We start from the raw sequence: 111,471 nt of genomic DNA on the forward strand, positions 1-111,471 counted from the left end.
GGGGGGGGGGGGGGGGGGGCTGACATGCTGGTTTTGTCCTTGGTTTAAAATTGCATAGTATTTGATATAAACTTGAGTAGTCAAGTATATTGTGCTTTTTTGCGGCAGCGGCAGCGGGCGTCGCATGGGCCGCCGACGCTTGCGCTATCATGGCGGCCATGACTGATACCACTGCCCCCACCCTGTACGAGACCATCGGCGGCGCCCCCGTGCTGCGCGAAATGGTCGACCGTTTTTATGACTTGATGGAGCTCGAAGCCGAGTTCGCCGGCATCCGCGTCATGCATCCGCCCTCGACGGACGGTTCGCGCGACAAGCTGTATTTCTTCCTCACGGGTTGGATGGGCGGGCCGGACTTGTATATCGAGAAATTCGGCCACCCGCGCCTGCGCGCGCGCCACTTGCCTTACGCCATAGGCACGAGCGAGCGCGACCAGTGGCTGCGCGCCATGGCCTGGGCCATGGAAGACACGGGCATCGAAGAATCCCTGCGCGTGCGCCTGATGGAATCGTTCTATCAGACGGCCGACTGGATGCGCAACAAACCTGACTGATTCCATGAGCCCAATCGAGTTCTACAGCCTGCTGGGCGCCGCCATCGTCGCCATCGTCCTGTTGCTATTGATCTTGCTGCGCCCGCGCGGCGCGGCCGGCGATGGCGCCACCACCTTGGCGCTGGTGCAGCAGCACCAGCAGCAAAGCCTGGAACGCATCGACCGGGTCGAGCGCGAAGTGCGGCTGCAGCTGCAGGCGTCGGCGCAGGCGACGCGCCAGGACCTGGCCACCAGCCTGGCGCAATTCCAGGCGGCGACCCTGCAGCAACTCGACAGCCTGCGCACGCAGATGCAGGCGCAGGGGAAAGTCGGGCGCGAGGAACAGGCGCAAAGCCTGGCGCGCTTTGCCGACAGCACCAACCAGACCCTGGCTAAACTGATTGAATCGAATGCGCAGCGCATGCTGGAGGTGCGCGCCACCCTGGAAAACAAGATCCGCGATTTGCAGGCTGACAACGGTGCGCGCCTGGAAGAGATGCGCAAGACGGTCGATGAAAAGCTGCACGCGACTCTGGAAACGCGTTTGAGCGCCTCGTTCCAGCAAGTGTCGGAGCGGCTGGAAAAAGTCCATCAGGGCCTCGGTGAAATGCAGCAGCTGGCGCTGGGCGTGGGCGACCTGAAGCGGGTGCTCACCAACGTCAAGACGCGTGGCACCTGGGGCGAGGTGCAGCTGGAAATGCTGCTGGAGCAGGTACTCACTGTCGACCAGTATGCGAAGAACGTGGAAACCGTGCCGGGCAGCGGCGCGCGCGTGGAGTTCGCCCTGAAGTTACCGGGCATGCTAGATGGCGGTCCGCCCGTGTGGATGCCGATCGACGCGAAGTTCCCCAAGGAGCAGTACGAGCGTCTGGTCGAGGCGGCCGAGCGGGCCGATGCCGACGGCGTGGCCGCGGCCGGCCGCGAGCTGGAACGGGCCGTGCGGGGCGAGGCGAAGACCATCGCCGAGAAATACCTGGCGCCGCCGCAGACCACGGACTTTGCCATCCTCTTCCTGCCCACGGAAGGCTTGTATGCGGAAGTGCTGCGCCGTCCTGGACTGGCCGACGAATTGCAGCGCGTGCACCGGGTCAGCATCGCCGGTCCCTCCACCCTGACGGCCTTGCTCAACAGCCTGCAGATGGGTTTCCGCACCCTGGCGCTGGAAAAGCGTTCGTCGGAAGTGTGGCAAGTGCTGGGCGCCGTCAAGACGGAATTCGGCAAGTTCGGCGACGTGCTGTCGCAAACCCGGCTGACCCTGGAGAAGGCGGCGAAGAATATCGAAAGCGCGGAAGTGCGCAGCCGGCAGATGGCGCGCAAATTGAAATCCGTGGAAGCCTTGCCGGGCGAGGCGGCCGCCTTGCTGCTGGGTAAGGCGGATGCTGGACTGTCCGCCGAGGCGGACGGCGACTAGCGCCGGCGGCGCAGTATGGCGCAGGCGCATAGCGCCAGTCCCGCCAGCAGCATGGCCCAGGTGTCGGGTTCCGGCACGGCCGGCAGGACGGACAGGTCGGTCGGCGGCAGCGTCGGCAGGATCACGCTGGGCGGCACGATGATGCCGCCGCCCGCCGGGCCGGGCGGCAAGCTACCACCACCACCTCCTCCTCCTCCGCCACTGCCGCCGCCCATGTCGGCCGGGGAGCCGGTGCTGCCGACGGTACGCACATAATCGAAGGGCAGGAAAGGAATGCTGGCCACCTCGGGCGGCATGGCGCCGCCCGTGAAGGAGCCGCCGCGCAAGGCGTCGGGATTGTCGATCACGGGCACGCCGGCCGCGCCGGAAGGGGCAGGGGCGGCCGGCGCGGCGGCTACGGGCGCGGCGCCACCGGGAGCGGCAGCGCCGGCCGCCGGTGGCGCCGACGCGGGCGCCTGCGTGATGCGGCTGACGTTGCGGCAAATCGTCGGCACCAGGATGCACTGGTCCTGCACGCAATACACGAGTCCCCGTTCCTGCATCTGCTCGCTCCACCCCGCGCGCGTGACATTGCGGCACACCCGGCCCGGGCCGAAATGCATGTCGCTGATGCGCGCGTTGTAAGCGCCCTTGCCGCGGATGGCGTCGCGGCTGATCACGACGATTTCATCATACTGGCGCGCGCGCATGCGCTGCTTCAATTCTTCGCGCACTGGCGGCGCGATGTCCGTATAGCGGTCCACGGCCGCCACCACGTCACCCATGAACGGGTCGACGCCGGGACGGTTCCAGCTGCAGTTCTCCAGCACGTCGGCCCGTGGGGCCCCCTTGGCGTAGGCGGGCAGCGGCGTCAGGGATGCCATGCCCAGCAGGCAAGCTGCTCCCAGCACGCTGGCGCCCGCGATCCATGAACGGTGTTTCATTGGAAGTTTCCTCGTGAAAACAATATCAAAATTGAACTTTTTATCTAGGCTCAGATGTTATCACCGAAGAAACTTCAATATCAACTAATAAATAAAATTATTACAATTAGTGTTGTGTTTGTTTATTCGTTTATCGATGGAAATGGTTAATATTTTTATCTCTCTAAGGGGCGGTTGCCGTGCGGGCGATGTGATTGCGAGGGGGCAATGCAAACGGCCCGCGCAGGGCGGGCCGTCTTGGTGGGGGAGGCGCCGGCGCGGTCAGCCTGGCCGGCGGTGGCGCGTCAGGTCAGCCCGTGGAGCAGTACGATGTCGACCAGATCGCCGGCCGCCACGTGGCCTTGTGCTTCGTGCAGCACGATCATGCAATTGGCTTGTGTCATCGAGCGCAGGATGCCCGAGCCTTGCGCGCCCGTCACGCGCACGTGCTGGCGTCCGTCCGCGCCGCGCTCGACGATGCCGCGCTGGTATTCCGTGCGGCCCCGTTTCTTGCGTATCGGTGCTTGCGTCGCCACCTGCAGCAGCGGCAGGCTGGACGTATCCGCATCGGCGCCCATCAGGCGCAGCAGGGTTGGGCGGGCGAGAAAATAAAACGCCGCCATCACGGCGACCGGGTTGCCTGGCAAACCCAGCAGCAAGGCCGTGTCGCCCTCGCTGGCAATCGGGCCAAAGGCCATGGGGCGGCCCGGGCGCATGTTGATTTGCCAGAAGGCCACTTTACCGAGGCGCGCCAGGATCTCGCGCGTAAAATCGGCCGCGCCGCTGGACACGCCACCCGAGGTGATGATGACGTCGGCCTTGGCGCAGGCGCCGCGCAAGGCCGCTTCCAGCGCCTGCGGATGGTCCTTGACGATGCCCATGTCGAGCACTTCGCAACCGAGGCGTGTCAGCATGCCCAGCAGGGTGTAGCGGTTGCTGTCGTAGATGCAGCCCGCGGCTAGCGGCTCGCCGAGCGAGCGCAATTCGTCGCCCGTGGAAAAGAAGGCCACGCGCAGGCGACGGCGCACGGGCACCGTGGCGATACCCAACGAGGCCAGCAAACCCAGTTCGGCCGGACCCAGGCGCTTGCCCTGCAGCAGCGCAGGCTGGCCCTGCATCAAGTCCTCGCCCTTGAAGCGGCGGTTGTCGCCAGGACGGATGCAGTCCGGCGCCAGCGTGATGCTGCTGGCGCTGGCTTGCCGCACCAGTTCCTGCGGCACCACGCTGTCGCAGCCGTCGGGCATGACGGCGCCCGTCATGATGCGCGCGCATTGCCCGCGCCCCACGCTGACCGTGCCGGGGCTGCCGGCCAGGATGGTGTCGACCACGGCCAGGGTCACGGGCGCATCGCCGCCCAGGTCGGCGCCGTGCAGCGCATAGCCATCCATGGCGGAATTGTCGTGCGCGGGCACGCTGATGGGCGAGATGATGTCGGCCGCCAGGATGCGCTCGAACGCTTGCGGCAGCGGCAGTGCCTCGATGTCGGCCACGGGCGCGACGGCGTCGGCCAGGATGGCTTGCGCCATCGGCACGGACAAGCCCTGCGCCTGCAAGGCGGCCAGCTCGTCCGGGGTATTGATGTTGCCGAATGCGCTATTGTTCTCGAACAGCACTTCAGTCAGTTTCAAGGGACCGTGCCAGGTGCGCATGCGGCGCTCGCCGCTGCGCAGATATGCATCGAGCTGGGGCAGGGCGGCGGTCTTGACGAGACAAAAGACGGGATGCGGGCGGCGCACGGCCGCTCCCGTCGCCGCGTCGATTTCCTCGGTGACGGCGATGGCCAGGTCGGCATTGTCCTGCGTCAGCCCGGCCGCCAGGCGCGTGGCCAGGTCGGGCGGCAGCATGGGCGAATCGCAGGGCACGGTGAGCAGGTATGGCGTGCTGGCGTGATGCATGCCGCTATGCAAGCCGGCCAGCGGACCGAGCTGGCCCGGCAGCGCGTCCGGCCACACGGGCAGGCCGAAGCGGGCGTAGTCGCCGGCATCGGCGTGGACACTGAGGGCCAGCTGGCCCACTTGCGGCGCCAGGCGCTGCAGCACGTGGCGCGCCAGGGGCTGGCCATGCAGGGGCAGCATGCCCTTGTCGCGCTGGCCCATGCGCGTGCCGAGGCCGCCGGCCAGGATCAGGCCGGTAATGTCGTGTTTGTTGATCATGTCAGGTAGGAAAATTGGTGCATGCGCCATGGTAGCAGCGGCGGGCGTGCGCCGCGCCCGATTCAGCCGCCGATATACGACATTTCCACTTTCTTTTTACCGTGCTCAAGCGCACCGCCCGTCAAATCCGTCTGGCTGGTGCGCAATTGCGAATAGCGGTCGCCGCGGTCGCGCCACAGCTGCGCCACGGCCGAGGAGATTTCCGCGTCGCTGCGGCCGCCGCGCAGCAGGCTGCGCAAGTCGTGGCCGCTGCTGGCGAACAGACAGGTGTACAGCTTGCCCTCGGTCGAGAGGCGGGCGCGGCTGCAGTCGCCGCAGAACGCTTGCGTGACGCTGGAAATGAGGCCGATTTCGCCGCCGCCATCCGCATAGCGCCAGCGCGCCGCCGTCTCGCCCGCGTAGTTCGGGTCGATGGGCAGCAAGGGCATGTGCGCGGCGATGCGCCGCACGACGTCGGCCGATGGTATGACTTCCTGCAAGTTCCAGCCGTTCGATGCGCCCACGTCCATGTATTCGATGAAGCGCAGGATGTAGGGCGTGCCCTTGAAGTGGCGCGCCATCGGCACGATTTCCTGCTCGTTCATGCCGGCCTTGACGACCATGTTGATCTTGATGGGACCCAGGCCCGCCGCATGCGCGGCGTCGATGCCGTGCAGCACGTCGGCCACGGCGAAGTCGACATCGTTCATGCGCTTGAAGGTGGCGTCGTCGAGCGAGTCGAGCGACACGGTGACGCGGTTCAGGCCCGCATCCTTGAGCGCTTGCGCTTTTCTGGCAAGCAAGGAACCATTGGTCGTCAGGGTCAGGTCCAGCGGCTGGCCCGACGGCGTGCGCAGTTCGGCCAGCATGGCGATGAGTTTTTCGATATTCTTGCGCAGCAGCGGCTCGCCGCCCGTCAGGCGGATCTTTTCCACGCCGTGCGCGACGAACAGGCGCGCCACGCGCGTGATTTCCTCGAACGACAGCAAATCCGTGTGCGGCAGATACACGTGGTTCTTGTCGAACACGTCCTTGGGCATGCAGTACACGCAACGGAAATTGCAGCGGTCGGTAATCGAGATGCGCAGGTCGTGCAGGGGCCGGCCCAGGCTGTCGGCCATGTGGCCGCTGGGGCTTTCCAGCCGCGCGGGAATCGCCGGTGTTCCATTGCGGGCCTTGGCGAGGTAGATAATCTTGTCAGCCATGAAAGTGTGATGCCTGGTGCGTAAAGTCATTCAAGGCAGATACGATAGCACGAGGCCGAAAATGGCACAGGCGAGCAGCAATTTGATGGTTCCCACTTGAAACCTGATCAGCGCCACGCCGGCCGCGAGCGCGATGGAAATCGCCAGCCAGTCCCAGTGCGGCAGCGGGTTTTCTTGCCAGAACACATGGTGGCCAAAGAACAGGGCCAGGCTGGCGATGACGCCCACCACGGCCGCCGAGATGGCCGTCAGGGGCGCGCTCAGGCGCAAATTGCCGCGCGACGCTTCCACCAGGGGCGCGCCGGCCAGGATGAAGAAGAACGAGGGCAGGAAGGTGAACCAGCTGGCGACGAGCGCGCCGCAGACGCCTGCCAGCCACAGGTGCTCACCCGTCACGGCATGGCTCCAGCCGCCCACGAAGCCGATGAAGGCGACGATCATGATCAGGGGGCCGGGCGTCGTCTCGCCCAGCGCCAGGCCATCCATCATCTGCGTGCTGCTGATCCAGTGGTAATGGTCGGCGGCGCCCTGCACCAGGTAGGGCAGCACGGCATACGCGCCGCCGAACGTCAGCAGGGCGGCCTTGCTGAAAAACACGCCCATCTGCGCCAGCGGCTGGTCCGCCCCGCCCGCCAGCGCCAGGCCCAGCCAGGCGAGGAAGGCCAGGGCCAGGCCGACGGCGGCCGTGCCCAGCAGGCGAGGCCAGCTGAAGCGCGCGTGCTCCGGCGTGGGCGTGTCGTCATCGATCAGGGCGGCGCCGTAGCGGGCCGCGCCGCCATGGTGGGCGCCGTTGACATGGAAGTGGGCCGGCAGCCAGCGCCCGCCGGCCATGCCCAGCAGGGCGGCGGTGAACACGATCAGGGGAAATGGCAGCCGTAGCGCGGCGATGGCGACAAATGCGCCCGCCGCGATGGCGATCAGGCCGGGGCTGCGCAAGGTGCGGCGGCCCAGGCGCCAGGCGGCCGCCAGCACGATGGCGACGACGGCCGGCTTGACGCCGTACAGGACGCCGGCGATGGCGCCCACGTGGCCATACGCCATGTACAGCCAGGACAGGGTGATCAGCAGCAGCAGCGAGGGTAGCAGGAATAGCAGGCCCGCCACCAGGGCGCCGCGCGTGCGGTGCATCAGCCAGCCGATATAGATGGCCAGCTGGGTCGCTTCCGGCCCCGGCAGCAGCATGCAGTAGTTCAGCGCGTGCAGGAAACGCTGCTCGGAAATCCAGCGCCGCCTTTCCACCAGTTCCGCATGCATCATGGCGATTTGCCCGGCCGGGCCGCCAAAGCTGACGCAGCCCAGCTTGAGCCAGTACCAGAAGGCGCTGCGCAGGCTGACGGGGGCGGGGCGGGGAAGGTTGGCGTTCTCGTACATGGCGGCTGGCTGGCAAAGAAGTGGACGTAAAAAAGGGGAAGCCTGAGCTTCCCCTTTCGTCAATGGCGGCTGGGCGAACCCTGCGCGCTTAAGGACGTTGCGTGTTGACCTGGATCAACGGCTCATCCGATTGCGGCGGCAATGGCTTGCGTTCGCGCGGCTTGCGTACCGGAGCGACTGCCTTGGCGGCCGCTTCCTGCGCCAGGCGCAGTTTTTCCGGATCGGTGGCGGCCAGGGTCAGGCCGGCCGAACCGAGCACCGCGTTCAAGTCCAGCGGCGCGGCCACGGGCGCGGCAGGCGCCGGAGCCGGAGCCGGAGCTGGAGCTGGAGCTGGTGCCGCCACAGGGGCTGGTGCCGGAGCAGGAGCAAGAGCAGGAGCAACGTCGGCAGGCACCGGGGCGGCTTCCACCACGGCAGGCGCCGCTTCAGCTGCTGGCGCTTCCTCGATCACGGCGATGGCTTCCACCAGCGGCGCGGCTTCCACCACTGGCGCCGCTTCGACGATGACTTCCGCCGGAGCAGGCGCCGGTGCGGCTGGTGCTGGTTCGGCGGCGGCTGGTTCAGCTTGTGCTGCGGCCACTTCGACAGGGGCCACCGCTGCGGTTACTTCAGCAACTGGGGCGGCTTCCGCGGCAGGAGCGGCTGCTTCGGCCTTGGCGATGTCCGCCACCTTGGCCACTTCCACCACTTCGACCACTTCCACAACTTCAGCCACGACGGCTGGCGCGGTGTCGGCTGCGGCTTCCACTGGCGCTGCGACGGCGACGACTGCGGCGGCAGCCACGACGGCGACCGGTGCAGCATCAGTTGCCGCTTCCGGCGCTGGAGCGACCGTAAAGCTGATCACGGGCGCGTCCTGGCCTTCGCTCTCGCCGTTTGCCGATTCGATCAGCTCGCCCGTTTCACGGTCGCGGCGGTTGCGGTTGCGGCCGCCACGACGACGGCGGCGGCGCGGTTCTTCGCCTTCCACGTCGTTTTCCGTCTCTTCGCCTTCAGGACCGGCATTCGCCGGCGCTTTCAGCAAGTTCGTTGGCGCGGCATCGGCGGCAGGACCGCTGGACGGCACGACGACGTTGACGGCGGTGGCGGCAGCGCCGACCAGTGCCAGCTCTTCCGCTTTCACTTCAGCAACAACAGCCTTGTCGGCGCGTGGTTCGCGCGCTTCGCGTGGCTGGCGTGGCGGACGCTCCGCACGTTCCGGACGCTCGGCGCGTTCAGGGCGCTCGCCCCGTTCGCGTGGCGCCGCTGCCGTATCGCCATTCTCGCGCGCTTCACGCGGTTCGCGTGGCGGACGCGGCGGGCGTGGCGGACGGGCCGCCTTTTCCAGTGCTTCCGCTTCCTTCGCCGCATCGTCCTGGGCAGGACGGCCCTGGCCCGGTTCGCGTTCTTCGCGGCCCGGCTTGCCGTTGCGGCCACGGCCACGCGGGCCACGGCTGTTGCGGTCGCCGCGGTCGGCGCCGGCCGGCTTGACCGGCGCGACAGGGGCAGGCGCTGGCGCCACCGGTGCCGGGGCGCCGGTGAAGAAGCTGATGATCTTGGCGATCAGTCCCTGTGGCGCGGCAGGCGCGGCCACCGGAGCCGGTTTCGCTTCGACGGGCTTGCGCTCGACCAGCGGTGCCGGCTGGTCAGGGGTGATCGTCTTGACGACGGCTTCCTGGCGCGGCTTGGCTTCTTCCTTCTGGCGCTTGCTGTAAGCCATGTCGGTTTCAGCGCTTTCGGCCAGGTTGTAGCTGGCCTGGCTGTCTTCCAGACGCGGATCGTCGTGCTTGATGCGTTCCAGCTTGTAGTGCGGCGTTTCCAGATGCTTGTTCGGGATCAGGATCACGGCGATGCGGTGGCGATTCTCGATCTTCAGCACTTCGCCGCGCTTTTCGTTGAGCAGGAAGGCGCCCACGTCCACGGGCACCTGCACGTGGATGGTGGCCGAGTTTTCCTTCATCGCCTCTTCCTGGATGATGCGCAGCACCTGCAGGGCGGACGATTCCGTGTCGCGGATGTGGCCGGTGCCGGAGCAGCGCGGGCACGTCACGTGCGAGCCTTCGGACAGCGAAGGGCGCAGGCGCTGGCGCGACAGTTCCATCAGGCCGAAGCGGGAAATCTTTCCCATTTGTACACGCGCACGGTCATGGTGCAGCGCATCTTTCAGGCGCTGTTCCACTTCGCGCTGATTCTTTGCCACTTCCATGTCGATGAAGTCGATGACGATCAGGCCGCCCAGGTCGCGCAGGCGCAGCTGGCGGGCCACTTCCTCGGCCGCTTCGCAGTTGGTGTTGAAGGCGGTCGTCTCGATGTCCGAGCCGCGCGTGGCGCGCGCCGAGTTGACGTCGACGGAGACCAGTGCTTCGGTATGGTCGATCACGATGGCGCCGCCCGATGGCAGCGGCACGGTGCGGCTGTACGCCGTTTCGATCTGGTGTTCGATCTGGAAGCGCGAGAACAGCGGCACGTCGTCGCTGTAGCGTTTCACGCGGTGCACCATGTCGGGCATCACGTGGCTCATGAACTGGTGCGCCTGGTCGTAGATCTCGTCGGTGTCGATCAGGATCTCGCCGATGTCGGGCTGGAAGTAGTCGCGGATGGCGCGGATGACGAGCGACGATTCCTGGTAGATCAGGAAAGCGCCGTTGGCCGACTTGCCGGCGCCTTCGATGGCGCGCCACAGTTGCATCAGGTAATTCAAGTCCCACTGCAGTTCATCGACGTTGCGGCCGATGCCGGCGGTGCGGGCAATGACGGACATGCCAGCAGGCAAGTCCAGTTTATCCATGGTTTCGCGCAATTCCTGGCGCTCTTCACCTTCCACGCGGCGCGATACGCCACCGCCACGCGGGTTGTTCGGCATCAATACCAGGTAACGGCCGGCCAGCGAGACGAACGAGGTCAGGGCGGCGCCCTTGTTGCCGCGCTCTTCCTTTTCGACCTGGACCATGATTTCCTGGCCTTCGCGCAGCGCTTCCTTGACGGAAGCGTTACGCACATCGACGCCTTCGCGGAAATACGTGCGGGCAACTTCCTTGAAAGGCAGGAAGCCGTGGCGGTCTTCGCCATAGCTGACGAAGCAGGCTTCGAGCGATGGCTCGATGCGCGTGATCACGCCCTTGTAGATGTTGGATTTGCGCTGTTCGCGCCCGGCTGTCTCGATATCGATGTCGATCAGTTTTTGTCCGTCGACAATCGCTACGCGCAGTTCTTCTTGCTGCGTGGCATTAAACAACATGCGTTTCATTTTTATAACTCCGCGACCCGTAGGCCATCTCAAAGCCGCTTCCGGGGAAGCGGCGAAGTACAGGGATATATGCGAGAACGGGAGTGCTGGCGGGGGAAATGCCCAGGCGTGCGGAGCAACAACGCGTACGAGGTATACGTTACGGCCGCAACAGGCGCGGTGAGGTCGATCGTCATGCCGAGTGCACGGGACACTTGCAACTCATCTGAAACAGCCCGGATGCCGGGGGCAGAGAATGCAAGTGGTCAGCAAATTCAGAGCCAAATCGTAAGCCGGCTCATTACAGGGATCGCGATGGCGAGGCTTGGCCTCAGCCTATTCATCGACAACCCTCAGTATTGTGGCCGCATACGGGGTTCGGCGAAAACGGCAAGCGTTATCAACTTCATCAACCCGCGAGCCCGACTCGATAAGTCGCGCTAACGGGTACTTATCCTTATAATCCCACACTCACTTCAGCATCTCCACGCGTTATCCGATTACAACTACGGTGCAACCTTGATTCGCGCAGGGATGGTGCATATACATTTTTTTCCACCGAATTTGCAATTTGGCGAGGCCGGTGGAGACGCCCCTGTGTAAAATGTGCTTTTATTCTTACACTCGCAGCAGCCAGGGCCGCAGCAAAAACAATTATATATTCAAAATGAAGGACTTAGAGAGATTTCTGGGAAGACATAGTAAATGAAGAGTCAAAATGATGTTGTTCCCCCTTCAACACCCCCGGTTCAGCCGCAAGCCCAATTCGTCACGATCGCCGAGGAAGAAGCAGGCCAGCGTATCGACAACTACTTATTAAGAGTGTGCAAGGGAGTGCCTAAAAGCCACATCTACCGGATCTTGCGATCGGGAGAAGTGCGGGTCAATAAAGGCCGTATCGATCAGCTGTACCGTCTCGCCGCCGGCGACGTGGTGCGCATTCCCCCCGTGCGCGTGGCCGAAAAGGCGCCCACGGGCGCGCCGGCCGCCGAGTTCAAGATCATCTTCGAGGATGCGCAGCTGCTCGTCATCGACAAGCCGGCCGGCGTGGCCGTGCATGGCGGCTCGGGCGTCTCGTTCGGCGTGATCGAGCAATTGCGCGCCTCGCGCCCCGACGCCAAGTTCCTGGAACTGGTGCACCGCCTGGACCGCGACACGTCCGGCTTGTTGTTGCTTGCAAAGAAACGTTCCGCATTGACGAATTTGCACGAACAGATGCGCGACGGCGTCACCGACAAGCGCTACCTGGTACTCGTGGCCGGCGACTGGAAGAATGCGCGCCAGCATATCAAGTTGCCGCTGCATAAATATACGACGGCCGAGGGCGAGCGCCGGGTGGCCGTGCAGGCCGATGGCCTGGCGTCGCATACGGTGTTTTCACTGTTGCATAAATATCACAACTTCGCCTTGCTGGAAGCGGAATTGAAGACGGGACGCACGCACCAGATCCGCGTGCACCTGTCCTCGTCCGGTTTCCCCATCGCCGGCGACGATAAATATGGCGACTTCGCCCTCAACCGTGCCCTGTTGAAAGCCGACAGCACGCGCGGCGCCCTGAAACGCATGTTCCTGCACGCGCATCAAATCACGTTCACGCATCCGGAAACGGGCAAGAGCATGACCCTGAACGCACCGCTGGCTGCCGAATGCGAGCGTTTCTTGGTAAGCTTGGGCAAACCATTGGCTGTTGCCGCACGTTAAGTGTGGCCGGGACTATCCACAAGATAGTCAGGCCATCATTCATTCTCAAGGAGCCGGCGGCTATGCCGTCGGGAAACATGGCAAGAAAGCAATTTGATCTGATCGTCTTCGATTGGGACGGTACCCTGATAGACAGTACCTCGACCATCGTCAAGTGTATCCAGGCGTCGGCCAAAGACCTGGGCTTGCCAATTCCCACCGAGCTGGTCGCTTCGCACGTGATCGGCCTGGGCTTGCAGGAGGCCATGCAGCTGGTGATGCCCGACGTGGAGCCGAAATACCATGCGCGCATGGCCGAGCGCTACCGCTATCACTACCTGTCGCGCGATCACGAGCTGGCGCTGTTCCCCGGCGTCCACGAGATGCTGCAGGAACTGTCGCAGCAGGCGTACTTTCTGGCCGTCGCCACGGGCAAGAGCCGTGTCGGCCTGAACCGTTCCTTGAACGCCGTCAAGCTGCTGTCCCTGTTCGATGCGACGCGCTGCGCCGATGAAACGTTCTCCAAGCCCCATCCGGCCATGCTGCAGGAGCTGACGCGCGAACTGGGGCAGGACATGCGCCGCACCGTGATGATAGGCGACACCAGTCATGATTTGTTGATGGCAAGCAATGCAGGCGCGGCCGGTATTGCCGTAGAGTATGGAGCGCATCCGGTGGCGCAGTTGCAAGCTTGCAATCCCCTGTATTCGGCCGCCACGGTGGCGGACCTGCATCAATGGCTGAGCGAGCACGCATGATGGGCGAGGCTGTCGACGTTTTCATTTGCGCCGCCGACGCCGTCGCCGATGGCGGCAAGGGCGTGCGCTTTGCCGTCTCGGCCGGCGGTGAAGCGACCACCGGCTTTGTCGTGCGCCATGGCGGCAAGGCATATGGTTACCTGAACCGCTGCGCCCACGTACCCATCGAACTCGATTGGGCCGAGGGCGAGTTTTTCGAGTCCAGCGGCTTGTACCTGATGTGTTCGACGCATGGCGCCATCTATGTGCCGGAAAGCGGCTTGTGCGCGGGCGGCCCCTGCAAGGGAGGGCGCCTGCGTCCGATCGCCGTGGCCGAGCGCGATGGCCAGCTGTACTGGCAACCCGACGAGTATGTCCAGCCATTGCCGGCCTGAGGCCGGGGCAGGCCTTCTGTAATTTAAGCAAAGTGAACCATGAGCGATAACACGAACGACAAGCTGGACAGCAGCGCGCCAGCCGCCGGCCACGGCGACCCTGCGGGGAACTGGGAGCGCGCCGTGCTGGAAAAGCTGGTATTTGCCACTTTGCAAGAGCAACGCGCGCACCGCCGCTGGAGCATCTTCTTCAAGATCTTCGGCCTGCTGATCGTGCTGTTCGCCCTGTGGGTGTTTTATGACTACAACACGGCCGACGATGGCGAGACCCTGGGCCGCCACACGGCCCTGATCGACATCAGCGGCGCCATCGAGTCCGAAGGCAGCGGCTCGGCCGCCGTCGTCATCCCCGCGCTGGACAAGGCGTTTTCCGATAGCGGTTCCGTCGCCGTGGTGCTGCATATTAATAGTCCGGGCGGCAGTCCCGTGCAGGCCGGCATGATCGTCGACGAGATGCAGCGCCTGCGCAAGGGCTATCCGGACAAGCCCCTGTATGTGGTGGTCGATGAGATGTGCGCCTCGGGCGGCTATTACATCGCCGCCGCCGCCGACCGCATCTACGTCAACAAGGCCAGCGTGGTCGGCTCGATCGGCGTGCTGATGGATGGTTTCGGCTTCACGGGCGTGATGGAAAAGGTCGGCGTCGAGCGCCGGCTGCTGACGGCGGGCGAGAACAAGGGTTTCATGGACCCGTTCAGCCCCCTGACGGACAAGCACAAGGCGTATGCGCAAGGCATGCTCAATGAAATCCACCAGCAATTCATCGACGTGGTGCGCGCGGGACGGGGCAAGCGCCTGAAGGAAACGGCCGATACCTTCTCGGGCCTGTACTGGACGGGCGCGAAAGCCGTGGAAATGGGCCTGGCCGACGATTTCGGCACCGTCGACAGCGTGGCGCGCGACGTCGTCAAGGCGGAAGACATCGTCGACTATACGCAGCATGAAGGTTTGCCGGAACGGGTGTTGAAGAAGTTTGGCGCTGCCATGGGCGCCGGCGCCATGAAGGCGGCCGTGCAGCAGTCACAACCGGCGTTGCGCTGAAGATATCACTCTTGGCAGGCAGGCAAGCCAGTCGAGAATGATTTTCAATAAGATGGTAAATTGGCTTGAAAAAGGGGCTGCTTGGGCTATAGTGAAAGCGTAGTTCTTTTCAAGGAGGGGCGATATATCAACTATGTTGTCAGTACTAACTTGATTGGCAGGTCTTGGAACTACTTGCCACATCGCAGATGTGGTTTTGAGTGAATTTACATTCCTCACTAAAGTCCCGATGGGGCTTGGGAACGGCGGCGCAATGCCGCCGTTTCCTTTTGTGCGTGGTTCGTGCTCGAAGGGGCGGGCTCGCCGGCGGTGTCTGGGCGTGCGGGCAGGGCAGGCATGCGAGGGTGGGGCATGGCTGGTCGGGCGTGCCGAACTCAGACGGCGCAGCCGTTGCAGTGCGCGGGCTGCGGGGCGGCGCTTGCTTGCCGGGCCGGCGCGGTTGCTGCGCTGCTGCTGGTGTCGGGCGGCATGTCCGCCATGGCGGGCGCGTTCACGCTCACGTTGTCGGCAGCCGCATCCGCCTGCGCAAAACCGCCCAGTTCCAGCCAGCACATGAAATGGCATTGCGCCTCGGCATGCCAGCGTGTCTGGCTCGCCGGCGAGGGCCGCCCGTCCGCCTCCTGCGGCGCAGCGGCGTTGCTCCAGCGCGCCACGCCGAGTCTGACTTTGTGCATGGCCGACTGTTCCGTGGCGATGCGCTGGCGCATGTCGGCGATGCTCCCTTGTAAGGCGATGGTATCGGTATGCTTCATACAATGTCCTTGTCAGTGATTGCCTTGCTATTATTCCTAAGGCTCGTTAGGCGGATTCCTAACGAAGTTTCAGTCTATCAATGCGATATTCCGAGCGCTTGATATATCTCAAAGGAATCATCCATTTCTCGCCAAATCTCACCTTGTTCTTTTTGGTATTTCTGCGTGCGCCATGGTTTGGCGCCGCTGGCACCGTCGCGCGGGCGCCAGGCGCCGCCGCTTCACGCTGCCAGCCGCTTCTGGTAAAGTCACGCCCATGAGTAAATTATCCCTAGACCGCATCCTGCAATCGCAGGGTTTTGGCACCCGTAAATATTGTCGTTCCCTCATCGAGGATGGCGATGTCGTCATCGATGGCGTCACCCAGACCAATTACCGCACCACCGTCGAGACCGAAGGCCTGGTGCTGCACGTGTTCGAAGAAGAGTGGGTGGTCCGCATGCATGTGTACCTGGCGCTGAACAAGCCCGCCAACTTCGAGTGCTCGCGCAAGCCCAGCCATCATCGTGGCGTGCTGACCCTGCTGCCGGAGCAATTTACCTGGCGTGAAGTCCAGCCCGTCGGCCGGCTCGACCACGATACGACCGGCATGCTGCTGATGTCGGACGATGGTGCGTTTATCCATGCACAATCGTCGCCGAAGCGTCACGTTCCCAAAATTTACCAGGCCACCACCCAAGAGCCCGTGACCGATGAGCTGGTGGCGCAGCTGTTGGCCGGCGTGCAATTGCACGACGAGCCGGCCCCGCTGGCGGCCCTCGTCTGCGTCAAGCGCGGAGAATTCCAGCTGGAAATCGTGCTCGAGCAAGGCAAGTACCACCAGGTCAAGCGCATGCTGGCCGCCGCCGGCAACCATTGCAGCGCGCTGCACCGTTCCGCCATCGGCAGCCTGACCCTGGAATCGCTGGGCATCGCCGAAGGCGAGTGGTGCTATCTGACCCCGGAACAGTTGGCGCTGCTGGCCTGAACCGCTTCCTGACCGTCAAAGCCGGGACTTCCCGGCTTTTTGGCGTCTTTGGCCTCCATTGTCTGCATTTGACGAAGTTTCCCGCACATGAAATTAGCAACCCTGAAGGATGGCACGCGCGACGGCCAGCTGGCTGTCGTCTCGCGCGACCTGAAAACGGCCCATCTGGCCGACGGCATCGCCTCGACCCTGCAAAAGGCGCTCGACGACTGGAGTTTCATCGCGCCCCAGCTCGATTTGCTGTACCAGACCATCAATAGCGGCCGCGGCCATCGCGCCTTCGAGTTCGACACCGCCAACTGCATGGCGCCCTTGCCGCGCAGCAGTCTGCGCGTGGCCGGCGCATCCTATTTGCAGCAGATCGAGCGTGCCTGCAAGGCGGCCGGCACCGAGGCGCCCGCCAACCTGCGCGACGCGCCACGGATGTACCAGGGCGCCAGCGACGATTTCCTCGGCGCCCACGACGATATTGTCCTGGCGCACGAGCAGTGGGGCATCGATTACGAGGCAGGCCTTGCCGCCATCACGGACGACGTGGCCATGGGGTCGACGCCGGACCAGGCGCACCTGAACATCAAGCTGTTGATGCTGGTCAACGACATCACCCTGCGCAACCTGGCGCCCGACGAACAGGCGGGCGGCTACGGCTTCCTGCAAGCGAAGCCGGCCATGGCCTGCTCGCCCGTCGCCATCACGCCCGACGAGCTGGGCGACGCCTGGCGCGGCGGCAAGGTGCATTACGCGCTGCGCTGCAGCCTGAACGGCAAGTTGACGGGCCAACCCCACGCGGGCGCCGACATGGCGTTCAATTATCCGCAATTGCTCGCCCATCTGTGCCAGACACGCAACGCGCGCGCCGGCAGCGTGGTCAGCGCGGGCGGGGTCGCCAACAAGGAAGTCAAGAAGGGGTTTTCCAGTATCGTTGAGCGACGTAACCAGGAGATGATCGCCGATGGCGTCGCCAGCACGCCATTCCTGCTGTTCGGCGACGTCGTCCGCCTGGAGATGCTGGGCGATGACGGTAAATCCCTGTTTGGCGCTATAGAACAAACGGTGAAACAGGCGGAAGCACGCAAGACCCGCTAAGGTTACCGGAGAGTAAAGGAAATACAGGGCATTTGTCCTCCTGTTCCGCCGATGGCAAGCAGGCACTAGACTCGATAATGCTCCATGCCCAGTCCGTATTGCGCCTAGCCAGGCCGCGGGACTTCACCGGAGTTGATTGATGTCGGAAGACAGCGACGCAGAAAAGACCGAAGCCGCGTCACCGAAGCGCCTCGAGCAGGCGCGTGAGGAAGGCGACGTTCCGCGATCGCGTGAAGTGGCAACGTTTACGGTGCTGATGGCGTCCGGCTGCTGCCTGTGGTTTGCCGGCGACGCCATCGTGCGGCGGCTGACGGCCGTCATGGTGTCCGGGCTGACCCTGGACCGGGAGCAGATCCTCAATCCCGACGCGATGATGCTGCGCATCGGCTACGACGTGGGCTCGGTCTTGCTCACTTGCCTGCCGTACGCGCTGGCCATCATGCTCGTCGCCCTGGCCTCGCCCGTGCTGGTGGGCGGCTGGCTGTTCAGTTCCAAGGCGTTCACGCCCAATTTTGGCAAGCTCAACCCGATTCGCGGCCTGGGCAATATGTTTTCGAAGAATGCGCTGGTGGAATTGCTCAAGGCCATCGCCAAGACCCTCGTCGTCGGCATCGTCGCCTGGATGGTGATGCAGCATCAAAAGGACGCCGTGCTGGGCTTGTCGGTCGAATCCTTGCGCTCCGGCTCGGCCCATCTGATCAGCCTCTTGATCACGGCCTTCCTGCTGATCGTCGGCGCGCTGGGCCTGATCGCCGCCATCGACGGCCCCTACCAGATGTGGCACTACGCCAACAAGATGAAAATGTCCTTGCAGGAAGTCAAGCAAGAGTCGAAGGAGTCGGACGGCAATCCGCAGATCAAGGCGAAGATCCGCCAGATGCAGCATGAAATGTCGCGCCGCCGCATGATGGCCGACGTGCCGACGGCCGACGTGGTCGTGACCAACCCGACCCACTACGCGGTGGCGCTGAAGTATGGCGAGAATTCGCGCGGCGCGCCGCAGGTGGTGGCCAAGGGCGTCGACGAGGTGGCGGCGAAGATCCGCGAACTGGCGGGCGAACACAAGGTCGCCATCCTGGAAGCGCCGGCCCTGGCGCGCGCGCTGTACAAGCACACGGACATCGGCGACGAGATTCCCGAGGCGCTGTACGGCGCCGTGGCCGAGGTGCTGGCCTACGTATTCCAGTTGCGCAGCTATGGCAAGGGCCAGGGCGATCGCCCCGACAAGCCGAAGAAACTTGACGTGCCGCCCGAGCTCGATCCGCAGAACCCCGCATCGCAGACCCCGCCCGCAGCCGGCGCGGCAGACCAGAATAAAGGAAGCACACCATGAACGGCCTGACCATGCCAGCCTGGCTCAGCGGATTGAAGGGCAATGCCAGCAAGGGCGTCGCCGCGCCGGTCATCATCATCATGCTGCTGGCGATGATGGTGCTGCCGCTGCCTGCCTTCATCCTCGACATCTTTTTCAGCTTTAATATCGCGCTGTCCATCATCGTGCTGCTGACGGCGCTGTACACGGTCAAGCCGCTCGACTTCATGGCGTTCCCGACCATCCTGCTCGTGTCGACCATGCTGCGCCTGTCGCTGAACGTGGCGTCCACGCGCGTGGTGCTGACGGAAGGCCATACGGGCGCCGACGCGGCCGGTAAAGTCATCGAGGCCTTCGGTCACTTCCTGATCGGCGGCAACTACACGGTCGGTATCGTGGTCTTCATTATTTTGACGATCATCAACTTTACCGTGGTGACCAAGGGTGCGGGCCGTATCGCCGAGGTGGGCGCCCGTTTCGCGCTGGACGCCATGCCCGGCAAGCAGATGGCCATCGACGCCGACCTGAACGCGGGCCTGATCGGCGAAGACGAAGCGCGCCGCCGCCGCACGGAAGTGGCGCAGGAAGCGGAATTCTATGGCGCCATGGACGGCGCCAGCAAATACGTGCGCGGCGACGCCATCGCCGGCATCATGGTCACCGTCATCAATATCGTCGGCGGCTTGCTGGTGGGCTTGCTGCAGCACGACATGGGCTTTGCCGATGCGCTCAAGAACTACACCTTGCTGGCCATCGGTGACGGCCTGGTGGCACAGATTCCTTCGCTGATCATTTCCACGGCGGCCGGTATCGTCGTCTCGCGCGTGGCCAGCGAACAGGACATCGGTACCCAGCTGGTGGGTCAATTGTTCGCCAAACCGCAAGTACTGTATATTACCGCCGGCATCATCGGCGGCATGGGGCTGATTCCCGGCATGCCGAACATGGTCTTCATCCTGCTGGCCTCGCTGCTGGCCGGCTCCGCCTATCTGATCGGCAAGACGCGGGCGCAGGCGAAGCAGGCGGCCGAGAAGCCGGCCGAGGCGCCGCAAGCGACCGTGGCGCCCGAGCAGGAAGAAGCCAGCTGGCAAGACATCATGCCCGTCGATACCCTGGGCCTGGAAGTGGGCTACCGCTTGATCCCGCTGGTCGACAAGACGCAGGGCGGGGAATTGCTCAAGCGTATCAAGGGCATCCGCAAGAAATTCGCCCAGGAAGTGGGTTTCCTGGCGCCGCCCGTGCATATCCGCGACAACCTGGAATTGAAGCCGTCCGCCTACCGCATCACCCTCAAGGGCGTGGAAGTGGGCGTGGGCGAGGCGTTCAACGGCCAGTTCCTGGCCATCAATCCCGGCATGGCCAGCGGCACCTTGCCGGGCCTGGCCACGAACGACCCCGCCTTCGGCCTGCCCGCCACCTGGATCGACGCCAGCCTGCGCGACCAGGCGCAATCGATGGGCTACACGGTGGTCGATGCGGGCACCGTGGTGGCCACGCACCTGAATCACCTGATCACTTCGCACGCGTCCGAACTGCTGGGCCGCGCGGAAGTGCAGTCGCTGCTCGATCACCTGGGCAAGGAATCGCCGCGCCTGGTGGAAGACCTGGTGCCGAAGATGCTGTCGCTGTCGACCCTGCAAAAAGTGCTGCAGAACCTGCTGGCCGAAGGCGTGCACATCCGCGACATGCGCACCATCATCGAAACCCTGGCCGAGCATACGGTCAGCACGCAAGACCCGAACGACCTGACGGCGCTGGTGCGCGTGGCCCTGGGCCGCGCCATCGTGCAGCAATTGTTCCCCGGCGCGGCCGAACTGTCCGTGATGACGCTCGACAGCCGCCTGGAGCGCCTGCTGATGCAGGCGATGGGCAATGGCGGCGATGGCGCCGGCATCGAGCCGGGCTTGGCCGACACCATCGCGCACCAGGCGGGCCTGGCCGCGCAGCAGCAGGAAGCGCTGGGCCTGACGCCGGTGCTGCTGGTGCCGGCGCCGCTGCGCGCCTTGCTGTCGCGCTTCCTGCGCCGCGCCTTGCCGCAACTGAAAGTGCTGTCGCATGCGGAAGTGCCGGAAACCAAGACCATCCGCGTCACGGCGCTGGTGGGGGCGCAATAGTTGGCTTTGTCAATGCCGGGGTCAGGCCCGCCGGGTCTGACCCCGGCCCTTGCTTTTGCTCAAATAAACATCAATTTCCTGCTGGCAAACTGAATAACGGGGACTTTCCCGTCCTGTTCCTTCGATCATTTCCTGTAAGCATCGCTAATAATGGAAACTGTCCGGGTGATCTGTGTCCATGTGGAAGACAGCACTCAAGCAACAGGAGTCGACGATGGTCACACAGTTCAGCCAGTATTGCGCCACCCCCGCCTTGGGAGGCCGGTCATGAATGTGAAGAAATTCACGGGCGCCTCGTCGCGCGATGCGCTGCGCAAGGTGCGCGAAGCGCTGGGCCCCGATGCCGTGATCCTGTCGAACCGCCAGGCCGACGGCGTGGTGGAGATCCTCGCGCTGGCCAATGACGATGCCGCTTCGCTGGCGTCGCCGCCGGCCGCGTCCGAAATGTCGCAGCCCCGTCCCCAGTTGCAGACCCAGTTCGCCACGCCGCAGCGTCCGGCCGCCCCGGCCCAGCGCCCGGCCCAGCGCCCGGCCGCGCCACGTCCTGCCGCACCGCGCCAGACAGCCGGCGAGCCAGTGGACATGGCCCGCATGCAGCAGATGATGGCCAGCGCGCTGGCGCACGTCAAGGAAAACGCCGCCGCCGAAATGAGCGGCATGATGAATGAAATCCGCGCCATGCGCGGCATGATGGAAACCCAGCTGGCGGAAATCTCCTGGGGTTCGACGCAGCAGCGCGAGCCGCAAAAAGCCGTCGTGCTGCGCGAAATGCTGGCCGCCGGCTTCTCGGCCAGCCTGGCGCGCTACCTGATCGACAAGCTGCCGGCCGGCCTCGACGGGGCGCAAAGCATGCGTTGGATCAAGACGGTCCTGAGCCGCAACCTGAACACGGTCGCCAATGAAGACGCCATGCTGGAGCAGGGCGGCGTGTTTGCCCTGGTCGGCCCGACGGGCGTCGGCAAGACCACCAGCACGGCCAAGCTGGCGGCCCGCTGCGTGATGCGCCACGGCCCGGAAAAGCTGGCGCTGATCACCACGGACGCCTATCGTATCGGCGCGCACGAACAATTGCGCATCTACGGCAAGATCCTCGGCGTGATGGTGCATTCGGTGAAGGACGAGGCGGACTTGCGCATCGCCCTGAAGGAACTCAAGAACAAGCACACGGTGCTGATCGATACGGTGGGCGTGAGTCAGCGCGACCAGATGGTGACGGAACAGGTGGCCATGCTGTCGGGCGCCGACGCCGACGTGAAGCGCCTGCTGTGCCTCAATTCCACGGCCACGCAGGAAACCCTCAATGAAGTGGTGCGCGCCTACCAGGGCAGCGGCCTGGCCGGCTGCATTATGACCAAGCTCGATGAAGCGGCGTCGATCGGCAATGTGCTCGACGTGGTGATCCGCCAGAAACTGAACCTGTTTTATGTGTCGAACGGCCAGCGCGTGCCGGAAGACCTGTACCTGGCCGACCGCGGCTACCTGATCGACCGCGCCTTCAAGCTCAAGCGCGATGCGGCGGCCACGCAGTTTTCCGATGCCGAACTGCCGCTCTTGATGGCGCAGGCGGCCGCCCGCAACAATGAAGCGCGCGGGGTGCGCCTTGGCTAATTTCGATTTCGACCAGGCCGAAGGCCTGCGCCGCATGCTGGCCGGCCCGCAGCCGCGCGTCATGACATTTTTATCGGCCACGCCGCAGGATGACAAGGGCGCCATGCTGGTCAACCTGGGCGCCTCGCTGGTCTACGGCGGCAATGACGTGCTGCTGCTCGACGCCAGCGGCGGCGGCGATGGCGTGGCTGCGCGCCTGGGATTGGCGCACGGCGCCAGCCTGCGCGACGTGGCGCGCCAGCAGTGCGGCTTGAACCAGGTCATCCACCAGGTGCCGCAAGGCTTCGGCGTGGCCAGCCTGGGCGCGCGCAACCACCTGATGGACAGCATGGATTACGCTTCGGCCGACGAGTTGCGCCGCCTGGGCAAGACCTTCGACGTGCTGGCGCGCCAGAGCGGCATCGTGCTGGTCGACGGCGTCGTGGCCGACGAGGGCGATTGCTTCCCCGTGCCGCTGATGGCCTCTTCCGATATCGTCGTGCAGGTCTCGACCAGCGCCACCTCGATCAAGGCGGCGTACTGCCTGATCAAGCGCCTGAGCCAGGAACTGGGACGCCGTCCGTTCGGCATCCTCGTCACCGGCGCTTCCGAATCCGAGGCAAAAGTGGTTTACGATAATATGGCGCAGGCGGCAAGCCGCTACCTGGCCGTGAAGCTGACCTCGATGGGGTCGGTGCCTGCCGATGAATATCTGCACCGCGCGGCGCGCCTGGGCCGCAGCGTGGTCGATGCCTTTCCGCTGGCGGGAGCGTCGGTGGCGTTTCGCGGACTGGCCGAGCGGCTGGCTCGTTCGGCGGCGCCGGTGCTCGGCGGCACCTTGTACCAGACGGGGAGCCCGCATCAGTTCAGCGCCTGACACCCACCGCGGCACCAGATAAAAGATGAGAAAACAATAAGCAGCCTATGTACACGGTCAAAGGGAAATCGAACAAGGACTATTTGCTGACGGAGCACATTCCGCTGGTGAAGCGTCTGGCGCACCATATGAAGGCGAAATTACCGCCTTCGGTCGAGGTCGATGACCTGATCCAGGCCGGCATGATCGGCCTGCTCGATGCCATCAGCCGCTATGAAGAGACGCATGGCGCGCAGTTCGAGACGTATGCCGTGCTGCGCATCCGCGGCGCCATGCTCGATGAATTGCGCACCAGCGACTGGCTGCCGCGCAGCATGCGCCAGAACATGCGCAAGATCGAGGAAGCGATGAGCATCCTGCAGCAGCGCCTCGGCCATCCGCCGACGGAGTCGGAAGTGGCGAAACTGCTGAAAATGTCGCTGGCCGACTACCAGGAAATGCTGGGCGACGGCGGCGGCCACCAGCTGCTGTATTACGAAGATTTTCATGACCCGGACGGCAATGACAGCTTCCTCGACCGCCACTGCGTGGACGAGGACAGCGACCCCTTGCGCTCCCTGCTCGATACCGATTTCCGGCAATCCGTGATCGATGCCATCGACGCGCTGCCGCCACGCGAGAAAATACTCATGGGCCTGTATTACGAAGAAGAGCTGAACCTGAAGGAGATCGGCGCGGTGATGGGCGTGTCCGAATCGCGCGTCTCGCAGCTGCATACCCAGGCCGTCGCGCGCCTGCGCGCAACCTTGAGGGAGCTGGCGTGGACTGGTCCAGCGTAATCGGGCTGGCGCTGGCGCTGGCGGGCCTGCTGGTCGGCCAGGCACTGGAAGGCGGCAAGATGGCCTCATTGCTGCAGCCGGCCGCCTTTGCCATCGTCATCATCGGCACCTTCGGCGCCGTGCTGCTGCAAACGCGGCTGCGTACTTTTGTCCGCGGCCTGGAAATGCTGCGCTGGGTGTTCCTGCCGCCGCCCGACACGCGCGCCGCGCTGGCGCGCGACATCGGGCTATGGAGCCTGACGGCGCGCCGCGACGGCCCGCTGGCGCTCGAGCGCCTGATGGAAAACACGGCCGACCGCTTCAATGCCAAGGGCTTGCGCATGATCGTCGACGGCATCGCGCCCGACAAGCTGCGCCAGCTGCTCGACGTGGAAATCTCCGCCTATGAAATGGCCGAGCGGCAGGCCGTCAAGGTGTGGGAATCGGCGGCCGGCTATTCGCCCACCATCGGCATCCTGGGCGCCGTGCTGGGCCTGATCCACGTGATGGAAAACCTCACCGACCCGAGCAAACTGGGCAGCGGCATCGCCGTGGCCTTCGTTTCCACCATCTATGGCGTGGGCCTGGCCAACCTGCTGTTCCTGCCGGTGGCGAACAAGCTCAAGGCCATCGTCTCGCGCAGGGTGCTGCAGTATGAAATCACGGCCGCCGTGCTGTACGACATCGCCACGGGCGACCACACGCGCATCATCGAAGAGCGCGTTTCCAGCCTGCTGCACGAGCACTGACCATGATGCGGCGCGCGCGCAGGAAATATGACGAGGAAGCGGACAACCAGGACCGCTGGCTGATCTCGTACGCCGACTTCATCACCCTGCTGTTCGCCTTCTTCGTCGTCATGTATGCGATTTCACAAGTCAACGAAGGCAAATACCGCGTCTTCCAGAACGCCATCGGCCAGGCCTTCAGCCTGGAAAAGGGCGCGCCGCCCATCATCATGGAAGCGCCGCAAGCCATTCCGCTGCCGAATCCCGCCCTGAAACGCCGCACGGAAGCCATCCGCCGCGAGCGCGAACACATGACGCGCCTGGCGCAGGACCTCACATCCACGCTGGCGCCGCTGGTCAAGGAAGGCAAGGTGCGGGTGACGCAGACGAGCCGCGGCGTGAGCGTGGAAATCAATGCCAGCGTGCTGTTCGACCCGGGCGCGGCGCGTTTGACGGCGGAGTCGGACCAGGCCCTGCGCGCCGTCGCCGTGCTGCTCAAGGATGACACGCACGACGTGCAGGTGGAAGGGCATACGGACGTGCAGCCGATCAGCAATTCGAACTTTGCCTCGAACTGGGAATTGTCGGCCGCGCGCGCCAGCGCCGTGGTGCGCCTGTTCATCGCCAGCGGCGTCAAGGCGTCGCGCCTGACGGCCGTGGGCCACGCCGACAACATCCCAGTGGCGCCGAACGCCACGCCGGAAGGGCGCGCGCGCAACCGCAGGGTCGCCGTGACGATTCTCTCCGGCATCCCCGAAACGGTGACGGAAGTGCCGACGCCGCCCGTCGCACCGGCACCTGACTAGCGGGGGCTGACCCCAGCATTGCTTGGTACAATCGCGGCCTTCTTCCTTTTTCGCTCTCGATCATGAAAAGCAGTTCCCAGGGCGGTCTCGTCTACTCCACCGAAACGGGCCGCATGTGTCCCGCCTGCCGCCAGCCGCTGGCGCAGTGCGCATGCAAGGCGCAGGCGAAGGCGGCGCCCGCGGGCGACGGCGTGGTGCGCGTATCGCGCCAGACCAAGGGCCGCGGCGGCAAGAGCGTCACCGTGGTCAAGGGCTTGCCGCTGGACGCCATCGCGCTGGCCTTGCTGGGCAAGCAGCTACGCACGCAGTGCGGTTCGGGCGGGACGGTCAAGGATGGCGTGATCGAAGTGCAGGGCGACCATGTGGACGCCATCCTGGCCGCGCTGAGCAAGCTGGGGCACCAGCCGAAAAAGGCTGGCGGCTGAGCGCGTGGAGGCGTGCGGCACGTCGCCGCGCGCCTGTGGTAACGTGCGCTTCCCGTCCACGCGCATCCTCGCCATGAACGTCACATTCACCAGCATCGCCATCGCCGCCGCCATCTTGGCGGGGCTGGCGTGCGCGTACTGGCCGGCGCCCGACGGCGCCGCGCCAGCCGTCGCCGCCGGCGCGCCGGCGGGACGCAGCCTGGCGTCGTATCTGGCGATCGATGCCAGCCCCGTCGCCGCCGCCGCGCCCGTTCCCGTGACGCTCGCGCAGCGGCTCGAACGCCTGGGCGCCAGCGGCAAGCCGGAAGACGCGTATGCGGCCTACAACCTGCTCGACGACTGCATCGTCTTCCAGCGCGAAAGCCGCTTGCCCGGGCTGGAGTTCGAGCTGGGGCGCGAGATGACGGCGGAAGAAAAGGCCGCCCGGCAGCAGCTGTGCGCGGGCCTGACGCAGCGCCAGCGCGAGGATCGCCTCGGCTACCTGGCCGCCGCCGCGAAGGCGGGCGTGCCCGGTGCCGCCACGCTGTTCCTGTCGGAAGGGCCGTTCGGCGACCGCAGCGCGCTGCGCAACCGTCCCGACGATCCGCTAGTGCAGGCATGGAAGCGGCAAGCCATAGCCCAGCTGACGGCGCAGGCGGACGAGGCGGAACTCTCCAGCGTGGCGACCCTGATGATGGCGTATCTGCGCGATGGCGACGTGGTGCGCAAGGATGCGCCGCAAGCGTATGGCTACCTGCTGGCCTTGCGCCAGGTCTACGACGACATCCTGGCGCCTGGCGTGACGAATCCGTACCAGGATGAATACTGGCACTGGCTGCAGGATGAACTGACGCCGGAGCAGCAGGCGGCCGCCAGCGCCAGGGCGCAAGCCATCGCGGCGAAGTACCGCCAGCATGCGGGGCGTCCCGCGCATGGCTGAGCCTGCCGGAGTATTGCTGTTAATTGTGCTTAACTAGGGGAAATCAGCCGATGACGACGCGCCGGCTGGCCGTGTTCGTCGTCGCCTGGCCGCTGGGGCCGTAGAAATTGCCGCTCTGGGCCGGGGGGCGCATGGCGTTCAAGGCGCCTTGCGTGTGCAGCATGTGTTTGTTGACGAGCAGGCTGTTCAGGCGGTTCTGTTCCTTCGCTTCGCGCGTCGTGGCCAGCAGGGCTTTCCACAGGGAGGCCGCTTCGGCATCATTGGCGCCGACCAGCCAGTCTTCCATGCCCGCTTCGGCGGCCGTGTAGCCCGCCGCCGCCAGCGCCTGGTGGCGTTGCGCCGCCAGCTGGCTCAGTTGCCCGACGAGCGCCGTCTTGCGCGCCGTGAGCTCCGCGATCGCATCGATGTCAGCCGCAACCAGATGCCGCTGTTCTTCTTTCATCAATGCCAGCAATGTGGTCATGAGCTGTTGCTCGTCGCGCAGGCTGGAAAACGGAGTCACTGATTGCATGAGGAAACCTATCTATTTCGTGAGTGCAGCAAGTCCTTGACCGTGTCGAGGAGACCGTCCGCCACTTTTTCTGAGTTGACCTGGAACTGGCCGTCGGCGATCGCCAGCTTGATGCGTTCGACTTTTTTCGTGTCGAACACGGCGCCGCTGCCGGCAGTTGCACTGGCCGCCAATGCCTGTCCTTGCGGCGACAGGCGTACATTGTCCGACGTCGTCGGCGTTGCCTGGGCTTTCTCGGCATTCCGGGCGCCGGAGGTACTCGCGGGCGCCACCGGCAGGCCGGGATTGCTTTTAATGGTGTTGTCGGTAATTTTCACAGCGTGATCCTCGTCTGGTCGAAGTCAAGAAACTCCGGAATATGTGTCTATATCGGCAGCTTTTGCCGAAACTTTAGTGCGCCAGACCAGAATATCGCTGTCCATCCGTGTTTAAAACGCCACCTCCACCAGGCCGCCTGCGCGCGCCACGCCGCTGATCTGCTGGCCGCTCTGCGTGCGCACCTGCACCGTCTGGCCATCGCCGGCGCTGCCGATGGCGCGTCCTTCTGATGCCACCTGGAAACCGTTGCCACTGGAAACGACGCGCACCAGCTGGCCCTGCATCACCACCGGCTTGCGGCGCAGGGTGTCGAGACGCATCGGCGTACCGGGCGGCAAGGAAATAGTCGTGCTGGCGCCCACCACCTGGGCCACGTCGGTGGCGATGCCTGCCGGCAATGCGGCCAGGTCGCCCTGCATCGTCAGCAGCTGGCTGGCGTCGATGGCTTGCCCTTGCGCCAGCGGCACGGCGCTGGCCACGTAGTCGCCGACGACGGCCACGTTCGCTTGCACATAAATGGTCCAGTTGGAGGGCGCCGTGCAGCGCACGCCCACGGTGGTCTTGCCCCAGGCGCGCGCGCCCGGCGCCATGAACGCTTGCGGCGCGGGGCAGGCGGCCAGGTTCAGGCGCGGGTCGACGGCGCCGACGGTGACCGTCACCTTGCCCGGCAAGCCGTTGCTTTGCACCTGCAGGAACTGTTCCACGCTGTTGCGCAGCGCTTCCGGCGTTTGCCGGCCTGCGTTTTGCGCCTGGGCAAGCAGTGGCAGCGCGGCAAGAGCAAGGAAGAAAGCGAGCGGTGTTTTCATGTTGATAGGCCTCTGGAATAGTGCCATGATAGTGCGCGCCGCCCCGTTCGAAGCGCCGATTAAGGGGTAAAAGTATGGTCTGATCCGGCGATGGCCGTGCCGGTGCTCACCTTACTATGTTTCCTGTCATCACTAATCCGCCATCCTTCCGCCATCTCGGGCGCCAGTGGCAGATCTTTCCGGAGCCTGACATGATAGGGAAACTCGACGATTACATGCGCTTCAACGAGACGGCGCTGAGCCTGCGCTCGACGCGCCAGGAATTGCTCGCCTCGAATATCGCCAATGCCGACACGCCCAACTACAAGGCGCGCGACGTCGATTTCGCCGCCGCCCTGAAGGGGGCGATGGCGCGCAAGGACGGTGTGCCGCCCGCGCTGAAGGGCACGGCGCCGCAGCACATGCCGGGCAAGGGCGTGGCCGCGTCCGCAGGCAGCGGCACGGGCGGCAAGGTCGAGACCCTGGCCGACGGCACGCCGCTGCTGTACCGCGCGCCGGCCCAGGGCGCCGTCGATGGCAATACGGTGGATATGGACCTCGAGCGCAACGCCTTTGCCGACAACGCCATCCGCTACGAGGCGGCCGTGACGTTCCTCAATTCGCAGATCAAGGGCATGCTGACGGCCATCCAGGGAGGACAATAATCATGTCGCTATTTAATATCTTCAATGTCTCCGGTTCGGCCATGAGCGCCCAGGCGCAGCGCCTGAACACGGTGGCCAGCAACCTGGCCAATGCCGACAGCGCCACCAGCGCCACGGGCGAAGCCTACCGCGCCAAGCAGGTGGTGTTCGAGGCCGTGCCCATGGCCAACGGCGCCACGGCCGTCAAGGTGCAGAAGGTGATCGAAGACCCGTCGCCGATGAAGCTGGTCTACGACCCGAAGAACCCGCTGGCCGACGAGAAGGGCTACGTCACCATGCCCAACGTGAATACGGTCGACGAGATGGTCAACATGCTGTCGGCCTCGCGCTCGTACCAGACCAACGTGGAAACCATGAACGCGGCCAAGTCGCTGCTCCTGAAAACCCTTACCCTCGGCCAGTAAGGCTGACTGATCATTATGGCAACCATCGATACGAGCACCTCCGTCACCACCGACCTGATGGCGACGATGAATCCGAAGAAGACGACGGCCGCCGCAGGCAGCGTCGAGGCGGAAACGAACAAATTCCTCACCCTGCTGGTCACCCAGCTGAAGAACCAGGACCCGATGAATCCGCTGGACAATGCGCAACTGACGAGCCAGCTGGCGCAACTGTCGACGGTGACGGGCGTCAACAAGCTCAACACGACCCTGGAAACCCTCAAGACCAGCTACCAGCAAGCCGAATCGATGCAGGCGGCCAACATCATCGGCCACGGCGTGTTGACGGCGGGCAAAGATATCAACCTGAGCAAGAGCGCCGCCTTGCTGGGCGTGGACCTGGCCACGGCCGCCGACAAGGTCAAGGTCATCATCTACAAGGATGGCAAGGAAGTTCATTCGATCGACCTGGGCGCGCAGGAAGCGGGCACCTTGCCGCTGGGCTGGAACGGTTCCACTGGCGACCTCGACAAGGACGGCAAGCCGGTCGTGCTGGCCGACGGCGCGTATACCTTCACGGTGGAAGCGACGCGCGGCGGCACCAAGCTCAAGGATGCGACGGCGCTGATGTTCGGTTCGGTCGCCAGCGTGTCGACGGGCGCGAATGGCGTGAAATTGAATGTGCCGGGCGTGGGCAGCATCACCATGGCCGACGTGAAACAGATTCTGTAAGCCGCTTACCCTGAGCGTGACCCTCTACCCCTAATTTCTACCAGGAGAACACAATGTCTTTCCAACAAGGCTTGAGCGGCTTGAATGGCGCCGCCAAATCGCTGGACGTCATCGGCAACAACATCGCCAACTCGTCGACCGTGGGTTTCAAGCAGTCGCAGGCCCAGTTCGCTGACATCTATGCCAACTCGCTGTATGGCGTGGGCGGCAACCAGGCGGGGATCGGCGTGTCGGTCTCGCAAATCGCCCAGCAATTTAACCAGGGCAACCTGGAAACGTCGTCGAATCCGCTCGACATCGCCATCAATGGCGGCGGTTTCTTCCGTACCAGCGTCAACGGCGCCATCCAGTACTCGCGCAACGGCCAGTTCCAGGTCGACAAGAGCGGCTTCATCGTCAACGCCCAGCTGGCGCAGTTGACCGGCTATGCGGCCGACGCCAACGGCAAGATCGTCGCCGGCGCCGTCGTGCCCCTGCAGATCGACCAGTCGGACATGAAACCCCAGGCAACGACCAAGGTCGACACGCAAGTCAACCTCAATTCGAACACGGCCATGCCGACCACGGTGCCGTTCAAGATCGGCGACGACACCACGTACAGCAAGCAGTTTCCCGTTGAAGTCTTCGATTCGCTGGGCAATTCCCACATCATGTCGAATTTCTATGTCAAGACGGGCACCAATACCTGGGACGTCTACTCGGCCGTTGACGGCACGGAAGTGACCAGCATGAAGGTCGCGGCCGCTCTGCAGACGGACCCCGCCTCGCTGGCCGCGCGCGCCGCCTACCAGGCCGCCGCCACGGCCGTGCCGCTGGTGCCTGCCAACGTGACGGCCGCCGCCGTCGCCTATGGCAATGCGGTCGGCGCCGCCGTCTCGGCAGCCGCCGCCGCCGCGGGCGCCACGCCGGCGCAGCTGGCCGCCATCGCCGCCACCTACGGCAGCGCCGTGCCGAATGGCATCAACTCGAGCCGTACGCCCGACCAGATCGACGCCGCCATCCGCGCCGTGACGACGGTGCCAGCCGTCAAGACCGGTTCGCTGGTCTTCAACACGGTCGGCAGCCTGGACCGGGCCGCCATGCTGGCCCTGACGCCGCCGCAAACCTTGCCCGTCACCGTCAACCTGCCGATCTTCCCGGCCACGGGCGCCAATCCGACCCTGTCGGTGCAGGTCGATTTCAGCAAATCGACCCAGCTGGGCACCGCCACGGCGGAAAAGAAAACGGAAGCGGACGGCTACAAGGCGGGCCAGTTGAGCCAATTCATCGTGGGCGACGACGGCGTCATCCAGGGCCAGTACAACAATGGCAAGACGCGCGCCCTGGGGCAGGTGGTGTTGAGCAACTTTACCAACCCGAACGGCCTGGAGCCGCTGGGCAACAACGCCTGGGTGGAAAGCTCGGCTTCGGGCAAGCCCATCACGGGCGAGCCGAAGACTGGCACCCTGGGCAACTTGCGCGCCTCGGCCGTGGAAGTGTCGAACGTCGACCTGACGGCGGAACTGGTCAACATGATCACGGCCCAGCGCGCCTACCAGGCGAATGCGCAGACCATCAAGACGCAGGATTCCGTCCTGCAAACCTTAGTCAACCTGCGTTAATAGTACCGGGGTCAGACCCGCCGGGTCTGACCCCAGCTTTCTGCCTTGGGTTGAAAGCAACAGGAGAAATAAAACATGGACCGTCTCATCTACACCGCCGGCTCGGGCGCCAAGCACATCCTGGACAAGCAGGCGACCACGGCGAACAACCTGGCGAACGCCACCAGCACGGGTTTCCGTGCCCAGCTCGACTCGTTCCGCGCCGTGCCCGTGGTGGCCGACGGCATGATGCCGACGCGCGCCTTCGTCGTCGATTCGACGGTCGGTTCCGATTTCACGCAAGGTCCCATGCAGCACACGGGCCGCGCGCTCGACGTGGCCGTGGAAAACGCGGGCTGGATCGCGGTGCAGTCGGCCGACGGTTCCGAAGCCTACACGCGCAACGGCGCCCTGAAGCTGAATGAAAACGGCATGCTGCAGACGCAGTCGGGCCTGATGGTGCAGGGCGATACGGGGCCGATGGCGATTCCGCCCGGCGTGACGGTGGCCATCGCCAGCGACGGCACGGTGGGCACGATTTCCACCGACGTGCCGCCTGGCCCATCGACGGTGCTGGGGCGCATCAAGCTGGTCAACCCGCCCGAGCAGCAACTGGTGCGCGGCGACGACGGCCTGTTCCGCCTGAAGGACGGCACGGTGGCGCAGGCCGACCAGGCCGTCAAGCTGACCACGGGCGCGCTGGAAGGCAGCAATGTCAGCCCCGTCGACTCGATGGTCAGCATGATCGCCCTGGCGCGCCAGTTCGAAACGCAAATGAGCTTGTTGAAGAATGCCGAGAATAACGCGGCGAAAGCCACCCAGATCCTTGCTTTGAATTGATGGGAGCCACCGCATAATGGTCACATAGAAATAGTCTACAGGGCTGGTTAGCACTGTTATTGGAGAAAAATCATGATTCGTTCCCTTTGGATTGCCAAGACCGGCCTGGAAGCGCAGCAGACGCAGATGGACGTGATCGCCAATAACCTGGCCAACGTCAGCACCACGGGCTTCAAGAAGTCGCGCGCCGTGTTCGAGGACTTGCTGTATCAAAATGTGCGCCAGCCGGGCGCGCAATCGTCGCAGCAGACCCAGCTGCCATCGGGCTTGCAGATCGGCACCGGCGTGCGCACCGTGGCCACCGAACGCATCCATACGCAGGGCAATCCCCAGGCTTCCGGCAATTCGCGCGATGTGATGGTCAACGGCACGGGCTTTTTCCAGGTGCTGATGCCGGACGGCGCCACCGCCTATACGCGCGACGGCTCGTTCCAGACGGATGCCAACGGCCAGCTCGTCACCTCGGAAGGCTTCGTCATCCAGCCCGCCATCACCGTGCCGACGAATGCGCTGAGCCTGACCGTGGCGCGCGACGGCACCGTCTCCGTCACCCTGCCCGACACGGTGGCGCCATCGCAGATCGGCTCCCTGCAACTGACCACTTTCGTCAATCCGGCCGGCCTGGAATCGAAGGGCGAAAACCTGTACATGGAAACGGGCGCCTCCGGCGTGGCGCAAACCAACACCCCGGGCACGAACGGCGCCGGCGTGCTGATGCAGGGCTACATCGAGACGTCGAACGTCAACGTGGCCGAGGAAATGGTCAACATGATCCAGACGCAGCGCGCCTACGAGATCAACAGCAAAGCCATCACCACATCCGACCAGATGCTGCAGAAACTGTCGCAACTTTAATTTTCATCGTCGTCATGCCATCCGCCGCCGGATGGCAGCGGAGGTTCGCCATGCAATACCCCATCATCGCCCTGTTGTCCGCAGTTCTGTTGTCCGGCTGCGCCATCACGCCTACGTCCATCGTGCAATATCCGACCAGCACGCGCGCGCCGATGCCGGAGCCGGTGGTCGTCAACAACGGTTCCATCTACCAGCCATCGACCTACCGTCCCGCCTTCGAAGACCGCCGCGCGCGCCACGTGGGCGACACCATGACGATCGCCATCACCGAGCGCACGAATGCCGTCAAGGCGGGCGCCAGTTCCGGCAACAAGTCGGGCAGCGTGGGCTTTTCCACGCCGGGCTTCGCCCAGGGCCGCCTGGGTGGCACCGTCTCGGCGAATGGCGCGACGAAATTTGCCGATGGCGACAACCAGTCCGCCAGCAACACGTTTTCCGGCACGATCGGCGTGACGGTGATCGAGGTATTGCCAAACGGTAATCTCATCGTCGCCGGCGAAAAGCAGATCGCCATGAACAAGGGCACGGAATTCATCCGCTTCTCGGGCATGGTCAATCCGGACACCATCGGCACGGGCAACGTCGTGCCATCGACCCAGGTGGCCGAGGCGCGCGTCGAATACCGCACCAACAGCCAGATCGACCGCGCCGAAATGGCCTCGATGGCGTCGCGCTTCTTCCTCAGCCTGCTGCCATTCTGATCATGGCCACGTTGACCTTCCCCCGTTTTCTCGCCATCTGCGGCCTGGCTTGCTCCCTGCTGGCGCCCGTGGCGCAGGCCGAGCGCATCAAGGACCTGGCCAGCATCGCCGGCGTGCGCCAGAATCAGCTGATGGGTTATGGCCTCGTCGTCGGCCTCGACGGCAGCGGCGACCAGACCACGCAAACCCCGTTCACCATCCAGAGCGTGGCGGCGATGCTGCAGCAGCAGGGCATCAATTTGCCGCAAGGCACCAGTTTGCAGCTGAAAAACGTGGCTGCCGTGATGGTGACGACGGCCTTGCCCGCGTTTGCCCAGCCGGGCCAGTTGCTCGATGTGACGGTCTCGTCGATGGGCAATGCGAAAAGCTTGCGCGGAGGCACCTTGCTGATGACCCCCTTGAAGGGCGCCGATGGCCAGGTGTATGGCATGGCGCAGGGCAACGTGCTGGTCGGCGGCGTGGGCGCGCAGGCGGCCGGCAGTTCCGTCGTCATCAATCACCTGAGCGTGGGCCGCATCTCGGGCGGCGCGACGGTCGAGCGCAGCGTGCCTTCGGCGCTGGGCGCCAACAACACCATCCGCCTGGAATTGAACGCCACCGATTTCGCCACCGCCAGCCGCGTGGTCGACGCCATCAACAGCCGCTACGGCGCCGGCACGGCCGCCGCGCTCGATGGCCGCGTGATCCAGGTGCAGTCGCCCAGCGGCAGCGACCAGCGCGTGTCCTTCCTGGGCCAGCTGGAAAGCATCGAAGTCAATCCGGCCCGCCTGGCGGCCAAGGTCATCATGAATGCGCGCACCGGTTCGGTCGTGATGAACCAGTCCGTGACTCTGGAAACGTGCGCCATTTCGCATGGCAACCTGTCCGTCACCATCAATGTCGAGCCGCAGGTGAGCCAGCCGGCGCCCCTGTCGGGCGGGCGCACGGTGGTCACGCAGACGGCGCAGATCGATATCAAGAAGGAACCGGGCAAGGTCATGCTGGTCAAGGGCGGCGCCTCGCTGTCCGACGTGGTCAAGGCCCTCAACGCCATCGGCGCCTCGCCGCAAGACTTGCTGGCCATCCTGCAGGCGATGAAGGCGGCCGGTTCGCTGCGCGCCGAACTCGAAATCATTTGATGGGTACGCCATGATCAGCCAAACCGACCTCAGCAATACCGCCGCCTATGACGTGAAAGGCATGGATGGCTTGCGCCAGTCCGCCAAGGCGAAGGACCCCGCCGCCCTGAAAGAGGCGGCCACGCAATTCGAAGCCATGTTCATCAACATGATGATGAAAAGCATGCGCGAAGCGACGCCGCAGGACGGCATCATGGATAGCCAGCAAAGCAAGATGTACACCTCGATGCTGGACCAGCAGACGAGCCAGAACCTGGCCAAGCGGGGCACGGGCCTGGCTGACGTGCTGATCCGGCAGCTGTCGTCGTCGAACCAGGCGCTGGCCGCCGATGGCGCCGAAGCGCCGTCGCCCCGTTCCTCGAGCATGGCGCAGGCGCTGGCCGCGTTCCGCCAGCAGCAGGGCGCTCTCGCCGAGGGGGCGGGCGGCGCCAGCGGCGCCGGCAAGACGCTGAGCGACAAGGCCAACGCCACGCAGGCGCCGCACGTGCGCGCCTTCCAGGAAAAGCTGGGCGTGCATGCGGAAGAAGCCAGCCGCGCCACCGGCATCCCGGCCAAGTTCATGCTGGGCCAGGCGGCGCTGGAAACGGGCTGGGGCAAGCGCGAAATCATCAGCCGCGACGGCAGCAGCAGCCACAACCTGTTCGGCATCAAGGCGTCGGCTGACTGGAAGGGCAAGGTCACGGAAGCCGTCACGACGGAGTATGTGAATGGCAAGGCGCAGCGCAAGGTGGAAAAATTCCGCGCCTACGACAGCTATGCGGACAGCTTCAAGGATTATGCGCAGTTAATTACCAACAACAAGCGCTACGAAAAAGTGCTGGCCAGCGCGGGCGACGCCAGCAGTTTCGCCCAGGGCTTGCAGAAAGCCGGCTACGCGACGGACCCGAATTACGCTGCCAAATTGACAAAAATTATCAAGCATTCGCTGGTCGGTTAAGCCGCGCCCCCATCCTTGTGCAAGCCGCGCCGCTTCAAGTTTTCGCCGCGGCTGCCGTAAATACATTTGACGGTAACCAATAAGACACCATGACTTCGAATCTACTCAGCATCGGTAAGAGCGGTTTGCTTGCAGCGCAGGTGGGCCTGTCGACGACCGGGCATAACATCACCAACGCCAACGTGGACGGTTACAACCGCCAGGTGGTGCTGCAGCAGACGGCGCAGTTCAACAATGCCGGCTATGGCTTCGTTGGCAATGGTACCGAGGTCTCGCAAATCAAGCGCCAGTACGACGGCTTCATGGCGGCCCAGGTGAATGGCGCACAGGCGACCACCAGTTCGCTCGACGCGTATTACACGCAGATCAGCCAGATCGACAATATGCTGGCCGACCCGACGGCCGGGCTGTCGCCGGCGATGGCCGATTTCTTCAAGGGCGTGCAGGATTTCAGCTCGAATCCCTCGTCCGTGTCGTCGCGCCAGGCATTGCTGTCGAGCGCCAACTCGCTGACGGCGCGCTTCCAGGGCCTCAGCGCGCGCCTGACGGAAATCGGCGACGGCGTCAATTCGCAGATCACGTCGAACGTGAAGGTGATCAATTCCTACGCCAAGCAGATCGCGGAACTCAATACCGCGATCACCAACCTGACCGTGAATGAAAGCAATCAGCCCAACGATTTGCTGGACCAGCGCGACCAGTTGATCACGGAGCTGAACAAATACGTCAAGGCAACGGTCCAGCCTGGCGCCGGCAACTCGATTACCGTCTCGATCGGCTCGGGCCAGCCGCTGGTGGTGGGCGACAAGAACTTTGAACTGGCGACCACGCCGTCGCCGACGGACCCGAACCGCCTGGACGTCGGTTATGTGACGGGCACGAGCGTCACCAAGCTGTCGGAAAGCTCCCTCAGCGGCGGCGCGCTGGGCGGCTTGCTGGAATTCCGCAGCGGCAGCCTGGACCGCATCCAGAATTCGCTGGGCAAGGTCGCCATCGCACTGGCCTCCACCTTCAATGAGCAGCACAAGCTGGGCCAGGACTTGAATGGCGACATGGGGACCGACTTCTTCAAGTTGCCCGATCCCGTCATCGGCGCCGACTACCGCAACAACGCGACCAGCACGACGGTGCTGTCGGCCAAGGTCAGCGATCCGACCAAGCTGACGGCCAGCGACTATGCCGTCAAGTACGACGGCGCGAATTATGTGGTGACGCGCCAGAGCGACGGCGCGAAAACCACCATCAATCCATATCCGCAAACGGTGCCGCAAACCATCGACGGCGTGGATTTCTCGATCACGGGCACGGCTGCCGAAGGCGACAACTTCATGGTCAGGCCGACGGCCCACGGCGCGTCCGACCTGGCCGTGGCGATTACCGACCGCAACAAGCTGGCCGCCGGCGCGCCGATCGCCACGGGCGCGCCCGTCAGCAACACGGGCAGCGGCAAGCTCGGCGCAGGCAGCGTGGACAAGGCCTATTTAGCGCCGGGCAACGCCTTGACGGGCACCGTCACCTTGACGTACGACAAGGCGACCACCTCGCTGTCGGGTTTTCCCGCGGGCCAGGCCGTGACCGTGAAAGGCTTGAACGGCGCCACCACCACGTATCCGGCCGGCACGGCGAACATCCCGTACACGGAAGGCGACAGCTTCAGCTTTGGCGGCATCAACGTCAACATGACGGGCGCGCCGGCGCAGGGCGACAAATTCACCATCGCGCCGAACTCGGGCGGCGTGGGCGACAACCGCAATGCGGTCTTGCTGGCGGGCTTGCAGACGAAAAACATTCTCGACGGCGGCAAGGCCACGTTCCAGGGCTCGTACGCGGAAACCGTCAGCTATGTCGGCAACAAGACGCGCGAAGTGCAAGTGAGCGGCCTGGCCAGTCTTGCCTTGTTGCAACAGACCAGCACGCAACAGCAGGCCGTTTCCGGCGTCAACCTCGATGAAGAGGCGGCCAACCTGCTGCGCTACCAGCAAGCCTACCAGGCTTGCGGCAAGGTCATGCAGATCGCCAGCACCCTGTTCGACGTGGTCATCGGCCTTGGACGTTAATTATTCAAGCGGCGGCGCATAGCGCGCCGCCATCAGGAAGGACAGCATCATGCGCATCAGTACCAAAATGATCTATGACGCGGGCAGCACGCAGCTGAACAATCTGCAGGGCGCGTTGAACCGCACCCAGATGCAGCTGTCGGCCAACCGCCGCAACCTGACGCCGGCCGACGACCCGATCGCCTCGGCGCGCGCGCTGGAAGTGACGCAGTCGCAATCGATCAATACGCAATTCGTGACGAACCGCTCGAACGCCAAGAATTTCCTGTCGCAGGAAGAGCTGGCGCTGGCCAGCACCACCTCGCTGATCGCCGACGTGCAGGACCTGGTGCTCAAGGCCGGCAATCCGGCATTGAAGGATATCGACCGCCAGAGCCTGGCCACGGAGCTGCAGGGACGCCTGACGGACCTGCTGGGCATCGCCAACACGTCCGACAACGCGGGCGGCTACCTGTTCGGCGGCTACAAGTCGACGACGCAGCCGTTCAGCCAGACGCCGGGCGGCGCCACCTACGTGGGCGACCAGGGTCAGCGCGAGCTGCAGGTCGGCTCGGCCCGCTACCTGGCCACCAGCGACTCGGGCGCGACCGTGTTCGAGAACAATTTGACGGGCAATGGCAAGTTCACCACGGCCCCCGACCCGGGCAACTTCACGCGCGGCGGCGCCGGCATCATTTCCGGCGGCACCGTGACCGATCCCACCAAATTGACGGGGCACAAGTACTCGATCGATTTCCAGGTGACGGGCACGGGCACCGCTGCCGTCACGACCTATACCGTGACGGACGTGACCCTGGGCCAGACCATCCCGAATCCCGCCGTGCCGGTGCCCTACAAATCGGGTGACGCGATTAACTTTGACGGCCAGCAAGTCAATATCGCGGGCAAGCCGGCCGACCTGGACAAGTTCACCCTGGAGCCCAGCGGCAAGGAATCGATCTTTACCACCATCACCAACCTGATCGGCGCGCTGGGCCAGCCGGCCTCGGGCGACGCGGGGCAGGCGCGCCTGACGGCCAGCCTGAACGCGGCGCACGATATCCTCGATACGGCCTACGACAATGTGCTGTCCGTGCGCGCGGAAGTCGGTTCGCGCCTGAAGGAACTCGACACGCTCGACAGCGCCGGCGACGACCTCGACCTGCAATATGCGAGCACCCTGTCGGGCTTGCAGGACCTGGACATGGTGAAGGCGATTTCCCTGTTCAGCCAGCAGCAGATCACCTTGCAGGCGGCGCAAAAGTCGTTCACTTCCATGTCAGGCCTGTCGTTGTTCAATTACATCAGCTAAGCGGCCGGCATCGGCAGGATGACCGGCAAGCCGGGGCAGGGAGGACATCTCCCGCCCCGGCTTTTTTGCGTCCGTCATCTGGCCATGCCGACAAGATGCACAGGCAAACTGTGCAGTCTACCTGCGCATATGTTATAGTAGCGTCTGTTGATCCACCACACGGCCGCCATGAGCACCCCGCAAGAAGAACACGAACACGTATTGCAACTGGCCGGCGAATTGCGCATCCTGGTCGGCAAGTTGCGTCGCCGCCTGCGCGAAGAGGCGCACCTGGGCGACGTCAGCATGTCGCAGGCCTCCGTGCTGAGCCGTCTTGAACGCGACGGCCCGGCCACGGCCAGCAGCCTGGCGCGCGCCGAAGGCATGCGTCCGCAGTCGATGGCCGCCACCGTGCAAGCCTTGACCGAGGCGCGGATGGTGACGGGCTCGCCCGATCCGCTGGACGGACGGCAAACCATCCTGACCCTGACGGACAGCTGCCGCGCCTGGATCGCGGCCAGCCGCGCCGCGCGCGAAGACTGGCTGGCGCGCACCATTGAAACTCGGCTCACGCCGGACGAAGTCACCGAACTGAATCATGCGGTGGCCCTGCTCAAACGCTTGGCGGAGTGATCCGCTGATTTTTCCACCACGACCCCGGCAAGGAGCCCGCACGCCCAGATGAACAACACCTTCCGTTCGCTACGCATACCCAATTACCGTATCTGGGCCGGCGGCGCCCTCGTGTCGAATATCGGCACGTGGATGCAGCGCACGGCGCAGGATTGGCTGGTGCTGAGCGAATTGACGCAGCACAATGCCAGCGCCGTCGGCATCGTCATGGCCTTGCAATTCGGCCCGCAACTGCTGTTGCTGCCCCTGACGGGCATGGCGGCCGATTTGCTGGACCGGCGCAAGCTGTTGCTGTGCACGCAAGCGGCCATGGGGGTGCTGGCGCTGGGCCTGGGCTTGCTGTGCATCAGCGGGCTGGTACAACTGTGGCATGTGTATGTGTTTGCTTTCCTGCTGGGCTGCGTGACGGCCTTCGATGCGCCCGTGCGCCAGACTTTTGTTGCCGAACTCGTCGGCGAGGAAGACTTGACGAACGCCGTGGCGCTCAATTCCACCTCGTTCAATGCGGCGCGCATGCTGGGCCCGGCCGTGGCCGGCTTGCTCATCAGCAGTGTCGGCAGCGGCTGGGTCTTCATCATCAACGCCGTCTCGTTTGCGGCCGTGATCGGTTCGCTGTTGCTGCTGCGCGTGGAATTGCTGCGCCGCGCACCGCGGTTGAAGGCCACGCGCGCCAGCCTGGGCGAGGGTTTCCGCTACGTGCGCCAGCGGCCCGACCTGATGGCCATCCTGCTGATGCTGTTCTTGATCGGCACCTTCGGCCTGAACTTCCCGATTTTCCTGTCGACCATGTCCGTGACGGCCTTCCATGCGGGCGCCGGCCAGTATGGCGTGCTCAGTTCCGTGATGGCTTGCGGCTCCGTGGCCGGCGCCCTGCTGGCGGCCGGGCGCGGCCAGCCCACCCTGGCCTTGCTGCTGGGCGCGGCCGCGCTGTTCGGCCTGGCTTGCGCGCTGGCCGCCGTGATGCCCAATTACTGGCTGTTCGGCATGATGCTGGTGGTCATCGGCATCGCCGCGCAAACCTTTACCACCAGCGTCAACAGCAGCGTGCAACTGTCGACGGCGCCCGCCATGCGGGGCCGCGTGATGGCCATCGTGCTGGCCATCTCGGCCGGCGGCACGCCGCTGGGCGCGCCCATCGTGGGCTGGGTGGCCGACACCTTCGGCCCGCGCTGGGCGCTGGGCATAGCCGCCCTGTCGGGCCTGGCGGCGGCGCTGGTCGGCGTGCACTACCTGGTCAGACATCACCAGTTGCGTTTGAACGCAGACCCGCGGCGCTGGCGCGTGGCGCTCGGCAGCGACCAGCGCTGAGTTAGCGTGCCGGCGCGGCCGGGCGCAAGGGGTTCGGCGGCGCGGGCGGCGGCGGCCGGTCGCGCGTGGCAAAGCCGCGCGGCAGCAGGCGCGCCGTTTCTATGCCGCGCAGGAACATGTTCTGGAAGGGCGTGGCCAGGTAGGGCAGGACCATGCTGATCACCAGCAAGCCCACGCCCAGGGTGACGGGGAAGCCGATACCGAAGATGTTCAGCTGTGGCGCGGCCCGCGTCAGAATGCCCAGCGCCACGTTGGTCAGCAGCAAGGCGGCGATGATGGGCAGCGCAATTTGCAGGCCGGAACGGAAGATTTCCCCGCCCCAGGCCGCCAATTGCTGGAAACCGCCGCCGCTGATGGGGCTCGAGGAAATCGGCAGGCTGACAAAGCTTTCCGCCAGCGCCGCCAGCAAGACCAGGTGGCCGTTGACCGTCAAAAACATCAAGGTGGCCAGCATGACGAGGAACTGGCTGATGGCGGACGACCTGCCCTTGGTTTGCGGGTCGAAGAACGAGGCGAAGCCCAGGCCCATGGTGAGACTGCTGAGTTCGCCGGCCATTTCGATGGCGGAAAACACGATGCGGATGGAAAAGCCCATGGCCAGGCCCACCAGCATTTCCTGCGTGAGGATCAGCAGGCCGGGCAGGGACATCGGGTTGACGGCAGGCAAGGCCGGCACGGTAGGGGCGATGATCATGGCCAGCAGCGCGCCCAGGGTCACTTTCACGCTGGCGGGCACGGCCGCGTTGCCGAACAGGGGGGCGGCCGCGATCAGGCCGAGGATGCGGCTAAGCGGCCACAGCAGTGCTGCGATCCACGTGTTCAGTTCGATGCTGGACAGGGTCAGCATGGCAAGGACTGCGGCACTAGCCCACCAGGTTCGGGATGCCGGTAAACACCTGGCGCATGTAGTCGAGCATGACGGACAGCATCCACGGGCCCGCCACGACGATGGCGACGAAGATGCCGACCAGCTTGGGGATGAAGGACAGGGTCGCCTCGTTGATCTGCGTGGCCGCCTGGAAGATACTGACGATCAAGCCGATGATGAGGGCGACGAGCAGCATGGGCGCGGCCACCATCAGGGTGATTTCCATCGCGTGGCGGCCCAGGGTCATGACGCTTTCGGGTGTCATCGTCGTTCCCCTAGTAAAAACTCTGAGACAAGGAGCCCAGCAGCAACTGCCAGCCATCGACCAGCACGAACAGCATCAGCTTGAACGGCAGCGAGATCGTCGCCGGCGACATCATCATCATCCCCATCGACATCAGCACGCTGGCGACCACCATGTCGATGATCAGGAAGGGGATGAAGATGGCAAAGCCGATCTGGAACGCCGTCTTCAGTTCGCTGGTGACGAAGGCGGGCACGAGGATGCGCAGCGGCACGTCTTCCGGGCCTTGCAGGGCCGGCGAACGCGACATCTTGGCAAACAGGGCCAGGTCGGCCTGGCGCGTCTGCTTGAGCATGAAGGTTTTCAGGGGATCGACGCCCTTGTCCATCGCCTGCTGCATGGTGATCTTGTTTTCCTGGTACGGCTGATAGGCATCCGTGTAGATCTTGTCGAACACGGGGCCCATGACGAACAGGGTCAGGAACAGGGCCAGGCCCACCAGCACCTGGTTCGGCGGCGCCGATTGCGTGCCGATGGCCTGGCGCAGCAGGGACAGCACGATGATGATGCGCGTAAAGCAAGTCATCATCAGGAGGGCCGCCGGCAGGAAGGTGAGCGACGTCATCAGGATGAGCGTCTGCACCGGCAACGAGTAATTCTGCCCGCCGCCCGGCGCCGGCGTGCTGGTGAAGGCCGGGATGCCCGGTTCGGCCCAGGCCCACAGCGGCAAGGCCAGGGCGGCGGCCGCCAGCAGCCAGGTCAGGGGAGTCTTCAAGGTCGACCACGCCATCTGCTGCTTATTTCCCATGGCGTTTGTCGATGGTTTGTTTCAGCCACTCGGAAAAATTGGCGGCCGCGGGGCCGTTTTGCGCCGTGGCCAGCTGCGGCAACTCGCCTTCCTGGCGCGGCATGGTGGCCAGCGCGTTGATACGGCCGGGCGAGGCGCCGACGACGATCCACTGGTCGGCCACTTCGACGAGGACGATGCGTTCGCGTCCGCCCAGGTTGAGCGAGCTGACGACGCGCATCTTGTTGTTGCCACCCATGACCTTGGGGCCATAGCGCTTCATGAACCAGGCCAGGCCGATCAGGAGGGCCAGCACGAACACGAGCGCGAAGATGGTTTGCAGCAGGCTGCCTGCCGAGCTGGTCGGCGCCATCGTCATCGGTGCGCCGGCCGGCATGGCGGGCAGGGCGGCGGCAGGCGAGGTTGCGGATGCGGCGGCCGGCGCCGCTGGGGCGGTGGCTGTCTCGCTTGCCACGGTGACGGAAGCGCCGGCGGCGCTGGCCGCCGGCGCCGATGCGGTTGCCGGTTCGGCGTGCGCAATACTGCATGCCGCCAGGAGCGGCAGCACGGTGGAAATCAACAGGCCAGGCTTCATTTATTCAATTTTCGGATGCGTTCGGAAGGCGTGATGATGTCGGTCAGGCGGATGCCGAACTTGTCATTCACCACCACCACTTCGCCCTGGGCGATCAGGCAGCCGTTGACCAGCACGTCCATCGGTTCGCCGGCCAGGCCGTCGAGCTCGACCACGGAACCCTGCGCCAGTTGCAGCAGGTTCTTGATGGCGATCTTGGTGCGGCCCAGCTCGACCGTCAGCTGCACGGGGATATCGAGGATGAAATCGATATCGTTGTGCGTTTCCGACTTCGACGCCTGCTTGGAAAAGTCCTTGAACACGGCGGCGCTGGCCGCGCTGGCCGTATTGGCGGCCTGGTTCTGCAGCGCTTCGGCTTCCGCCTTGGCCTGCTCGGCAATGGCCGCGCCCCAATCGTCTTCCGCGCTTTGGTCGTCTTGGTTGTCAGACATGTGTTTCTCCTGTTGTACAGATGCGGGCCGCAGCGGCCCGGGTATTTATTTAGTGGTTATTCATGTTATCGGCGTTAGCCAGCAACTTTTCAACCTTCAGCGCATATTGTCCGTTCAACACGCCATACGTGCAATCCATCACGGGCACGCCGTCGACGGTGGCGGCGATCAGTTCGGGGATATTCAACGGGATGATGTCGCCCACCTTCATGTTCAGGATTTCGTCGAACGACACGCGCGCCGTGCCCAGCGAGGCCACCAGCTCGACTTCGGCGATCTGGATCTGCTGCGTCATCAGGCGGATCCAGCGCTTGTCCACTTCCAGCGCCTCGCCCTGCAGGCTCGAGGTCAGCGAATCGCGGATCGGTTCGATCATCGAATATGGCATGCAGAAGTGGATTTGTCCGGAAACGGAGCCCAATTCCACCGTAAACGTGGATGCCACCACCACCTCGTTCGGCGTGGCGATGTTGGCGAACTGCGTGTTCATTTCTGAACGGATATATTCGAACTCGACGGGGAAGACCGGCTCCCACGACTTGGTGTAGGCTTCGAAGACGATGTCGAGGATGCGCAGGATGATGCGCTGCTCCGTCTGCGTAAAGTCGCGCCCTTCGACGCGCGTATGGAAACGTCCGTCGCCGCCGAACAGGTTGTCGACCAGCAGGAACACGAGGCCCGGATCGAAGACCATCAGGGCCGTGCCGCGCAGCGGCTTCATGTGGACCAGGTTCAGATTGGTCGGCACCACCAGATTGCGGATGAATTCGCTGTATTTTGACACGCGCACGGAACCGACGGACACTTCGGCGCTGCGGCGCAGGAAGTTGAACAGGCCCACGCGCAGCAGCCGGGCGAAACGCTCGTTGATAATTTCCAACGTTGGCATCCGGCCGCGCACGATGCGCTCCTGGGTTGCCAGGTTGTAGGTACGAACTCCCGTGACGTCTTCCGGCGCCTGCGCGTCGTCCTGGTCTCCGTTGACGCCCTTCAGAAGGGCATCGACTTCTTCCTGGGAGAGGAAATTATCGGCCATGGCTGCTTATTGAATGATGAATGCGGTAAATAATACGTCCGTCACGTCCTGCTCCGGCCCTTTGTCCTCGAACGGCTGGTTCACCTGATTGATGATTTCGGCCGCCAGTTGCTGCTTGCCTTCCACGGTATTGAGTTCGGACGCCTTCTTGCCGGACAGCAGCAGCAGCAAGCGGCTGCGCACTTTCGGCATGTTGACCTTGATCAAGTCCATTTCTTCCGGGCTGCTGGCCTGCAAGGTAAACGCGATTTGCAGGTATTGCTCGCCATTTTCCGGCTGCAGGTTGACGGTGAAGGCATCGATGGGCACGAAGACGGGCGGACCGGCCTTGGACGCGGCATGTTTTTTCTTGCTGGGCGCCGATTCTTCTTTATCGGCCTTGCCATGCAGGAAGTACCAGGCGGCGCCGCCACCGATACCGCCAGCCACCAGCACCGAGGCCAGCACGATGATCAGAAGCTTCTTTTTCGAGGCGCCGGCGGGAGCCAGGCCTGCATCTGCTTTCGGATCTGCTTTCATTTTTGGATTTGCTTTCAATGGTACTCGAGTGCATGGAAGTGGATCACGACGCCATTATGTCATTATCGGCAAATTCTGCGCAGAAGGATGCGGTGAAAAGAGGCCGGAAGCGCCCTCAACTCGCTGTTTTTAGACGAAAAGTTACGCCGTTGGGCGCGCCGGTGGCCTGCGGACGACGAATTGGCCTCAGGCAAAGGTATCCACTGCACTCAGGCTGGGCCGGCTGCGTCCGCCTGCCGCCGGCGCGATGGCGATCTCGCCACCCGCTATGCCGCCGCCCTGGCCATTGCCACGGCGTCCGCCGGAGGCTTCCCGGTTGCCCTGGTCCTGCTGTTGCGGCGTGCCGGCCGAGACGGTGGCGCTGCCAAAGGCGATGCCCGCTTCGCTCATCATCTCGCGCAGGCGTGGCATGGCCGCTTCCAGCGCCTGGCGCACTTCCGGCTGGGCCGACATGAAGGCGGCATCGGCCTGGTCATTGGTGACCGTCAGTACCACTTGCACCGGCCCCAAGTCGGGCGGGTTCAGCGTGAGGGTGGCGCTCTGGTCGCCGCCGGCCGCCATCCACACGACTTTCTGTCCCAGTTGCTGGTCCCAGGCCGGCGTGCCGACCCGGCCCGTCAGCTTGTCGGCCGGCACGGCCACGGCGGCGGCTGCCTGCTGCAGCGCGCCCGGCTGCAACTGGGCCGCCAGGCGGCTCAGGTCGGCTGGCGTTTCCTTGATGACCGGTTCGGCCACGGCGGCGCCGGCCTTGGTGGTGGCCGCCAGTTGCGCGTCGATGGCCAGCTTGCCCGGTTCGGCCTTGCCGGTTGGCACGCTGGCGCCCGGTGTGGCGGCCGTCTTGCCCTGGGCCTGGCCCAGGCTGTCGGCAAAGTCGCCATTGTCGGCCTGTGCGATGACGCTGGCGGCGGCCTTGCCGCTGCCCTGGCCGGCGGCCAGCAAGGGCCCGGCCGCCGGGTTCTTGCCGTCGGCCTTGACGCCGGCGCGCGCCGGCAGTTCCGGCACGGCCTTGGCGGCTGCCGCCGGTGGCTGGATGGCCAGCTGGATGCTGCCCACCAGGGCCAGCATCTCGGCGGCCGGATCGGCTGGCGGCGTGACTGCTTCTGCGGGGACGGCGGGCACGCTGGCCTCGGCCGTGGCGTTGTCGACGGTGGCGGGCGCGGCCGCCTCGGCAGCTGGCGCCGGCGGCTGTTCGCTGCCGGCCGCCTGTTCGGCGCCCGCCTGCGCCGGCTTCGTTTCGCTCGCTGGCGCCTGGGCCGGCGCCGGTGTGGCGGCAGGGCTGGCGGGACGGGGCGCTGGCGCTTGTACTTGCGCTTGCGCCATATTGCGGCTGGCCTGGCGTTGCTCGATCTGGCGGTTCAGGGTGCGCTGGAAGTCGCCCGCCGTGCCGCTGGTGGATGGCTGGCTGCGGTTGGCGCCGCCCGGCGTGGCGTTCGGCGAGACTATCTGGGAAATCGGGGTTGGCTGGGTTTGCATGATGCTGCCTCAGTGTTGCTTAGCGTTTGTAATAGGCTTGTCGCGCCGCGTGCTCATCCATTGCTTTCTGGTCGCGCTTGTTTTCCAGCTTCAGCGCCTGTTCCTGCGCCCGGTTGTTCAGGGTGGTGTACGACATGCGCTTGCGTTCGGCCAGTTGCCAGCGCATCTTTTCATTGTCGCTGCGCGCCTGCGCATGCTCGACCACTTGCTGCTGGCCCAGGATGGCGCTGTCGAGCTTGACCATGAAGGCCTGGAAATTGCGGTAGGCCATGGGCGTGATGCCGCTGCTCATGGTGGTCTCGAAGCGCTTGGCATAGTCGTCGCGGTAGCCGGACAGCATGTCGAGCTTTTCGCGGCAATCGTCGAGCGCTTTCAGGGCCGCGCCCAGGCGCTTGGCGCAGTCGTCCGTTTCGCGCTGGGCCAGGTCGATCAGGGTTGCAAGTTGGGAAGGAGAGGCCATGGCTGATTATATTCCCGCTATGCAAGTCCTAATCAGTCGAATAGAGCGGTAAGTTGCCCCAAGCTCTCGTCCATGCTGACCCGCTCCGTGATTTGCTGTTGCAAAAACGCTTCGATCTTTTCATGCAGGGCGATGGCCTGGTCCAGCACGGGGTCGGTGCCCGCGCTGTAGGCGCCCACGCTGATGAGGTCGCGGCTGCGCTCGTAGCGCGAATACAGCTGTTTCAGCTTGCGCGCCCGCTGCTGGTGTTCATGCGTGGTGATCGAGTGGGCGGCGCGCGAGATCGATTGCTCGATGTCGATGGCCGGGTAGTGTCCCGCCTCGGCCAGGCGCCGGTTCAGCACGATATGCCCGTCGAGAATCGCGCGCGCCGAGTCGGCGATCGGGTCTTGCTGGTCGTCGCCCTCCGTCAGCACGGTATAGAAGGCCGTGATCGAGCCGCCGCCTTCCTCGCCATTGCCGGCCCGCTCCACCAGCACGGGCAGCTTGGCGAAGACGGATGGCGGATAGCCCTTGGTGGCGGGCGGTTCGCCGATGGCCAGGGCGATCTCGCGCTGCGCCATGGCGTAGCGGGTCAGCGAATCCATGATCAGCAGCACGTTTTGCCCCTGGTCGCGGAAGTGTTCGGCAATCGCCGTCGCATACGCGGCCCCTTGCAGGCGCATCAGGGGCGGCGTGTCGGCCGGCGCGGCCACGACGACGGAGCGGGCCAGGCCTTCGGCGCCGAGGATCTGCTCGATGAATTCCTTGACTTCGCGTCCCCGTTCGCCGATCAGGCCGACGACGATCACGTCCGCTTCCGTGTAGCGGGCCATCATGCCCAGCAGCACGCTCTTGCCCACGCCGGAACCGGCGAACAGGCCCATGCGCTGGCCCCGGCCCACGGTCAGCATGGCATTGATCGAGCGCACGCCCACGTCGAGCGTATCGACGATGGGCGCGCGGCCCAGCGGGTTGGCGGGGCGTACATTGATGGGGGCGCTGTCGGTCGTGTGCAGGGGACCGAGCTGGTCGAGCGGCCGGCCCGCGCCGTCGAGCACGCGGCCCAGCAGTTGCGGCCCGACGGGCAGGTGGCGCGCGCGGTCGCTGGGGCGGCGGCGCGGGTGCGCCACGCTGCCGGGGCGGGGGATGGCCGGTTCGACGGAGAACACGCGCGTGCCGGGCACGATACCCTCGACGTCGCTTTGCGGCATCAAGAACAGGCGGTCGCCCTCAAAACCCACGACTTCCGCCTCGACCCGGCCGCCATTCGGCAGCGGCACGGTGCAAGCGGCGCCGACGGCCAGGCGCAGGCCCACGGCTTCCATCACCAGGCCGGCCACGCGCGTGACCCTGCCCGATACTTGCATCGGCTCCACGAAGCCGACCACGGCCGAACAGTCGTTCAGGTAGGCGCGCCAGCGCGCCGCATGGGCCGTGGGGCCTTTGACGGGCTCGCTCACGGCGCCAGCCAGTCCAGGTCCTTGCCCAGCGCATGCGTCAGGCGCTGCCAGCGGGTGGAGGTCTGCGCGTCGATCTGGTTGCTGGCCGTATCGATCTTGCAACCGCCGCGTTCCACGGACGGGTCTTCGATGACTCTCCAGCCACCCTTGTCGAGCTCGTCACCGATGCCGTCGCGCACCACTTGCGCATCGTCCGGGTTGAGCATCAGCAAGGCCGGCTGTTGCAGCACCGGCAAGTATTCGATGGCTTCGCGCACCATCGGCAACATCAGCTCGGGGCGCACGGGCAAGGCCGTCTTCAGCATGCCCTTGGCCAGTTGCAGGGCCAGTTCCATCACGTCGTTGGCGATCAGTTCATCGGCCTGCTGCACGGCCGTGCCGAGGTCAACGGCGATGGTTTGCAAATGCGCCAGTTCCACGGCGGAGGCCGCCTTGCCTTCCGCATACGACTGGGCATGGCCGTCGGCATGCCCGGCCGCGTGGCCTTCCGCATAGCCGGCCGCGCGGCCTTCCTCGAAGGCCGTGGCGCGCGCTTCCTCTCGGATGGCGTCGAGCTCTTCCTGCGTCGGGTATTCGAGCGGCGGGGCCGGCTCTTCCTCGTGCAGTTCGGCAAAAGGGTCGAGCTCGGGTTCGGGATCGGGTTCGAGCAGCTTGCGCGCCGCCACCACGCTGGGGCGCTCGTCGCCAAACGAGGTCATTTCCCAGCGCTGGTAGGCCGTTTGCTGCTCTTTGGGAATCAAATTAGACAAACGAATCCTCGCCTTTTCCGCCTAGGACAATCTGCCCTTCGTCCGCCAGGCGGCGCACGATCTGCAGGATCTGTTTCTGCTGCGATTCCACTTCCGACAGGCGCACGGGGCCTTTCGATTCCAGGTCTTCGCGCATCATCTCGCCGGCGCGCTGCGACATGTTTTTGAAGATCTTGTCGCGCAGCTCCTGCGAGGCGCCTTTCAGGGCGATGATCAGCATTTCCGACTGCACTTCGCGCAGCAGCAACTGGATGCCGCGGTCGTCGATATCGATCACGTTGTCGAACACGAACATTTCGTCCATGATCTTTTGTGCCATGTCGTTGTCGTAATTCTTGATATTGTCCATGACGGAGCCTTCCTGCTCGCCGCTCATGAAGTTCAGGATCTCGGCCGCCGCGCGCACGCCGCCCAGCGACGATTTCTTGATGTTTTCGTTACCCGACAGCAGTTTCGTCAGCACGTCGTTGAGTTCGCGCAAGGCGGCCGGCTGCACGCCGTCCAGGGTGGCGATGCGCAAGACCACGTCGTTGCGCAGGCGGTCCGTGAAGTGGCCGAGGATTTCGCAGGCCTGGTCGCGTTCCAGGTGGACCAGGATGGTGGCGATGATCTGCGGGTGTTCGTTGCGGATCAGCTCGGACACGGATTGCGAATCCATCCACTTCAGCGATTCGATGCCGGACGCATCCTTGCCGCCCAGGATGCGCGACAGCAGCACGGACGCCTTGTCGTCGCCCAGCGCCTTGGTGAGGACTTGGCGGATGTATTCGTCCGAATCGAGGCCGACGGTGGAATTGAGTTCCGTCTGCGCGCGGAAGTCGTCGAGCACCTCGACCACCTGTTCGTGCGCGATGCCCTTCATGGTGGCCATGGCGGCGCCCAGTTTCAGCACTTCGCGCGGGCCGAGGAATTTCATGACCTCGGCCGCTTCGCTCTCGCCCAGTGCCAGCATCAGGATCGATGCTTTTTGCAGTCCCGTTGTCTCAGTCATTATTGCCTATCCATGCTTTGATCACGTTGGCCACCACGCGCGGGTCTTCCTGCGCCAGTTTCCTGGCCATCGCCAGGTTTTCGCGATAACCGCGGGCCGTGTCTTCTTCCAGTTCTTCCAGTTCCGCTTCGCTGAGCAGGACTTCGTTTGCTTCGCCATCCTTGGCCAGTTCCGGCTCGATGACGGGCGGCGGCGCGCCGAAATCGTCGATCTTGCGCATCACGGGGCGCAGCATCGGACGCACGATCTTGATGAAGATATACAGCAAGATCAGGGCCGTGATGAGGAATTTCGCCAGTTCCTTGGCCAGCGGCAAGTTGGCCGGGTCGCGCCACCACTCCAGCTTGCCTTCCGGCGCGCGGTCGATGCCGTCGAAGGGCGAGTTGGCCACGCTGAAGCTGTCGCCGCGCTCCTTGTTGTAGCCCATCGCTTCCTTGACCAGATTATTGATCTGGACCATTTCGGCAGGAGAAATCGGCTTGACCGTGACCTTGCCATCCTTGTCGAAGCTGCGGCGGTAGTTGACGACGACGGCCACCGACAGGCGGCGCAAGCCGCCCATGGATTTCTGCTCGTAGCGCACGGTCTTGTCGACTTCATAATTCGTCGTCGATTCCTTCTGGGTCGGCGCCGTCGGCGCGCCGCCCGGGGCGCCAGGCGCCTCGGCCGTCAATGGCGCCGTCGCCACGCCCGGCGGCTGGTTCGACAGCGCGCCCGGCACGCCGGACGGGTTGGCATTGCCGGCGCCCGTCGATTCGCTCGTCTGCTGGCTGCGGATGGTGGACGCTTCCGGCGGCGAATTCGGCTTGTAGGTTTCGGCGGCCTGCTCGCTTTGCGAGAAATCCACGTCCGCCGTCGCCTCGGCGCGCACATTGCCTTCGCCGACGATGGGCAGCAGGATCGATTCGACTTGCTTGATCACGCTCTGCTGCAATTGTTGCACGTACTTTAATTGGTTCGGGTCCAGGCTCTTGATGCCGTTGGCGCGGTCCTTGTCCTTCTCCTGGTTCGACAGCAAGGTGCCGGCCTGGTCGACCACGGTGACATTGATCGGCAGCAACTCCGGCACGCTGGACGCCACCAGGTGCACGATGGCGCTCACCTGCAGCTGGTCCAGGCCGCGGCCCGGGTGCAGGTTCAAGAGCACCGACGCCGTCGGCTTTTGCTGTTCGCGCACGAAGACGGACGGTTTGGGCAAGGCCAGGTGGACGCGCGCCGTGTCGACGGCGGATACCGATTCGATCGATTTGGCCAGTTCGCCTTCCAGCGCGCGCTGGAAATTGACCTGTTCCAGGAATTGCGACACGCCCAGCTTCTGGTTTTCCATCAGCTCGAAACCCACGTTGCCGCCTTTCGGCAAGCCTTGCGCGGCCAGTTTCAGGCGCGCGTCGTGGACTTGCTCGGACGGCACGAGAATGGCGCCGCCACCTTCGGAAAACTTGTGCTTGATGCCAAGCTGGTCCAGCGACGCGGTGATGGCGCCGCCGTCGCGGTCCGTGTAGTTGGAGAACAGAACCTTGTATTCGGGCGGCTGGTTCCACATGTACAGGGCCACGCCGATGGCGATCAGTGCCGCCACGCCCAGGCCGCGCAGGAAATTCTTGCCCATCGGCGTCTTGGCGAAGGCTTGCACGGACTCCACGGGCGAGCGGGCAGGCGCCGGTTCAGGCGGTATGCGGTTCACATCGATTTCTTCGGCTACAGCCATGATTGCCTTCCAGGGCGCGTGGTTTGACGGGTATTCGGTGATGCGTGGGGCCGCTTCCTCGGGAGGAGGGACGATATGCGGAATTATCCGCCACTGTCACGCGCTTCAATCGTCCAAATAGAAGGCGCTTTTGCCGCCTGCTCGGCCGAGCGGCTGGCGTTGGCGCTGGTATTGTGGAACCCTGGCAACATGTGACGGAAGTTATTGTACCCGTCGTTGCCTTGCAAGCCAGGGTTTTGTTCTCTGGGTGCAACAGGCATGGAACAGATATGAAGCGGACCAGAATCGGGAGGCAAAGTGAAAACAGGCGGTATCGATAGCAGCAGGATCGAGGCGATGATCGCGCAACTGAAGTCGGCGGCCACGCGGCCGGAGGCGAAAATACCGGCGATTCAGACCGAGGCTCCGGCGGCGAAGGTGAATTTCGCGGATGCCTTCAAGAGCGCGCTGGACTCCGTGAGCGGTGCGCAAAAGGAATCGTCGGCGCTGGGCCAGCGCTTTACCATGGGCGATGAAAAGGTCAGCCTGTCGGACGTGATGGTGTCGATGCAAAAGTCGAGCATCGAATTCCAGGCGACGGTGCAGGTGCGGAACAAGTTGGTTTCTGCGTATCATGAGATCATGAATATGCAGGTTTAACTCATGACAACCCCAGCCTTCGTTTCGGGTTATCTATGATCAGCCTAAGCCGGCCATGCGTGCGTTTCTCTCGCGCTCCAGGCGCGTGATATAGCGCTGCACGTGCGCCAGCATGCTGCGCGGCAGGTCGACGAACTGGCAGCCGAGGCGGCGGTTCAGCTTGTTGTTCAGCAGTGTCATGTCCAGCGAATTGCGAATCTGCAAAGTCGCCGTGACGATGCCGACCTCGGGCAAGTCGATGCGGCAGCCGGGATAGTCCCGGCCGATGGTCTCGCCCAGCATTAGTTTATTGTCGAGGATGGCGATGCCGCCGCAGCTGATGTCGGCCAGCGGGAACAGGGTGTCGGCGCCGCCCAGCGAAGGCGGCAGGGGAATCGACACGCGCACGGGATTGCTCACGGGCGTCGTCATGCGGTAATACTCGCGCCGCTGCAAGCGGATCAGTGTTTCTGGAATGGCAATTTTCAGGGCGGGCGTGCCGCCGTAATTGCACTCTTCCACCAGCGCGCTGGCAAACAGGATGCGGATCTTGTCGAGCGAGGTTTCAAACGAGATGCCCTTGGCGGCCACCATGCGCCGGTTCTGGTCGGTGTTCACGGAACGGTCGAGAATGACGGTATCGCGCTCGGCATCGACCTCCAGGATGGAAGTGACGCACACATCGGATTCACCGTGGATCAGCATGCGGATCAGCTGGTTCTTTTCGCCTATGCTGCGCAGCAAGGCGATGATTTCCCGCCGTGATTCCACTTCAAAATCATGCCAGTTTTCGAGGCCGGAATCCAGAATATGTGCTTGCATTGATGCCTGTCTATGTATCGGTGAGGTGGACGCTGGTGTCGGGCGGAGGAGGGATGGGCCCGCCATTCGCAGATTCAATATGATATAACCAGGCCAGCAGTTCCGCAATCGCCCGATACAGGCCGGGCGGAATCTGGCGGTCCAGGTCGACATCCATCAGCAGCGCCACCAATTCCTTCGATTCATGCACGAAGACGCCGTGTTCGCGCGCCGTGCTGATGATCTGGTCCGCGATCAGGCCGCTGCCCTTGGCCACCACCTTGGGCGCCGGCGTGCCGCTCTGGTAGGCCAGGGCGACGGCCGTCTGCGGCACCTTGCGCCTGGCGTCGTCAAACATCATCTGCCTGCGCTGGCTCGGCAGACTCCGGCTTGCCGGCGATCGTCAGCGACGACAGGGGCCAGCCGGCCGCGTCCAGCGACGCTTCCAGCCGCGCCGCATGCTGGCGCAAAGTGTCGGCGCTGCCTTCGCTGCCCGCCTGCAGCTGGATGGCCACGCGCCCGCCCTGCAAGACCACGTGCGCGGCCAGGTCGCCCAGCAGGGGAAACCGGAAGCGCACGTTGCTGCGCCAGGCCGTCGCTTCCTCGTCGCCGTCGCGTCCTTCGTGCTGCTGGCTTTCCGGCGCATCCTTGCTGATATCCCACTGCATCTTCTGGCCGGGCCACGCCTCTCCCTGCCACTGCACGCGCGCCTGTTCGTGCGTATGCAGCTGCAAATTGATCAGTTGCGCCGAGGCCAGGTCGGTACCCGTTTTGCCCATGTCGCCCTGTGCCGCCTTCTGCATTTGCGGTTCCAGCAGCAGCGACGCCAGCGGCCGCTTGCCTTCGGCCCATTCGGCCACATGCGACTCATAGAACAGGCCGCTGCTGACGACCGCCTCCTGCAGTTTCTGCGCCACCTGGGCCGGGGCGGCGCCCGGCGTGGCCATCAGCGGCGTCTTGCCGACCAGGGACAGCGGGGCGCCGGGCACGCTTTCGGCCTGGCTGAGCACGGTGCTGATGGCGCGCGCGGTGGAGCTCAGTTCGGGCGCTGGCGTGTCGCCGGCCAGGGCGGGCAGCAGATTGGCGGGCGTCAGGGGCGCGCGGCTGAGCAGGGTGGCGGCCGTGCTGCCCGCGCGCGTGCCCGCCTGGGCGGTGCCGGCCTGGGGGCCGCGTGCTTCGGCCGCTTCCGGCTCTGCTTCCGCGTCCGCATACGTGAGCAGGGCGCTGGCGGGCTGGTCGCGGTTATTGCCGATTTGAAAAGAGGGACGGGGATGGATGCCGGTCAAGGTCAGCGGGATTTCCGTGCCCGGCTGGGCGCCGGCGGGCAGCTGCATGCGGGCCGGCGTGCCTGCCACGCGCACGAGGTAACTGCCATCGCCCATGCGGGCCAGCACCTGTCCCTGCATGGATTTGCCGATCAAACCCTGCAGCGAGCGCTGGAACTCGGCCTGGCGCGGATCGGCGACCGTATCGGCCGGGCGCGTGGCCTTGACCGGGGTCAGGGGCGTCATGCCGATCGCATCCATCTTCGGCAACATGGCGCCCCCTTGTGCGCTTACGCGCCGTAGGCGTTGGCCAGGCGCCGTTCGGTGCCGGTGCTGCTGATCAGCTTGGACAATTGCGCCATCCACGGCATGGTCAGGTCGCGGATCTTGCGGTCGTCTTCCAGGATCTGCTTGATCAGGGCAACCTTGCGCTGGCGGCCGGCGCTTTCCAGCACGACTTTTTCTTCATTCGCCTTCAGCGCGGCCACATGCGCGCTGATGCGCTGTTCCAGCGCTTCGAGCGCGTCCCAGTCGGCGTTGGTGGCGGCGGTCACCATCTGGCCCGTCAGGGTCTGCATGGCTTCGTAGGTGGTCAGGACTTCTTGATTGGTCATCATGGGTCAGGCGCTCGCAAGGCTGGGCGTACGTTTCAGATCGGCGCCAGGCATGGCGGCAGGGGTGGCGCCGATGGCGTTCCAGGTTTCGCGCAGGTCGGTCAGCAGGCGCTGCACCTCTTCCAGCACGCTAATATCGTTGTTCAGGTTGGCCGTCAGCAGGCGCGCGCTCATGTATTCATACAGGGCGTCGAGGCCTTCGGCGATCTGCCCGCCCGCTTCCTTGTCCAGGCTGGCGCGCAAGCCATTGTCGATGATCTGGATGGCTTTCGAGATCGACTTGCCTTTTTCCGGAATATTGCCTGATTTCATGTGCATCTGCGCGCTGAGCACGGCCACCAGGGCGCCGTCGTACAGCATCACGATCAGCTTGTGCGGCGAGGCCGAGACGATGCCCGTTTCCAGGCCGACCTTGGCATAGGCGTTGACGCCGCGTTGTTGGGTTCCAAACATATATTCTCCTGATGATGGCGCTTAACGGTTGGCGGCAATGGCGGCCAGCTGCTGGGTCAAATAGCTTTGCATGGAGGTCATTTTGCTCAGCGTCACGTCGAGGCGCGAATACTGGGCGCGGTAGCGCGCCTCGATGTCCGTCAATTTCTCGCTGAACTTGTCGCGCTGTGTCGCGATGTTCTTGATCGTTTCGTTGAGACCCTTGGAGCGGTTGGTGATCATGCCGTCCGTGCCAAGGAAGGAGGTGGCCAGGTTGTTCAGCTGGTAGGCATAGCCTTGCGAGAAGCTGACCGTGCCGCGCGAACCGGTGGTGCCGCCCGTCACTTCAATCTTCAAGCCCTCCGCCGGCGAACCGGCGGCGCCCGTCAGGGTCTGGCCCGAACCGATCACCGGTTGTCCGCCCAGGGTGCCAGCCACGTCCGCGCCCTTGACGGGCGTGGATGCGCCGAACAGGGCGCTAGGCGCCGTGCCCGTGCCGCTGCCGATGGCGATATTCGAGACGGAACCATAGCGGCTCGATGCCAGCACCAGCTTGCCCGCGCCATCGATGGAGGCCGACACGGTGGAGCCGGCGTCGGAAAAGGACTTCACGCCGTTGATCGACGACTGGATCAGCGAAGCCATCTGGGCAGGGGTGTACGTCCCTGCGGGAATGACGACCTGGGCCGTGTTCTTGGCAGCGCTGGGCTCGGTATCGTTGAGCGTGATGCTCCACGTGGTGTCGCTGGCAATCGTCGTGCTGGCGGGCATGACGGCGGCCGAGGTGATCGAACCCTGGCTGGCCATCGTGGTGATCGTCAATTCATAGCTGCCTGGCTTGGTCGCGGCGGTCGAGCTGGTAAAGGTCACGTTGCTGTCGCTGGCCTTGCCGAGTGCGGAAAACAGGCCGGCGATATCCGTGAAGTTGGCGCTGATGGCCTTGTCGAGCTTGCTGGAGTCCAGCGCCAGGCTGCCGTCTTTCTGGAAGGAGATGCCGACCTGGCTCAAGGTGCTCAAGTTGCTGTTCAAGCCGGTAATGGGCGCGCCCAGCTGCCTGCGCAGCTGGCTCTGGATCGATTGCGCGGTCGAGTCCCCCAGCAGGACGCCGCCCTTCTTGGTTTCCGGATCATAGGCGGTCATCTTCGCCATCGCCGTATTCAGGTCGTTATACGCCTTGACGAAGGCATTGATGCTGGTTTTGACGGTGGAAGTGTCTTTTTGCACCGACAAGCTGGTGCTGCCGACCTTGGCAATGCCCAGGGTCACGCCTTCGATGGCCGTATCGACGCTGTTGGACGCACTGGTGATGGCGATGCCATTGACGCTGAAGTTCGTGTTTTGCGCGGCGCTGTTCTGCTTCAGGTTCTGCGTGCCGCCCGCATCGTAGGACAACAGATCGTTCAGGGCGCTGTCCGGGGGCAGACCGTCGCTGCCGCTCAGCGAGATTTTCATGGCCGAGTTGGCGCCCGTCTTCGACGAGCTCAAGACCAGATGGTAGGGTTTGTCCGTGCCGTCCGAGACGATGCTGGCCATCACGCCCAGGCCCGCGTTATTGATGGCGTCGCGGATGCCTTGCAAGGTGTTGTTGGTGGCGTCGATCACCACCGTGCCCGTCGCCTGCGTGCCGTCCTGGGTAAAGTTGGTGTTCATGTAGGCGCCACCCGAGCCTGCCGTCAATCCGGCGGCGGCCGGATTGCTGCCGGCGATGGTGATCGGGCTGGCATTGCTCGAGGCCAGGTTGATGGTGCTGGTCAGCGTCACGTTCGAACCGTCATTGACCGAGTTCGAGGCATGGCCGATGCCGCCCTTGACCGAGCCCGTCACCACTTCTTCGATGTTGAGGTTGGAACCGTCGGCGCGCGTAAACTTCAGCGTGCCGTCGGCGGCCTTGCCGGTGACGGTGATGTTGGCCGCGGCCAGCGCATTCGAGACGGCGTTCGGGCCTTCGAGCGTCGTGTCGAGCGAGGCGGCCGTGATGCCGGTGCCTGCGGCGACGCCGTTGCCCTGGGTGACGATCTCGATGCCGCCCACCGACAGCGAATAGGTGCCGTCCGCGCCCGTTTCGATGTTGCCGAAGCCGGCGAACATGGTGGCGCTGCTCGATGTCGGCTGGGCCGTGGCCGTCACGCCCGTGGTGCTGCTCTTGGCGTTGATGGCGTCCGCCAGGGCGCGCGCGCTCTTGGTGCTGGCGTCGGTGGGGATGGCGGTGCCGTTGAGTATCAGGGAGCCGTTGCTGATGCCGGTCTGTGCCGTGGTGGCGCCCAGGGCCGTGCCGCTCAAGCCGAAGGTGCCGCCGGCGAGCGAGCCCAGCTGGAAGGAAATCGTCGTCTTGCTGCCCAGGCCGATGGTTGACAGCTTGCTGGCCATGCCGCCCGACATCAGGGTCTGCGACTGGGCCAGTTGCGTGACATTGATGTTGTAGTTGCCGGCCACGGCCTTGGCGCCGGCGCTGGCGGACAGCACCAGGGGATCGGCGGGCGTGGCGCTGACGGCGCGGAAGTTATTGCTGTTGGACAGGGCCGACAGCGAACTCTGGAAAGTGCTGACGGCGCCGCTCAAGGTGCCCATCGCGCTGAGCTTGGACTGGTAGGAGGCCGTTTTCTTGTCAAAAGTACCCAGTGGGGCCGCTTCGGCCGCCATCAGCTTGTCGATGAGGGCATTCACATCCAGGCCGGTGGCGCCGGCGCCGATGCCAACGGATGATACTGTAGGGGTGATGGCCACTGAATACTCCTAGGAAAACGCTAATATAAGCTGTTATCGGCAGAATCAATCAGGACTTGAGAGGGGGATTTACCGCGCTGTTTTCAGCGGCGGCGAAAAAGCGGGGAGGGGAGGGACTGTTGTTGCTTCTGATGTAATGAAAAACGGGGCCGGATAGCCAGGCTACCGGGCCCCGTGGTCATGCCGATGCGTATTGCCACGATGTTGCACGTCCGTGGGCAAGGCCATCGCTATGCGCTTTGCCTGATCAGCGAACCTTTGGCCGAATCGAAGGTCTTGGCCAATTCCAGGGCTTCCTTGGTGGGAATCTGGCGCAATACTTCCTTGGTTTCCTGGTCGATGACCTTGACGACCGTGCGCTGGCTGTCTTCGTCGACGGAAAATTCCAGGCCTTGCGTCTTCATCTGCGACGACTGGTTCAGTTCCGATACCGCCTTGTCCAACTGCTCGCGGCTGGGTTCCTTGCTGGCTTGCTGTGGTGCAAGCGTGCCGTTTTCAGTGGCCGCGCGTGGCGCTGCCGGGCGCGCCGGTGGCGTGTCCGCAGACGCATAACTCTTGTCTATCCTGGCCGCGGAGGCGGCCGCTATCGTGTCGATAGTCATGGTGCTCTCCTAGTGAAAATTCCCCTGCCGAAAAAATCCGGCAGGGGAATCAGAGTCCTACGCTGTTGCCTGACTAATCGGAGATTAGCCGCGCAGCAGGCTCAGGACGCCGTTTGGCAGCGAGTTCGCTTGCGCCAGCATGGCCGTACCAGCTTGTTGCAGGATCTGGCCGCGGGTCATGTTGGCCGTTTCCGCTGCAAAGTCGGTATCGACGATGCGGCTGCGCGATGCGGACAGGTTTTCCGTGGTCGATTGCAGGTTGGAAATCGCCGACGAGAAGCGCGACTGCAAAGCGCCGTACTGGGCGCGTTGGCCGTTCACCGTTGCCAGTGCTGCGTCGGCAATTTTCAGTGCCAGCTGTGCGCCGTCAAACGTCGTCACGTCCAGGGTCGACACGGAGTTCAGGGTCGAACCTTGCGCCGTCGCTTTACCAATCGCCAGACCGGTGGTGGTGGTTTCCGTGACCGAGAAGCTGTTTTGCGAGTCGAAGGTCACGCGGCCGTTGACCGTGGCGGCGTCGGCAGCGGTGATGATCGATTGTGCGGCAGCTTGTACCTTGCCGTCAGCCTTGTAGCCGTCCACGTCGAACTTGACGTTGGCCGTGGTGCCTTGCGTCAGGCTGATGTTCTCGCCCGATGCATTGGTCAGCTTCATGCCCTTGTTGACGCTGTCGTATTGGGCGGTCACGCCGGTCTTGGCCGTTTGGGCATTGATGGCGTTGATGCCTGCAGCATAGTCGGCTGCGGTCGACGCCGTGCCGCTGACGGCGAACGATACGGTGACTGGCTTGGCGTTATCCGAACCGATGGAGAACGAATACGATTCGGCGCCCAGGTTCAGGTTCACGTCGGTTTGTGCCGATGCGGTCACGCCCGTTTTCGAAGTCTGGCTGTTGATGTCGGCGGCGACGGATTTGGCCGTGCTGCCTTTGATGGCATCACCTGCACCTGGTGCCGTTTCGGCGACGGCGGCCGTCGTGTCGACGGTGGTGGTGCCGATGGAGCCGGAAATCGTCAGCTTGCCGACAACTGCATTACCTACGGCATCTTTCTTGACAGCCGATGCATCGTTGGCGATACGGTTATTACCGTAGGTATTGGTCAGGAAGTTCGCGCCGCTGGCGGAAATGAGCTGATTGGCATCGGCGCCGACCTGGAAGTTGGCCGTACCCATGGTGCCGTCCAGCAATGCCTGGCCGTTGAACGAGGTGGTTTGGGCGATGCGGTTCAATTCCGAACCCAGCTGGCCTACCTCGGTTTGCAGCGCCTGGCGGTCGCTCGACGAGTTCGTCGAGTTCGACGATTGCACGGCCAGTTCGCGGATGCGTTGCAGGATGTCGCCCGAGCTCGACAGTGCGCCTTCAGCCGTCTGGGCCAGCGAGACGCCGTCGTTGGCATTGCGGGTGGCTTGGGTCATGCCGCGGATTTGCGACGTCATGCGGTCGGAAATCGCCAGGCCGGCGGCATCGTCCTTGGCGCTGTTGATGCGGAAGCCGGAGGACAGGCGTTGCAGCGAGGTGCTCAGGGCCGACTGCGAGGTCGACAGGTTGCGTTGCGAATTCAGGGACGAGATGTTGGTATTAATTACTGCAGCCATGATAATTCTCCAAACAGGTACTACATTGCGCTATGTGCTAGTCACTTTGGCCTGCCCCGCTGTTCCGGGACAATCAAGCCGCTGTTGTCTAGGGTAACGGTTGCTCTGCGGGAAAATTTATGGCGAAAACAGCTTTAAATTTTAATTTTCAGCCCTTCAGTTTGCCGCCGGCCGCGCGCTAAACGACATGATTTCAGGAAACTTGAGGGTAAAAATAGTTTTATTTTCATATCACGCTGACGGTCGTAGCGCATTGCAGTGCAGGCCAATATTGTCGTTTTCATCATGAAAAATGCCGTCCGGCCGGGCGGCGGGACGGCATGGCGTGAAGCGGACAGGGCTTAGTCCGCCACCACCACGCGGTTCTTGCCCGTCTGCTTGGCCTGGTACATGGCGCGGTCGGCGCGCTTGACGAGTTCGGCCTGGTCTTCGTTGGGCAGGCGCAGTGCCACGCCGGCGGAAAAGGTGATCAAGACTTTTTCGTTGTCGTGCAGGAAGAAATGCCGGGTCAGTTCGCGCTGCAAGCGCGTCATCGTCGATGACGCCGCTTCGACCGTCGTTTCCGGCAGCAGGATGAGGAATTCCTCGCCGCCGAAGCGGGCGATGACGTCCATCGAGCGCAGCGTCTCCTTGACGATCTTCACCAGGTGTTTCAGCGCCGCATCGCCGGCCAGGTGGCCATAGGTGTCGTTCAGGCGCTTGAAATCGTCCAGGTCCAGCATGGCGATGCACAGCGGCGTGCCGCGGCGGTCGGAGCGGGCCGTCTCGCGTTCGAACACGTCGTCCAGGCCGCGTCGGTTCAGGCTGCCCGTCAGCTGGTCTTCCCGCACCAGTTCGCTCATATGCTGGAGCTTCGCTTCCAGCGTGTGGATGCGCTGTTCCGCGTCCTGCACTTCCTGACGCGCCAGCACCATCTTGTCGCGCGCGCGCAAGGCTTCGTTCTGTACCATGCGCGTTTCGCGCAAGACCTCGTCGAGCACGCTGTTCAGTTCGCTGATATTTTCCGCCTGGCTGATCTTTTCCGAATAGCCGCCGATCTTTTCATGGAAGTCGCCCGTGCTGGCCGCCACTTGTCCCAGGCGGTCGATGAAGGTCATCATCATGTTCTTGACCGTCAGCTTGACGTCGGACAGGCTGTGCTTGAGCTGGCCTTGCTTGTAGATGACTTCCTTCAGGCTGCGCGTGGCGTCTTCCAGCGCGCGCTGGTCGAGCGGGCCGGCGATCAGGTTTTGCACGGCATCGACCTGGCCGCGCAGCCAGCTGTCGTCGTCGAGCAACTGGCTGACGTTATCGAGCAGCAACTTGAACAGGCGCAGCAGCAATTCCTGCTGCTCGGCCGTGTCGCCGCTTTTCAATTCGATCTGGTAACACAGTTGCTTCAGGCGCAGCGCCGCTTCGTTCAGCGCTTCTTCCGTGTGGGCCAGCTTGATGGCCGCGCCCAAGGACTCTGCCTCTTCCACCAGCGCGGGCGTGCCCGTCAGCAAGGTGGCGACGGCAAAGCCCAGGGTGCGGCTCAGCAATTCGCGCAAGGTGCGCGTCTGTTCGCCGTCCGGCAGGGGCGGCAATTCGATGCCGCCGCCTTTCTTGACCTGTTTTTCCGCCAGTTGCGCCAGGGTGCGCGCGTAGCTGTCCCAGTCGCGCGCTTTCAGGGCGCGCTGGAAGCGCCGGCCAAAGTCGCCCAGTTCGCCCGCCGATTCACTCATCTTGGCGGCAAACTGCGTCAGGACGTTTTCCGCGCCACTTTCTGCGCCTTTTTCTACATTGGCGCTGGCCGCCAGCACCGCGCCTGGCGCGCCTGGCGTCTCCGCCGGTTCGCTGATGCCGGCGATTTCATTGTAGATATCGCGGTAGGCGCTCGGTGTCGGGGCGATGCGGCGCGTGGCCAGGCGGCGAAACGCTTCGCGGGCGATATCGGCCGGATTCATCGCGGCGGCGCTATGCGTGGCGCCAGCGGGCGCGCTTGCTGGTGAAGATGGCAATTTACTGGACATGTAGGCACAGCCTTTTCAGATATTTCTCATTATCCTCATGATAGGCGAGTTGGCAAAGAACTTATTGTGCGAGAAGCAAGGAGAAGTCCTGTCAATTCGCCCGATGCCAGCGGGCATGCCGCTTTGCCGTCAATCCACCAGCTGGTTACGGATGGCGTAATGCGTCAGTTCGGCGCTATTCTTGAGTTTCATCTTGACCAGCAGGCGGGCGCGGTATTCGCTGACGGTTTTCACGGACAATTTCAGCTCTTCGGCGATGGCGCCCACCGCCTTGCCCGAGGCGATCATCACCAGGGTCTGGTATTCGCGGTCCGACAAGGTGTCGTGCAAGGCCGTTTCATGGTCTTCGCCCACCGTGTTGGCCAGTTCTTGCGCCAGCGAGGCGCTGATGTATTTTAATCCCTGCGCCACCTGGCGGATGGCCGTGACCAGCTCGCGCGGCGCGCTCTGTTTCGTCAGGTAGCCAGCCGCGCCCGCCTTGAGCGAGCGGATGGCGTATTGGTCTTCGCGGTGCATGGACAGCATCAGCACGGCCAGTTCCGGCTTTTCCTTCTTGATCTGCTTGAGCACCTCGATGCCGCTGCGGTCGGGCAGGGAGATGTCGAGCAGCAGCACCTGGCACTTCGAGCCGCGGAACAGTTTGATGGCGTCGTGGCCATTTTCGGCCTCGCCGGCCACGATGATGTCCTTCGTATCGGCGAGGATTTGCTTCAAGCCCTCGCGCACGATCGCGTGATCGTCGGCGATGAATACCCGGATGGTGGCTTTTTCTTTCATGACTGCGTTGTTTCCTATCTAATTCACCCACTGGCCGCTTCTGCTGGCGGCCCGCTGTGCGCGGGCGCACTGGCTGCAGCCGCTATTATCGCCTCTCGTGGCGTGGTCAGCCGGATTTTTATGCTGAGGATGGTGCCGCCGTCCGGCCCGTCCATCAGGCTCAGGGTGCCGCCCAGCGCGCTGGCCCGTTCGGCCATGCCGCGGATGCCGAACGATTGCGGCTTGGCGCGGTCGGACAGGCGCATGCCGACGCCATTGTCGGCGATGGTCAGGCGCAGATGCTGGCGCTGCCTGGCCAGGCGCACGCTGACCTTGCTCGCCTGCGCATGCTTGGCGATGTTCGTCAGCGCTTCCTGGGCGATGCGAAACAGGCTGGTCGCCTGGTCCAGTTCCAGTTCGATGTGCTGGCGGTTCGACACGAACTGGCACTCGATGCCGGCCTGGCGCGCGAATTCCTTCACTTGCCAGTCCAGCGCGGCGACCAGGCCCAGGTCCAGCATGGACGGGCGCAGGTCCAGCGAAATGCGGTGCACGGCGTCGATGCTGCGGTCGACCAGGGCATCGACATAGTCGGCCTTTTCCTGCAGCAGCGTATCGTCCGGCGGCAAGCGGCGCGCCAGCATGGCCAGCGCCATCTTGATGGCCGTCAGATTGCCGCCCAGGTCATCGTGCAGTTCGCGCGCCAGGCGCGTGCGTTCGTGTTCCTTGACCTTGTCGATGTGCGCAGTCAGCTCGGCCAGGCGGGCGCGCGACTGGCGCACTTCGATCTGCTCGAGCCGGCTTTCCGTGATATTCGTCATGATGCCTTCCCATTGCACCGTGCCGTCGGCCAGCGCGCGCGGCGTGGAGCGCAGGTTGATCCATTTGACGTCCTTCCATGCATCGATCCAGATGCGGCCTTCCCAGTTCCAGCTCCACAAGGCGCTTTTTGATGCCTGCATCGATTCCAGATACGAGGCGCGGTCGTCGGCCAGGATCAACTGGTAAAACAGTTCCGGGCGCGCGTGCAGCAGTGCCGGGCTCAGGCCCAGCAGGGCCTGGCAGCCGTCGCTCAGGTAGGGGAAGGCGGCGCGTCCATCCGCATGCAGGCAGAACTGGTACACCAGGCCCGGCGTATTCGAGACGATGGCGTTGAAGCGCGACTGCACCTGCGCCAGGGCGGCCGCCGTCGCCTGCGGCGTGCGCAAGTCTTCGCCTTCGGCCAGCAGCAGGGCGCGCCCCTGGCGGCTGGCGCGCGACAGGTGCAGGCTGAGCGAATACAGGCTGCCGTCGCGGCGCCGCTGCTGTACGTGCAGCCGGGCTTGCGCGCCGATGCTGTCGTCCAGGGTCGCCAGCACGGCGGCCAGTTGCTGCGCGTCGAGCTGCGGCGCGAGGGTGAAGGGCGTCATCGCCAGCAATTGCTTGCGTGCATATTGCAGGTTGTCGCAGGCGGCATCGTTGGCATCGAGCAATTGCAAGCTGGCCGCGTCGTACAGGTAGATTTCCGGCGCCGCCGCGCGCATGGCGGGCGCCAACCGGGGAGTGTCGTGCATGGAGTGGCCTTTTTTCATCAGCGGCGGGCGCGCCAGAAGGCGGCGAAGCGGCGCAGCACCCTGGCTGGGCGGGAATTATGGCGCCCTGGCGTGCCCTTGCGCAAGCGTTGCCACCAGGCGCGGCGGGCGCGGCCCAGCGCGGCCGATAGCCGGCTGACACGGCGCCATGGACGCGTGGCGCGCAGGCGGGCGATCCAGCGGTCCTTGGTTTCCATGAACAAGCCATGCCAGCGCGCAAACCACGGCAAACTGAGCAGGGTGGGGCGCGTCAGGCTGTACAGGCGGGCGACGGCGGCCGCGCCGCCCAGCTTGGCGATGACGATCACGCCGATGCCGGAAAATGCATGGCCGCGCGCGATGGCCAGCAGGGCCAGCAGCTTGACGGGGAACAGCAGCACGGCCGGCAGCGCGAAGATGGCCAGCGCCCAGTATGGCGGCAGGCGCTTGATCCACGCTTCGAGCGCATGCAGGGGCGGAAATTGCGCCACCACCTGCATGATGCGCGCCCCGGTCGCCCACAGCCATTCCTCGATCAGCAGGAAAATGGCCGCCAGGTAGACCAGCGGCGCGAACAGCCAGCGCCTGACTCTGTAGAATTTTTTCATCCGTCTCCGTGTGCGGCGCAGGTTTGCCGCGATTGCCACGATGATACGTCAAAAAAGCCCGCTTGCCCCCGCATCCCGTGTGCCTGCGGCGCCGTGGCGGGGCTACAATAGGCGGATGAATAAAGCCTTTGTAAAAGAATCCGACAACGACGACGATGAAGAGGCCGCCGCGCTGGCGCTGGCCATTCCCGCCGGCGCCAAGAACTACATCACGCCGGCCGGCTACCAGCGCATCAAGGATGAGCTGCTGCAGCTGATCGACGTCGACCGTCCGGAAGTGGTGCGCATCGTGCATTGGGCGGCGTCGAATGGCGACCGTTCGGAAAATGGCGACTATATCTACGGCAAGCGGCGCCTGCGCGAAATCGACCGCCGCATCCGCTTCCTCACCAAGCGCATGGACCTGGCCGCCATCGTCGACCCCAGCGTGCACCATGGCAACGACCAGGTGTTTTTCGGCGCCACCGTCAAATACCGCACGGGCGACGGCGAAACGCACACCATCACCATCGTCGGCATCGATGAATTCGACCCCCTGAACGGCAAGATCAGCTGGATCTCGCCCATGGCCCGCACCATCACCAAGGCGCGCGAAGGCGACGTGATCACCCTCAATACGCCGCTGGGCGAGCAGGAACTGGAATTGCTGGAAGTGACGTATCCGGCGCCGGGGGAGGGGTAGGCTTGCGGTGACGCAGGGCCGATGAGGCATGCGCGGGTACACTGATTATCTAGTCGGTATCAGGAGTTGCCATGTCCCGCCGCCTTCGGCTCGTCCTGCCCGGTGTTCCGCTGCATGTGGTGCAGCGTGGAGTGAATCGCCAGGCATGCTTTCTTGATGGGCAGGATAGGCGGCGTTATCTTGAGTATCTGCGCAGTTGTTTGGCCCTTGCGCCATGCCATCTGCATGCTTATGTGATCATGCGTAATCATGTGCATCTCTTGCTTTCCACACAAAGCACAGCCTCCCTGTCGTTGCTGATGAAAATGCTGAATCAGCGTTATGGGCAGTATTTCAACTGGCGGTATGGCCGCACCGGCAGCTTGTGGGAGGGCCGCTACAAATCCTGCCTGGTGCAGGGTGAGCGTTATTTATTGCTTTGCCAGCGCTATATCGAATTGCATCCCGTGAGGGCCGGTATCGTGGCATTGCCTGGGCAATATTGCTGGTCCAGCTATCGGAGCAACGCACAGGGCATGCATGATGATCTGCTGTCCCCGTATTCCTTGTATTTGATGCTTGGGCATGATGCGTTTGAACGGCAGAGAACATACCAGTCGTTATTCCAGGATGCCTTAGGCGAGCGTTGCATCGGGCAACTGCGAGAAGCAGTCAATGCTGAATTTGCGGTAGGAGATCAGGCGTTTTTACGGCGAGTTGCGGAAATGAGTCGGCAGCCTGCAGCGGAGACCCGGGGTCAGACCCGCCGGGTCTGACCCCAGCTTTGTGCCGCGTGAATCAGTTGCGTTCGCGCAAGATGCGGTTCACGCCGGCGACGCGCCGCACATTGCGCAGCAGGGCGGCCAGGTGGACGCGGTCTTTCACCTGCACGGTGAAGCGCAGCTGGTCGAGGACGTTGTCCTTGTCTTCGTCCATGCCCACGTAGATGATGTTGGCGTCGGACTCGCCGATCTCGGCGGCGACTCTGGCCAGGATGCCCCGTTCGCTGTTGATCAGCACCTTGATGCGGCAGTCGAAGCGGCGGTTCAGTTCGGTTCCCCAGCGCACGGCGATCCAGCGGTCCGGTTCCTTGGCGCGCTGGCGCTTGGCTTGCGAGCAGTCGCTTGTGTGCACGAGCAAGCCCTGGTCGCGGCGCAGCTGGCCGATGATCTGGTCGCCGGGAATCGGCAGGCAGCACGGCGCCAGCTGTACCGAGACGCCTTCGCTGCCGCAGATGGTGACGGGGTCGAGCTCGCTGCCGCTATTGTGCTCCACCGGCATGCTGGCCGCTTCGCCGCCGATCAGGCCGAAGATGTGGCGCGCCACCAGCGTGGCCATGCGCTTGCCGATGCCGATGTCCGCGTACAGCTCGTCCATGGAATTGGCGCTCGACTCGTTCAGCAGGCGTTCCACCAGGGGCGCCGGCAGGTCGGCGTCGATGTTCAGGGTGTGCAGCGCCTGCGACAGCAGTTGCTGGCCCAGGGCGATCGATTCAGGCAGGTTGATCGTGCGCAAATGGTGGCGGATGGCCGAACGGGCCTTGCCGGTGCGCACGAACGACAGCCACGTCGGGCTGGGGCGCGACGAGGAATCGGTGATGATTTCCACGATGTCGCCGTTGTGCAGCTCGGTGCGCAGGGGCGAGGTTTCGTTGTTGATCTTGACGGCCACGGTCTGGTCGCCGATGCCCGTATGGATCGAATAGGCGAAGTCGATGGCGGTGGCGCCGCGCGGCAGGGCGATGATCTTCGACTTCGGCGTAAATACGTAGACGGAGTCGGGGAACAGGTCGACCTTGACGTGTTCGAGGAATTCGGCCGAGTCGCCCGTCTGCTGCTGGATGTCGAGCAAGGATTGCAGCCAGGCATGTGTGCGCTGCTGCAGGTCGGACGGGTTCGATTCGCCGCTCTTGTACAGCCAGTGCGCCGCCACGCCCGATTCGGCCGTGCGGTGCATTTCCTGCGTGCGGATCTGGAATTCGACGGGTGTGCCGTACGGACCGATGACGGTCGTGTGCAGCGACTGGTAGCCGTTCAGCTTGCGAATCGCGATGTAATCCTTGAACTTGCCCGGCATGGGCTTGTACAGGCTGTGCAGGGTGCCCAGGGTCACGTAACAGTCGGCGAAGCTGCCCACCACCACGCGGAAGCCGTACACGTCCAGCACTTGCGAGAACGACAAATGCTTGCTGCGCATCTTTTTATAGATGTCGTACAAGGTCTTTTCGCGGCCCGTGACGTCGGCCTCGAGTTCGGCCATGGCCAAGGTGCTTTTTACGGCTTCCATGATCTTGTTGACCACTTCGCGCCGGTTGCCGCGCGCCGCCTTGACGGCTTTCGCCAGGGTGCGGTAGCGCATCGGATACAGGTGCGAGAACGACAGGTCCTGCAGCTCGTGGTAGATGTTGTTCAGGCCGAGGCGGTGCGCGATCGGTACGTACACTTCCATGGTCTCGCTGGCGATGCGGCGTTTTTTTGCCGCCGTCATGAAGTCCAGGGTGCGCATATTGTGCAGGCGGTCGGCCAGCTTGATCAGGATCACGCGCACGTCGGACGCCATGGCCAGCAGCATCTTGCGGAAGTTTTCCGCCTGCGCTTCGATCTGGCTCTGGAATTCGATCTTTTCCAGCTTCGACAGGCCGTCGACCAGGTGCGCCACGGGCGCGCCGAAACGCTCGATCAATTCATCCTTCTTGACGTCCTGGTCTTCCATGACGTCGTGCAGCAGGGCTGCCATGATGGCTTGCGCGTCGAGTTTCCAGTCGGCGCAGATTTCCGCGACGGCGATCGGGTGCGAGATGTAGGGCTCGCCCGAGCGGCGCATCTGGCCCAGGTGCATTTCGTCGGAGAAACGGTAGGCTTCCTTGACTTTCTTCAGGTCGGCGGGAGACAGGTATTCGGCCAGCTTGTCGGCCAGGTGGCTGACGGAGGCCACGCCGAGGGCGGGCGCTGGCGGTGCCGCGGGGGCGTTGCCGCCGGGTGTGCCGGCGCCGGACGCGGAAGCGCCCTGCGATTTTGCCGCCTGGCGCGGGGCCAGGGGCGGCAGTGCTGCGGAAGTCGTGTCGGCTGGGGTCAGACTCATAAAACGTCGCGTTGCTTCACAGTGTGAATAAAGGATACGGTAGAACCAGGGGTCAGCACTGTTCCGGCACGCGGGTTCCCACTTACATCGGGACCTTTTTCAGCATTTCGATGCCGACTTTACCGGCAGCGATTTCACGCAGTGCGACGACGGTAGGCTTGTCCTTGGCTTCCACCTTGGGGGTGTGGCCTTGCAACAACTGACGTGCGCGATAAGTCGCGGCCAGGGTCAGCTGGAAACGGTTAGGGATCTGCTTCAGGCAATCTTCGATTGTGATACGGGCCATAGTAACTCCTAAATTGTGTGCGTGGCGCTGTGTGAACTGGCGTGCAGAGACGATTATTCTGCGTGCAGGCCCAGCTGGGCGAATAGCGATGCGTTGCGGGCCGCTTGTTGCGCAAACCGGCAACGGGCCGCTCTCACGATCGCGCTCAGTTCGGACAAAGCGACCGTAAACTCTTCATTGATAATAACATACTCGAACTCGGGAGCGTGTGCGATTTCGCCGCCGGCCGCCAGCAGGCGGCGCGTGATCACGTGCGGCTCGTCCTGGCCGCGCTTGTTCAAGCGTTCTTCCAGCGCATCGATCGACGGCGGCAGGATGAAAATGCCGGCCGCGCGGGGGAATTGCTTGCGCACCTGGCGCGCGCCTTGCCAGTCGATTTCCAGCAGGATATCGGTGCCGGCCAGCATTTGCTGTTCCACCATGATGCGCGAGGTGCCATAGTAATTGCCATGCACTTCCGCCCATTCCAGGAACTCTCCCTGGTCGGCGCGCGCGACAAAGTCTTCCGCCGTCGTGAAGTAATACTCGCGGCCATGCTGCTCGCCCGGACGCGGGGCGCGCGTGGTGGTCGAGATCGACAATTTGATGCCGGGCTCTTGCGCCAGCAATGCATTGACCAGTGTCGATTTGCCGGCGCCCGAGGGCGCGGCGACCACGAACAGGCTGCCGGAGAAGGCGGTAGGGTGGCTCATGCGGATCTTTCCATATGCGTGTGATGGCGGCGCTTGCGTTGGCATGAGCGCCGCCCAATCCGGTATTTTACCAAGAGGCAAGGCGGCGAGCCAGCCCCGCGATGCGCCTTGCCGCCAGGCTTGCGTATATTTTGCTTGTTATCCTGAGGAAATAGTTATCTAATTTGGATGGTTTTTTCTCAATCATTATTCTACCGACAGGATGCGTGCATGAAAAATTTCCCGTTTCTCAATTCTGCCCAGGCCATGTTGTTGCTGCGGGTGGCCATTGCCGTGATGTTCATGGCGCACGCCATCACGCGCATCGCCAATGGCACCATGCCCCGCTTTGCCGGTTTCCTGGAAGACAAGGGATTCATCTACGGCCTGGCCGTGGTGTGGGCCATTACCGTCGTCGAGATCGTTTGCGGCAGTTTGCTCATCGTCGGCAAATACACGCGCTGGGCGGCGGCGGGACTGATGGCGATTTGCGTCGGCGGCATCGTCATCGTGCATGCGGCCAAGGGCTGGTTCGTGGGCGAGCATGGCGCCGGCGGCGTGGAATACAGCATCGTGCTGTTTGTCGCCTGCGTCGTCATCGCCGCCGGCGACAAGGGGCGCGCCGGAGCGCGCCTGGCCTGAGCTGCGGGCCCCGCCTCAGCGGGGCAGCCGTCCCAGCACGATTTCGCCGCCATTGAGGACGATGATCCGCCCATTCACATCGGTGCAGTCGCGGTTGTTGATGCGCACGACCGTGCTGTCGACCGATACATCCGCGCCCAGGCTGCTGCGCGAGCAGATGCGATAAGAGGCGGCGTCGGCGCCCGTGTAGATGGCGGCGCCCCGTTCCTTGAGGGCGAAGCAGCCAAAAGTGCAACTGTCGATCGCGTACGGCGACGGCTGCTGCTGCGCCGTCTGCGCCTGCGCGCCGGCCGCCAGCAGGGCCAGCATGGCGGCGCCGAACATCCATGGACGTGGCGCGGCCATCGCTTATTCCAGGTTCTGCACTTGTTCGCGCATCTGCTCGATCAGCAGCTTCAAGTCCATCGAGGCGTCGGCCAGTTCCTTGACGGACGCCTTGGCGCCCAGCGTGTTGGCTTCGCGGTTCAGTTCCTGCATCATGAAATCGAGGCGCTTGCCCACTTGCCCGCCCTTGGTGAGGATGTGGCGCGTTTCGCCCAGGTGGGCCGACAGGCGCGCCAGTTCTTCCGACACGTCGATGCGGATGCCGTACAGGATGACTTCCTGGCGGATGCGCTCCATGGCGTCCTGGCGCGACAGGGCCGAATTCGAGCCCTGGCTGGCCAGGCCCAGCGCATCCTGCATGCGCTCGATGGCTTTTTGCTGGAAGGCCGCCACCACTTGCGGAATCAGGGGCGTGATGCGCTTGACGATGGCTTCCATCGCTTCGATGCGCGACACCAGCACCGCTTCGAGCGCCGCGCCTTCGCGCTTGCGGCTGTCGACGAAGGCGGCCACGGTGCGTTTGGTCAGCGCGCTCACGTCCGCCTGCAAGGATTCTTGCCCCACTTGCGCCTCTTCGATGACGCCAGGCCAGCGCAGCAGTTCGGCCACCGTCATGACGGGGGCGGAGACAAAATGCTGGCCCACTTCGTTTTGCAGGCGCGCCAGTTCGGTCAGCAGCGGCAGGTTCAGGGCCTGCGTGCCGTTTGTGGCGGCCTTGCGGCCAAAGCTCAGGCGTACCTCGACTTTGCCGCGCGTGATGGCGGACATGACGGCGGCGCGCAAGTCGGGCTCCAGGGTTCGCAGATCGTCGTTGATCCGGAATTGCAGGTCGAGAAAGCGCGAGTTGACGCTCTTGATTTCAATTGTCAGTGTGCCTGCAGCACCTTCGCTGGTGGCAACCGCGTAGCCTGTCATGCTTGAAATGCTCAAAGGATTCCCCGATTTGATCTTGTATACAGTCACTTATACACTTAATCAGCCAGCGCAGGCAAGACCGCCCGCGCCGCAAAACAGGACCGAAGTGCTCGATGGCCTGAAAATTGCTGAATAGTGTGCGTTTTACGGCATTGTAAAGAAAATTGTGTTTGGCGGGGCAGGATTGTAGGGATCATGTGTGCGCCGCCTGCCGTTGCGTCCCGCGCTGTTGCATGACTGCAAATAGACGGGCGCGCGGTGGTAAAATCGCTGCCGCAACCCCAATCACACAGGACACCCCATGACATTTGAATCCCGCCCGAGCGGCCGCGCCGTCGACGCGCTGCGCGCCATCCGCATCACCCGCCAGTACACCAAGCATGCCGAAGGCTCGGTGCTGATCGAGTGCGGCGACACCAAGGTCATCTGCACCGCCAGCATCGAAGACAAGGTGCCGGGTTTCCTGAAAGGCAAGGGCCAGGGCTGGTTGACGGCCGAGTACGGCATGCTGCCACGCTCGACGCACACGCGCATGGACCGCGAAGCGGCGCGCGGCAAGCAGTCCGGCCGCACCCAGGAAATCCAGCGCCTGATCGGCCGCTCGCTGCGCGCCGCCTTCGATCTGCAGGCCTTCGGCGAACGCACGCTGCACCTCGATTGCGACGTGATCCAGGCCGATGGCGGCACGCGCACGGCCTCGATCACGGGCGCCATGGTGGCCGCGTATGACGCGTTTTCCCAGTTGCAGGCACGCGGCGCGATCGCCGCCATTCCCGTGAAAAGCTTTGTCGCCGCCATCTCGGTGGGCGTCTACCAGGGCATGCCGGTGCTGGACCTGGACTACGTGGAAGACTCGGGCTGCGACACGGACATGAACGTGGTGATGACGGAAGCGGGCCACTTCATCGAAGTGCAGGGCACGGCCGAAGGCGCCGCGTTCGACCGCGCCGGCATGAACCGTTTGCTGGACCTGGCGCAGGGCGGCATCGCCGATCTGATCGCCATGCAGAAGCAGGCTTTGGGGATCTGATCTTTACACAGATTTACATCCGCTGGCCCGCCGCGCCGGACAAAAAGCCCACAGCTGCCGCTTTTTGCGGCAGCGGCAGGCCAGGGTGAGGGGAGCGCAAAAGGTTTACAATGTCGGCACTTCAACCGGACTACTGACATGACCCAACGCCTCATCCTCGCCTCGAACAACGCCGGCAAGCTCAAGGAATTCAACGAGCTGCTCTCGACCATCGGTTTTTCCGTCCATGCCCAGGGCGAGTACGCCGTGCCGGAAAGCGACGAACCGTTCCACACCTTCGTTGAAAACGCCCTGCAAAAGGCGCGCCACGCGTCGCGCCTGACGGGCTTGCCGGCGCTGGCCGACGATTCCGGCGTGTGCGTCAATGCGCTCGGCGGCGCGCCCGGCGTGTATTCGGCCCGCTATGCGGGCGAGCCGAAATCGGATGCGGCCAACAGCGCCAAGCTGATCGCCGACCTCGAGGCGCATGCCGACAAGTCCGCGTATTATTACTGCGTGCTGGTGTACGTGCGCCATGCGGACGACCCGCAGCCGGTGATCGCCGACGGCCGCTGGAATGGCGAAATGATCGCCACACCGCGCGGCAACGGCGGCTTCGGCTACGATCCGCATTTCTTCATCCCCGCGCTGGGCAAGTGCGCGGCCGAACTGACGTCCGATGAAAAGAACGCGCTGTCGCACCGTGGCCAGGCCCTGCGCGCGCTGGTGGAAAAGCTGCGATGATCCCGATCAAACTGGTGGGCGCCCTTGCCAGATCGGCCGCCAAGCCCGGCGCCAAGGCGGGAGCCGCTCCCGCGCCGCAGGAAGGCATTTCCGGCGCGGCCGGGGCGGCCCTGAAATACCTGCAGCCGGGTGCGTTGAACCTGACGGCCCTGCCGCCGCTGTCGCTGTACATCCATTTCCCGTGGTGCGTGAAGAAATGCCCGTATTGCGACTTCAATTCGCACGAGGTGCGCGGCGACTTGCCGGAAGCCGAATACCTGGCGGCCCTGCGCCTGGACCTGGAAATGGCGCTGCCGCTGATCTGGGGCCGCAAGATCCACACCATTTTCATCGGCGGCGGCACGCCCAGCCTGATGTCGGCGGCGGGGCTGGACCGGCTGATGTCGGACGTGCGCACCCTGTTGCCGCTGGAGCCCGATTGCGAAATCACCATGGAAGCCAATCCGGGCACCTTTGAAGCGGAAAAATTCAAATCCTACCGGGCCAGCGGCATCAACCGCCTGTCGATCGGCATCCAGAGTTTCAATGGCCGCCATTTGCAGGCGCTGGGGCGCATCCATGACGACCACGAAGCGCGCCGCGCGGTGGACATCGCGCACGCGCATTTCGACAACTTCAATCTCGACCTGATGTACGCGCTGCCCACGCAGACGCTGGCCGAGGCGCGGCAGGACCTGGAAACGGCGCTGTCGTTCGCGCCGCCGCACCTGTCGCTATACCACCTGACGCTCGAACCGAACACCCTGTTCGCCAAGTACCCGCCCGTGCTGCCCGACGACGACGAGAGCGCCGACATCGCCGACATGGTGGCCGCGCGCGCGGCGCAGGCGGGCTATGGCCGCTACGAAGTGTCGGCCTACGCGCAGCCGGGCCGCCAGGCGCGTCACAACCGCAACTACTGGGAATTCGGCGACTACCTGGGCATCGGCGCGGGCGCCCATTCGAAGATATCGTTCCCGCACCGCGTGCTGCGCCAGGCCCGCTACAAGCAGCCGCGCGCCTACATGGACGCGGTATTGGCTGGCAATCCCGTGCAGGAAGAGCGCGAACTGGCGCGCGAGGAAATGGGTTTTGAATTCATGCTCAATACCCTGCGCCTGACGCAGGGTTTTTCGCCGAACCTGTTCGCCGAGCGCACGGGCGTGCCCCTCAACGCCATCGAGCAGCCGCTCAATGCGGCCGAGGCGAAAGGCTTGCTGTACCGCGACCACCAACTCATCCGCCCGACGGAGCGGGGATTGTGCTTCCTGAACGACCTGCAGCAAATGTTTTTGGAAGATTAATGCGTGGTGACGGCGCGCAGGCGCTGCAGCTTGGCCGCGTACAGGCCATGGTCGCTGCGCGTGGTGCTGTTGTTCATCGCCAGTTCCAGTTGCCTGCCCGCCTGCGAGAGTTGTCCCATGCGCGCATAGGCTTGCGCCAGCCAGAAGTGGAATTCGTGGTAGTAGGGGTCGCGCGCGATCTCGCGCTGGAACAGGCGCGCCGCTTCCTGGTAGTCGGCGGCGTCCATGGCGCGCCGGCCCAGGTTGAAAAAGTGGAAGGGCGGCTCTGGCTGCAGGGCCAGCAATTTGCGCCGCAGCAGCTGCGCTTCGTCCGCGCGTCCCAGGCCGTCGAGTGCCTGCGCCAGGTTGGACAGCAGCACGGTGTTCGATGGCGAGCGTTCCTGTGCGTAAGCAAGCGTGCGCCGTGCCGGCTCGACGTCGCCGTGGCGCAGCTGGATGATGCCCAAGGTATTGAAGGCGCCCGCGAACGTGGGGTCTTGCAGGATGGCCGCGCGGGCATACCAGTAGGCTTGATCGAGCTCGCCGCTGGCCATGGTTTCGGCGGCGCGGTTGTTGAGATACATGGCCAGGATGGTCGATTCGCTGATTTGCTGCGTGCGCTGGCCGGTGAGGTCTTCGCCAGGCAGGAAGTCGATGAGCAGGATGGCGTCGGCATCGTAGCCGAGCGTATTGCTGGCGGCACGGCGTTCCAGCGCGAGATTGACGTGGCCGGCGACGAAATACATGCCGCCGCTGCGGCTCCAGCTTTCCTCTCCCAGCACCAGCTGGTAGTGCACATCGAGTCCCATTTCCTTGGCCAGCGCGGCCGTCATCAGTACCAGGGACAGGCAATTGCCGCTGCGCGCATCGAAGGCCTGTGCCGCCGTGCGCGTCATGGCGGCATCATATTCCAGCTGCAGCCCCGCCCGGTTGTGGAGGGCATCGGCGAGCGCGCGACGGGGGTTTTTGTTACGCGCCGCGCGCGCGATATCGACACGCACGTATTGCCGCATGGCGTCGCTCAAGGCAAACGCCTGCCGCGGGTCGACCGGCACGGTCGGCCTGGCAAAGCTGGCATCGTTGAACAGGTCGGGCGGAGGCGGGGTGGCGGGCGCCGTGGCGCAGCCGGCAAGGGCTGCGCACAGCAGCAAGGGGGACAGGAAGCCCAGGCGCAGATGTTCGCTGATGCCGCTGATGCATTTCATGTTCGTGCTCCCGCAGAACGATGTCAGGCGCAACACGTATTGCTGCCGGTGGAGCGCCACGCCACCTGAAGCAAGTATCCTCGCGCCCCCCGGCGCTGTCAAACCCTTTCAACTGGCGCCACCACCGGCCTCAAAACTCTTCCCAATCCTGCTCGCCGGCCACGTGCGCCTGGGGCTTGCGCGCGGTCGGCGCGCTCCTGGCCGCGATGCCCGGCTGCCTGGCGGCGGTGTTCCTGGCGGCCGGCTTGGCCAGCCGGCTGGCCGCCGGCCGCGTGCCGCGCACCGGTGGCGCGGCAGCCACGTATTCGAGCTGGAAGCCGGCCGCCACCTGCGCCAGGCGCGCGGCCTGGTCCTGCATGCTTTCGGCGGCCGCCGCCGCTTCCTCCACCAGGGCCGCATTCTGCTGCGTCACCTGGTCCATCTGCGCGATGGCCTGGTTGACCTGGTCGATGCCCATGCTTTGCTCGGCGCTGGCGGCGGTGATCTCGGCCATGATGTCGGTGACCCTGCGCACGCTGTCGACCACTTCGCCCATGGTGCTGCCGGCCTGCTGCACCAGCCGCGTGCCGTTGTTGACCTGTTCCACCGAGTCGCCGATCAGGGTCTTGATTTCGCGCGCCGCGGCGGCCGAGCGCTGCGCCAGGTTGCGCACTTCCGTGGCGACGACGGCAAAGCCGCGCCCCTGCTCGCCGGCGCGCGCCGCTTCGACGGCCGCGTTCAAGGCCAGGATGTTCGTCTGGAAGGCGATGCCGTCGATGACGCCGATGATGTCGACGATTTTCGTCGATGCCGTGTCGATGGCGCCCATGGTGTCGACCACCTGGCTGACGATGCTGCCGCCCCGTTCCGCCACGCCGGAGGCGGCCACCGCCATCTGGTTGGCCTGGCGCGCATTGTCCGCGTTCTGCTTGACGGTGCTGGTCAGTTCTTCCATCGACGACGCCGTCTCTTCCAGCGAACTGGCCTGCTGTTCCGTGCGCGCCGACAAATCCTGGTTGCCGGCGGCGATTTCGCCCGACGCCGTGGCAATCGCGTTGGTGCCCGTCTGCACTTCCGACACCACCCTGCGCAGCGCCTCGTTCATGCCGTGCAGCGCGCGCATCAGGTCGCCGATTTCATCGCTGGCAGGCGTGCCGAAATGCGTGCGCAGATCGCCGTCGGCCACCGTCTCGGCCACTTTCACGGCGGCCTGCAACGGTTGCGTGATCGAACGCGTGATCAGCCAGGCACACATGCTGCCCAGCGCCACCACCAGCACGCACAAGGTCAGCAGCAGGGTGAAGCTGCGCCCGTTGGCCGCCTCGATCGCTTGCGCCGTGGCGTCGATGGCCTGGCGCTGCTGCGCCAGCAGGGCCTTGACGTTGTTCTGGTATTTGGCGGCGGCCGGCGCGAAGCTGTCGCGGTAGGTGCTTTCCGCCTGCGCCGCGTTGCCGGCCTTGCGCGCATTCATCACCAGGGTCTTGGCATCCTGGTACTTGACGCGCTCGGCAATGGCCGCCTTGAAAATGCTTTTTTCCGCGTCGCTGTCGAGCAGCGCCTCGATCTTCTTCAGCAGTTCGCTACCCTGTTTCGTGCTGTCGGCGATGGTCTCGGCAAACACGTTCGACAGGGTTTCATCGGTGCTCCGGGCGATCATCGAGGTGCGCGCGATGGCCGAGTAAATCAGCACGTACCAGTCCGATACGAGGCGTTCCTTGGCCAGCGGTTTTTCCATCATTTGCCGGGTCGCTTCGGCGTTCACGCGGGCGCTGTACAGCGCGTACGAGGTGGAGATCACGGACAGCAGCAGCACCAGCGCGAAGCCTGCAGCCAGGCGCGTGCCGATACGAAGGTGGGAGAGGGCGTGCATGGTCGGAACTCCTGTCGCAGAGGGGATGAAGGTTGCCTGTGCGACATAGTATGCACTGATAAGTGACCAACAGGCGAGGGAAAAGCGCGCCTGTTTTTGCACCTGTTGCAGGCGCGCCCGTGCTACAGATCGCCCGCCTGGCGCAAGTCCGGCTGCTCGGCCCAGCGGGCGAAGGCGGCCGCCATGCGTTCGCTTTCCGCGATGGCGCGGCGCCAGTCGCGCATGCGCGCCGCGTGGTCTTGCCCGTAATGGGGGAAGTCGCGCCGGTCCGGCAGTTTGCCATTGGGCAGGCTGGCCACGAAGGCGGGCGAGGGCGAGACGAGGATCATGTTGTCGAGCGCGCTATCGCCGCTGGGTGCGCGGCGCCAGGGCATGGCCTTGTCCAGCCAGCCCGGCACGATGTGGTCGGCAAAATGCGGATACAGCACCAGGTCCGGTTCGCGCTGGTACGGCAGGTGCAAATGATAGTCGACCAGGCCGCCGTCCCAGTAGCGCCCGGGCGGCGCGCCGGCGATATCCTTCACGGCGTCGAGCACCAGCGGGATGGAGCCGGAGGCCAGCAGCGCGTCGCGCAGGTTGTCCTGCGCCAGCGGCACGAAATGCGCATGAAAGGAATCGAAGCGCGAGCGCAGCCAGCTGGCGCCATCGGGCCCGGCATGAAACACCGCCCGTTCCAGCGACGCGGCCAGGCGCGCGCGCGCCACGGCGTTGCCGGCGGCCGCCAGCAGGAAGCCGCGCCGGTCGCGCCATTTGCCCGGCTGCGCCAGCGCGCCGATGCCGCGCACGGCCAGTACCGACAGGCTGTGCTGCGCATGCCGCAGCAGCTGCGCATCCTGGCCATCGAGCACGGCGTCGAGCAGGGCGCGGCAGGTGCGGCTGACGTGCGCGGGGGCGGGCTTGTCGGGATAGCGCTGGCCCACGTATTCGCGCACCAGGCGGCGCTGCGCGGCCACCGGGTCGGGGAACACGGCGGCGGCCATGCGCCAGGCGCCGATCGAGGCGCCGACGAAGTGGCGCGGGCGCGGCGCCTGCGCCAGGAAGTCGCCGAACAGCCAGCAATCGAGCTGGTGCAGGATCAAGCCTTTCGGCCCGCCTGCGGCGGCAGGGACGATGGCGATGTCAAGCGCGCGCAAGCCATTGTCGGCGATGCGGGCGCGGGCGCGGCGGCCCAGGCGGATGGTGATCGGTGATTGCATGGGGTGTCGTGAGCGGCCTGTAGCCAGGTATTTTACCGCCGGCGCGGCGCCGCGACACAGATGCGCGCGCGACAGTCACATTGTTAGTATTAATAAATTTCTTTAAAGCAACTATTCCATTGAGAAATGTTGCATAATATTGGACGTTGAATTTTTGGCATGTGCCAAGGATTCCTTATGTCTTGCCTTTTTTTGGGAATTGTATGCAACTGAATCACGCTTTTGTTCTGACCCTGATCGCTGGCTCTCTCGTTGCCTGCGGCGGTGGCGGCTCGTCCTCCCCAGCCGACCCGGTAGTGGCCGTGAATCCGCCCGTGACGCCCGTGGCACCCGTTACGCCGCCCGTGGTGCCCGTCACGCCAACTGCCACCGGCGACAACACGGGCTCCGTCAGCGCCCGTTTCGTCAATGGCGACAACAGCCGTTTCGTCTTTACCTCGATCGGCTTGCAGAGCAATGGCAAGGCCAGCACGCTGGTGCAGGATACCTCCGGCGCCTTGAGCACCATCGGCAGCATCGTCCTGACGGGCAATCCGTCCGTGACGCGCGAGATCAGCGGCGATGCCGCCTTCGCGCAGGGCCGCTGGTTCAAGGGCGCGTTCAGCAATAGTTCCGGCGCCACGACCTTGACCGGCAACAATGCCAGCGCGCATTACGTCGCCTATAACGTGCTCGCCGCACTGCCAGCGAGCGGCACGTTTACCTGCGATGCGGGCACGTTCACGGCGCCAAGCTACACGGGCGGCGGCAGCGTCCCGTCGAGCGCCAACTTCGGCACGGCCAGCGGCAATGCCAGCCTGTCCTTCGATGGCTCCGGCGCCAAGGTCGCACTGACCATCGACGCCAGCGCCGGCGGCAGCACGGGCAAAGTGACGGCTACCACCACCATCGCTTCGGCGGCGTCGAGCAGCATCACCGGCAACTATCTGTCGGGCGGCACGGGCGCGCAGCTGATGCTGGGCGACGGCGGCACCGGCCGCTATCTGCTGTTGGCAGCCTACAAGGCGCAGCTGGCCAATGGCGCCAATTACCAGGGCGTAGCGACCTTCCGTTGCTCCTGATCGTCCCGGCATGAAAAAAGCGGCGCCGTGCACTGCACGGACGCCGCTTTTTTTACGCCCGTCGTGCTTAGCGCAGGGCCGCGATCATCTGTTTCAGTTTGCCGGAATCGACGCAGAAGGCGCGGATGCCTTCGGCCAGTTTTTCCGTCGCCATCGCGTCTTCATTCATCATGAAGCGGAAGGCTTCTTCATTCAGCGACATTTGCACGATGTTGGTCGATGGCGCCGCTTCGGCGCTCAGCTTGCGTTCCACCGGCGCATCGCTGTCGGCCAGCTTTTGCAGCAGGTCGGGGCTGATGGTGAGCAGGTCGCAGCCGGCCAGTTCGAGGATTTGCGAGGTGTTGCGGAAGCTCGCGCCCATCACCTCGGTCTTGTAGCCGAACTTGCGATAGTAATTGTAGATGCGGCGTACCGATTGCACGCCCGGGTCTTCCGCGCCCACGTAGTCGATGCCCGTCGATTTCTTGTACCAGTCGTAGATGCGGCCGACGAAGGGCGAAATGAGCTGCGCGCCCGCTTCGGCGCAGGCGATGGCCTGGGCCAGCGAGAACAGCAGGGTCATGTTGCAGCGGATGCCTTCCTTTTCCAGGATGGCGGCGGCGCGGATGCCTTCCCAGGTGGAGGCGATCTTGATCAGCACCCGCTCGCGTGGAATGCCGGCGTTCGAATACAGGGCGATCAGGTCGCGGCCCTTGGCGACCGTGCCTTCGGTGTCGAACGACAGGCGCGCATCGACTTCGGTGGAGACGCGGCCGGGGATGGTTTGCAGGATTTCCACGCCAAAGGCGATCAGCAGGCGGTCGATGATCTCGGCGGTGGAGGCATTCGGATGGTCGCGCACGGCCTTTTCCAGCAGCGGCTTGTATTCATCCTTTTGCACGGCCTTCAGGATCAGCGACGGATTCGTCGTCGCATCGCGCGGCGTGTAAGCCTGGATCGATTGGAAGTCGCCGGTGTCGGCCACCACGGTAGTAAATTGCTTCAGTTGTTCGAGTTGGTTCATGGCTGCACGGGAAAGAGTGAAGGGACTTGCCGGGGTATTGTACATAATCCGGCAAGTCCGCTTGTGCTCTTTATGAGCTCAGCCGATGAAGGAATCGAACTGCATGTCGAACTCCTGCAGCGCTTTCTGCGCATTCTGCATCTTCTTGCGGAACTCGGGGCCCCGTTGCAGGGCCAGGCCCACGGCCAGCACGTCGATCACCACCAGGTAGGCCAGGCGGGCGGAAATCGGGGTGTAGGGGTCGGTGTTGAAGACCAGGTCGATCGGGATCAGCACGGTCGCCAGGTCGGCCAGCGGCGTGCCCGATGGGGCCAGCACGATGACGTCGGCGCCGCCGCGGCGTGCCAGTTTCACGGAGCGGACCAGGGCGGGGCTGTTGCCGCGCTGCGAGATCGCCACCAGGCAGTCGCCGCCGCGCAGCAGGGCGGCGGCGATGCTGTGGATGTTCGGGTCGCTGTAGGCCACCGTCGGCACGCCCGAGCGGAAGAACTTGTGCTGCGCGTCGGCCGCCACGATGCCGGACGTGCCCTGGCCATAGAATTCGATCTTGCTGGCGCGCGACAGGATGTCGAGCGCGCGCTGGATCGCTTCCGGGTTCAGGTTGTTGCGCAGGTCGAGCAGGGTGTTGATCGAGCGGCTGCAGATTTTGTTCACCAGGTCGGCGGCCAGGTCGTCCTGCGCCGGCTGCTCGTTCGCGCCCGGCATGGCCAGGGCCAGGCCTTGCGCCAGTTTCAGCTTGAATTCATGCCAGCCGTCATAGCCCAGGGTGCGGCAAAAGCGCACCACGGTCGGTTCCGACACCTGCGCGCTTTTCGCCAGCGCCGTGATGTTCTGGCTGACCGTCTGGTTAGGCTGGTCAAGCACGGCCAGCGCGACCTTCTTCTCCGACTTGGAGAGCGAATCGAGCTGGGTGCGGATGGAGTCAAGCAGCATCAGGGTAGTCTTCTGGTAGGTGTTCGGGAGTGTGGGGATAATAGATAAAGGGCCTGCCCCTATGCGGACAGGCCCTTGTCTTGCCTGTTAATCTTCCGGTAAGGCTTCTTCACGCCACTGCAAGCCATCGCGGCCGATCAGGGCGCTGGCCGCCGCCGGGCCCCAGGTGCCGGCCGTGTACGGGATCGGCGCGCTGTCGTTCTGTTCCCAGTTGTCGAGAATCGGCTCGACCCATTCCCAGGCCGCTTCCAGTTCGTCGCCGCGCATGAACAGGGTCAGCTGGCCGCGCAGGACGTCGAGCAGCAATCGCTCGTAGGCATCCATGCGCGGGGTCTTGAACGATTCGCGGAAATCGAGTTCCAGTTCCGCCGGTTTCAAACGCATGCCATCGCCCGGGGTTTTCGCCATCAGGTTCATGCGCAAGCCTTCGTCCGGCTGCAAACGGATCACCAGGCAATTCGGCTGGAAGCTCGACGTCGGCTGGTTGAAGATCGAGTGCGGAATCTGCTTGAAGCGCACGACGATCTCGGCCAGGCTGTCGGCCATGCGCTTGCCCGTGCGCAGGTAGAACGGCACGCCGGCCCAGCGCCAGGTGTCGATTTCCGCCTTCAGGGCAACGAAGGTCTCGGTGCGCGAATGTTCCGGCGCATCCGGTTCGTCGCGGTAGCTCGGCACGGTGGCGCCGTCCACGTGACCGGCGCGGTACTGGCCGCGCACGATGTTTTGCGCCAGGGTGGTGGGCGTGAATTTTTTCAGCGAACGCAGCACTTGCAGTTTTTCATCGCGCACGGCATCCGGCGCGATCGAGGTCGGCGGTTCCATGGCGACGATGCACAGCAGTTGCAGCAAGTGGTTTTGCAGCATGTCGCGCAGCGCGCCCGAGGTGTCGTAGTAACCCATGCGGTTGCCCACGCCCAGCTTTTCGGCGATGGTGATCTGCACGTCGGAAATCCATTCGCGGCGCCACAGCGGTTCGAACAGGATGTTGCCGAAGCGCAGGGCAAGCAAGTTCTGCACGGTTTCCTTGCCCAGGTAATGGTCGATACGGTAGATCTGCGATTCCTGGAAGACCTTGCCCACTTCGGCATTGATCTGCTTGGCGCTGGCCAGGTCGCGGCCCAGCGGTTTTTCCAGGACCACGCGCGAGTTCGGCGTGACCAGGCCGTTGTCTTCCAGGTTGTCGCAGATGAGGGCGAACAAATGCGGCGGCGTCGCCAGGTAGTACACGCGCGTCAGGTCCGCATCGCCGCGCAGCGCTTCGACCAGCGGCGCGTACGTGGCCGCATCGCTGGCGTTGAGCGACACATACACGATGCGCGCGCAGAATTTGCTCCAGGTGGCGGCATTCAGGGTGCTGGCCTTGATGTGGGGACGCGAGTTGGTCTCCACCATCTTCAGGAAGGCATCCTGGCCGCTGTCCTGGCGGCCCACGCAGATGATGCGCGCCGTCGGCGGCAAATCGTTCGCGACGTCGCGCGCATACATCGCCGGCAACAACTTGCGCATTGCTAAATCGCCGCTGCCGCCAAACAGGACCAGGTCAAAATCGGTAAGTGCCATAAGTGAGTGTCGTCGCAAAAGTAAAAGGGCCGGAGCGGGGAGGAAACCGACCGGAAGTGCCAGTCTGTCGCTACTATCATCGGTGGTGTAAATTTACTACGTAGAACAGGCAATTGCAAGAAATTTTACTACATTTCATCCCCTGCCGTCGCCATTTTGCCCCGTATGCATGCCGGCGGCGCCGGCATGGCCATTATATGCCGTTCGCCGACGCCGGCGCAGGGTCATGCTGAGCATCGGCTGTGCAAAGCAACCATGGTTGCCAGGGAAATTTTTGATTCCCTCTGTCATCATTTGCGCTGTAGCAACAAGCAAATCAAGAAATGCTGTCAGGATCACCGTTGGCAGCGTAAAGTAGCTTTGAAGAAAGTAAAAAACCGTATAATTCAAGCTCGAATCGATAGCAACTATTGGTTGTAAGAAATTGTACGACATACACTGCACCGTTAGCGCCGGCCATGCCCCGAACCCGCCATCCGACGTCCATGCGACGTGCAGTCCGCACTGCCCGCAGCATCAGGGGCGGGCGACTTAACTTTACAAGACGGCTCAAGGGGACACAATGAATTCAATGCAGCAAGATGTCGATGAACGCACCAGCCTGACAGGCAATAACAAATTCGAACTGTTCCTGTTCAAGCTCGGCACCAGTGATCACTCGACCAGCCGCGAACTGTTCGGCATCAATGTGTTCAAAGTCCGTGAAATCATGGAAATGCCGGCCATCACGGCCGTGGCCGGTTCGCATCCGCACATGCTGGGCGTGGTCAATATCCGTGGCCAGATCGTGCCCGTGATCGACTTGCCGATGGCGGTCGGCTGCAAGAGCAATGGCTTGAAGATCCTGATGGTGACGGAATTCGCCCGTTCGACGCAGGCGTTTGCCGTGGAAGAGGTCGATGAAATCGTGCGCCTCGAATGGAACCAGGTGCTGTCGGCCGAATCGAGCGTCGGTGGCGGTCTCGTCACCAGCATCGCCCGTCTCGACGGCGACACGGACAAGACGCGCCTGGCGCAAGTGCTGGACGTGGAGCAAATCCTGCGCAACGTGCTGCCGTCGGGCGACCCCGACGTGGACGAGAACAGCATCGGCCCGCAAGTGCGCTTGCCGGCCGGCGCCGTGATCCTGGCGGCCGACGATTCCTCTCTGGCCCGCTCGCTGATCGAAAAGGGCCTCGAAGCGATGGGCGTGCCCTTCATCATGACCAAGACGGGCAAGGAAGCGTGGGAGCGCCTGCAGGCGATCTCGGCCCAGGCGGCCACGGAAGGCAAGACGGCGAAAGACAAGGTCGCGCTGGTGCTGACCGACCTGGAAATGCCGGAAATGGATGGCTTTACCCTGACGCGCAACATCAAGAACGATGGCCGCTTCGCCAACATCCCCGTGGTGATCCACTCGTCGCTGACCGGTTCGACCAACGAAGACCACGTCAAGGGTGTGGGCGCCGACGGTTATGTGGCGAAATTCGTGGCGGCCGAGCTGGCCGAGACGATCCGCAAGGTGCTGGCGCGGTAATTTCAACCCAAGGTCGAAAAGCCGGGGGCAGACCCCCGGGGGGGGGCGACGGCACAAGCCCCTGAGTTGGCGGCATTGAGGGTCTGACCCCGGTATTATTACGCCTGGTACGGCGTTTCCGGCTGGCCCGCCACGTCCACGCGCACGGACAGCACGTGGCCCGTCAACGGATAGTTGGCAATTTCCTCGGCCGAGCGCTTATGGCTGGCGCTGGTGATGTACAGGGTGCGCAGGTCCGGGCCGCCAAACGTCACCATGGTGGGGCAGCGCACGGGCACGGCGATTTCGCCCAGCAGGTGGCCATCGGGCGCGAAGCGCAAGATCTTGCCGCCTTCAAACATGGCCGACCAGTAATTGCCTTCGCTGTCGACGGCCGCGCCATCGGGGCGCCCGCCGTAATCAAACGCTTTCTTGTCCGTGGAAAAACGCTGGAACGGCTGCGGCGCGGAAATGGCGCCCGTCGCCGCGTCGAAATCGAAGCGGTCGATGCGGTGCGTGGTGGTATCTGCGTGGTACATGCTGCGCTTGTCCGGGGAAAAGCCCAGGCCGTTCGACACGGTCATGCCGCCCGACCAGACCTTGCGTACATTGCCCTTTTCCAGCACGAACATTTCCGCCGCATCGGCGCTGCGCGGCTCGAAGATGGTGCCGACCCAGAAGCGGCCTGCCGGGTCGACCTTGCCATCGTTGAAGCGCGTGGTGGCCATGTCGAACGGCGCCGGGGCGATTTCCGCCAGGCTGCCCGTCTTCGTGTCGAGGTGGGCGAAGCCGCTGCGCAAGGCCACGATCAGGCCGCCGCCCGCATTGATGGCCAGCGCCGACGGTTCCGTCGGCATGCTCCACTGCTCATGCTTGCCGCTGGCCGGGTGCAGCTTGTGCACGGCGCGGCCATCGATATCGACCCAGTACAGGGCCGCTTCCTTGCCATGCCATAGCGGGCATTCGCCCACTTGCATGGCTTTGTCGCTGACGACTTTGATTTCGTAAATATTCATAAACCTCAATTAAGTTAATACGCCGCCTTGGCGGCTTTCGCCAGGGCAATCAAACCATTGGTCGAGCTGTCGTGGTGGTCGGGGCGGGCTTCGCCCGTCAGTTCTGCCTGGATTTTCTTCGCCAGCACCTTGCCCAGTTCCACGCCCCACTGGTCGAAACTGTTGACGTTCCACAAGACGCCCTGCACGAAGGTCTTGTGTTCGTACAGCGCGATCAGGGCGCCCAGGGTGGTCGGGGTCAGCTGGTCCATCAAAATGGTGTTGCTGGGGCGGTTGCCGGGGAAAGTCTTGTGCGGCACCAGCGCTTCGATCTCGCTGTCCGGCAAGCCCTGCGCCTGCAAGTCCAGCCGCACTTCCTCGCCCGTCTTGCCCGTCATGAAGGCTTCCGACTGGGCGAAGCAGTTGGCCAGCAGGGCGTCGTGGTGGCCCGGCAAGTCGTGCGTGGCGCGCAGGGCGGCGATGAAGTCGATGGGCGTGACGTCCGTGCCCTGGTGCAGCAGCTGGAAATATGCATGCTGCGCATTCGTGCCGCAATCGCCCCAGATGACGGGACCGGTCGGCACGTCGACGAGCACGCCATCCTTGGTGACCCGCTTGCCGTTGCTTTCCATGTCCAGCTGTTGCAAGTAGGCGGCAAAGCGGCTCAAGTCCTGGTGATACGGGGCGATGGAAACGGAGCCGCAGTCGAGGAACTGGCGGTTCCAGAAGCCCACCATGGCCAGCACCACGGGCATGTTCTGTTCCAATGGCGCCTGGCGGAAGTGCTGGTCCATCGCATGCGCGCCGGCGAGGAAATCGCTGAAGTATTCGAAGCCGACCGATAGCGCCACGGCCAGGCCGATCGAGGACCAGACGGAATAGCGGCCGCCGACCCAGTCCCAGAACGGGAACATATTGTCCGGCGAAATGCCGAAGTCGACGATGGCTTGCGTGTTGGTCGAGACGGCCACAAAATGCTGGGCCAGATCCTTTTCTTCGCCTTCGAGCAGGAACCAGGCGCGCGCCGTGTTGGCGTTGAGCATGGTTTCAGCCGTAACAAAAGTTTTCGACGCGACGATGAACAGCGTGGTTTCCGGATCGACTTTCGATAAAGTCGCTTCCATGTCGTGGCCGTCGACGTTGGACACAAAGTGCATTTCCAGGCCCGGGTTGGCGTAGGAGCGCAGGGCCAGGCACGCCATTTTCGGGCCCAGGTCCGAGCCGCCGATGCCGATGTTGACGATGTCGCAGATGGGCTTGCCCGTGTAGCCGAGCCAGCTGCCATTGCGCACCTGGTCCGTAAACGCCTTCACGCGTTGCAGTACATCTTGCACGTCGGCATCGATATCCTGGCCATCGACGACCAGCTTGGTGCCGCGCGGCGCGCGCAAGGCGGTATGCAGAACGGCCCGATGTTCGGTAAGATTGATTTTCTCGCCGGTAAACATGGCTTCGCGCTGCGCTTCCACGCCGCGTTCGCGGGCCAGGTCCATCAGCAGGCGCATGGCGGTGGCGTCGACCCGGTTCTTCGAGTAATCGAGCAGCAGGCCGGCCGCATCGACCGTCATGCCGGCAAAGCGCGCCGGGTCGGCCGCGAACAGCTGGCGCAGGTGGACTTCGCGCAGGCTGGCACTGTGCGCTTGCAGGGACTGGAAACTGGCGGTGGCGGTGATGGCGGGAGTAGGTACTGGCTGGCGCATGGCGGTCGGCATGGGTGCTTGTTTCGGTTGAAAGGGGTGTGGCGCGTTCGCCGTGGCGAACGGGGTGCCGGCGTTGATACGAGAATAATACATCAGAAAAACGTAATTTCACTACAGTTTGTGGCGCGGAGCTGATTTTGTCGTGCTTTTTTTAGCGATTGCGCCAGTGTTATATAAGAGATGGCTTGGCGGGTGCGGATACCCGATATTGCCCGGGTTTGCTTTGACAAGGCGCAATCCGTGGCTTATTTGTGTTGTCGGCCCATGCAAGAGTGCTTCCTCTTCATCATTTTGTAGTAAAATTTCACGAAATACTCATTTTTAAGGAAATCCATATGGCGCTGCATCCAGTAGTCGAATCCGTAACAGCGCGCATCATCGCGCGCAGCCGGCCATCGCGCGGCGCCTATCTGGCGCATCTGGATGCGGCCCGCATCCAGGGCGTGCAGCGCGGCGCCCTGTCGTGCACCAACCTGGCGCACGGCTTTGCCGCCTTTCCCGCCAACGACAAGCTGTCGCTGAAGGAATACAAGAAGCCGTCCGTGGCCATCGTGTCCTCGTACAACGACATGCTGTCGGCGCACCAGCCCTTCGAAGGCTTCCCGCAGCTCATCAAGCAAGCCGTGCGCGAAGTGGGTGCCGTGGCCCAGTTCGCCGGCGGCGTGCCCGCCATGTGCGATGGCGTGACGCAAGGCCAGCCCGGCATGGAACTGTCGCTGTTCTCGCGCGACACCATCGCCATGTCGACGGCCGTGGCGCTGTCGCACAATATGTTCGATGCCGCCCTGTACCTGGGCGTGTGCGACAAGATCGTGCCGGGCCTGCTGATCGGCGCGCTGCATTTCGGCCACTTGCCGGCCGTCTTCGTGCCGGCCGGTCCGATGACCTCCGGTTTGTCGAACCAGGAAAAAGCCAAGGTGCGCCAGCTGTATGCGCAAGGCAAGGCGACGCGCGAAGACTTGCTCGAAGGCGAGTCGAAAGCCTACCACGGCGCCGGCACCTGTACCTTCTACGGTACCGCGAACAGCAACCAGATGCTGATGGAAGTGATGGGCCTGCACTTGCCGGGCGCCGCCTTCATCACGCCGAACACCCCGCTGCGCGATGCGCTGACCAAGGCGGCCGCCCAGCGCGCCGCCGTCATCACGGCCCAAAGCGGCAGCTACTTGCCGGTCGGCCATATCGTCGACGAGAAATGTATCGTCAACGCCGTCGTGGGCTTGCTGGCCACGGGCGGCTCGACCAACCACACCCTGCACCTGGTGGCCATCGCCAAGGCGGCCGGCATCGTCATCGACTGGAACGATTTCAATGAACTGTCGGCCATCGTGCCGATGCTCACGCGCATCTACCCGAACGGCGACGCCGACGTGAACCATTTCCACGCGGCCGGCGGCACCGGTTACCTGATCCGCGAACTGCTGGACGCGGGCTTGCTGCACGACGACGTCAACACCATCCTGGGCCACGGCTTGCGCGCGCACTGCATGGAGCCGTTCCTCGGCGAAGACGGCAAGGTCTTCTGGAAAGACGCGCCGGCCGCCAGCGCCGACGAGAACGTGCTGCGCCCCGCGTCGAACCCGTTCGCACCGGACGGCGGCATGGTCCTCGTCGCGGGCAACCTGGGCCGCGCCGTGATGAAGGTCTCGGCCGTCAAGCCGCAGCACCGCACGGTGGAAGCGCCGGCGCTGGTGTTCAATTCGCAGGAAGATTTCATGGCCGCCTACAAGGCGGGATCGCTGGACCGCGACTTCGTCGCCGTGCTGCGCTTCCAGGGCCCGCGCGCCAACGGCATGCCGGAACTGCATGCGCTGACCCCGGCGCTGGCCAACCTGCAGGATGCGGGCCGCCACGTGGCGCTGGTCACCGATGGCCGCATGTCGGGCGCGTCGGGCAAGGTGCCGGCCGCCATCCACGTCTCGCCTGAAATCCTCGCCGGCGGCCCGCTGGGCCTGGTGCGCGACGGCGACATCATCCGCCTCGACGCCTTCACCGGCGTGCTCGAGGCGCTGGTGCCGGCCGACGTCTGGCACGCCCGTTCGCTGGTCACGGCCGATTTGTCGCCGAACCACGTCGGCATGGGCCGCGAGCTGTTTTCCATGTTCCGTTCCACCGTCAGCGCGGCGGAAGAGGGTGCCACCACCTTCGGCCTGCCGTCGCCGATTCCCACCACCGTCGCCTTGCACGACGCCGACAATGTCGGTGATACCGTACCGGGTTCCGATGAAGACTTTTTGGCTAGGAAATAAGAGATGACCATGACACTACTGGAAATTATGCGCACCTCGAGCGTGATCCCCGTGATTGCGATCGACGATCCTGAACATGCCGTACCGCTGGCGCGCGCGCTGGTGGCGGGCGGCATCCGCGTGCTGGAAGTCACCCTGCGCACCAGGCACGGCCTGGAAGCGATCCGCGCCATGTCGGCCGTGCCGGGCGCCATCGTCGGCGTCGGTACGCTGACCCGTCCCGAGGAATTCGCCCAGGCGCGCGACGCGGGCGCCGTCTTCGGCGTCTCGCCAGGCCTGACGCCGGCCCTGGTGGCGGCGGCGAAAAGCAGCGGCCTGCCCCTGTTGCCGGGCGTGATGACGCCGGGCGAAGTGATGGCGGCGCGTGAGAACGGCTTCCAGCAGCTGAAACTGTTCCCGGCCGTGCCGGCGGGCGGCATCGGCATGCTCAACGCGATCTACGGCCCGCTGCCGGACATCACCTTCTGCCCGACGGGCGGCATCTCGCAAGAGACGGCGTCGCAGTTCCTGGCGTGCAAGAACGTCGCCTGCGTGGGCGGCTCGTGGCTGACGCCGAAAGACGCGATCGCGGCCGGCAACTGGGACCGCATCACGGAAATCGCCAAGGCAGCCAGCGGCCTGCGCCTGGTTTAAGCGGTATCTGCGCGGCAGGCTTGCATGCCTGCCGCGCTTTCCTCCCTATTCTTTATGCGCATCTTGCGCCGCCCCCTCACCATCGGCGAAACCGCCATGGCCCGCAGCGTCTTTCAGGACGCCATCGACTACGCGCGCGTGCGCGTCGTGCGCGGCTCCTTCCTCCCGTTCGGCTTGCAGGACCAGAACACGGCGATGACGCCGCGCGGCAGCCTGCATTTCATGCCGGCCCAGTACCGCGACGATTTTTCCCGCGAAGGCAACGGCGGCAAGCTGTTCTTCATTCACGAGATGGTGCACGTGTGGCAGTACCAGCTCGGCTACAGCGTGCTGCTGCATGGCGCGCTGCTGGCGCTGTGCGGCGGCTACCTCCGGCAGCGCGCCTACCGCTACGATGCGCAGGCCGGCGGCGTCCTGTCCGATTTCAACATGGAGCAGCAGGGCGACATCATCGCCCACTATTTCGGCGCGCGCCAGCTGGGCATTCCCGCCCACGTGGCGAAGCTGCCGCAGCTGCAGGAGATCCTGCAAGGCTTCCTGCTCGACCCCGCCGACCGCCGCCTGCTGCCGCGCTGACGCCTGCGTCACGGAGGCGTGTTCGACGCCAGGCGCACGTCCGGCGCGCGCAGGCTGGCCGCCGCATCCTTGCCCAGCAATAGACGCAGGTCGGCGCCCGCGCCGATGCCGCCGTCGTCCGCCGCTTGCAGCTGCGGCATGCCGCCCAGGGCCAGGGCCAGGGCGGCGGCCGCCTGCGCATGGCCGGGACGGTAGATGATGTTGCTGGCCTGGACACCGTACGGCCGCTGGTTGCCCAGCCGTAGCACGCTGATGCCCATGCCGCCCAGCATGCCGCGCATGCGCGCCGCCATGCCCGTTGCGCCGTTGCCGTTGATGACTTCCAGCCGCGGCAGCGGCGCCGCCGGCGCCACCGGTTTTGCCAGCACCGGCAAGGCGGCGTGCAGCGCCACGGGAGCGTCGCGCCAGCTCAGCGCGAAGATATTCGGCTGCAAGCGCGTCAGCTGCAAACGGCTGGACGGGACCGTTGGCGCGGGCGCCGGCGCCAGGTCGGGCACGATGGCTTGCGCGGTGACGTCGACGGTGCCGATGCTGCGCGCCAGCGCCGCGATGGCCAGTTCCAGGTTGGCGCGCGCCGGCTGCTGGCCGTTGTCGAGCTGCAGCGACTGGCGCAGCACGCTCGCCGCCTGCGCATACTCTCCCTGCAGGTACAGCACGTAGCCGAGGTTGTTGTACGTCCTGGCCGTCGGCGCTTCCTGCGCCAGCGCCTGCAGCATGCTGCGCGCCGTCTCCAGCTGGCCCAGCTGCGCGTGCAGCACGGCGGCGCCATTGCGCGCATCGGGCGAGTCGGGCTCAAGCAGCAGGGCTTCACGGTAGGCGGCCAGCGCCGCGCGCGCGTCTCCCAGTGCCTGCAGGCGCTTGCCCAGCTTGCAGAAAGCGGCCGTGCGGGTGGCGCGACTGTCATCGTTGCGCGCCTGGGCCGGCGCGGCAAGATTGCCCTGGCTGGCCGGGCCGGGCAGGTGGCCGCATGCGGGCAGCAGGCCGGCGCAGGCCAGCATGAACATCAGGGTGGTGGACTGTGACATGGCGGTTCTCCCATCAGTTGCCGCTGCCCATGCTGGGCAGGAGCACGCGGTAGATTTGCAGGAAGGCTGGTCCCATCAGGACGACCAGCAGCGAAGGGAAGATGAAGAAGATCAGCGGGAACAGCAGCTTGAGGGCGATCTTTGCCGCTTCTTCCTCGGCCATCTGGCGCCGCTTGGTGCGCAGCTGGTCCGACTGCACGCGCAGCGAGGCGGCGATGCTGGTGCCGAAGCGCTCGGCCTGGATCAGCATGGCCACCAGCGCGTCGACATCCTCGACGCCCGTGCGTAGTGCCAGGTTGCGCAGCGCCCGCTCCTTGGTATTGCCGGCGCGCAGTTCCAGCATCACCAGATGCAGTTCCTCGGCCAGCACGGCGCTTTTCAGGGCGATTTCCGCCGCCACGCGGGCCAGCGCCGCATCCATGGCCAGGCCCGCTTCCACGCATACCGTCATCAAGTCCAGGGCATCGGGAAAGCTTTCGAAGATATCGCGCTGGCGCCGCTTGATCATTTGCTGCAGGACAAAGTTGGGCAGGTAGTAGCCGACGGCGGCCACGATCAGCAGCCAGAACAGCAGCGCCTTGCCGGCCATCTGGCTGCCCGAGGCGCTCAGTCCCAGGAACAGCAGCAGGGGCAGGCCGATGGCCAGCATGGTCTTGGCGGAAAAGAACAGGATGGGCGCCGACGCCTGGCGCAGGCCGGCATTCATGAAGCGCCGGCGCATCACGGAGCCTTCCCAGCCCTGGTCGGGCAGCGACAGTTTGGCCAGCGGGCCGCTCAGGCGTACCATGCGCGCCAGCCAGGGGCTGGGCGCGGACGATGCGCCGGGCGCCGCCGCGCTCTTGCCGGTGGCGTTGTCCATGCGCTGGCGCAAGGGATCGGGGGCAAAGCTGCGCATGGCCACCAGCACGGTGCCGAAGACGGCGATGAAGAGCAGGGCGAGAAAGGCGATATGCACGGGATTCATGAGGGTTCTCCTAGCGGAATCAGACGCGGATGCGGATGATATTGCGCATGACCAGGACGCCGCACACCATCAGCAGCAGGGCGCCGACGAGCATCTTGCGTCCGCCCGGATCGACGAACAGCATTTCCAGGAACTGCGGATTGGTCAGCTGGATCATGGCCGCCGCGCCGAAGGGCAGCAGCGACAGGATCCAGGCCGACAGCTTGCCTTCGGCCGACAGCACGCGCACCTGTCCCAGCAGCTTGATGCGCTCGCGGATGATGCGGCTGATGCTGTCGAGCAGCTCGGCCAGGTTGCCGCCCGTTTCCCGCTGGATCAGCACGGCGATGACGAAATAGCGCAAGTCCGTGCTGGGCACGCGCGTGGCCAGGTTCATCAGGGCGTCCTGCATGGCGATGCCGAAATTGACTTCGTCGAAGGTGGCGCGAAATTCCACGGCCAGCGGCGCGTTCATTTCATCGCCGACCATTTTCAGGGCGGTGGGGAAGGCGTGGCCGGCGCGCAGGGCGCGCGCCATCAGGTCCAGCGCATCGGGCAATTGCTGTTCGATGCGCTGCAGGCGCTTGGCCTTGGCGCGCAAGACCACCAGCAGCGGCAGCAGGGCCGCGCCGGCCACCAGCGGCAGGCGCAGCAGCCACGGCACGCTGAAGTAGCTGAACAGCAAAAACGCGGCGCCGGCCGAGGCCAGCATCACGCCGGCGAAGCTGGCCACGCTCCAGCTCAGGCCCGACTGTTCCAGCAGGCGGTCGAGCGCATGCACGCGGGGCACGCTGAGCAGCACGCGCTGCAGCGCCGGGGTGTCGCTGAGCAGGCGCTTCTTGATCATCGAGCTGCCCGCGTCGCCATGCGCGCCGGCCGACATGATGCGCAGGCGGCGCGCCACCCTTTCCGCTTCCGGGCCGCGCGAGGTGTTCCATGCCAGGTACAGGCCCTCGATCAGCAGCACCACGGCGATGAAGGTGAGGATGGCGAATACGTAATAGAGATAGTCCATGATGCTCCCCTTAATGGTACTGGCGGGCGGGATCGAACAGGGTTTCCGGCAGGCTGATGCCGAAGGCGCGCAGGCGTTCGAGGAAATGCGGCCGCACGCCGCTGGCATGGAAATGTCCCTGCACCGTGCCATCCTCGCCGATGCCCGTCTGGCGGAAGGTGAAGATTTCCTGCATGGTGATCATCTCGCCCTCCATGCCCGTGATTTCCTGGATCGAAATGATCTTGCGCTTGCCGTCCGTCAGGCGTGCCACCTGCACCACCACGCTGATGGCGGAGCTGATCTGCTGGCGCATGGCCTTCACGGGCAGGCCCGCCGAGGCCATGCTGATCATGTTTTCCAGCCGCGTCAGCGCGTCGCGCGGGGTGTTGGCGTGGATGGTGGCCATCGAGCCTTCATGGCCCGTGTTCATGGCGCCCAGCATGTCGAGCGCCTCGGCGCCGCGCACCTCGCCCAGGATGATGCGGTCCGGGCGCATGCGCAGCGCGTTGCGCACCAGCGCGCGCTGCGTCACTTCTCCCTTGCCCTCGATGTTCGCGGGCCGCGTTTCCAGGCGCACCACGTGCGGCTGCTGCATCTGCAGCTCGGCCGCGTCCTCGATGGTGACGATGCGTTCGGCCGTGCTGATGAAACCGGAAATCGCATTGAGCATGGTGGTCTTGCCGCTGCCCGTGCCGCCCGAGATCAGGATATTGACCTTGGCCTTGCCCAGCGCCTGCAGGGTGGTGCTCATTTCTTCCGTCAGGCTGTGCTTGAGCATCAGGTCGGCCAGGCGCAGGGGCTGGGCCGAGAAGCGCCGGATCGACATCACGGGGCCGTCGATGGCCAGCGGCGGGATGATGGCGTTCACGCGCGAGCCGTCGGGCAGGCGCGCATCGACCATGGGGCTCGATTCGTCGATGCGCCGGCCCACGCGCGAGACGATCTTGTCGATGATCTTCATCAGGTGGGCGTCGTCGGTGAAGCAGACGTCGCTCAGCTCCAGGCGGCCATGGCGCTCGACGTACACCTGGCGGTAGGTGTTGACGAGGATATCGGACACGCCGGGATCGGCCAGCAGCGGTTCGAGCGGGCCGAAGCCAAGCACCTCGTCCTGGATGTCGCGGATCAGCGAGCGCCGTTCCAGCTCGTTGATCACGACATTGTCCTCCGTGAGCACGTCGCTGACGAGGAGCTTGAGTTCTTCGCGGATCTGTTCGCGCGACAGGCGCTGCATGCCTTCCAGGTCGACGCGGTCGAGCAGCGCCTGGTGCGTGCGGTGCTTGAGTTGCTGGTAGCTCTGGCTGGCTGCGCCCTGGTGCGCGGCATCGTCGTTCAGGCTGGCGTCATCCTGGGCATAGCCCAGGCGGTCCCGCAGGGTGAGTTTTTCGGCAGTCATGGTCGGTCTCCGGTGAATGGGGTATCTGGTTGGCGCCTCAGGTGCGCGCCAGCAGCCGCGCCACCCAGCCTTGCGCGGCGGGCGGGGTTTCGCCGGCCAGGCTGGCGGCCAGTTCCTGCAGCGCGCGCGAGACGGGATTGTGGGGCGCCAGCTTGAGGATGGGCACGCCTTGGCTGACGGAGGCCGCCACGCCCTCGTAGTGGTTGGGGATGGACTTGTAGACGTGCTTGCCATATGCCGCCTCCAGGTCGGCCACGCGGATGCTGTCGCTGCTGGCATAGCGGTTCAGGATCAGGCGGATCTTGTCTTCGCGGTAGCCGAGGCCGCGGAACACGTCGAGCAGGCGCTTGCCGTCGCGCACGTACGGCAACGTTGCCTGCAGCACGGGGAAGATCAGGTCGGCCCGGTCCAGCGCGCGCACGCTGACGGCATCGAGGCCGCGTCCCACGTCGAGCAGGATGTAGTCGTACTGGCTGCGCGCCAGGGTCAGCAGCCGGTCGATATGCTCGGCTTCGACGTCGGCCGCATGGGCGGGATCGTCGGCGGCGGCCAGCACGCTGTAGGCGGGCGTGATCTGGATCATGCTGGCGCTGAGCAGCGAGGCGTCGAGACGCACGATCTGCTGCGACAGCTGCGACAGGGTGGTGGCCGGCTTGTGGTCCGAGACGAACAGGGCGGCGTCGCCGAACTGCAGGTTCAGGTCGAACAGCGCCACCTTGCGCTGCTCGCCGGCGGCCAGCGCGTAGCCGAGGTTGGCGGCGATGAAGGTGGCGCCGCTGCCGCCCTTGCACGAGACGAAGGCCAGCACCTGGCCCTTGCGCGTGACCTGCTTTTGCAGCTTGTCCTCGATGCGGCGCAAGGCGGCAAACAGGGCCGCGTCGTCGTCCGGCGGCAGCACTTCGCGCACGCCGGCGCGCATCGAGCGCAGCAGGAATTGCGGGCTTTGCTGCGGACATTGCACGATGATGGCCAGGTTCGGATGGCGGCCGCCCAGCAGCTCCAGCCGTTCCAGCTCGTCCTCGCCGATATGCTCCTGCTCCAGCAGCAGCAGGTCCGGCGTGACGCCGTTGTCAAAGACATCCGGTATGCTCGCCAGCAGGGCGACGCGGTCGGCCGCGCTGCGTTCGCGCAGCAGGCGGGTAAGCCGCTTGAGCTGGGCTTCATTCTTCGAGACGATGACGATATTCACTTGGTACTCCCGGTAAAGGCGTTCAGTTGATCTGGAAGCCCAGGCTTTCGGCGTGCATGACCACGACCGAGGCGGGCAGGGCGATGTTCAGGAAACCGAACAGGCTGACCATCGGCGTGTAGCTGACGTTGTCGATCGATACGCGCACGCTGTCGATGCAGCTGGCCGTGCGCGTGTTGTCGCCGCAGGCCGACAGGTTGTCGCCCGGATCGAGCGGCGGCAAGGTCACCTCGGCGCCGCTCTTGTTCAGGTAGCGGATGGTGATGTTCGCGGCCGTGACTTCGGGTGCTGCCGGCAGGGCCGTGCCGCCGAACAGGGCCAGCGTCTTGACGGTGTCGGTCTGGTCGATCCAGCGCACCACCGCTTCGCGCGCGGCGCGGCGGCTCACTTCCTGCACCGTGTTGTACAGGTACAGCAGGCGGCCGAATTCGAGGATGCCGAACAACAGGGTGAAAAACAGCAGCGCCACCAGGGCGAATTCGACGGCGGCGGCGCCGCGCTGGCGGCCAGTCCGGGGGGCGGGTGGAAGGCGGTGGCGCATGGCGTTCTCCTTACAGCATGTAGCGCATGGTGGTGCGCGGTGCGAGCGGCGTGGCATAGGTGCTGGCCGCGCCGATCACGAAGGGCAGATACTGGCCCACCGACAGCGTGTAGTTGACGACTTCGACGCGGATGCCGCCCGGCGCCGTGCCATCGGTGCAACTGCTGTCGTTGAAGCTCGCGTCCAGGCAGGTGACCGTCACGTTGGCCGTGGTGAAGTCGCCGATGCCGGCGCTGGTGGCCGCATCGACCACCGTCTGCCTGGCCGCCGGCACGCCCTGCGAGGCGATGCCGGCCTTGGCCTTGACGGACATGTTGCGCGCCGCGTCGCGCGTGGCCTTGGTCAGCGCGTCGTAGTACCAGAAGGCGCGGCCGAAGCCGAAGATGCCGGCCAGCAGGGTCACCAGCAAGGCCAGCACGATGCCGAATTCGACGGCGGCGCCGCCGCGCTGCCGGAGAGGGGAGTTGGGGGTACGCATGGCCGCCTCACTTGTAGAGTTTGATTTCGGAATTCGGCACGGGCTCGATCAGGCCCGCGAACTCGACGTCGAGGCGCTTGGTGCCGCCGCTGAAATCGGCCTTCATCGTCATGAAGAATTTGCCGATGCCCACCGCATTCATGGTGCCGCAGGAGGACGGTCCCACGGGCGCCGTGCGGCAGTCGACCAGCACCACGTTCAGGATGCGCCGGTTGCGCTGGCCCGGATGGGCCACCGAAGGCGCCTGGAACGTCGGGCCGCTGGTCTGGTTGTACGGCGACGGCGGCGTGCCGACGGGGAAGGAGGCGCCCGCGCTGACGGGATAGCTGGCCGTGTCGAAGTAGTTCGCCTTGGCCGTGCTGTACATGGGATTGGCGTTGGCGTCCGCGACGCTGTAGGCCGCGCCGGCCTTGGCTGGCGTGGCGCCATTGCTTTGGTAGGCGGGGCCGTACGACCACAGCACGCCGTAGCCGGCGAACTGCGCCTGGGCCGCCGTCACGGGCGTCGTGAAGGTCGGCGGCAGGCGGTAGTTCGGCTTGCTGCCAGCCAGGCTGACCGACTGCTGGCTGGGCAGGGTGCTGGCGCCTGGCTGCATCCAGCCGGTGGGCGGCGAGTTGGCGGCGCTGGCGGCGCACGGCGACGCGGCGCCCACGCATGGGTATTGCTTGATGTTGGTATCGGGCGGCGCCGACACGGGGTCGCACACGGAGGGCGAGGAATAGTCGTCAAAGCGCGAGTTGAGCGAGGCGGCCAGCGAGGCCGTCATGCCCGTGTTGGTGTAGACCTGGCCCGTGCCGCTGGTGATGACGGCGCTGCTGCCCGTGCACATGAACGGCGCGGTGGCGCTGGCGCTCGAATGCGAGGCGCTGCAGCTGCCGGGCGGGGCATCGACCGGGTTGATCAGGTAGGGATCGGACGGGCCGCCCAGCGGATTGAGGCCGAACAGGTTGTAGGTGACGCCGCGGCGAAAGCCGAATTCCACCAGTTCCGTCAGGCCGGTGCCGGCCGGCGCGGCCGGATATGTGTATTGCGCCGTCTTGTTGGCCGGGTCGACGGCGCACACGCCGATCGGCGTGACGTCGTTGACGAAGCGGCCCGCCACGGCCACGCCCGAGGTGCTGGTGCTGGCGATGCCGGCGATGCCCATCAGGTAGGTGGCGAAGGTCTTGCTGCCCGTGTCGACGCGGATGAAGGTCTGGCCTTGCGGACTGGTGCGGGCGCTGGCGCCGGACGACCAGGGGCCGTCAGGACTGGGGCCGAAGCTGATGTTGGCGGCCGTGATGGTCAGGGGGGTGGAAAAGTCGTAGCGGTTCTTTTGCGCGATGGCGATGGCCTTGGCCTGCGCATTGTCGATGCCGGCCGCGCTCTGATTGAGTTCCACGGCGCCGGCCAGGGCGGCGCTGTCGGCGCCGTTCTGCAGCTCCGTCTTGGCGATGTACAGGTGGCCCAGGTCCAGCACCAGGCCGCCCATGGCAAACAGCACCACCAGGGTCAGTCCCAGCACGATGGCGATCGCGCCCTGCTGCTTGTCGTGCCTGCGGAATGCGGTGTTCATGGCGGTCTCCTGATGGCCTGGGGGAAGTGCGTCGCGGGACTGGCGCCTACTGGCGTCCGCCCACGCCGATGGTGAAGACATTCGGTTGCGGTTCCGGCGCCGCGAACGATTTCTGGTAGCGCTGGTAGGCGCTGGCGCCGGCCTTGCCGTCGATGCCGCTGACGGGGTTGGCATTGCGGTAGGCGTCCGGATACATGATCTGCTGCGCCTTGAGCAGGGCCACCGATTCGCCGAAGTGCGAATCGAGCACGGGCGTGGTGGTGGCGGCGCAGCCGGCCAGCAGCGACAGCAGCGACAGCAGGGGGGCGCAAGGCAGGCAATGGGCGGTTTTCATGGTGTTCTCCTATTTGAGGTCGAAGCCGGCGGGAGCGGGCTGGGGCGCGGCCGCTTGCGGCTGCATGGGGGCCGATGGTGCCGGCGCCGCGGCGGGGACCGGTGCGTCGCCTTCCATTTTTCCCTGCATGAACATGTCGCCGCGCGTCGGCTGGATGTAGCCGTCGGTGGGCAGCTTGTAGTCGGCCGGCAGCGGCTTGACCAGGTGCGGCGTGATGATGAAGACCAGTTCCGAGCGGTCCGTCTGGAAGTCCGTGCTGCGGAACAGGGCGCCCAGCACGGGCACTTCGCCCAGGCCTGGCAGGGCCTTGATATTGCTGGTCACGTTGTTCTTGATCAGGCCGCCGATGGCGAAGCTCTGGCCGTCGAACAGCTGCACCGTGGTGGTGGCGCGCCGCGTCGTGAACGAGGGCAGCACGGCCGTGGCCGAGATGCCGGTGGCGGTGATGCCGATGCCGTCCTTGTTCAGGTCCGACACTTCCGGCGCCACCTTCAGGTTGATGCGTCCGCCATCGAGCACGGTGGGGGTGAATTTCACGGCCACGCCGAACTCCTTCTCCTCCAGCGTGATGGTGGGCACGCCGCCATTGTTGGTCTGGCTGACGGGAATGAAGATCTTGCCGCCGGCCAGGAAGCTCGCCTCCTGGCCGCTGATGGCCATGATGTTCGGTTCGGCCAGCACCTTGATCAAGCCATCGCGTTTTTGCGCGTCGAGGTTGAAGAAGTTGTTCTTGCTGGCGCCGCTCAAGCCGCTGGGATTGTTGCTGAGCAGACTGGACAGCAGCGAATACGACCAGCTGCCGATGGTCTTGTTGATGCCCAGGCTGGCGCCCAGCTGGTCCACCAGCACCTTCGACACTTCGGCCACCTTCACTTCCAGCATCACCTGCTGCGGCGCGGCGATCGACAGCAGGTTGATCACGCGCGGCATGGCCGCATCCGGCGCGGCGGCGGGGGCGGGAGCGGCCGCGCCTGCGCCTGCGGCTGGCGTGGCGCCGGAGGCGGCGCCGCCGCTGCGGGCGCTGCGCTGCACGTAGGCATTCGCCAGCGACAGGGCCTGCTCGGCCTTGACGACATCGCTGACCATGCCCGACAGGATCAGGGTGTCGCCCGCCACCGTGACGTTGATCTTCTCGTTCGGCAGCAGCTCGGCCATGCGTGCCTGCAGGCTGCTGCTGTCGATGCCGACGGCCAGGTCGATGATGGTGGCGTCATTGCTCTTGTTCCACAGGATCAGGTTGGTGGTGCCGACGGAGCGTCCCAGCAGATAGACCTCGGTCGGATTGAGCAGGATGACGTCGGCGATGCGCGGGTCGCCGACGGACATGCGGCTGGCGGCGAACGGCAGGCGCATCAGGGTGGACTTGCCCTCGGCCAGGCTCATTTGCGGCGCCATCTCGGTGCGGCCGGCGCGCGATTCGCTTTGCGGCGGCGTGGCCTTGGGGCGGGCGGCGGCCCGGCCGCTCCTGGCGTTGCCGGTATCGGCGGCAGCGGCGGTGGCGGCAGCGGCGACGGGTTCGCCGCGTGCCTGGGGCGCCAGGGCGCCGATCATGGCGAGGGCAAGCGCCAGGCTGAGTACCCGGCTTTCGCTTGCTGTGCAATATGTGCTCATGGCATGACTCCTCTGGTGCAGGTTAGAATTGTTGGGAGCTGCGTTCCAGCCCCTTGATGACATCGACGCGGGTGCCCGCTTGCGGCGCCGGAGCCGTGACGACGCGGCGGCGCGGGGCAGGCTTGGGCTGCGCCGTGGCGGCGGGGGCGGCTGCGGCGACTTTTTCATCGAGCAGGCTGCTCTTGGTGGCGCCCTCCGTGTTGACCGGCTTGTCCTCGATCTGATTGCGCAGCACCAGCGACAGGGTGCCCACGCTGCGCGCCAGGTCGAGTTTTTCCGCCTGTTCCGGCGTCAGCTCCAGGGTCACGGCGTTGACCACCTTGGGCTTGGTGTCGTCGCGGTTCGATTCCTGGGCGATGGCCAGCACGAGGATGCGTTCGAGCACGATCTTGGAAATATTCGGATCGCGGTCCGGCGTCTTGCGCGCCCCTTCGCCCTGGGTGTTGACGAGGATGTCGACGAAGTTGCCAGGCAGGGCGAAGCCGGCCACGCCCACCACATCGTTGACGCGCACGGTCATGGCGCGCTTGCCCTCGGCGACGACGGCCGACAGGCCGCCTTGCGTGCCGGGAGGCGCCAGCTTGCCTTCCATGATCGGTTCGCCGTGCTGGATGCTGGTGCGCGTGACGCGCGTTTCCAGCAGTTTCGGATCATTGATGGCGCCCGGCGGCAGCGCGTTCGATGGCCAGTCGACCATGCGCACCATGTCGGGCGAGATGCGCGCGCCCAGGCTGATGTCGACCTGGGCCACGGCCACCTTGTTGATGTTGCCCGAGGCTTGGGCATTGATCCAGCGCGCGGCCACGATGACCGCGGCGAACGCCAGGATGACCGCGATGGCCATCATCGTCAGTGCGCGTGCGTTTCTCATTTTGCTTCCCCTTTGTGCTGGACCGCTGCCGGTCCGTTATGTGTGCTTGCAAGATCGTCATCGCTGCCGAAATAGTTTTTCCATGCCCACAGCAGTACTTCCGGCGACAGCTGCGCCGCGTGGTCTTCATAGCGCGCCTGGTCGCACACCTGCGCCAGGATGTCGCGCGGGTAGCAGGCCAGCAAGGGCCGTCCGTACTGGCTGTGCAGGTGCAGCAGGTAGGTGTACGCGGCTTCGTCGAAATTGATGCCCAGCTGGGCGCAGGTGCTGCGGAACACGGCCAGGTAGTGGTAGGCGCTCAGCGGTCCCACGTGGATCTTGTAGCCGATGCGGCGCAGGAAGGAGTCGTCGGCCAGGTGCTGCGGCGCCAGGTTCGAGGAAAACACGACGATGACGTCGAAGGGCACGGGGAACTTGTAGCCCGTGTGCAGCGACAGGTAATCGACGTGGCGCGCCATCGGCACGATCCAGCGGTTCATCAGCTCCACGGGCGAGCAGCGCTGGCGGCCCAGGTCGTCGATGATGAAGATGCCGTTGTTGGCCTTCAGGTGCGGCGGCGCCTGGTACAGGCGGGTGCCCTGGTCGAATTGCAGGTCGAGCATGTCGAGCGTCAGTTCGCCGCCCGTCAGCACGGCGGGGCGCTCGGCGCGCACCCAGCGGGGATCGGACGGCACGGGGCCGCTGCGCGACAGGGTGTGCAGCATGGGATCGAGGAAGGGCAGCACTTCGCCGTCGACCATCACGGCATGCGGCAGGGCGATGGCGCCGCTGAGCAGGCCGTTCAGGCGCTCGGCCAGGTAGCTCTTGCCGCTGCCGGCGGGGCCGTGGAAGAACAGGGCGCGCCCGGAATTCATGGCCGCGCCCAACTGGTCGAGCACGGCCGAACTGGCCACCACGTCGCGGAATTCGCGCTGCACGTCGTCGCGGGTGACATGCATGTCCGCCACGCTTTGCGCCAGCACCTGGTTGCTGTAGTCGGCCAGCGTGACGGGGGCGGGACCGCTGTAGGCATTGCGGCGCATGTACTCGGCGGCGCGCAGGCGGCCCTGGTCGCCCAGCATGTAGTACAGGTCGGCGTCGGTGCCGCTGCCGCCGTTGCGGCGCGCTTCGCACAGTTTTTCGGCGCGCATGAAGGTGAGCAGCGGTTCGAGCACGCCGGCGCCCAGTTTCACGTGCGTCGACAGGGCGGGCAGGCCGATCTGGCCGCGCAGGAAGAGTATCTTGACCAGCAGTTCGACCAGGAACAGGAAGGGCAATCCCGTTTCCTCGACCGTGCGTGGCGCGCGTTTGAGCGCCGGCTCGACGCCGCCGCCGTCGCTGCGTTCTGGATAAGTGTCAGGCATGATAAGTGCTCCTCTTGCTCGGGTGGTCGGATATCAGAAGATGAAGGGCAGCAGGCGATACTTCACCTGGCGCATGTAGACGCGATAGCGCACGTCGGTGGACAGGAAACGCTCTTCGCGCAGCAGGCGCGCCACCAGCATCGAGATCGTCGCCACATAGGTGACGGTGTTGGCGGGCGAGGTATTGGCCAGCAGGTAGCCGCTCAGGGAAATCAGGTAGCTGGCATACAGCGGATGGCGGATGACGCGGTAGACGCCGCCCGTCTTGATCTCGCGCTGCGCCGCCACCAGGCCGAAGCTGCGGTTGAGCGACAGCAGTCCGGCGATCTGCAGCAGGCTGCCGACGGCCAGCAGGTAGCGCGCGCCGGGCCAGATGGCCATGTCGGATGGCGCGAAGAGGAAGGGGGCGAAGGTGGCGCCGATGGCCAGCAGCCAGTCGCCCGCATCGGTGGAGACGCTGACGGGAGCCGAACGCACGATGAAGAACAGGGCGGCCAGGGTTTCGGCGGCGCAGAACAGCAGATAGCTCCAGTCGCCGCTGTGCAGGTAGCCCACTACATGGGCGCTGGCGAAGAACGTCCACAGGCCGGCCATGGCGATGCTGGTGAGCAGGCTGGCGTAGCGGGAGTGGCAGAGGGTGGCGAAGGTGTGCATGGTCGGGTCCTGGGGTGGCTGGTTGTCGGAGCGGCGCTTCTCAGCGCAGGCTCCACAGGTGGGTGTAATGCAGGAATACCTGCAGCATGGTGCCGCTGGCGATGGCGAAGGCGTAGGCCAGCTTGCCGGTGGCCGGCGGCGGTTCGGCGATCGTGGCGGCGCCGCCCGCCAGGCTGTGCAGCAGCGCGCCCAGCATCATGTGATAGGTGTTTTTCAGCACCTGGCGCAGGCGCTGGCCTGCCAGCGCGGCGGCCAGGGCCAGCACGCCGCCGCACAGGAAGGTCAGCAGCACCGCTTCCAGCACGGCGTCGGGACCGAGGAAGGCGCCGCACATGGCCATCAGCTTGACGTCGCCGGCGCCCAGGGCGCGCAGCAGGTGCATGGGCAGCAGCAGGGCCAGTCCGGCGGCGGCGCCGGCCAGCGCCTGCAGCGGTCCCAGGCCGCCGAAGGCGGCGTCGAACAGGCCGTTACCTGGCGGCACGAAGCTGTTCAGGATCAGTCCCGTCAGCGTGCCCCACAGTACCAGCCGGTTGGGGATGCGGCGCGTGCGCAGGTCGTGCCACAGGGCGGCGGCGAGCAGGCTGGCCAGCACTGCCAGGCACAGCAGCATGGGCAGGTGGGCGTTCATGATGCCACTCCTCCCTTGCTCATGCAGGGCACCGTGGCCACGTGCATGGCCGGTGCCGCAGCCTGGCTGCCCAGCAACCGTCCCACCAGATGCCACACCAGCGCCGCGCCGGCCGCGCCCACATAGCCGTCGAGCGCATAGTGCCAGCCCAGGTGGATGGAGCCGAGCAGGATCAGCACGGCGAAGGCGGACAGGGAGAGCCCGGCGGCGCGGCTGACTTTCCAGCCCATGATCGCCATCAGCACGGCCGTGGCCACATGCATGCTGGGCATGGCGGAGATGCCCAGTTCGCCTTTGGCCCCCTTGCTTTGATAACCTTGCCACAGCAGGTCCTGCACTTGCAGGGCCCAGACAGGGACGTGCTGGTTGGCGTCGCGCAGGTAGGCCATCAGCGGCGCATACGGATCGCTGCTGTGCAGGTGGCCGTAGTAGCAGGGGCCGACCGAGGCAAACAGCACGGCCAGGACGCTGCCCAGAATGATCCAGGTCAGGGCAAAGCTGAGCAGGAACTGCATGCGCAGCAGCGGACGGCGCGTATCGAGGATGAGCCAGTACAGGATGGCGTAGAACAGGAAGAACCAGAAGTGGTAGCTGAAGTTGAGCAAGCCCGTGACCAGCGGGTGGCCCAGCAGCGGCTGCAGCCTTTCCCATGGCGCCATGCCGCCATGCAGCGCGACATCCCAGGCGGACAGGGTGGTATCCCAGGTGTAGGGATGCAGGCGCGGGATGGCGCCCTTGAAGACGGTGAAGCTGGAGGCGAAGACGGGGATCAGCAGCATGGCCGGCAGCGCGTGCAGCAGGCGCTCGTTGCTCAGGTAGCGGCGCAGATCGTGGTACAGATAGTGGCACAGGCGGTGCGGACGTTGCATCACCATGACGTGGATGGTGTAGCCGCACAGGATGAAGACGGGACCCGTGAGGATGGCGACGAAGAAGCCGGCCAGCACGTTGAGGGTGTCCGGGATGCTGGGCAGGCCGCCGGCCAGCAGCGTCGCCGCGGCGGCGTACGGCAGCACGATCAGCAGCAGGGCGCGGTGGGTGCGCAGCGAGGCGCGCAGGGCGTTCATGACAGGGCCAGGACCACTTGGTCCTTGACATAGATAAACAGCAGCTTGACCTGGTCGCCGAGCACGGTGATCGTGATGACCAGCACGACCGCGATCAGGCCCGCCAGCAGCGCGTATTCGATTGCTGTGACTGCCGATTCGTCGGATAAACGGCTGAAGAAAGATTTCACGATGGGCCTCGCTGTGCGTTCGTCAAGGTGGGCGTGCCGGGGATGCGGGGAAAAGGTGTCCGGGCCGCGCCTGGGCCGGCCCGGACAGCACCGCCTCAGTTTGCGGCGGTGAGTTTGGAGCCGATGGTGCTGAAGGTTTTTTTCAGCTGCGTGCCGACGATGGTGATGGCGGCGATGATCACGACGGCGATCAGGGCGGCGATCAGGCCGTATTCGATTGCGGTGACGCCATCTTCTTCGCGGATAAAGTTTTTGATGAGGTTCATGACAACTCCTGGTGGTGGTTAAGGTACAACGGTGGATAAAACGACATGACAACTGTGCTGCTGCTTTGCGCTGGCGTCATGGGCTTTCGCCCAGTGCCAGCAATCCGATGATGCAGATCACCGCCATGAGGGCCGCCACCAGGGCATAGCGGTAGAACGCGGCCTTTTCCTTGCCCTGCAAATAGGTGATCAGGGCTGTCGGAAGAAACTTGTCAAGGCGCATGCTGTGCTCCGTGTCGTGGTGGGCTGCGCGGTAATCTGCACTCCGGTAACACCACTATAGAATTTGCCAGCTTGATCTACATCAGAAGAACATCCTTTTATTGCAAGGAGGAACTGCTTGTTTTTTTCGTGACAATTGTCATGGTCGAGTTCGACGCACGGGGGGCGACGGCCATGCCGGTGGCTGGCGAGCGATGCGGGAGGGGAGGGGGGAGAGGCAGGCGCGGCCGTGCGGTGGCCGCGCGGTGGGGGCGTGTCAGGCGCCGGGCGGCAATTGGCCCAGCTGGTGCTTGGTGGCGTAGGCGTACAGTTCCAGGCGGTTATACACGCCCAGCTTGCGGTAGATCGACGTCAGGTGATTGCGCAAGGTGTGTTCGGAGATGAACAGCTGGTCCGCCAGCAGCTTGGCCGGCGTGCCGCTGCCTTGCACCAGCGCGGCGATGACTTTTCTTTCCTTCATCGTCAGGCTGGCGATGGCGATGGCTTGCGCCGAGCCGCCGCCGGGCTGGGTCAGCTGCGTCAGCATGCGTCCCAGCATCGCGTGTTCCAGCCACAGCTCGCCCTGGTACACCTTCTCGATGGCCTTCAGCACCATCTCCGCCGGCGCATCCTTGCTGACGATGCCGCGTGCGCCTTTCAGCACCGCCTGGTCCAGGATGGCCTGGTCGTGGCTGGCCGTCAGCACCAGCACGCGCGTGTTGCCGCACTGCGCCAGTGCGGGCAGGATGGCCAGCGAGCTGATGCCGCCCAGGTCCAGGTCCAGCACGATCACATCCGGTTGCAGCGCCTTCGCCTGCTCCAGCGCCTCGGCGCTGTCGGACGCCGTGGCGAGCACGCGCATGCCCGAGTGCTCGCCGCCGATCAGCCGCTCAAGGCCCCACAGCATGGTCTTGTGATCGTCCACCAGCATGACGCTGATGACATGGCTGGGCGCTGGCATGTGGCGGTTGTCATTCATATGGGGATCTCGATCTGTACGGAGGTGTTGCCCAGCATGCCATGCGTGACGCGGGCCGTGCCGCCCAGGGCGGCGGCCCGCTCGGCCAGCGAGTCGGGCAGGAAGTCGGGCACGTGCGTGGCGGCGCATTCGTTGTCGATGCTGATGTGCAGCGCGCCCTGCACGCAGGTCAGCTTGACGGCGCCGTGGCGCGCCGACGTATGCTTGCGGATATTGCTCATGCCTTCGTTGACGATCTGGAACACCTCGGCCGCCAGGCGGTCGTTGATGTGCAGGTCGCCTTCGATATGCAGGGCGATGTCGATGCCATAGAATTCGCGGATCTGCGTGGCCTGGCGGCGCAGCGCGACCAGCAGTTCCGGCTCGCTTTGCACCTGGCCGTTCTTGAAGGTGCGCGCGTAGCTGCGCAGGTCGGCGATCACCTGGCCCGACATGATGATCAGTTTTTCCAGCTCGGGCAGCAGCGGGTTGCCCGGCGTGGCTTCGTTGCGCAGGGCGGCCAGGCCATGGCGCAGGCCGATGTACGGCTGCACGGCCGTGTCATGCAGGTCGCGCGCGATCTTTTCGCGCTCGCGCGAGGCCGCCTGCGACGCCAGGCGGTCGAGCAGATCGATGTTTTCAATGACGGGAAACGCCTGCGCGCCTATATGGCTGAGAAACAGGGCATCCGTCTTGCTCATGCTGGTGGCGGACACGATAAAGATGCGGCCTTTGCCATTGCGCAAGGGCAGCGGCGCGCTGATGAAGGCGTGCGCTTCGAGCAGTTCGGCCAGGCGGGCGCCTGCCGCGTCGTCATGCCGCAGCCAGCGCCCGCTGTCGGGCTCAAGCATGCGCGCGCCGCCTGTCCATGGCAGCCAGCGGCCGGCGGGCTGGTTGTACAGGGCGATTTTATCGAGCGGGAAAGCGAGCAGGGGGCTGGCCGCGTCGTCGCTGAGCAGCGAACTGGTATGCACGACGCCCGTGCCCGTTTGAATCACGCTGCGCAGCGACCAGACCCGCGTGCCCTTGTCCTGCATGATCAGCAGGCAACTGCGGCCGTTGAAATAACTGCGGGTCTTTTCCAGCACCGAGGTGATGGTCTGGTCGACGCCGAAGCGGGGATTGGACAACTGGCTGACATCGCGCAGCAGCGCCAGGTGGCTGCGCTGCGTGATGGCCGAGCCGCCCCAATAGGCGATCATGTAGCCGAGCGCCAGCAGGAAGGTGGTGCGCAGCAGCAGGCGCGACAGTTCCGCCCCCGTTTCGCCGAACAGGGCGGTGGCGGCGAACAGGCCGGCCGAGGCCAGGGTCACGCGCGCGCCCTCCTCGAAGCCCCGCTGGAACGACGAGGTCAGGATGGCAAAGAAAAAAAACAGGAAGAATAAATTGTTGTGGCTGCTGGTGGAAAAGACGATCAGCGCATACCAGGCCACGTCCAGCCAGTACAGCAAGATGTCCTGCGGCAGGCTCAAGCCCAGCACGGCCAGCACGTAGAGCAGCAGGCTGTGCATGGTGTAGGCGGAAAAGATCAGCCAGGTGATCTTGCTCAGCTTGCCGGCGCTTTCGGGGTCGATGAACAGGGTCAGCAAGGTGGCGCTCGACAGCAGCAGGCGCATGCCGTTCACCATGGTCGTATCCATGCCGGCACCCGGCAAGCCGGATCTGAGGGGAGGATCGAGATTCACAAGCGCTCCTGGCCATGTCCCGCATGGAGGGGGCCATGCGCAGGGATAGATACCACAGACAAATTCTTGTTGTTGTTGCTGCAATCAGCTACGAGTCTACGCATCCGCCGTAAAGATGTCTACTGGAATCCTTTTCCCTGCGTTGCTTTTTTTATGGCGGTTGCACCATCACGCGGTTGCGCCCGGCGCCCTTGGCCAGGTACAGGGCGCGGTCGGCGGCGCCGATCAGGGCGGAGATGGCCAGCTGCTGCTGCGGTTGTTGGGTGGCGATGCCGATGCTGACCGTGACGTGCTTGACCTCGTTGCCCGTCTTGGCGTGCGCAATGCGCAGGCCGGCCGTGTGCCGGCGGATCGCCTCGGCCATGCGCAGCGCCTGCGCCGCGTCCGTGTCGGGCAGGATGGCGGCAAACTCTTCGCCGCCATAGCGGGCCAGCAGGTCGGTGGGGCGCTGCAGCATGGCGGCCAGCTCGGCCGCGACGCGGATCAGGCAATCATCGCCCTGCTGGTGGCCGTAATGGTCGTTGTAATCCTTGAAATGGTCGATATCGATCATCAGCAGCGACAGCGGGCTGCTGGTGCGCGTGGCGCGCCGCATTTCCTTCTCGATCGCCACGTCGAAGTGGCGGCGGTTGGCGATGCCCGTCAAGCCGTCGGAAAAGGTTTGCGAGCGCAAGACCATGGTCTGCTCGCGCAGCAGTTTTTCGCGCCCCACGGCGATGGTGACGTCATTGATCTGGATCAGGCAGTGGCGCGGCGCGCCGGGTAAATTGATGGGCGTGACGGCGATCGCTTGCTGCATGCGTTCCTCGCCATCGTTGCCGCCCGTGGCCGCGCCATGCGTGTACAGCGCAAACGGCGCCTTGTGCAGCGTTTGCGACAGCAGCGACTGGAAATTGTCGCGCAGGGCCTGGGTGATGGCCGAATCGATGCGCTTGTGCCGCATGTCCGGAAAGACGGCGAAAAAATCCTGGCCCAGCACGGTGTCGGCCTGGCGGGCCGAATGGCGCGCCATC

At 64.6% G+C, this 111,471-nt stretch carries 111 protein-coding genes (1 of these 111 only partly in view); 42 read left to right on the plus strand and 69 right to left on the minus strand.

All coding sequences use genetic code 11. The annotated features are described in order from the left end of the window. The first annotated feature begins 158 nt into the window (after window positions 1-158). Window positions 159-554 carry a group II truncated hemoglobin gene (locus J0O65_RS25420; RefSeq protein ID WP_034785429.1) on the plus strand — a complete coding sequence of 132 codons (396 nt, stop codon included), beginning with the start codon at window positions 159-161 and terminating at the stop codon, window positions 552-554. Window positions 555-558: 4 nt separating this feature from the next. Beyond that, entirely contained in the window at window positions 559-1,944 is a 1,386-nt protein-coding gene (locus J0O65_RS25425) for a DNA recombination protein RmuC (RefSeq protein WP_215409936.1), read from the plus strand. Here the strand turns inward: J0O65_RS25425 and J0O65_RS25430 are convergent. The 5 genes from J0O65_RS25430 to J0O65_RS25450 form a co-directional block, all read right to left on the minus strand. Then, window positions 1,941-2,867 carry an MHFG family PEP-CTERM protein gene (locus J0O65_RS25430; RefSeq protein ID WP_215409937.1) on the minus strand — a complete coding sequence of 309 codons (927 nt, stop codon included), beginning with the start codon at window positions 2,865-2,867 and terminating at the stop codon, window positions 1,941-1,943. The two genes, J0O65_RS25425 and J0O65_RS25430, sit on opposite strands and share 4 nt — an antisense overlap. Before the next feature lie 284 nt (window positions 2,868-3,151). Next, window positions 3,152-4,999 (minus strand): molybdopterin molybdotransferase MoeA, encoded by a 1,848-nt coding sequence (gene moeA / locus J0O65_RS25435; protein ID WP_251373993.1) that lies wholly within the window; start codon window positions 4,997-4,999, stop codon window positions 3,152-3,154. Window positions 5,000-5,061: 62 nt separating this feature from the next. Continuing rightward, window positions 5,062-6,183 carry a GTP 3',8-cyclase MoaA gene (moaA, locus tag J0O65_RS25440; RefSeq protein WP_285896824.1) on the minus strand — a complete coding sequence of 374 codons (1,122 nt, stop codon included), beginning with the start codon at window positions 6,181-6,183 and terminating at the stop codon, window positions 5,062-5,064. Window positions 6,184-6,213: 30 nt separating this feature from the next. Beyond that, a complete protein-coding gene (chrA, locus tag J0O65_RS25445; protein ID WP_215409939.1) occupies window positions 6,214-7,554 on the minus strand; it encodes a chromate efflux transporter in 1,341 nt (446 codons plus the stop codon). A gap of 88 nt (window positions 7,555-7,642) precedes the next feature. Continuing rightward, entirely contained in the window at window positions 7,643-10,780 is a 3,138-nt protein-coding gene (locus J0O65_RS25450) for an Rne/Rng family ribonuclease (RefSeq protein ID WP_215409940.1), read from the minus strand. Window positions 10,781-11,464: 684 nt separating this feature from the next. Between J0O65_RS25450 and J0O65_RS25455 the strand changes: the two genes are divergently transcribed. From J0O65_RS25455 to J0O65_RS25470, 4 genes are all read left to right on the plus strand, one after another. Then, window positions 11,465-12,460, plus strand: coding sequence for an RluA family pseudouridine synthase (locus tag J0O65_RS25455; RefSeq protein WP_152254593.1), 996 nt, complete (start codon window positions 11,465-11,467; stop codon window positions 12,458-12,460). Window positions 12,461-12,537: 77 nt separating this feature from the next. Next, window positions 12,538-13,197: an HAD-IIIA family hydrolase gene (locus J0O65_RS25460; protein WP_215409941.1), complete on the plus strand. Its 660-nt coding sequence runs from the start codon at window positions 12,538-12,540 to the stop codon at window positions 13,195-13,197. After that, window positions 13,194-13,571, plus strand: coding sequence for a Rieske (2Fe-2S) protein (locus J0O65_RS25465; protein ID WP_215409942.1), 378 nt, complete (start codon window positions 13,194-13,196; stop codon window positions 13,569-13,571). Before J0O65_RS25460 ends, J0O65_RS25465 begins: the two co-directional genes overlap by 4 nt. Before the next feature lie 39 nt (window positions 13,572-13,610). Further along, window positions 13,611-14,612, plus strand: coding sequence for a S49 family peptidase (locus J0O65_RS25470; protein WP_215409943.1), 1,002 nt, complete (start codon window positions 13,611-13,613; stop codon window positions 14,610-14,612). 374 nt (window positions 14,613-14,986) lie between these two features. On the opposite strand, the gene J0O65_RS25475 is transcribed toward J0O65_RS25470, so the two are convergent. After that, window positions 14,987-15,364: a hypothetical protein gene (locus J0O65_RS25475; RefSeq protein WP_215409944.1), complete on the minus strand. Its 378-nt coding sequence runs from the start codon at window positions 15,362-15,364 to the stop codon at window positions 14,987-14,989. 256 nt (window positions 15,365-15,620) lie between these two features. Here J0O65_RS25475 and J0O65_RS25480 point away from each other — a divergent pair, with 256 nt between their 5' ends. From J0O65_RS25480 to J0O65_RS25530, 11 genes are all read left to right on the plus strand, one after another. Further along, window positions 15,621-16,331 (plus strand): pseudouridine synthase, encoded by a 711-nt coding sequence (locus J0O65_RS25480; RefSeq protein ID WP_215409945.1) that lies wholly within the window; start codon window positions 15,621-15,623, stop codon window positions 16,329-16,331. An 87-nt stretch (window positions 16,332-16,418) separates the two neighbouring features. Then, entirely contained in the window at window positions 16,419-17,417 is a 999-nt protein-coding gene (locus tag J0O65_RS25485; protein WP_215409946.1) for a fumarylacetoacetate hydrolase family protein, read from the plus strand. Window positions 17,418-17,556: 139 nt separating this feature from the next. Next, window positions 17,557-18,750, plus strand: a complete 1,194-nt coding sequence (gene flhB, locus J0O65_RS25490) for a flagellar biosynthesis protein FlhB (protein ID WP_215409947.1) — start codon at window positions 17,557-17,559, stop codon at window positions 18,748-18,750. Further along, window positions 18,747-20,843 (plus strand): flagellar biosynthesis protein FlhA, encoded by a 2,097-nt coding sequence (gene flhA / locus J0O65_RS25495; protein ID WP_215409948.1) that lies wholly within the window; start codon window positions 18,747-18,749, stop codon window positions 20,841-20,843. The genes flhB and flhA overlap by 4 nt, the downstream gene beginning before the upstream one ends. A gap of 267 nt (window positions 20,844-21,110) precedes the next feature. Then, window positions 21,111-22,451: a flagellar biosynthesis GTPase FlhF gene (gene flhF, locus J0O65_RS25500; protein ID WP_215409949.1), complete on the plus strand. Its 1,341-nt coding sequence runs from the start codon at window positions 21,111-21,113 to the stop codon at window positions 22,449-22,451. Beyond that, window positions 22,444-23,307: a MinD/ParA family ATP-binding protein gene (locus J0O65_RS25505; RefSeq protein WP_152254603.1), complete on the plus strand. Its 864-nt coding sequence runs from the start codon at window positions 22,444-22,446 to the stop codon at window positions 23,305-23,307. Before flhF ends, J0O65_RS25505 begins: the two co-directional genes overlap by 8 nt. Before the next feature lie 47 nt (window positions 23,308-23,354). Beyond that, on the plus strand, window positions 23,355-24,086 hold the full coding sequence (locus J0O65_RS25510; protein ID WP_100874149.1) for an RNA polymerase sigma factor FliA: 732 nt from the start codon (window positions 23,355-23,357) through the stop codon (window positions 24,084-24,086). Further along, the gene (locus tag J0O65_RS25515; protein ID WP_152254605.1) at window positions 24,068-24,814 is read left to right on the plus strand and encodes a flagellar motor protein; all 747 of its coding nucleotides are present in this window, start codon (window positions 24,068-24,070) and stop codon (window positions 24,812-24,814) included. Before J0O65_RS25510 ends, J0O65_RS25515 begins: the two co-directional genes overlap by 19 nt. Before the next feature lie 5 nt (window positions 24,815-24,819). Beyond that, window positions 24,820-25,599, plus strand: coding sequence for a flagellar motor protein MotD (gene motD / locus J0O65_RS25520; protein ID WP_215410128.1), 780 nt, complete (start codon window positions 24,820-24,822; stop codon window positions 25,597-25,599). A 62-nt stretch (window positions 25,600-25,661) separates the two neighbouring features. After that, window positions 25,662-26,024, plus strand: coding sequence for a translation initiation factor Sui1 (locus J0O65_RS25525; protein ID WP_215409950.1), 363 nt, complete (start codon window positions 25,662-25,664; stop codon window positions 26,022-26,024). A 73-nt stretch (window positions 26,025-26,097) separates the two neighbouring features. Further along, window positions 26,098-26,943, plus strand: a complete 846-nt coding sequence (locus tag J0O65_RS25530) for a hypothetical protein (RefSeq protein ID WP_215409951.1) — start codon at window positions 26,098-26,100, stop codon at window positions 26,941-26,943. A 43-nt stretch (window positions 26,944-26,986) separates the two neighbouring features. Here the strand turns inward: J0O65_RS25530 and J0O65_RS25535 are convergent, their stop codons facing one another. The 3 genes from J0O65_RS25535 to flgA all read right to left on the minus strand — a co-directional run bounded on the left by J0O65_RS25535 (window position 26,987) and on the right by flgA (window position 28,578). Then, entirely contained in the window at window positions 26,987-27,454 is a 468-nt protein-coding gene (locus tag J0O65_RS25535; protein ID WP_215409952.1) for a flagella synthesis protein FlgN, read from the minus strand. 8 nt (window positions 27,455-27,462) lie between these two features. Further along, a complete protein-coding gene (flgM, locus tag J0O65_RS25540; RefSeq protein ID WP_034787161.1) occupies window positions 27,463-27,771 on the minus strand; it encodes a flagellar biosynthesis anti-sigma factor FlgM in 309 nt (102 codons plus the stop codon). A gap of 111 nt (window positions 27,772-27,882) precedes the next feature. After that, complete coding sequence (flgA, locus tag J0O65_RS25545; protein ID WP_215409953.1) at window positions 27,883-28,578, minus strand: flagellar basal body P-ring formation chaperone FlgA; 696 nt, start codon at window positions 28,576-28,578, stop codon at window positions 27,883-27,885. A 191-nt stretch (window positions 28,579-28,769) separates the two neighbouring features. On the opposite strand from flgA, the gene flgB reads away from it, so the two are divergent. From flgB to J0O65_RS25610, 13 genes are all read left to right on the plus strand, one after another. Then, complete coding sequence (gene flgB / locus J0O65_RS25550; protein WP_215409954.1) at window positions 28,770-29,222, plus strand: flagellar basal body rod protein FlgB; 453 nt, start codon at window positions 28,770-28,772, stop codon at window positions 29,220-29,222. A 2-nt stretch (window positions 29,223-29,224) separates the two neighbouring features. Then, window positions 29,225-29,626: a flagellar basal body rod protein FlgC gene (flgC, locus tag J0O65_RS25555; RefSeq protein WP_071075845.1), complete on the plus strand. Its 402-nt coding sequence runs from the start codon at window positions 29,225-29,227 to the stop codon at window positions 29,624-29,626. A 15-nt stretch (window positions 29,627-29,641) separates the two neighbouring features. After that, window positions 29,642-30,337 carry a flagellar hook assembly protein FlgD gene (locus J0O65_RS25560; protein ID WP_215409955.1) on the plus strand — a complete coding sequence of 232 codons (696 nt, stop codon included), beginning with the start codon at window positions 29,642-29,644 and terminating at the stop codon, window positions 30,335-30,337. A 53-nt stretch (window positions 30,338-30,390) separates the two neighbouring features. After that, window positions 30,391-31,938 (plus strand): flagellar hook protein FlgE, encoded by a 1,548-nt coding sequence (locus tag J0O65_RS25565; protein ID WP_215409956.1) that lies wholly within the window; start codon window positions 30,391-30,393, stop codon window positions 31,936-31,938. Window positions 31,939-32,013: 75 nt separating this feature from the next. Then, entirely contained in the window at window positions 32,014-32,757 is a 744-nt protein-coding gene (locus J0O65_RS25570; RefSeq protein ID WP_046685936.1) for a flagellar basal body rod protein FlgF, read from the plus strand. A 72-nt stretch (window positions 32,758-32,829) separates the two neighbouring features. Continuing rightward, complete coding sequence (gene flgG / locus J0O65_RS25575; RefSeq protein WP_034754070.1) at window positions 32,830-33,612, plus strand: flagellar basal-body rod protein FlgG; 783 nt, start codon at window positions 32,830-32,832, stop codon at window positions 33,610-33,612. A 50-nt stretch (window positions 33,613-33,662) separates the two neighbouring features. Further along, the gene (locus tag J0O65_RS25580; RefSeq protein ID WP_215409957.1) at window positions 33,663-34,313 is read left to right on the plus strand and encodes a flagellar basal body L-ring protein FlgH; all 651 of its coding nucleotides are present in this window, start codon (window positions 33,663-33,665) and stop codon (window positions 34,311-34,313) included. A 2-nt stretch (window positions 34,314-34,315) separates the two neighbouring features. Continuing rightward, window positions 34,316-35,431, plus strand: coding sequence for a flagellar basal body P-ring protein FlgI (locus J0O65_RS25585; RefSeq protein ID WP_251373994.1), 1,116 nt, complete (start codon window positions 34,316-34,318; stop codon window positions 35,429-35,431). Between the two features lie 10 nt (window positions 35,432-35,441). Beyond that, entirely contained in the window at window positions 35,442-36,368 is a 927-nt protein-coding gene (gene flgJ / locus J0O65_RS25590) for a flagellar assembly peptidoglycan hydrolase FlgJ (protein WP_215409958.1), read from the plus strand. 89 nt (window positions 36,369-36,457) lie between these two features. Then, the gene (gene flgK / locus J0O65_RS25595; protein ID WP_215409959.1) at window positions 36,458-38,425 is read left to right on the plus strand and encodes a flagellar hook-associated protein FlgK; all 1,968 of its coding nucleotides are present in this window, start codon (window positions 36,458-36,460) and stop codon (window positions 38,423-38,425) included. 49 nt (window positions 38,426-38,474) lie between these two features. Next, window positions 38,475-39,716 carry a flagellar hook-associated protein FlgL gene (flgL, locus tag J0O65_RS25600; RefSeq protein ID WP_215409960.1) on the plus strand — a complete coding sequence of 414 codons (1,242 nt, stop codon included), beginning with the start codon at window positions 38,475-38,477 and terminating at the stop codon, window positions 39,714-39,716. 168 nt (window positions 39,717-39,884) lie between these two features. Further along, complete coding sequence (locus tag J0O65_RS25605; RefSeq protein ID WP_215409961.1) at window positions 39,885-40,328, plus strand: MarR family winged helix-turn-helix transcriptional regulator; 444 nt, start codon at window positions 39,885-39,887, stop codon at window positions 40,326-40,328. Between the two features lie 48 nt (window positions 40,329-40,376). Beyond that, window positions 40,377-41,636 (plus strand): MFS transporter, encoded by a 1,260-nt coding sequence (locus J0O65_RS25610; protein WP_215409962.1) that lies wholly within the window; start codon window positions 40,377-40,379, stop codon window positions 41,634-41,636. Between the two features lies 1 nt (window position 41,637). Here the strand turns inward: J0O65_RS25610 and fliR are convergent, their stop codons facing one another. The 13 genes from fliR to fliF all read right to left on the minus strand — a co-directional run bounded on the left by fliR (window position 41,638) and on the right by fliF (window position 52,939). Then, window positions 41,638-42,483, minus strand: coding sequence for a flagellar biosynthetic protein FliR (gene fliR, locus J0O65_RS25615; protein ID WP_215409963.1), 846 nt, complete (start codon window positions 42,481-42,483; stop codon window positions 41,638-41,640). A gap of 16 nt (window positions 42,484-42,499) precedes the next feature. Further along, window positions 42,500-42,769 (minus strand): flagellar biosynthesis protein FliQ, encoded by a 270-nt coding sequence (gene fliQ / locus J0O65_RS25620; RefSeq protein ID WP_034754044.1) that lies wholly within the window; start codon window positions 42,767-42,769, stop codon window positions 42,500-42,502. 10 nt (window positions 42,770-42,779) lie between these two features. Further along, the gene (fliP, locus tag J0O65_RS25625) at window positions 42,780-43,556 is read right to left on the minus strand and encodes a flagellar type III secretion system pore protein FliP (protein ID WP_215409964.1); all 777 of its coding nucleotides are present in this window, start codon (window positions 43,554-43,556) and stop codon (window positions 42,780-42,782) included. Beyond that, entirely contained in the window at window positions 43,546-44,130 is a 585-nt protein-coding gene (gene fliO / locus J0O65_RS25630; protein ID WP_215409965.1) for a flagellar biosynthetic protein FliO, read from the minus strand. The genes fliP and fliO overlap by 11 nt, the downstream gene beginning before the upstream one ends. After that, window positions 44,127-44,561, minus strand: coding sequence for a flagellar motor switch protein FliN (gene fliN, locus J0O65_RS25635; RefSeq protein ID WP_034754038.1), 435 nt, complete (start codon window positions 44,559-44,561; stop codon window positions 44,127-44,129). The genes fliO and fliN overlap by 4 nt, the downstream gene beginning before the upstream one ends. A 49-nt stretch (window positions 44,562-44,610) precedes the next feature. Further along, the gene (gene fliM / locus J0O65_RS25640) at window positions 44,611-45,597 is read right to left on the minus strand and encodes a flagellar motor switch protein FliM (RefSeq protein ID WP_034754035.1); all 987 of its coding nucleotides are present in this window, start codon (window positions 45,595-45,597) and stop codon (window positions 44,611-44,613) included. Between the two features lie 6 nt (window positions 45,598-45,603). Continuing rightward, the gene (gene fliL, locus J0O65_RS25645) at window positions 45,604-46,116 is read right to left on the minus strand and encodes a flagellar basal body-associated protein FliL (RefSeq protein ID WP_101482395.1); all 513 of its coding nucleotides are present in this window, start codon (window positions 46,114-46,116) and stop codon (window positions 45,604-45,606) included. A 186-nt stretch (window positions 46,117-46,302) separates the two neighbouring features. Further along, on the minus strand, window positions 46,303-47,589 hold the full coding sequence (locus J0O65_RS25650) for a flagellar hook-length control protein FliK (protein WP_251373995.1): 1,287 nt from the start codon (window positions 47,587-47,589) through the stop codon (window positions 46,303-46,305). A gap of 19 nt (window positions 47,590-47,608) precedes the next feature. After that, window positions 47,609-48,049 (minus strand): flagellar export protein FliJ, encoded by a 441-nt coding sequence (gene fliJ / locus J0O65_RS25655; protein ID WP_215409966.1) that lies wholly within the window; start codon window positions 48,047-48,049, stop codon window positions 47,609-47,611. A gap of 32 nt (window positions 48,050-48,081) precedes the next feature. Further along, window positions 48,082-49,398, minus strand: coding sequence for a flagellar protein export ATPase FliI (gene fliI / locus J0O65_RS25660; protein WP_251374012.1), 1,317 nt, complete (start codon window positions 49,396-49,398; stop codon window positions 48,082-48,084). Window positions 49,399-49,487: 89 nt separating this feature from the next. Beyond that, a complete protein-coding gene (locus J0O65_RS25665) occupies window positions 49,488-50,189 on the minus strand; it encodes a flagellar assembly protein FliH (protein ID WP_215410131.1) in 702 nt (233 codons plus the stop codon). 43 nt (window positions 50,190-50,232) lie between these two features. Then, window positions 50,233-51,231: a flagellar motor switch protein FliG gene (gene fliG, locus J0O65_RS25670; RefSeq protein WP_034787109.1), complete on the minus strand. Its 999-nt coding sequence runs from the start codon at window positions 51,229-51,231 to the stop codon at window positions 50,233-50,235. Continuing rightward, window positions 51,224-52,939 carry a flagellar basal-body MS-ring/collar protein FliF gene (fliF, locus tag J0O65_RS25675; protein ID WP_215409968.1) on the minus strand — a complete coding sequence of 572 codons (1,716 nt, stop codon included), beginning with the start codon at window positions 52,937-52,939 and terminating at the stop codon, window positions 51,224-51,226. The genes fliG and fliF overlap by 8 nt, the downstream gene beginning before the upstream one ends. A gap of 336 nt (window positions 52,940-53,275) precedes the next feature. Between fliF and fliE the strand changes: the two genes are divergently transcribed. Further along, window positions 53,276-53,578, plus strand: a complete 303-nt coding sequence (gene fliE, locus J0O65_RS25680; protein WP_251373996.1) for a flagellar hook-basal body complex protein FliE — start codon at window positions 53,276-53,278, stop codon at window positions 53,576-53,578. 39 nt (window positions 53,579-53,617) lie between these two features. Here the strand turns inward: fliE and J0O65_RS25685 are convergent, their stop codons facing one another. The 12 genes from J0O65_RS25685 to J0O65_RS25740 all read right to left on the minus strand — a co-directional run bounded on the left by J0O65_RS25685 (window position 53,618) and on the right by J0O65_RS25740 (window position 66,496). Next, window positions 53,618-54,379, minus strand: a complete 762-nt coding sequence (locus tag J0O65_RS25685; RefSeq protein WP_215409970.1) for a flagellar brake protein — start codon at window positions 54,377-54,379, stop codon at window positions 53,618-53,620. A 10-nt stretch (window positions 54,380-54,389) separates the two neighbouring features. After that, window positions 54,390-54,716, minus strand: a complete 327-nt coding sequence (locus tag J0O65_RS25690; protein ID WP_215410132.1) for an EscU/YscU/HrcU family type III secretion system export apparatus switch protein — start codon at window positions 54,714-54,716, stop codon at window positions 54,390-54,392. Then, entirely contained in the window at window positions 54,709-55,896 is a 1,188-nt protein-coding gene (gene fliK, locus J0O65_RS25695) for a flagellar hook-length control protein FliK (protein ID WP_215409971.1), read from the minus strand. The genes J0O65_RS25690 and fliK overlap by 8 nt, the downstream gene beginning before the upstream one ends. A 17-nt stretch (window positions 55,897-55,913) precedes the next feature. Continuing rightward, the gene (locus J0O65_RS25700) at window positions 55,914-56,240 is read right to left on the minus strand and encodes a flagellar protein FliT (RefSeq protein ID WP_035821340.1); all 327 of its coding nucleotides are present in this window, start codon (window positions 56,238-56,240) and stop codon (window positions 55,914-55,916) included. 3 nt (window positions 56,241-56,243) lie between these two features. After that, complete coding sequence (fliS, locus tag J0O65_RS25705) at window positions 56,244-56,690, minus strand: flagellar export chaperone FliS (protein WP_215409972.1); 447 nt, start codon at window positions 56,688-56,690, stop codon at window positions 56,244-56,246. 21 nt (window positions 56,691-56,711) lie between these two features. Then, a complete protein-coding gene (gene fliD / locus J0O65_RS25710) occupies window positions 56,712-59,393 on the minus strand; it encodes a flagellar filament capping protein FliD (RefSeq protein WP_353056249.1) in 2,682 nt (893 codons plus the stop codon). Window positions 59,394-59,623: 230 nt separating this feature from the next. Continuing rightward, window positions 59,624-59,995 carry a flagellar protein FlaG gene (locus J0O65_RS25715; RefSeq protein WP_215409973.1) on the minus strand — a complete coding sequence of 124 codons (372 nt, stop codon included), beginning with the start codon at window positions 59,993-59,995 and terminating at the stop codon, window positions 59,624-59,626. A gap of 84 nt (window positions 59,996-60,079) precedes the next feature. Further along, a complete protein-coding gene (locus J0O65_RS25720; RefSeq protein ID WP_215409974.1) occupies window positions 60,080-61,591 on the minus strand; it encodes a flagellin N-terminal helical domain-containing protein in 1,512 nt (503 codons plus the stop codon). 341 nt (window positions 61,592-61,932) lie between these two features. Then, a complete protein-coding gene (locus J0O65_RS25725) occupies window positions 61,933-63,516 on the minus strand; it encodes a diguanylate cyclase (RefSeq protein ID WP_215410134.1) in 1,584 nt (527 codons plus the stop codon). Window positions 63,517-63,711: 195 nt separating this feature from the next. Next, window positions 63,712-64,359 (minus strand): response regulator, encoded by a 648-nt coding sequence (locus tag J0O65_RS25730; RefSeq protein WP_034753998.1) that lies wholly within the window; start codon window positions 64,357-64,359, stop codon window positions 63,712-63,714. A 23-nt stretch (window positions 64,360-64,382) separates the two neighbouring features. Continuing rightward, window positions 64,383-65,891, minus strand: a complete 1,509-nt coding sequence (locus J0O65_RS25735) for a sensor histidine kinase (RefSeq protein WP_251373997.1) — start codon at window positions 65,889-65,891, stop codon at window positions 64,383-64,385. Between the two features lie 17 nt (window positions 65,892-65,908). Then, the gene (locus tag J0O65_RS25740) at window positions 65,909-66,496 is read right to left on the minus strand and encodes a hypothetical protein (protein WP_215409975.1); all 588 of its coding nucleotides are present in this window, start codon (window positions 66,494-66,496) and stop codon (window positions 65,909-65,911) included. Window positions 66,497-66,611: 115 nt separating this feature from the next. On the opposite strand from J0O65_RS25740, the gene greB reads away from it, so the two are divergent. Together greB and J0O65_RS25750 are read left to right on the plus strand one after the other, a co-directional pair. Continuing rightward, a complete protein-coding gene (gene greB / locus J0O65_RS25745) occupies window positions 66,612-67,178 on the plus strand; it encodes a transcription elongation factor GreB (protein WP_215409976.1) in 567 nt (188 codons plus the stop codon). A gap of 71 nt (window positions 67,179-67,249) precedes the next feature. After that, window positions 67,250-67,933, plus strand: a complete 684-nt coding sequence (locus J0O65_RS25750; protein WP_215409977.1) for a transposase — start codon at window positions 67,250-67,252, stop codon at window positions 67,931-67,933. A 22-nt stretch (window positions 67,934-67,955) separates the two neighbouring features. Here J0O65_RS25750 and J0O65_RS25755 read toward each other — a convergent pair whose 3' ends face one another. The 3 genes from J0O65_RS25755 to gmk form a co-directional block, all read right to left on the minus strand. Continuing rightward, complete coding sequence (locus J0O65_RS25755; protein WP_215409978.1) at window positions 67,956-70,238, minus strand: RelA/SpoT family protein; 2,283 nt, start codon at window positions 70,236-70,238, stop codon at window positions 67,956-67,958. 82 nt (window positions 70,239-70,320) lie between these two features. Further along, window positions 70,321-70,524 carry a DNA-directed RNA polymerase subunit omega gene (gene rpoZ / locus J0O65_RS25760; protein ID WP_010400723.1) on the minus strand — a complete coding sequence of 68 codons (204 nt, stop codon included), beginning with the start codon at window positions 70,522-70,524 and terminating at the stop codon, window positions 70,321-70,323. 53 nt (window positions 70,525-70,577) lie between these two features. Next, window positions 70,578-71,216 carry a guanylate kinase gene (gene gmk / locus J0O65_RS25765; protein WP_077407781.1) on the minus strand — a complete coding sequence of 213 codons (639 nt, stop codon included), beginning with the start codon at window positions 71,214-71,216 and terminating at the stop codon, window positions 70,578-70,580. 210 nt (window positions 71,217-71,426) lie between these two features. Here gmk and J0O65_RS25770 point away from each other — a divergent pair, with 210 nt between their 5' ends. Then, window positions 71,427-71,837, plus strand: coding sequence for a DoxX family protein (locus tag J0O65_RS25770; protein ID WP_215409979.1), 411 nt, complete (start codon window positions 71,427-71,429; stop codon window positions 71,835-71,837). 15 nt (window positions 71,838-71,852) lie between these two features. Here the strand turns inward: J0O65_RS25770 and J0O65_RS25775 are convergent, their stop codons facing one another. Both J0O65_RS25775 and J0O65_RS25780 read right to left on the minus strand, forming a co-directional pair. Next, the gene (locus tag J0O65_RS25775; RefSeq protein WP_215409980.1) at window positions 71,853-72,182 is read right to left on the minus strand and encodes a hypothetical protein; all 330 of its coding nucleotides are present in this window, start codon (window positions 72,180-72,182) and stop codon (window positions 71,853-71,855) included. Between the two features lie 3 nt (window positions 72,183-72,185). After that, window positions 72,186-73,076: a YicC/YloC family endoribonuclease gene (locus tag J0O65_RS25780; RefSeq protein ID WP_215409981.1), complete on the minus strand. Its 891-nt coding sequence runs from the start codon at window positions 73,074-73,076 to the stop codon at window positions 72,186-72,188. 301 nt (window positions 73,077-73,377) lie between these two features. Between J0O65_RS25780 and rph the strand changes: the two genes are divergently transcribed. The 3 genes from rph (at window position 73,378) to hemW (ending at window position 76,112) form a co-directional block, all read left to right on the plus strand. Further along, window positions 73,378-74,106, plus strand: a complete 729-nt coding sequence (gene rph / locus J0O65_RS25785) for a ribonuclease PH (RefSeq protein ID WP_070259333.1) — start codon at window positions 73,378-73,380, stop codon at window positions 74,104-74,106. A 138-nt stretch (window positions 74,107-74,244) separates the two neighbouring features. Further along, window positions 74,245-74,829 (plus strand): RdgB/HAM1 family non-canonical purine NTP pyrophosphatase, encoded by a 585-nt coding sequence (gene rdgB / locus J0O65_RS25790; RefSeq protein ID WP_034787064.1) that lies wholly within the window; start codon window positions 74,245-74,247, stop codon window positions 74,827-74,829. Next, on the plus strand, window positions 74,826-76,112 hold the full coding sequence (gene hemW / locus J0O65_RS25795) for a radical SAM family heme chaperone HemW (protein WP_215409982.1): 1,287 nt from the start codon (window positions 74,826-74,828) through the stop codon (window positions 76,110-76,112). The genes rdgB and hemW overlap by 4 nt, the downstream gene beginning before the upstream one ends. Here hemW and J0O65_RS25800 read toward each other — a convergent pair. The 3 genes from J0O65_RS25800 to J0O65_RS25810 form a co-directional block, all read right to left on the minus strand. Next, window positions 76,109-77,296 carry a tetratricopeptide repeat protein gene (locus J0O65_RS25800; RefSeq protein WP_215409983.1) on the minus strand — a complete coding sequence of 396 codons (1,188 nt, stop codon included), beginning with the start codon at window positions 77,294-77,296 and terminating at the stop codon, window positions 76,109-76,111. The genes hemW and J0O65_RS25800 overlap by 4 nt on opposite strands. A gap of 130 nt (window positions 77,297-77,426) precedes the next feature. Then, window positions 77,427-79,145, minus strand: a complete 1,719-nt coding sequence (locus J0O65_RS25805; RefSeq protein WP_215409984.1) for a methyl-accepting chemotaxis protein — start codon at window positions 79,143-79,145, stop codon at window positions 77,427-77,429. A 122-nt stretch (window positions 79,146-79,267) separates the two neighbouring features. Continuing rightward, window positions 79,268-80,341 (minus strand): patatin-like phospholipase family protein, encoded by a 1,074-nt coding sequence (locus J0O65_RS25810; protein WP_215409985.1) that lies wholly within the window; start codon window positions 80,339-80,341, stop codon window positions 79,268-79,270. Window positions 80,342-80,544: 203 nt separating this feature from the next. On the opposite strand from J0O65_RS25810, the gene J0O65_RS25815 reads away from it, so the two are divergent. Further along, entirely contained in the window at window positions 80,545-81,402 is an 858-nt protein-coding gene (locus J0O65_RS25815) for a hypothetical protein (protein WP_215409986.1), read from the plus strand. 67 nt (window positions 81,403-81,469) lie between these two features. Here the strand turns inward: J0O65_RS25815 and tal are convergent, their stop codons facing one another. The 4 genes from tal to J0O65_RS25835 form a co-directional block, all read right to left on the minus strand. Then, entirely contained in the window at window positions 81,470-82,405 is a 936-nt protein-coding gene (gene tal, locus J0O65_RS25820) for a transaldolase (protein WP_152254633.1), read from the minus strand. A 78-nt stretch (window positions 82,406-82,483) separates the two neighbouring features. Beyond that, window positions 82,484-83,338 carry an SIS domain-containing protein gene (locus tag J0O65_RS25825; protein ID WP_071075885.1) on the minus strand — a complete coding sequence of 285 codons (855 nt, stop codon included), beginning with the start codon at window positions 83,336-83,338 and terminating at the stop codon, window positions 82,484-82,486. Window positions 83,339-83,425: 87 nt separating this feature from the next. Continuing rightward, entirely contained in the window at window positions 83,426-84,898 is a 1,473-nt protein-coding gene (gene zwf, locus J0O65_RS25830) for a glucose-6-phosphate dehydrogenase (protein WP_034750861.1), read from the minus strand. Between the two features lie 135 nt (window positions 84,899-85,033). Continuing rightward, entirely contained in the window at window positions 85,034-85,333 is a 300-nt protein-coding gene (locus J0O65_RS25835) for a hypothetical protein (RefSeq protein ID WP_215409987.1), read from the minus strand. Window positions 85,334-85,460: 127 nt separating this feature from the next. Here J0O65_RS25835 and J0O65_RS25840 point away from each other — a divergent pair, with 127 nt between their 5' ends. Then, window positions 85,461-86,414, plus strand: coding sequence for a chemotaxis protein (locus tag J0O65_RS25840; RefSeq protein ID WP_070281275.1), 954 nt, complete (start codon window positions 85,461-85,463; stop codon window positions 86,412-86,414). 98 nt (window positions 86,415-86,512) lie between these two features. On the opposite strand, the gene J0O65_RS25845 is transcribed toward J0O65_RS25840, so the two are convergent. Next, window positions 86,513-87,409, minus strand: a complete 897-nt coding sequence (locus tag J0O65_RS25845; protein ID WP_215409988.1) for an SMP-30/gluconolactonase/LRE family protein — start codon at window positions 87,407-87,409, stop codon at window positions 86,513-86,515. Window positions 87,410-87,423: 14 nt separating this feature from the next. After that, the gene (gene pgi / locus J0O65_RS25850) at window positions 87,424-89,100 is read right to left on the minus strand and encodes a glucose-6-phosphate isomerase (RefSeq protein ID WP_502793598.1); all 1,677 of its coding nucleotides are present in this window, start codon (window positions 89,098-89,100) and stop codon (window positions 87,424-87,426) included. A 323-nt stretch (window positions 89,101-89,423) separates the two neighbouring features. Between pgi and edd the strand changes: the two genes are divergently transcribed. The 3 genes from edd (at window position 89,424) to J0O65_RS25865 (ending at window position 92,546) form a co-directional block, all read left to right on the plus strand. Further along, a complete protein-coding gene (gene edd, locus J0O65_RS25855) occupies window positions 89,424-91,337 on the plus strand; it encodes a phosphogluconate dehydratase (RefSeq protein ID WP_215409989.1) in 1,914 nt (637 codons plus the stop codon). Window positions 91,338-91,340: 3 nt separating this feature from the next. Then, complete coding sequence (gene eda, locus J0O65_RS25860; RefSeq protein WP_215409990.1) at window positions 91,341-91,970, plus strand: bifunctional 4-hydroxy-2-oxoglutarate aldolase/2-dehydro-3-deoxy-phosphogluconate aldolase; 630 nt, start codon at window positions 91,341-91,343, stop codon at window positions 91,968-91,970. A 63-nt stretch (window positions 91,971-92,033) separates the two neighbouring features. Then, entirely contained in the window at window positions 92,034-92,546 is a 513-nt protein-coding gene (locus J0O65_RS25865) for a Rhs element Vgr protein (RefSeq protein ID WP_215409991.1), read from the plus strand. Between the two features lie 8 nt (window positions 92,547-92,554). On the opposite strand, the gene J0O65_RS25870 is transcribed toward J0O65_RS25865, so the two are convergent. The 21 genes from J0O65_RS25870 to J0O65_RS25970 all read right to left on the minus strand — a co-directional run. Continuing rightward, window positions 92,555-93,571, minus strand: a complete 1,017-nt coding sequence (locus J0O65_RS25870; protein WP_215409992.1) for a LytR C-terminal domain-containing protein — start codon at window positions 93,569-93,571, stop codon at window positions 92,555-92,557. Between the two features lie 13 nt (window positions 93,572-93,584). Next, window positions 93,585-94,535, minus strand: coding sequence for a type II secretion system F family protein (locus tag J0O65_RS25875; RefSeq protein ID WP_215409993.1), 951 nt, complete (start codon window positions 94,533-94,535; stop codon window positions 93,585-93,587). 19 nt (window positions 94,536-94,554) lie between these two features. Then, entirely contained in the window at window positions 94,555-95,529 is a 975-nt protein-coding gene (locus tag J0O65_RS25880; RefSeq protein ID WP_215409994.1) for a type II secretion system F family protein, read from the minus strand. A gap of 10 nt (window positions 95,530-95,539) precedes the next feature. Then, a complete protein-coding gene (locus J0O65_RS25885) occupies window positions 95,540-96,907 on the minus strand; it encodes a TadA family conjugal transfer-associated ATPase (RefSeq protein WP_215409995.1) in 1,368 nt (455 codons plus the stop codon). A gap of 37 nt (window positions 96,908-96,944) precedes the next feature. Then, entirely contained in the window at window positions 96,945-98,096 is a 1,152-nt protein-coding gene (locus J0O65_RS25890) for a CpaE/TadZ family protein (RefSeq protein ID WP_215409996.1), read from the minus strand. Between the two features lie 22 nt (window positions 98,097-98,118). Next, complete coding sequence (locus J0O65_RS25895) at window positions 98,119-98,637, minus strand: TadE/TadG family type IV pilus assembly protein (RefSeq protein WP_215409997.1); 519 nt, start codon at window positions 98,635-98,637, stop codon at window positions 98,119-98,121. Window positions 98,638-98,647: 10 nt separating this feature from the next. Continuing rightward, window positions 98,648-99,115: a TadE family protein gene (locus J0O65_RS25900; protein ID WP_215409998.1), complete on the minus strand. Its 468-nt coding sequence runs from the start codon at window positions 99,113-99,115 to the stop codon at window positions 98,648-98,650. Window positions 99,116-99,122: 7 nt separating this feature from the next. After that, complete coding sequence (locus tag J0O65_RS25905; RefSeq protein ID WP_215409999.1) at window positions 99,123-100,670, minus strand: pilus assembly protein TadG-related protein; 1,548 nt, start codon at window positions 100,668-100,670, stop codon at window positions 99,123-99,125. 46 nt (window positions 100,671-100,716) lie between these two features. Further along, complete coding sequence (locus tag J0O65_RS25910) at window positions 100,717-101,004, minus strand: hypothetical protein (RefSeq protein WP_215410000.1); 288 nt, start codon at window positions 101,002-101,004, stop codon at window positions 100,717-100,719. A 9-nt stretch (window positions 101,005-101,013) separates the two neighbouring features. Further along, window positions 101,014-102,615 carry a type II and III secretion system protein family protein gene (locus J0O65_RS25915; protein ID WP_215410001.1) on the minus strand — a complete coding sequence of 534 codons (1,602 nt, stop codon included), beginning with the start codon at window positions 102,613-102,615 and terminating at the stop codon, window positions 101,014-101,016. 22 nt (window positions 102,616-102,637) lie between these two features. Then, window positions 102,638-103,486: a Flp pilus assembly protein CpaB gene (cpaB, locus tag J0O65_RS25920; RefSeq protein WP_215410002.1), complete on the minus strand. Its 849-nt coding sequence runs from the start codon at window positions 103,484-103,486 to the stop codon at window positions 102,638-102,640. Continuing rightward, window positions 103,483-104,829: a DUF8689 domain-containing protein gene (locus J0O65_RS25925; protein ID WP_215410003.1), complete on the minus strand. Its 1,347-nt coding sequence runs from the start codon at window positions 104,827-104,829 to the stop codon at window positions 103,483-103,485. Before J0O65_RS25925 ends, cpaB begins: the two co-directional genes overlap by 4 nt. Before the next feature lie 33 nt (window positions 104,830-104,862). Then, window positions 104,863-105,483: a methyltransferase family protein gene (locus J0O65_RS25930; protein ID WP_215410004.1), complete on the minus strand. Its 621-nt coding sequence runs from the start codon at window positions 105,481-105,483 to the stop codon at window positions 104,863-104,865. Between the two features lie 40 nt (window positions 105,484-105,523). Further along, a complete protein-coding gene (locus J0O65_RS25935; RefSeq protein ID WP_215410005.1) occupies window positions 105,524-106,111 on the minus strand; it encodes an A24 family peptidase in 588 nt (195 codons plus the stop codon). Continuing rightward, on the minus strand, window positions 106,108-107,178 hold the full coding sequence (locus J0O65_RS25940) for a phosphatase PAP2 family protein (RefSeq protein WP_215410006.1): 1,071 nt from the start codon (window positions 107,176-107,178) through the stop codon (window positions 106,108-106,110). Before J0O65_RS25940 ends, J0O65_RS25935 begins: the two co-directional genes overlap by 4 nt. Next, on the minus strand, window positions 107,175-107,348 hold the full coding sequence (locus J0O65_RS25945; protein ID WP_215410007.1) for a Flp family type IVb pilin: 174 nt from the start codon (window positions 107,346-107,348) through the stop codon (window positions 107,175-107,177). Before J0O65_RS25945 ends, J0O65_RS25940 begins: the two co-directional genes overlap by 4 nt. Window positions 107,349-107,443: 95 nt before the next feature. Then, entirely contained in the window at window positions 107,444-107,614 is a 171-nt protein-coding gene (locus J0O65_RS25950) for a Flp family type IVb pilin (RefSeq protein WP_215410008.1), read from the minus strand. 76 nt (window positions 107,615-107,690) lie between these two features. Beyond that, window positions 107,691-107,837, minus strand: a complete 147-nt coding sequence (locus tag J0O65_RS25955; protein WP_215410009.1) for a hypothetical protein — start codon at window positions 107,835-107,837, stop codon at window positions 107,691-107,693. 255 nt (window positions 107,838-108,092) lie between these two features. Continuing rightward, on the minus strand, window positions 108,093-108,794 hold the full coding sequence (locus J0O65_RS25960; RefSeq protein WP_251373998.1) for a response regulator: 702 nt from the start codon (window positions 108,792-108,794) through the stop codon (window positions 108,093-108,095). Next, window positions 108,791-110,458, minus strand: coding sequence for a sensor histidine kinase (locus tag J0O65_RS28320; RefSeq protein WP_215410010.1), 1,668 nt, complete (start codon window positions 110,456-110,458; stop codon window positions 108,791-108,793). Before J0O65_RS28320 ends, J0O65_RS25960 begins: the two co-directional genes overlap by 4 nt. Before the next feature lie 151 nt (window positions 110,459-110,609). Next, a protein-coding gene (locus J0O65_RS25970) for a GGDEF domain-containing protein (RefSeq protein WP_215410011.1) crosses the window boundary here: on the minus strand, window positions 110,610-111,471 show its 3' portion. 110 nt of this gene lie beyond the right edge of the window; the window shows 862 of its 972 coding nt (coding positions 111-972); its start codon lies off the right edge, out of view; the stop codon is at window positions 110,610-110,612.

This window comes from Janthinobacterium sp. JC611 (genome assembly GCF_018682595.1).
Classification (GTDB): domain Bacteria; phylum Pseudomonadota; class Gammaproteobacteria; order Burkholderiales; family Burkholderiaceae_D; genus Janthinobacterium.

Bases quoted from the DNA above. Each gene is read 5' to 3' on its own strand.
- J0O65_RS25900 (WP_215409998.1), bottom strand. From the start codon at position 99,115: ATGCGTACCCCCAACTCCCCTCTCCGGCAGCGCGGCGGCGCCGCCGTC.
- J0O65_RS25525 (WP_215409950.1), top strand. From the start codon at position 25,662: ATGAAAAGCAGTTCCCAGGGCGGTCTCGTCTACTCCACCGAAACGGGC.
- fliO (WP_215409965.1), bottom strand. From the start codon at position 44,130: ATGAAGCCTGGCCTGTTGATTTCCACCGTGCTGCCGCTCCTGGCGGCA.
- J0O65_RS25925 (WP_215410003.1), bottom strand. From the start codon at position 104,829: ATGCCTGACACTTATCCAGAACGCAGCGACGGCGGCGGCGTCGAGCCG.
- J0O65_RS25565 (WP_215409956.1), top strand. From the start codon at position 30,391: ATGTCTTTCCAACAAGGCTTGAGCGGCTTGAATGGCGCCGCCAAATCG.
- J0O65_RS25605 (WP_215409961.1), top strand. From the start codon at position 39,885: ATGAGCACCCCGCAAGAAGAACACGAACACGTATTGCAACTGGCCGGC.
- hemW (WP_215409982.1), top strand. From the start codon at position 74,826: ATGATCCCGATCAAACTGGTGGGCGCCCTTGCCAGATCGGCCGCCAAG.
- fliK (WP_215409971.1), bottom strand. From the start codon at position 55,896: ATGTTGCCGAAGATGGATGCGATCGGCATGACGCCCCTGACCCCGGTC.
- flgC (WP_071075845.1), top strand. From the start codon at position 29,225: ATGTCGCTATTTAATATCTTCAATGTCTCCGGTTCGGCCATGAGCGCC.
- fliM (WP_034754035.1), bottom strand. From the start codon at position 45,597: ATGGCCGATAATTTCCTCTCCCAGGAAGAAGTCGATGCCCTTCTGAAG.
- fliP (WP_215409964.1), bottom strand. From the start codon at position 43,556: ATGGGAAATAAGCAGCAGATGGCGTGGTCGACCTTGAAGACTCCCCTG.
- J0O65_RS25700 (WP_035821340.1), bottom strand. From the start codon at position 56,240: ATGATGACCAATCAAGAAGTCCTGACCACCTACGAAGCCATGCAGACC.
- zwf (WP_034750861.1), bottom strand. From the start codon at position 84,898: ATGGCACTTACCGATTTTGACCTGGTCCTGTTTGGCGGCAGCGGCGAT.
- J0O65_RS25755 (WP_215409978.1), bottom strand. From the start codon at position 70,238: ATGAGTCTGACCCCAGCCGACACGACTTCCGCAGCACTGCCGCCCCTG.
- J0O65_RS25770 (WP_215409979.1), top strand. From the start codon at position 71,427: ATGAAAAATTTCCCGTTTCTCAATTCTGCCCAGGCCATGTTGTTGCTG.
- J0O65_RS25690 (WP_215410132.1), bottom strand. From the start codon at position 54,716: ATGTTTGACGACGCCAGGCGCAAGGTGCCGCAGACGGCCGTCGCCCTG.
- flgK (WP_215409959.1), top strand. From the start codon at position 36,458: ATGACTTCGAATCTACTCAGCATCGGTAAGAGCGGTTTGCTTGCAGCG.
- J0O65_RS25840 (WP_070281275.1), top strand. From the start codon at position 85,461: ATGAATTCAATGCAGCAAGATGTCGATGAACGCACCAGCCTGACAGGC.
- J0O65_RS25685 (WP_215409970.1), bottom strand. From the start codon at position 54,379: ATGCAAGCACATATTCTGGATTCCGGCCTCGAAAACTGGCATGATTTT.
- J0O65_RS25805 (WP_215409984.1), bottom strand. From the start codon at position 79,145: ATGCACGCCCTCTCCCACCTTCGTATCGGCACGCGCCTGGCTGCAGGC.
- cpaB (WP_215410002.1), bottom strand. From the start codon at position 103,486: ATGAGAAACGCACGCGCACTGACGATGATGGCCATCGCGGTCATCCTG.
- J0O65_RS25810 (WP_215409985.1), bottom strand. From the start codon at position 80,341: ATGCAATCACCGATCACCATCCGCCTGGGCCGCCGCGCCCGCGCCCGC.
- rph (WP_070259333.1), top strand. From the start codon at position 73,378: ATGACATTTGAATCCCGCCCGAGCGGCCGCGCCGTCGACGCGCTGCGC.
- eda (WP_215409990.1), top strand. From the start codon at position 91,341: ATGACCATGACACTACTGGAAATTATGCGCACCTCGAGCGTGATCCCC.
- pgi (WP_502793598.1), bottom strand. From the start codon at position 89,100: ATGCCGACCGCCATGCGCCAGCCAGTACCTACTCCCGCCATCACCGCC.
- J0O65_RS25835 (WP_215409987.1), bottom strand. From the start codon at position 85,333: ATGTCGTACAATTTCTTACAACCAATAGTTGCTATCGATTCGAGCTTG.
- fliE (WP_251373996.1), top strand. From the start codon at position 53,276: ATGATCGCGCAACTGAAGTCGGCGGCCACGCGGCCGGAGGCGAAAATA.
- J0O65_RS25455 (WP_152254593.1), top strand. From the start codon at position 11,465: ATGAAGAGTCAAAATGATGTTGTTCCCCCTTCAACACCCCCGGTTCAG.
- J0O65_RS25940 (WP_215410006.1), bottom strand. From the start codon at position 107,178: ATGAACGCCCTGCGCGCCTCGCTGCGCACCCACCGCGCCCTGCTGCTG.
- fliG (WP_034787109.1), bottom strand. From the start codon at position 51,231: ATGACTGAGACAACGGGACTGCAAAAAGCATCGATCCTGATGCTGGCA.
- moaA (WP_285896824.1), bottom strand. From the start codon at position 6,183: ATGGCTGACAAGATTATCTACCTCGCCAAGGCCCGCAATGGAACACCG.
- J0O65_RS25815 (WP_215409986.1), top strand. From the start codon at position 80,545: ATGCAACTGAATCACGCTTTTGTTCTGACCCTGATCGCTGGCTCTCTC.
- fliL (WP_101482395.1), bottom strand. From the start codon at position 46,116: ATGAAAGCAGATCCGAAAGCAGATGCAGGCCTGGCTCCCGCCGGCGCC.
- J0O65_RS25725 (WP_215410134.1), bottom strand. From the start codon at position 63,516: ATGAATCCGGCCGATATCGCCCGCGAAGCGTTTCGCCGCCTGGCCACG.
- J0O65_RS25480 (WP_215409945.1), top strand. From the start codon at position 15,621: ATGAGTAAATTATCCCTAGACCGCATCCTGCAATCGCAGGGTTTTGGC.
- J0O65_RS25750 (WP_215409977.1), top strand. From the start codon at position 67,250: ATGTCCCGCCGCCTTCGGCTCGTCCTGCCCGGTGTTCCGCTGCATGTG.
- flgB (WP_215409954.1), top strand. From the start codon at position 28,770: ATGATAGGGAAACTCGACGATTACATGCGCTTCAACGAGACGGCGCTG.
- J0O65_RS25935 (WP_215410005.1), bottom strand. From the start codon at position 106,111: ATGAACGCCCACCTGCCCATGCTGCTGTGCCTGGCAGTGCTGGCCAGC.
- J0O65_RS25875 (WP_215409993.1), bottom strand. From the start codon at position 94,535: ATGAATCCCGTGCATATCGCCTTTCTCGCCCTGCTCTTCATCGCCGTC.
- J0O65_RS25510 (WP_100874149.1), top strand. From the start codon at position 23,355: ATGTACACGGTCAAAGGGAAATCGAACAAGGACTATTTGCTGACGGAG.
- J0O65_RS25420 (WP_034785429.1), top strand. From the start codon at position 159: ATGACTGATACCACTGCCCCCACCCTGTACGAGACCATCGGCGGCGCC.
- flgG (WP_034754070.1), top strand. From the start codon at position 32,830: ATGATTCGTTCCCTTTGGATTGCCAAGACCGGCCTGGAAGCGCAGCAG.
- fliS (WP_215409972.1), bottom strand. From the start codon at position 56,690: ATGTTTGGAACCCAACAACGCGGCGTCAACGCCTATGCCAAGGTCGGC.
- J0O65_RS25460 (WP_215409941.1), top strand. From the start codon at position 12,538: ATGGCAAGAAAGCAATTTGATCTGATCGTCTTCGATTGGGACGGTACC.
- tal (WP_152254633.1), bottom strand. From the start codon at position 82,405: ATGAACCAACTCGAACAACTGAAGCAATTTACTACCGTGGTGGCCGAC.
- J0O65_RS25485 (WP_215409946.1), top strand. From the start codon at position 16,419: ATGAAATTAGCAACCCTGAAGGATGGCACGCGCGACGGCCAGCTGGCT.
- flhB (WP_215409947.1), top strand. From the start codon at position 17,557: ATGTCGGAAGACAGCGACGCAGAAAAGACCGAAGCCGCGTCACCGAAG.
- J0O65_RS25530 (WP_215409951.1), top strand. From the start codon at position 26,098: ATGAACGTCACATTCACCAGCATCGCCATCGCCGCCGCCATCTTGGCG.
- chrA (WP_215409939.1), bottom strand. From the start codon at position 7,554: ATGTACGAGAACGCCAACCTTCCCCGCCCCGCCCCCGTCAGCCTGCGC.
- J0O65_RS25730 (WP_034753998.1), bottom strand. From the start codon at position 64,359: ATGAAAGAAAAAGCCACCATCCGGGTATTCATCGCCGACGATCACGCG.
- J0O65_RS25740 (WP_215409975.1), bottom strand. From the start codon at position 66,496: ATGAAAAAATTCTACAGAGTCAGGCGCTGGCTGTTCGCGCCGCTGGTC.
- edd (WP_215409989.1), top strand. From the start codon at position 89,424: ATGGCGCTGCATCCAGTAGTCGAATCCGTAACAGCGCGCATCATCGCG.
- J0O65_RS25885 (WP_215409995.1), bottom strand. From the start codon at position 96,907: ATGACTGCCGAAAAACTCACCCTGCGGGACCGCCTGGGCTATGCCCAG.
- fliQ (WP_034754044.1), bottom strand. From the start codon at position 42,769: ATGACACCCGAAAGCGTCATGACCCTGGGCCGCCACGCGATGGAAATC.
- J0O65_RS25450 (WP_215409940.1), bottom strand. From the start codon at position 10,780: ATGAAACGCATGTTGTTTAATGCCACGCAGCAAGAAGAACTGCGCGTA.
- J0O65_RS25870 (WP_215409992.1), bottom strand. From the start codon at position 93,571: ATGTCACAGTCCACCACCCTGATGTTCATGCTGGCCTGCGCCGGCCTG.
- flgL (WP_215409960.1), top strand. From the start codon at position 38,475: ATGCGCATCAGTACCAAAATGATCTATGACGCGGGCAGCACGCAGCTG.
- J0O65_RS25955 (WP_215410009.1), bottom strand. From the start codon at position 107,837: ATGCGCCTTGACAAGTTTCTTCCGACAGCCCTGATCACCTATTTGCAG.
- J0O65_RS25845 (WP_215409988.1), bottom strand. From the start codon at position 87,409: ATGAATATTTACGAAATCAAAGTCGTCAGCGACAAAGCCATGCAAGTG.
- J0O65_RS25475 (WP_215409944.1), bottom strand. From the start codon at position 15,364: ATGAAGCATACCGATACCATCGCCTTACAAGGGAGCATCGCCGACATG.
- J0O65_RS25425 (WP_215409936.1), top strand. From the start codon at position 559: ATGAGCCCAATCGAGTTCTACAGCCTGCTGGGCGCCGCCATCGTCGCC.
- J0O65_RS25905 (WP_215409999.1), bottom strand. From the start codon at position 100,670: ATGAACACCGCATTCCGCAGGCACGACAAGCAGCAGGGCGCGATCGCC.
- J0O65_RS25775 (WP_215409980.1), bottom strand. From the start codon at position 72,182: ATGGCCGCGCCACGTCCATGGATGTTCGGCGCCGCCATGCTGGCCCTG.
- J0O65_RS25580 (WP_215409957.1), top strand. From the start codon at position 33,663: ATGCAATACCCCATCATCGCCCTGTTGTCCGCAGTTCTGTTGTCCGGC.
- J0O65_RS25735 (WP_251373997.1), bottom strand. From the start codon at position 65,891: ATGCACGACACTCCCCGGTTGGCGCCCGCCATGCGCGCGGCGGCGCCG.
- fliI (WP_251374012.1), bottom strand. From the start codon at position 49,398: ATGCAAGTATCGGGCAGGGTCACGCGCGTGGCCGGCCTGGTGATGGAA.
- gmk (WP_077407781.1), bottom strand. From the start codon at position 71,216: ATGAGCCACCCTACCGCCTTCTCCGGCAGCCTGTTCGTGGTCGCCGCG.
- J0O65_RS25430 (WP_215409937.1), bottom strand. From the start codon at position 2,867: ATGAAACACCGTTCATGGATCGCGGGCGCCAGCGTGCTGGGAGCAGCT.
- J0O65_RS25895 (WP_215409997.1), bottom strand. From the start codon at position 98,637: ATGCGCCACCGCCTTCCACCCGCCCCCCGGACTGGCCGCCAGCGCGGC.
- J0O65_RS25465 (WP_215409942.1), top strand. From the start codon at position 13,194: ATGATGGGCGAGGCTGTCGACGTTTTCATTTGCGCCGCCGACGCCGTC.
- rpoZ (WP_010400723.1), bottom strand. From the start codon at position 70,524: ATGGCCCGTATCACAATCGAAGATTGCCTGAAGCAGATCCCTAACCGT.
- J0O65_RS25715 (WP_215409973.1), bottom strand. From the start codon at position 59,995: ATGACTATCGACACGATAGCGGCCGCCTCCGCGGCCAGGATAGACAAG.
- fliJ (WP_215409966.1), bottom strand. From the start codon at position 48,049: ATGGCCTCTCCTTCCCAACTTGCAACCCTGATCGACCTGGCCCAGCGC.
- J0O65_RS25570 (WP_046685936.1), top strand. From the start codon at position 32,014: ATGGACCGTCTCATCTACACCGCCGGCTCGGGCGCCAAGCACATCCTG.
- motD (WP_215410128.1), top strand. From the start codon at position 24,820: ATGCGGCGCGCGCGCAGGAAATATGACGAGGAAGCGGACAACCAGGAC.
- J0O65_RS25560 (WP_215409955.1), top strand. From the start codon at position 29,642: ATGGCAACCATCGATACGAGCACCTCCGTCACCACCGACCTGATGGCG.
- J0O65_RS25825 (WP_071075885.1), bottom strand. From the start codon at position 83,338: ATGCTGCTTGACTCCATCCGCACCCAGCTCGATTCGCTCTCCAAGTCG.
- J0O65_RS25930 (WP_215410004.1), bottom strand. From the start codon at position 105,483: ATGCACACCTTCGCCACCCTCTGCCACTCCCGCTACGCCAGCCTGCTC.
- J0O65_RS25880 (WP_215409994.1), bottom strand. From the start codon at position 95,529: ATGGACTATCTCTATTACGTATTCGCCATCCTCACCTTCATCGCCGTG.
- greB (WP_215409976.1), top strand. From the start codon at position 66,612: ATGAATAAAGCCTTTGTAAAAGAATCCGACAACGACGACGATGAAGAG.
- J0O65_RS25650 (WP_251373995.1), bottom strand. From the start codon at position 47,589: ATGCAAACCCAGCCAACCCCGATTTCCCAGATAGTCTCGCCGAACGCC.
- J0O65_RS25780 (WP_215409981.1), bottom strand. From the start codon at position 73,076: ATGACAGGCTACGCGGTTGCCACCAGCGAAGGTGCTGCAGGCACACTG.
- flgA (WP_215409953.1), bottom strand. From the start codon at position 28,578: ATGAAAACACCGCTCGCTTTCTTCCTTGCTCTTGCCGCGCTGCCACTG.
- J0O65_RS25720 (WP_215409974.1), bottom strand. From the start codon at position 61,591: ATGGCTGCAGTAATTAATACCAACATCTCGTCCCTGAATTCGCAACGC.
- fliR (WP_215409963.1), bottom strand. From the start codon at position 42,483: ATGCTGACCCTGTCCAGCATCGAACTGAACACGTGGATCGCAGCACTG.
- flhA (WP_215409948.1), top strand. From the start codon at position 18,747: ATGAACGGCCTGACCATGCCAGCCTGGCTCAGCGGATTGAAGGGCAAT.
- flhF (WP_215409949.1), top strand. From the start codon at position 21,111: ATGAATGTGAAGAAATTCACGGGCGCCTCGTCGCGCGATGCGCTGCGC.
- J0O65_RS25915 (WP_215410001.1), bottom strand. From the start codon at position 102,615: ATGAGCACATATTGCACAGCAAGCGAAAGCCGGGTACTCAGCCTGGCG.
- J0O65_RS25585 (WP_251373994.1), top strand. From the start codon at position 34,316: ATGGCCACGTTGACCTTCCCCCGTTTTCTCGCCATCTGCGGCCTGGCT.
- fliN (WP_034754038.1), bottom strand. From the start codon at position 44,561: ATGTCTGACAACCAAGACGACCAAAGCGCGGAAGACGATTGGGGCGCG.
- J0O65_RS25535 (WP_215409952.1), bottom strand. From the start codon at position 27,454: ATGCAATCAGTGACTCCGTTTTCCAGCCTGCGCGACGAGCAACAGCTC.
- J0O65_RS25470 (WP_215409943.1), top strand. From the start codon at position 13,611: ATGAGCGATAACACGAACGACAAGCTGGACAGCAGCGCGCCAGCCGCC.
- rdgB (WP_034787064.1), top strand. From the start codon at position 74,245: ATGACCCAACGCCTCATCCTCGCCTCGAACAACGCCGGCAAGCTCAAG.
- fliF (WP_215409968.1), bottom strand. From the start codon at position 52,939: ATGGCTGTAGCCGAAGAAATCGATGTGAACCGCATACCGCCTGAACCG.
- J0O65_RS25800 (WP_215409983.1), bottom strand. From the start codon at position 77,296: ATGAAATGCATCAGCGGCATCAGCGAACATCTGCGCCTGGGCTTCCTG.
- J0O65_RS25910 (WP_215410000.1), bottom strand. From the start codon at position 101,004: ATGAAAACCGCCCATTGCCTGCCTTGCGCCCCCCTGCTGTCGCTGCTG.
- flgJ (WP_215409958.1), top strand. From the start codon at position 35,442: ATGATCAGCCAAACCGACCTCAGCAATACCGCCGCCTATGACGTGAAA.
- moeA (WP_251373993.1), bottom strand. From the start codon at position 4,999: ATGATCAACAAACACGACATTACCGGCCTGATCCTGGCCGGCGGCCTC.
- J0O65_RS25960 (WP_251373998.1), bottom strand. From the start codon at position 108,794: ATGAATGACAACCGCCACATGCCAGCGCCCAGCCATGTCATCAGCGTC.
- J0O65_RS25610 (WP_215409962.1), top strand. From the start codon at position 40,377: ATGAACAACACCTTCCGTTCGCTACGCATACCCAATTACCGTATCTGG.
- J0O65_RS25665 (WP_215410131.1), bottom strand. From the start codon at position 50,189: ATGACCTCGTTTGGCGACGAGCGCCCCAGCGTGGTGGCGGCGCGCAAG.
- J0O65_RS25950 (WP_215410008.1), bottom strand. From the start codon at position 107,614: ATGAACCTCATCAAAAACTTTATCCGCGAAGAAGATGGCGTCACCGCA.